General features: G+C 57.1%; 87 protein-coding genes, 3 tRNA genes, 1 other RNA gene and 3 pseudogenes. 37 read left to right on the top strand and 57 right to left on the bottom strand.

Features of this window, described 5'->3' with window-relative positions; translation table 11 throughout:
- Positions 1-118 precede the first annotated feature (118 nt).
- From BMY54_RS19455 to ptsP, 4 genes are all read right to left on the bottom strand, one after another.
- The gene (locus BMY54_RS19455; protein ID WP_093435823.1) at positions 119-1,660 is read right to left on the bottom strand and encodes an alkaline phosphatase D family protein; all 1,542 of its coding nucleotides are present in this window, start codon (positions 1,658-1,660) and stop codon (positions 119-121) included.
- Between the two features lie 184 nt (positions 1,661-1,844).
- Positions 1,845-3,578: a PTS fructose-like transporter subunit IIB gene (locus BMY54_RS19450; protein WP_093435818.1), complete on the bottom strand. Its 1,734-nt coding sequence runs from the start codon at positions 3,576-3,578 to the stop codon at positions 1,845-1,847.
- Between the two features lie 11 nt (positions 3,579-3,589).
- Positions 3,590-4,531 (bottom strand): 1-phosphofructokinase, encoded by a 942-nt coding sequence (gene pfkB, locus BMY54_RS19445; protein WP_093435812.1) that lies wholly within the window; start codon positions 4,529-4,531, stop codon positions 3,590-3,592.
- Positions 4,531-7,392, bottom strand: a complete 2,862-nt coding sequence (gene ptsP, locus BMY54_RS19440; RefSeq protein WP_093435809.1) for a phosphoenolpyruvate--protein phosphotransferase — start codon at positions 7,390-7,392, stop codon at positions 4,531-4,533. The genes pfkB and ptsP overlap by 1 nt, the downstream gene beginning before the upstream one ends.
- Positions 7,393-7,700: 308 nt before the next feature.
- Between ptsP and cra the strand changes: the two genes are divergently transcribed.
- Together cra and BMY54_RS19430 are read left to right on the top strand one after the other, a co-directional pair.
- Positions 7,701-8,696, top strand: coding sequence for a catabolite repressor/activator (gene cra / locus BMY54_RS19435; protein ID WP_093435805.1), 996 nt, complete (start codon positions 7,701-7,703; stop codon positions 8,694-8,696).
- Between the two features lie 3 nt (positions 8,697-8,699).
- Complete coding sequence (locus tag BMY54_RS19430; protein ID WP_093435802.1) at positions 8,700-9,476, top strand: TatD family hydrolase; 777 nt, start codon at positions 8,700-8,702, stop codon at positions 9,474-9,476.
- Here BMY54_RS19430 and BMY54_RS19425 read toward each other — a convergent pair whose 3' ends face one another.
- From BMY54_RS19425 to BMY54_RS19405, 5 genes and pseudogenes are all read right to left on the bottom strand, one after another.
- A complete protein-coding gene (locus BMY54_RS19425; RefSeq protein ID WP_093435799.1) occupies positions 9,477-9,866 on the bottom strand; it encodes a hypothetical protein in 390 nt (129 codons plus the stop codon).
- Between the two features lie 243 nt (positions 9,867-10,109).
- Positions 10,110-10,682: pseudogene (locus BMY54_RS31385) on the bottom strand (methyl-accepting chemotaxis protein); the annotation flags it as partial.
- Between the two features lie 1,685 nt (positions 10,683-12,367).
- Positions 12,368-13,207 carry a regulatory signaling modulator protein AmpE gene (gene ampE / locus BMY54_RS19415; protein WP_093435791.1) on the bottom strand — a complete coding sequence of 280 codons (840 nt, stop codon included), beginning with the start codon at positions 13,205-13,207 and terminating at the stop codon, positions 12,368-12,370.
- Positions 13,204-13,764, bottom strand: a complete 561-nt coding sequence (gene ampD, locus BMY54_RS19410) for a 1,6-anhydro-N-acetylmuramyl-L-alanine amidase AmpD (RefSeq protein WP_093435788.1) — start codon at positions 13,762-13,764, stop codon at positions 13,204-13,206. The genes ampE and ampD overlap by 4 nt, the downstream gene beginning before the upstream one ends.
- Before the next feature lie 64 nt (positions 13,765-13,828).
- A complete protein-coding gene (locus tag BMY54_RS19405) occupies positions 13,829-16,009 on the bottom strand; it encodes a DUF1631 domain-containing protein (protein ID WP_093435785.1) in 2,181 nt (726 codons plus the stop codon).
- Between the two features lie 386 nt (positions 16,010-16,395).
- Here BMY54_RS19405 and nadC point away from each other — a divergent pair, with 386 nt between their 5' ends.
- A complete protein-coding gene (gene nadC / locus BMY54_RS19400) occupies positions 16,396-17,244 on the top strand; it encodes a carboxylating nicotinate-nucleotide diphosphorylase (protein WP_093435780.1) in 849 nt (282 codons plus the stop codon).
- 51 nt (positions 17,245-17,295) lie between these two features.
- On the opposite strand, the gene BMY54_RS19395 is transcribed toward nadC, so the two are convergent.
- The 17 genes from BMY54_RS19395 to rlmE form a co-directional block, all read right to left on the bottom strand.
- Positions 17,296-17,595 carry a DUF6388 family protein gene (locus BMY54_RS19395; RefSeq protein WP_093435776.1) on the bottom strand — a complete coding sequence of 100 codons (300 nt, stop codon included), beginning with the start codon at positions 17,593-17,595 and terminating at the stop codon, positions 17,296-17,298.
- A 241-nt stretch (positions 17,596-17,836) separates the two neighbouring features.
- Positions 17,837-17,912: transfer RNA gene (locus tag BMY54_RS19390), tRNA-Thr, on the bottom strand.
- A 127-nt stretch (positions 17,913-18,039) separates the two neighbouring features.
- Complete coding sequence (gene pnp, locus BMY54_RS19385; RefSeq protein ID WP_007915263.1) at positions 18,040-20,145, bottom strand: polyribonucleotide nucleotidyltransferase; 2,106 nt, start codon at positions 20,143-20,145, stop codon at positions 18,040-18,042.
- A 193-nt stretch (positions 20,146-20,338) separates the two neighbouring features.
- Positions 20,339-20,608: a 30S ribosomal protein S15 gene (gene rpsO / locus BMY54_RS19380; RefSeq protein WP_003177875.1), complete on the bottom strand. Its 270-nt coding sequence runs from the start codon at positions 20,606-20,608 to the stop codon at positions 20,339-20,341.
- Positions 20,609-20,751: 143 nt separating this feature from the next.
- The gene (truB, locus tag BMY54_RS19375) at positions 20,752-21,669 is read right to left on the bottom strand and encodes a tRNA pseudouridine(55) synthase TruB (RefSeq protein ID WP_093435771.1); all 918 of its coding nucleotides are present in this window, start codon (positions 21,667-21,669) and stop codon (positions 20,752-20,754) included.
- A gap of 4 nt (positions 21,670-21,673) precedes the next feature.
- A complete protein-coding gene (rbfA, locus tag BMY54_RS19370; RefSeq protein WP_093435767.1) occupies positions 21,674-22,075 on the bottom strand; it encodes a 30S ribosome-binding factor RbfA in 402 nt (133 codons plus the stop codon).
- A gap of 159 nt (positions 22,076-22,234) precedes the next feature.
- A complete protein-coding gene (infB, locus tag BMY54_RS19365; protein ID WP_093435764.1) occupies positions 22,235-24,766 on the bottom strand; it encodes a translation initiation factor IF-2 in 2,532 nt (843 codons plus the stop codon).
- A 27-nt stretch (positions 24,767-24,793) separates the two neighbouring features.
- A complete protein-coding gene (nusA, locus tag BMY54_RS19360) occupies positions 24,794-26,275 on the bottom strand; it encodes a transcription termination factor NusA (RefSeq protein WP_093435760.1) in 1,482 nt (493 codons plus the stop codon).
- A 47-nt stretch (positions 26,276-26,322) separates the two neighbouring features.
- The gene (gene rimP / locus BMY54_RS19355; RefSeq protein ID WP_007915250.1) at positions 26,323-26,781 is read right to left on the bottom strand and encodes a ribosome maturation factor RimP; all 459 of its coding nucleotides are present in this window, start codon (positions 26,779-26,781) and stop codon (positions 26,323-26,325) included.
- 139 nt (positions 26,782-26,920) lie between these two features.
- A tRNA-Met gene (locus BMY54_RS19350) sits at positions 26,921-26,997 on the bottom strand.
- Positions 26,998-27,094: 97 nt separating this feature from the next.
- Positions 27,095-27,180: transfer RNA gene (locus tag BMY54_RS19345), tRNA-Leu, on the bottom strand.
- Between the two features lie 21 nt (positions 27,181-27,201).
- Entirely contained in the window at positions 27,202-27,588 is a 387-nt protein-coding gene (gene secG / locus BMY54_RS19340; protein WP_016986497.1) for a preprotein translocase subunit SecG, read from the bottom strand.
- 4 nt (positions 27,589-27,592) lie between these two features.
- On the bottom strand, positions 27,593-28,348 hold the full coding sequence (tpiA, locus tag BMY54_RS19335; protein ID WP_016986498.1) for a triose-phosphate isomerase: 756 nt from the start codon (positions 28,346-28,348) through the stop codon (positions 27,593-27,595).
- 65 nt (positions 28,349-28,413) lie between these two features.
- Positions 28,414-29,751, bottom strand: a complete 1,338-nt coding sequence (glmM, locus tag BMY54_RS19330) for a phosphoglucosamine mutase (RefSeq protein ID WP_064119464.1) — start codon at positions 29,749-29,751, stop codon at positions 28,414-28,416.
- Positions 29,752-29,767: 16 nt separating this feature from the next.
- A complete protein-coding gene (gene folP, locus BMY54_RS19325) occupies positions 29,768-30,619 on the bottom strand; it encodes a dihydropteroate synthase (protein WP_093435757.1) in 852 nt (283 codons plus the stop codon).
- An 8-nt stretch (positions 30,620-30,627) separates the two neighbouring features.
- The gene (gene ftsH / locus BMY54_RS19320) at positions 30,628-32,535 is read right to left on the bottom strand and encodes an ATP-dependent zinc metalloprotease FtsH (protein WP_016986501.1); all 1,908 of its coding nucleotides are present in this window, start codon (positions 32,533-32,535) and stop codon (positions 30,628-30,630) included.
- A 202-nt stretch (positions 32,536-32,737) separates the two neighbouring features.
- Positions 32,738-33,367: a 23S rRNA (uridine(2552)-2'-O)-methyltransferase RlmE gene (rlmE, locus tag BMY54_RS19315; protein WP_007915237.1), complete on the bottom strand. Its 630-nt coding sequence runs from the start codon at positions 33,365-33,367 to the stop codon at positions 32,738-32,740.
- Between the two features lie 101 nt (positions 33,368-33,468).
- On the opposite strand from rlmE, the gene BMY54_RS19310 reads away from it, so the two are divergent.
- On the top strand, positions 33,469-33,777 hold the full coding sequence (locus BMY54_RS19310) for a YhbY family RNA-binding protein (protein WP_093435753.1): 309 nt from the start codon (positions 33,469-33,471) through the stop codon (positions 33,775-33,777).
- 9 nt (positions 33,778-33,786) lie between these two features.
- Here BMY54_RS19310 and BMY54_RS19305 read toward each other — a convergent pair whose 3' ends face one another.
- The 8 genes from BMY54_RS19305 to grpE form a co-directional block, all read right to left on the bottom strand.
- Positions 33,787-34,191, bottom strand: a complete 405-nt coding sequence (locus BMY54_RS19305; protein ID WP_093435749.1) for an MFS transporter — start codon at positions 34,189-34,191, stop codon at positions 33,787-33,789.
- 28 nt (positions 34,192-34,219) lie between these two features.
- Positions 34,220-34,696, bottom strand: a complete 477-nt coding sequence (greA, locus tag BMY54_RS19300) for a transcription elongation factor GreA (protein ID WP_003221530.1) — start codon at positions 34,694-34,696, stop codon at positions 34,220-34,222.
- Complete coding sequence (gene carB, locus BMY54_RS19295; RefSeq protein ID WP_007915231.1) at positions 34,693-37,914, bottom strand: carbamoyl-phosphate synthase large subunit; 3,222 nt, start codon at positions 37,912-37,914, stop codon at positions 34,693-34,695. The genes greA and carB overlap by 4 nt, the downstream gene beginning before the upstream one ends.
- A 125-nt stretch (positions 37,915-38,039) precedes the next feature.
- Positions 38,040-39,176, bottom strand: a complete 1,137-nt coding sequence (gene carA, locus BMY54_RS19290) for a glutamine-hydrolyzing carbamoyl-phosphate synthase small subunit (RefSeq protein ID WP_007915228.1) — start codon at positions 39,174-39,176, stop codon at positions 38,040-38,042.
- A gap of 257 nt (positions 39,177-39,433) precedes the next feature.
- Positions 39,434-40,240: a 4-hydroxy-tetrahydrodipicolinate reductase gene (gene dapB / locus BMY54_RS19285; RefSeq protein ID WP_093435744.1), complete on the bottom strand. Its 807-nt coding sequence runs from the start codon at positions 40,238-40,240 to the stop codon at positions 39,434-39,436.
- A 9-nt stretch (positions 40,241-40,249) separates the two neighbouring features.
- The gene (dnaJ, locus tag BMY54_RS19280; RefSeq protein ID WP_016986506.1) at positions 40,250-41,374 is read right to left on the bottom strand and encodes a molecular chaperone DnaJ; all 1,125 of its coding nucleotides are present in this window, start codon (positions 41,372-41,374) and stop codon (positions 40,250-40,252) included.
- A gap of 297 nt (positions 41,375-41,671) precedes the next feature.
- The gene (gene dnaK / locus BMY54_RS19275; protein WP_007915221.1) at positions 41,672-43,588 is read right to left on the bottom strand and encodes a molecular chaperone DnaK; all 1,917 of its coding nucleotides are present in this window, start codon (positions 43,586-43,588) and stop codon (positions 41,672-41,674) included.
- A gap of 102 nt (positions 43,589-43,690) precedes the next feature.
- Positions 43,691-44,257: a nucleotide exchange factor GrpE gene (grpE, locus tag BMY54_RS19270; RefSeq protein WP_007915219.1), complete on the bottom strand. Its 567-nt coding sequence runs from the start codon at positions 44,255-44,257 to the stop codon at positions 43,691-43,693.
- A 240-nt stretch (positions 44,258-44,497) separates the two neighbouring features.
- Between grpE and recN the strand changes: the two genes are divergently transcribed.
- Positions 44,498-46,171 (top strand): DNA repair protein RecN, encoded by a 1,674-nt coding sequence (gene recN / locus BMY54_RS19265; protein WP_007915217.1) that lies wholly within the window; start codon positions 44,498-44,500, stop codon positions 46,169-46,171.
- Between the two features lie 75 nt (positions 46,172-46,246).
- On the opposite strand, the gene fur is transcribed toward recN, so the two are convergent.
- Complete coding sequence (fur, locus tag BMY54_RS19260) at positions 46,247-46,651, bottom strand: ferric iron uptake transcriptional regulator (RefSeq protein ID WP_003221515.1); 405 nt, start codon at positions 46,649-46,651, stop codon at positions 46,247-46,249.
- Positions 46,652-46,748: 97 nt separating this feature from the next.
- On the opposite strand from fur, the gene BMY54_RS19255 reads away from it, so the two are divergent.
- Positions 46,749-47,276 carry an outer membrane protein assembly factor BamE gene (locus tag BMY54_RS19255; RefSeq protein WP_093435741.1) on the top strand — a complete coding sequence of 176 codons (528 nt, stop codon included), beginning with the start codon at positions 46,749-46,751 and terminating at the stop codon, positions 47,274-47,276.
- 60 nt (positions 47,277-47,336) lie between these two features.
- Here the strand turns inward: BMY54_RS19255 and BMY54_RS19250 are convergent, their stop codons facing one another.
- From BMY54_RS19250 to BMY54_RS19240, 3 genes are read right to left on the bottom strand one after another with little or no spacing between them, the layout of a single operon-like run.
- Positions 47,337-47,651: an RnfH family protein gene (locus BMY54_RS19250; protein ID WP_093435738.1), complete on the bottom strand. Its 315-nt coding sequence runs from the start codon at positions 47,649-47,651 to the stop codon at positions 47,337-47,339.
- Positions 47,644-48,078: a type II toxin-antitoxin system RatA family toxin gene (locus BMY54_RS19245; protein WP_093435734.1), complete on the bottom strand. Its 435-nt coding sequence runs from the start codon at positions 48,076-48,078 to the stop codon at positions 47,644-47,646. The genes BMY54_RS19250 and BMY54_RS19245 overlap by 8 nt, the downstream gene beginning before the upstream one ends.
- A 7-nt stretch (positions 48,079-48,085) precedes the next feature.
- A complete protein-coding gene (locus BMY54_RS19240) occupies positions 48,086-49,489 on the bottom strand; it encodes a sodium-dependent transporter (RefSeq protein WP_093435729.1) in 1,404 nt (467 codons plus the stop codon).
- Positions 49,490-49,608: 119 nt separating this feature from the next.
- Between BMY54_RS19240 and smpB the strand changes: the two genes are divergently transcribed.
- A complete protein-coding gene (smpB, locus tag BMY54_RS19235; RefSeq protein ID WP_007915208.1) occupies positions 49,609-50,091 on the top strand; it encodes an SsrA-binding protein SmpB in 483 nt (160 codons plus the stop codon).
- A gap of 118 nt (positions 50,092-50,209) precedes the next feature.
- On the opposite strand, the gene BMY54_RS19230 is transcribed toward smpB, so the two are convergent.
- Positions 50,210-50,977 (bottom strand): FCD domain-containing protein, encoded by a 768-nt coding sequence (locus BMY54_RS19230; RefSeq protein ID WP_007915207.1) that lies wholly within the window; start codon positions 50,975-50,977, stop codon positions 50,210-50,212.
- A gap of 262 nt (positions 50,978-51,239) precedes the next feature.
- Between BMY54_RS19230 and BMY54_RS19225 the strand changes: the two genes are divergently transcribed.
- The 11 genes from BMY54_RS19225 (at position 51,240) to BMY54_RS19175 (ending at position 63,909) form a co-directional block, all read left to right on the top strand.
- On the top strand, positions 51,240-52,934 hold the full coding sequence (locus BMY54_RS19225) for a lactate permease LctP family transporter (RefSeq protein WP_093435726.1): 1,695 nt from the start codon (positions 51,240-51,242) through the stop codon (positions 52,932-52,934).
- 150 nt (positions 52,935-53,084) lie between these two features.
- The gene (locus BMY54_RS19220; protein ID WP_093435721.1) at positions 53,085-53,909 is read left to right on the top strand and encodes a (Fe-S)-binding protein; all 825 of its coding nucleotides are present in this window, start codon (positions 53,085-53,087) and stop codon (positions 53,907-53,909) included.
- Positions 53,906-55,360, top strand: coding sequence for a LutB/LldF family L-lactate oxidation iron-sulfur protein (locus BMY54_RS19215; RefSeq protein WP_093435718.1), 1,455 nt, complete (start codon positions 53,906-53,908; stop codon positions 55,358-55,360). Before BMY54_RS19220 ends, BMY54_RS19215 begins: the two co-directional genes overlap by 4 nt.
- Positions 55,360-56,031: a LutC/YkgG family protein gene (locus BMY54_RS19210; RefSeq protein WP_093435715.1), complete on the top strand. Its 672-nt coding sequence runs from the start codon at positions 55,360-55,362 to the stop codon at positions 56,029-56,031. The genes BMY54_RS19215 and BMY54_RS19210 overlap by 1 nt, the downstream gene beginning before the upstream one ends.
- Positions 56,028-58,838, top strand: a complete 2,811-nt coding sequence (locus BMY54_RS19205; RefSeq protein WP_093435711.1) for an FAD-binding and (Fe-S)-binding domain-containing protein — start codon at positions 56,028-56,030, stop codon at positions 58,836-58,838. Before BMY54_RS19210 ends, BMY54_RS19205 begins: the two co-directional genes overlap by 4 nt.
- Before the next feature lie 130 nt (positions 58,839-58,968).
- Entirely contained in the window at positions 58,969-59,247 is a 279-nt protein-coding gene (locus BMY54_RS19200) for a hypothetical protein (RefSeq protein WP_093435707.1), read from the top strand.
- A gap of 95 nt (positions 59,248-59,342) precedes the next feature.
- Positions 59,343-59,731: a transfer-messenger RNA gene (ssrA, locus tag BMY54_RS19195) on the top strand.
- A gap of 183 nt (positions 59,732-59,914) precedes the next feature.
- Positions 59,915-61,171: an integrase domain-containing protein gene (locus tag BMY54_RS19190; protein WP_093435702.1), complete on the top strand. Its 1,257-nt coding sequence runs from the start codon at positions 59,915-59,917 to the stop codon at positions 61,169-61,171.
- A 410-nt stretch (positions 61,172-61,581) separates the two neighbouring features.
- Positions 61,582-62,973 (top strand): YfjI family protein, encoded by a 1,392-nt coding sequence (locus BMY54_RS19185; RefSeq protein ID WP_093435698.1) that lies wholly within the window; start codon positions 61,582-61,584, stop codon positions 62,971-62,973.
- Positions 62,957-63,289 (top strand): hypothetical protein, encoded by a 333-nt coding sequence (locus tag BMY54_RS19180; protein ID WP_093435694.1) that lies wholly within the window; start codon positions 62,957-62,959, stop codon positions 63,287-63,289. The genes BMY54_RS19185 and BMY54_RS19180 overlap by 17 nt, the downstream gene beginning before the upstream one ends.
- A 374-nt stretch (positions 63,290-63,663) precedes the next feature.
- Complete coding sequence (locus tag BMY54_RS19175; RefSeq protein WP_093435690.1) at positions 63,664-63,909, top strand: hypothetical protein; 246 nt, start codon at positions 63,664-63,666, stop codon at positions 63,907-63,909.
- A 351-nt stretch (positions 63,910-64,260) separates the two neighbouring features.
- On the opposite strand, the gene BMY54_RS19170 is transcribed toward BMY54_RS19175, so the two are convergent.
- Positions 64,261-65,160 (bottom strand): hypothetical protein, encoded by a 900-nt coding sequence (locus BMY54_RS19170; protein WP_139213421.1) that lies wholly within the window; start codon positions 65,158-65,160, stop codon positions 64,261-64,263.
- 108 nt (positions 65,161-65,268) lie between these two features.
- Positions 65,269-65,883 (bottom strand): hypothetical protein, encoded by a 615-nt coding sequence (locus tag BMY54_RS19165; protein WP_093435680.1) that lies wholly within the window; start codon positions 65,881-65,883, stop codon positions 65,269-65,271.
- 1,281 nt (positions 65,884-67,164) lie between these two features.
- On the opposite strand from BMY54_RS19165, the gene BMY54_RS19155 reads away from it, so the two are divergent.
- The 4 genes from BMY54_RS19155 (at position 67,165) to BMY54_RS19135 (ending at position 71,669) form a co-directional block, all read left to right on the top strand.
- The gene (locus BMY54_RS19155; protein ID WP_093435675.1) at positions 67,165-68,184 is read left to right on the top strand and encodes a hypothetical protein; all 1,020 of its coding nucleotides are present in this window, start codon (positions 67,165-67,167) and stop codon (positions 68,182-68,184) included.
- Positions 68,172-68,948: a hypothetical protein gene (locus BMY54_RS19150; RefSeq protein ID WP_093435671.1), complete on the top strand. Its 777-nt coding sequence runs from the start codon at positions 68,172-68,174 to the stop codon at positions 68,946-68,948. The genes BMY54_RS19155 and BMY54_RS19150 overlap by 13 nt, the downstream gene beginning before the upstream one ends.
- 1,214 nt (positions 68,949-70,162) lie before the next feature.
- On the top strand, positions 70,163-71,026 hold the full coding sequence (locus BMY54_RS19140) for a phage integrase N-terminal domain-containing protein (RefSeq protein ID WP_093435663.1): 864 nt from the start codon (positions 70,163-70,165) through the stop codon (positions 71,024-71,026).
- 349 nt (positions 71,027-71,375) lie between these two features.
- Positions 71,376-71,669 (top strand): hypothetical protein, encoded by a 294-nt coding sequence (locus BMY54_RS19135; protein ID WP_024617742.1) that lies wholly within the window; start codon positions 71,376-71,378, stop codon positions 71,667-71,669.
- A 337-nt stretch (positions 71,670-72,006) separates the two neighbouring features.
- On the opposite strand, the gene BMY54_RS31380 is transcribed toward BMY54_RS19135, so the two are convergent.
- Positions 72,007-72,222, bottom strand: a complete 216-nt coding sequence (locus BMY54_RS31380) for a hypothetical protein (RefSeq protein ID WP_093435658.1) — start codon at positions 72,220-72,222, stop codon at positions 72,007-72,009.
- Positions 72,223-72,819: 597 nt separating this feature from the next.
- Here BMY54_RS31380 and BMY54_RS19120 point away from each other — a divergent pair.
- The 5 genes from BMY54_RS19120 to BMY54_RS19100 all read left to right on the top strand — a co-directional run bounded on the left by BMY54_RS19120 (position 72,820) and on the right by BMY54_RS19100 (position 83,163).
- Positions 72,820-75,543 (top strand): N-6 DNA methylase, encoded by a 2,724-nt coding sequence (locus BMY54_RS19120; RefSeq protein ID WP_093435654.1) that lies wholly within the window; start codon positions 72,820-72,822, stop codon positions 75,541-75,543.
- A 3-nt stretch (positions 75,544-75,546) separates the two neighbouring features.
- Complete coding sequence (locus tag BMY54_RS19115) at positions 75,547-76,425, top strand: hypothetical protein (RefSeq protein ID WP_093435649.1); 879 nt, start codon at positions 75,547-75,549, stop codon at positions 76,423-76,425.
- A gap of 459 nt (positions 76,426-76,884) precedes the next feature.
- Entirely contained in the window at positions 76,885-79,251 is a 2,367-nt protein-coding gene (gene hsdR, locus BMY54_RS19110; RefSeq protein ID WP_093435645.1) for an EcoAI/FtnUII family type I restriction enzme subunit R, read from the top strand.
- An 88-nt stretch (positions 79,252-79,339) separates the two neighbouring features.
- Positions 79,340-80,809, top strand: coding sequence for a type I restriction-modification system subunit M (locus BMY54_RS19105; RefSeq protein WP_093435641.1), 1,470 nt, complete (start codon positions 79,340-79,342; stop codon positions 80,807-80,809).
- A complete protein-coding gene (locus BMY54_RS19100; protein ID WP_093435637.1) occupies positions 80,806-83,163 on the top strand; it encodes a restriction endonuclease subunit S in 2,358 nt (785 codons plus the stop codon). Before BMY54_RS19105 ends, BMY54_RS19100 begins: the two co-directional genes overlap by 4 nt.
- Before the next feature lie 309 nt (positions 83,164-83,472).
- Here the strand turns inward: BMY54_RS19100 and BMY54_RS19095 are convergent, their stop codons facing one another.
- From BMY54_RS19095 to BMY54_RS19075, 5 genes are all read right to left on the bottom strand, one after another.
- Positions 83,473-84,384 (bottom strand): restriction endonuclease, encoded by a 912-nt coding sequence (locus BMY54_RS19095; protein ID WP_093435632.1) that lies wholly within the window; start codon positions 84,382-84,384, stop codon positions 83,473-83,475.
- A 29-nt stretch (positions 84,385-84,413) separates the two neighbouring features.
- Complete coding sequence (locus BMY54_RS19090; RefSeq protein ID WP_093435629.1) at positions 84,414-87,614, bottom strand: type I restriction endonuclease subunit R; 3,201 nt, start codon at positions 87,612-87,614, stop codon at positions 84,414-84,416.
- Positions 87,614-88,972, bottom strand: a complete 1,359-nt coding sequence (locus BMY54_RS19085) for a restriction endonuclease subunit S (protein WP_093435625.1) — start codon at positions 88,970-88,972, stop codon at positions 87,614-87,616. Before BMY54_RS19085 ends, BMY54_RS19090 begins: the two co-directional genes overlap by 1 nt.
- Complete coding sequence (locus BMY54_RS19080; RefSeq protein ID WP_093435621.1) at positions 88,969-90,945, bottom strand: type I restriction-modification system subunit M; 1,977 nt, start codon at positions 90,943-90,945, stop codon at positions 88,969-88,971. The genes BMY54_RS19085 and BMY54_RS19080 overlap by 4 nt, the downstream gene beginning before the upstream one ends.
- A 398-nt stretch (positions 90,946-91,343) precedes the next feature.
- Positions 91,344-92,384, bottom strand: coding sequence for a DMT family transporter (locus BMY54_RS19075; RefSeq protein WP_093435617.1), 1,041 nt, complete (start codon positions 92,382-92,384; stop codon positions 91,344-91,346).
- A gap of 272 nt (positions 92,385-92,656) precedes the next feature.
- On the opposite strand from BMY54_RS19075, the gene BMY54_RS19070 reads away from it, so the two are divergent.
- From BMY54_RS19070 to BMY54_RS19055, 4 genes are all read left to right on the top strand, one after another.
- A complete protein-coding gene (locus tag BMY54_RS19070; RefSeq protein ID WP_093435613.1) occupies positions 92,657-94,063 on the top strand; it encodes a DUF2252 domain-containing protein in 1,407 nt (468 codons plus the stop codon).
- A gap of 211 nt (positions 94,064-94,274) precedes the next feature.
- On the top strand, positions 94,275-94,649 hold the full coding sequence (locus tag BMY54_RS19065; protein ID WP_093435609.1) for a DUF6124 family protein: 375 nt from the start codon (positions 94,275-94,277) through the stop codon (positions 94,647-94,649).
- Between the two features lie 248 nt (positions 94,650-94,897).
- The gene (rimJ, locus tag BMY54_RS19060; protein ID WP_093435604.1) at positions 94,898-95,485 is read left to right on the top strand and encodes a ribosomal protein S5-alanine N-acetyltransferase; all 588 of its coding nucleotides are present in this window, start codon (positions 94,898-94,900) and stop codon (positions 95,483-95,485) included.
- A gap of 30 nt (positions 95,486-95,515) precedes the next feature.
- On the top strand, positions 95,516-96,994 hold the full coding sequence (locus tag BMY54_RS19055) for an ArnT family glycosyltransferase (RefSeq protein WP_371914444.1): 1,479 nt from the start codon (positions 95,516-95,518) through the stop codon (positions 96,992-96,994).
- Positions 96,995-97,060: 66 nt separating this feature from the next.
- Here BMY54_RS19055 and BMY54_RS19050 read toward each other — a convergent pair whose 3' ends face one another.
- Complete coding sequence (locus BMY54_RS19050; protein WP_093435596.1) at positions 97,061-97,882, bottom strand: phosphatase PAP2 family protein; 822 nt, start codon at positions 97,880-97,882, stop codon at positions 97,061-97,063.
- A complete protein-coding gene (locus BMY54_RS19045) occupies positions 97,879-98,550 on the bottom strand; it encodes a lipopolysaccharide core heptose(II)-phosphate phosphatase PmrG (protein ID WP_175559634.1) in 672 nt (223 codons plus the stop codon). The genes BMY54_RS19050 and BMY54_RS19045 overlap by 4 nt, the downstream gene beginning before the upstream one ends.
- A 253-nt stretch (positions 98,551-98,803) precedes the next feature.
- On the opposite strand from BMY54_RS19045, the pseudogene BMY54_RS31375 reads away from it, so the two are divergent.
- Positions 98,804-99,865: pseudogene (locus tag BMY54_RS31375) on the top strand (methyl-accepting chemotaxis protein); the annotation flags it as partial.
- Positions 99,860-100,723, top strand: a complete 864-nt coding sequence (locus tag BMY54_RS31370) for a methyl-accepting chemotaxis protein (RefSeq protein ID WP_371748303.1) — start codon at positions 99,860-99,862, stop codon at positions 100,721-100,723. The pseudogene BMY54_RS31375 and the gene BMY54_RS31370, both read left to right, overlap by 6 nt.
- Positions 100,724-100,810: 87 nt before the next feature.
- Here the strand turns inward: BMY54_RS31370 and BMY54_RS31365 are convergent, their stop codons facing one another.
- Positions 100,811-101,053: an RNA recognition motif domain-containing protein gene (locus tag BMY54_RS31365; RefSeq protein ID WP_175559633.1), complete on the bottom strand. Its 243-nt coding sequence runs from the start codon at positions 101,051-101,053 to the stop codon at positions 100,811-100,813.
- A 524-nt stretch (positions 101,054-101,577) separates the two neighbouring features.
- Between BMY54_RS31365 and BMY54_RS19030 the strand changes: the two are divergent.
- Positions 101,578-102,195: pseudogene (locus BMY54_RS19030) on the top strand (methyl-accepting chemotaxis protein); the annotation flags it as partial.
- A 293-nt stretch (positions 102,196-102,488) separates the two neighbouring features.
- On the opposite strand, the gene BMY54_RS19025 reads toward BMY54_RS19030, so the two are convergent.
- The 7 genes from BMY54_RS19025 to BMY54_RS18995 all read right to left on the bottom strand — a co-directional run bounded on the left by BMY54_RS19025 (position 102,489) and on the right by BMY54_RS18995 (position 112,656).
- Positions 102,489-102,737, bottom strand: a complete 249-nt coding sequence (locus BMY54_RS19025) for a FitA-like ribbon-helix-helix domain-containing protein (protein ID WP_093435583.1) — start codon at positions 102,735-102,737, stop codon at positions 102,489-102,491.
- Between the two features lie 76 nt (positions 102,738-102,813).
- The gene (locus tag BMY54_RS19020; RefSeq protein ID WP_093435580.1) at positions 102,814-104,187 is read right to left on the bottom strand and encodes a DUF1329 domain-containing protein; all 1,374 of its coding nucleotides are present in this window, start codon (positions 104,185-104,187) and stop codon (positions 102,814-102,816) included.
- A gap of 145 nt (positions 104,188-104,332) precedes the next feature.
- Complete coding sequence (locus BMY54_RS19015; RefSeq protein ID WP_093435577.1) at positions 104,333-106,291, bottom strand: DUF1302 domain-containing protein; 1,959 nt, start codon at positions 106,289-106,291, stop codon at positions 104,333-104,335.
- Positions 106,292-106,340: 49 nt separating this feature from the next.
- A complete protein-coding gene (locus tag BMY54_RS19010; RefSeq protein WP_093435572.1) occupies positions 106,341-107,630 on the bottom strand; it encodes a phospholipase C/P1 nuclease family protein in 1,290 nt (429 codons plus the stop codon).
- Between the two features lie 240 nt (positions 107,631-107,870).
- Entirely contained in the window at positions 107,871-109,439 is a 1,569-nt protein-coding gene (locus BMY54_RS19005; protein WP_093435568.1) for an FGGY-family carbohydrate kinase, read from the bottom strand.
- 20 nt (positions 109,440-109,459) lie between these two features.
- The gene (locus tag BMY54_RS19000) at positions 109,460-111,055 is read right to left on the bottom strand and encodes a glycerol-3-phosphate dehydrogenase/oxidase (protein ID WP_093435565.1); all 1,596 of its coding nucleotides are present in this window, start codon (positions 111,053-111,055) and stop codon (positions 109,460-109,462) included.
- Positions 111,056-111,060: 5 nt separating this feature from the next.
- Positions 111,061-112,656: an FAD-binding oxidoreductase gene (locus BMY54_RS18995; protein WP_093435560.1), complete on the bottom strand. Its 1,596-nt coding sequence runs from the start codon at positions 112,654-112,656 to the stop codon at positions 111,061-111,063.
- A gap of 210 nt (positions 112,657-112,866) precedes the next feature.
- On the opposite strand from BMY54_RS18995, the gene BMY54_RS18990 reads away from it, so the two are divergent.
- From BMY54_RS18990 to BMY54_RS18980, 3 genes are all read left to right on the top strand, one after another.
- Complete coding sequence (locus tag BMY54_RS18990; RefSeq protein ID WP_093435557.1) at positions 112,867-113,883, top strand: AraC family transcriptional regulator GliR; 1,017 nt, start codon at positions 112,867-112,869, stop codon at positions 113,881-113,883.
- A gap of 516 nt (positions 113,884-114,399) precedes the next feature.
- On the top strand, positions 114,400-114,765 hold the full coding sequence (locus tag BMY54_RS18985) for a DUF6124 family protein (RefSeq protein WP_093435552.1): 366 nt from the start codon (positions 114,400-114,402) through the stop codon (positions 114,763-114,765).
- Between the two features lie 320 nt (positions 114,766-115,085).
- On the top strand, positions 115,086-115,343 hold a 258-nt coding region (locus BMY54_RS18980), incomplete at its 3' end, for a helix-turn-helix domain-containing protein (RefSeq protein ID WP_139213417.1).

Raw genomic sequence — 115,343 nt, 5'->3', positions numbered from 1 at the left:
CTCATAATCGATACGGTCTTTCAGGTCGACGTACCTCTTCAGACACCACGGTCGGCCCCCTCTCCCTCTGGGAGAGGGCTGGGCGGGCGGCGTTCCGATGAGGGTTAGCTTTTGATCTTCAAACCGGCTGCAACTTCTGTTCAAAAACCGCCACCCCATTCAAATCCCGCAACACCACGCTCATCTCCCCACTCCCCCCTTCAATATTCACCTCGCCAAAAAACTGAAACCCGGCAAACGGCGAAGTGTTTTGCGCCGGCGGCGCTTTCTCGAACACCACCTCCGGGCCAAAGGTTTTATCCAGTGGATTAGGCCCGAAACTCCCGGCGTTCAGCGGCCCGGCGACAAACTCCCAGAACGGTTCGAAATCCTGAAACGCCGCGCGATCCGGGTGATAGTGATGCGCCGCGCAGTAATGCACATCTGCCGTGAGGAAGACAAAATTGCGCACCTGCTGCGCACGCAGATAGCCGAGCAATTCGGCGATTTCCACCTCGCGCCCCTGCGCAGGTCCCGGATCACCGTTAGCCACCGCTTCCCAACGCGCCACACCCGGACTGACCTCACCATCCGGCACGCCCAGACCGATCGGCATGTCGGCGGCAATGACCTTCCACTGGGCTTTGGATTTCTTCAAGCCGCGCTTGAGCCAGTTCAGTTGCTCACGCCCCAGGAACGGTTTCGCCGCGCCGAGGTTGTCGTCATTGGCGCCGCGATAACTGCGCATGTCGAGCACGAACACATCGAGCATCGGCCCATAACTCAACTTGCGATAAATCCGCCCGCCACCGTCAGCGGCCTGCAAACGCATCGGTGAATATTCCAGCCACGCCTTGCGTGCACGCCCGACCAGGGTGTGGATATCTTTCTCCTGGTAGCGCTCATCAAGCTGCTTGCCCGGCGACCAGTTGTTGACCACTTCATGGTCGTCCCACTGCCAGATCTGCGGCACCTCGGCGTTGAAGCGGCGAATGTTTTCGTCCATCAGGTTGTAGCGGTAATTGCCGCGATAATCGTCGAGGGTCTGCGCGACTTTGCTCTTGGCTTCGGTGGTGAGGTTGCGCCAGATGCGACCGTTTTCCGTGGTGAGCTGCGCGGGTACCGGGCCGTCGGCGTAGATGGTGTCGCCGCTGTGGATAAAGAAGTCCGGCAGGCGCAGACGCATGGCTTCATAGATGCGCATGCCGCCGATGTCCGGGTTGATGCCGAAGCCCTGGCCGACGGTGTCGCCGCTCCAGACGAAACGAATATTGCGCCGCGCCGTCGGAGCGCTGCGCAGGTGACCCAACCACGGTTCGCTGGCGACGCCGGTGCGCGCGTCCTTGAAATACACCCGATAGAAAATCGCCTGATCGGCGGGCAGCCCGGTCAGTTCAACGCGGGCGGTGAAGTCACTGCGGGCATCGGCCAGCGCCGAGACCACCCGGCGCGGGTGACGAAACTGGCTGCGGGTGTCCCACTCGACCACCATATGCGCGGGGCGATCGCTGCGGCTCCAGATCATCGCGCGGTCGCCTTGCAGATCGCCGGACTGCACGCCGTCGGTCAACTGCGGGCGATCCTTGACCGACGCAATCACCGCCGGCGCCAGGCTTGGCATCAGCAGACCGGCACCAACGACTTGCATGACACGCCGGCGACCGGGGTTGAAATCGCTCATGGTGTTCTCCCTGAAAAAAGGAAAACTTAAGCACGCTCACATGACTCGGAAATGACACCAGACACACCACACAACCCATGTGGGAGCGAGCTTGCTCGCGAATGCGTGCTATCAGTCGAAATCTTCTTCGATGACACACCGCTTTCGCGAGCAAGCTCGCTCCCACAGGGTTTTGTGGTGCCAGTTAAGCCTTCGCCGGTTCCAGCGCCAGCTCAACGGCCTCCGGGCGTTTGACCGTCGCATAGACCACAGCCGTCAAGAGGCTCCCCGCGACAATCGCCAGCAAATACAGCAACGCATGATTGATCGCATTCGGAATCGCCAGCACAAACAAGCCACCGTGCGGCGCCATCAGTTTGCAGCCGAAGTACATCGACAATGCACCTGTCAGCGCGCCACCAGCGATGCTCGCCGGAATCACCCGCAACGGATCTTTCGCGGCAAACGGAATCGCCCCTTCGGAGATAAAGCACAGCCCCAGCACGAAGGCAGCCTTGCCGGCCTCGCGTTCAGTCTGGGCGAATTTGCGCCGCGCAATGAATGTGGCGATGCCCAGACCAATCGGCGGCACCATTCCTGCAGCCATGGTCGCGGCCATCGGTGCATAACTCTGCGACGCCAGCAGACCTACCGAGAACGCGTACGCGGCTTTGTTGATCGGCCCGCCGAGGTCGACGCACATCATGCCACCGAGCAGCACACCGAGCAGAATCGCGTTGGTGGTGCCCATGCTGTCGAGGAAATGCGTGAGCGCCCCGAGCATGCCGGCGACCGGTTTACCGACCACGTAAATCATCACCAGACCGGTGATCAGGCTGGCAAACAACGGGATGATCAGAATCGGTTTCAGCGCTTCGAGACTTTGCGGCAAGGCGACATATCGACTGATAGCTTTGGCCGCATAACCGGCGATAAACCCGGCGATGATGCCGCCGATAAACCCGGCGCCCAGCGTACTGGCAAGCAAACCACCAATCATCCCCGGCGCCAAGCCCGGACGGTCGGCGATCGAGTAAGCGATGTAACCGGCCAGCAGCGGCACCATCAACTTGAACGCCGTCTCACCGCCGATCTGCATCAGCGCAGCGGCCAACGTGCCTTCTTCCTTGAACGCGGTGATGCCGAAGACGAACGACAGCGCGATCATCAAACCGCCGGCCACGACCATCGGCAACATGAATGACACGCCGGTCAGCAGGTGTTTATAGATGCCGGTTTTCTCTTGCCTGGCCGGTGCCTGGCCGTCACTCGCGGCGCTTTCCACAGCGCCTTCGGCCAAGGCTTTTTTCAGCGTGGCTTCGGACTGCTTCAAGGCGATCCCGGTGCTGCAGCGATAGATCTTCTTGCCGGCAAAACGCTCGGTGGCGACTTCGATATCCGCCGCCAGCAACACCACGTCTGCGTCGGCAATCGCCGCCGCGCTCAACGGGGTTTTTGCGCCCACCGAGCCTTGGGTTTCGACTTGCAAGTCATAGCCCAGGCGCTTAGCGGTTTGCTGCAAGGCTTCGGCGGCCATGAAGGTGTGCGCGACACCGGTCGGGCACGCGGTGATGGCGACGATGCGCGGTGCACGCGGCGCATCAGCGATCGGTTCAGCCGCGCTGGCGACGTAAACCTCAGCCTCTTCAGCACCACGACGCAGCACCGCTTCGACATCCTGCAACGCCTGCGCCGGGGCGATCTGGAACACCCGTTTGCCGACAAAGCGGCTCATGTCCACCGTGCCGGTGGTGACCAGCAACACCCATTCCGCCGCCGCAATGGTCGCAGCCGACAATTCGCGCTCAGGGTGCGCTGCATCGACCACTTCAACGCTGGTGCTCCAGCCCTGACGCTGCGCCGCCGCATCGAGCAGACGCGCGCACAGCACACTGGTGACCATGCCGTTCGGGCAAGCCGTAACAATGGCTAATTTCATGACAAACCCTCTTATTGTTCTGTCAGGGGACGCACGCGCACGCCCTGTTCGAGCTGCGCCAGTTGCGCCGCGTCGTTGATGCCAAAACCGATCTGGGTCACCGCCATCGCCGCAATCGCGGTGGCCGTGCGCAGGGTTTGCTCGGGCGTATCGGCGCTGAGCAAACCGTGGAGCATGCCGGCCAACAGCGAATCACCAGCACCGACCGTGCTGGCAACGCTGACCTTCGGTGGCGTGGCGTGCAGTGCCGAACCGACGCTGAACCAGTTCACGCCATCAGCACCGTGAGAAATCACCACGTGCTCGATACCTTGCGCATGCAAGCGCGCCGCTGCTTGCGCTTCCGCCGCGTGGGAAACCACGTCGCAACCGAGCGCGTCGGCGAGTTCTTCGGTGTTCGGTTTGATCAGCCATGGACTGGCTTTCAAAGCTTCGCGCAATGCTGCGCCGCTGCTGTCGAGAGCGACTTTCAAACCGAGCTGGTTGAGACGCTCGATCAGTTCACGCAACCACTGCGCCGTCACGCCACGCGGCAAACTGCCAGCTACCACCACCGCATCGTGACCCGGTGCAATCTGCACCAGTCGATCGAGCAACGCTTGCTGCGCGGCGGCATCGACCACCGGTCCAGGGCCGTTGATGTCGGTGATGCGGCCACTCTGTTCAGCTACTTTGATGTTGCTGCGCGTCTCGCCCGGCACGCGGATAAACGCGTCGACAAAACCACGCTTGGCGAACAGGGTTTCGAACGCTTGCAGATTGTCTTCACCGAGAAAGCCGCTGACCGTCAGTTGATGGCCGAGGTCGGCCAGCACCTGCGCGACGTTCACGCCTTTGCCGGCAGCGTGGGTGTGCATCTCGTCGCTGCGATTGACCTGACCCGCCTCCAGGCGTGGCAGTTCGACGGTGAGGTCGAGCGCCGGATTGAGGGTCAGGGTAAGAATCTTGGCCATTACAGGGCCTCCACTAATGCGCGCACTTCGTTCGCGCTGCCCACGGCCAGGGCGTGTTGAGCAAGGGTTTGCGCCTGGGTCAGGCTGAGTTCGCGGATGCGCGCCTTGACTTCGGCAATGCTGCGACCGGAAACGCTGAGTTCATCGACACCGAGGCCGACCAGCACCGGCACCGCCAGCGGATCTGCCGCCAGCTCACCGCAGACGCCGACCCATTTGCCGTGGGCATGGGCCGCGCGCACGGTGATGTCGATCAGTTGCAGCACCGCCGGGTGCAAGCCATCCGCCTGCGCCGACAGGGTCGGGTGACCACGGTCGATGGCCAGTGTGTACTGGGTCAGGTCGTTGGTGCCGACACTGAAGAAGTCGACCTCCTTGGCCAGTACCGGTGCGAGCAGAGCGGCGGACGGCACTTCAATCATGATCCCCAGTTGCAGATCAGCAACCGGGATTTCCAGGCGCAGACGTTCGGTCATGTCGCGGGCCTGACGCCACTCTTCGACGCTGCCAACCATAGGGAACATGATCCGCAGCGGACGGTTATCCGCCGAACGCAGCAGGGCGCGCAATTGCGCTTCCATGATCTGCGGACGTTGCAGGGTCAGGCGAATACCGCGCACACCGAGGAACGGGTTTTCTTCTTTGGCAATCGGCCAATACGGCAGCGGTTTGTCGCCGCCGACATCCAGCGTGCGCACCACCAGCGGACGACCGGCGAGGCCATCGAGGACGCGGCGGTATTCGGCTTCTTGCGTGGCTTCGTCGGGCGCTTGCGGGTGGGCCATGAAAATCAGTTCGGTACGCAGCAGGCCAATGCCTTCGGCGCCCTGCTCCACCGCACTGATCACGCCCGCGCTTTCGCCGATGTTGGCGAACACTTCGACCGCGTGGCCATCGGTGGTGTGTGCTGGTTGATGGCGTTGTTCGGCGGCAATCTTCAAGCGTTGCTCACGGGTGTCGCGTTCTTCGGTGGCGCGTTGCAGGGTCGCCGCATCGGCGTCGACGTGCAGGCGACCGCGTTGGCCGTCGAGCAGCAACGGTGTGCCCGGCGTCAGCAACAACACCGCTGCGCCAGCGCCGACCAGCGCTGGAATTCCGAGAGCACGGGCGACGATTGCACTGTGCGCCGTGGCGCCGCCGCGCGCGGTGAGAATCCCCGCCACGCGCACCGGATCCAGCCGCGCGACATCGGACGGACCGACCTCGTCCATCACCAGAATGTACGGTTGCTCAGGCTCGCTCGCCGTTTGCACGCCACACAGTTGCGCCAACACGCGACGACCAACGTCACGCAGGTCCGCCGCCCGTTCGGCGAGCAACGCGTCCTGTAGCGATTCCTGTTGTTTGGCCGCCGCTTCGATCACCGCCATCCACGCCGCTTCGGCGCTTTCGCCTTGCTTGAGGCGGGTGTCGACTTCATCGGTGAGTTCCGGATCGTCGAGCATTTCCTGATGGGTGATAAAGATCTCGCGGATGGCTTTGGCTTTGCTGCGTTCGATCAGGCCCTGAATGTCACTGCGCACGTCGCTGAGCGCTTGCTTGAGACGTTCGCGCTCAACGGCGGCGGACTCGCCGCGCAGCGGGTAATCGATGGTTTGCTGAACCTGAATATGCGCAGGCCCGATGGCAATGCCAGGGGCTGCCGGGATCGCCTGCAACTGAGCGCCGGACGCCGGGGCGATCAGCACTTCGGCGATGTCGGCAATGACCTCGCGCTGCTGGCTTACGGCTGGCAGCGGCTCGACTTCTTCGCCGAGGCCTTCTTCGATCGCGGCCAAGAGTGCCGGCAAGGCGTCAGCGGCGATGCTCGGTTCCGCGATCAACTCCAGCACCTGACCGCGACGGGCGCCGAGGCTGAGCAGCTTGCTCAGGCTCTTCACCGACACGGCGCTGTCCTGGCCGTCGACGATGCGCACACGAATTTCGCCATCAAAACTCTTCGCCAGTTGCGCAAGGATCTTCGCCGGGCGCGCGTGTAAACCATGGGCGTTGGCCAGGGCAATGCGTGCGCTCGGCCAATCGGCGGGCAATTCACCGCCGAGCACTTCAAGGACTTTACGGCTGCTGGTGGCGCGGCCCAGCTCATGGCCGCGACCTTCAATCAGCAACGCGCAAAGACGTTCAAGCAACGCCTGATGCGCTTCGCCAAGGCTGGCCAGACAGAACAGACCGCTGAGCGGCTGACCGAGGTAGCGCATCGGTTTGTCCGGCGTCACGAACGCCAGGCCCGGACGCTTCACGGTCTGCTCGCTGTGCAGCCACCACAGGCCATCGCCCAGCGGCAGCGCTTCGACTTGTTGCAACACACCGGCAAAACCGTTGCTCACACAATCGGCCTGACGCAACAGACGCGCGCCACGCCAAACCAGTTCTTCGAAATCGTCAGCCGACACGCCGAGGCCAATCATCTGTGCATCCAGCGCCAGTTCCTGTGGCGCGCCTTGCAGCAATTTCAGCAGCGCTTCGGGGGAACTGGCACGACGCAGAGCCTGGCCCAGATCGGTCTCGCCGAGGGCGCGGGTCAGCAGTTGCAGCAGGCGCAGGTGTTCGTCGGATTTGGCGGCGATGCCGATGGCCAGATAAACGATCTGGCCATCGCCCCAATCCACGCCTTCCGGGAACTGCATCAGGCGCACGCCAGTGGCGAACACCTGATCACGGGTTTGCGGCGTTCCGTGGGGAATGGCAATACCTTGACCGAGAAAGGTCGAGCCCTGGGCTTCCCGTGCCTGCAATCCAGCGAGGTAACCGTCAGCAACCAGACCATCGGCCACCAGGTGATTGGCGAGTAGTTGCAGGGCAGCGGGTTTATCCACAGCCGATTGGCCCATGGATATCTGCTCTATAGTGAGCTCGAGCATGCGATCTCCTTTTTGGCGCTTTATGAGTGCCAGGTATTGTTTTGGATGGTTTGCAGCTTAGGCGCTTTACCGCTTTGCTTTTTAGCGGCAGTTTTGGCGGTTTCACGGCAGAACCGGCCAAAGACGTCTAAAACGTAGAAAATACGCCTGCTGAAACGTTTAATCTAGATTGATCGGCACGTTACTCGATAATGTCCCATCCTTGAAGTCCAACTTGTCGGATGCGCTGCGACAATAGTCGCCTGCCCTAATCGGGTAGGATTGGCGAAAATGTCGCGGCAAGCTCGAAAAAACAAGGAAATCCCGGGTTGAAACTCAGTGATATTGCGCGGTTGGCCGGAGTGTCCGTGACCACCGCCAGCTACGTCATCAACGGCAAGGCCGAACAGCAACGCATCAGCACCGCCACCGTCGAGCGGGTGCGGGCGGTGGTCGATCTGCACGGCTTCACGCCAAACCCACAAGCGGCCGGGCTGCGCAGTCGGCACACGCGCACGCTGGGCTTTATTCTGCCGGATCTGGAAAACCCCAGTTACGCGCGGATCGCCAAGCTGCTCGAGCAAGGTGCGCGAGCACGCGGCTATCAGTTGCTGATCGCCAGCTCCGACGATGCGCCAGACAGCGAGCGGCAGTTGCTGCAACTGTTCAAGGCGCGCCGCTGCGATGCGCTGATCGTCGCCAGTTGCCTTCCGGCCGGCGATGACAGTTATCGGCAGTTGCAGGCCAAAGGTCTGCCGATCATCGCCATCGACCGGGTCATGGAACCCGAGCATTTCTGCTCGGTGATCAGTGACGACCGCGAAGCCAGCCTGCACCTGACCCAGAGTCTGCTTGACCCGCAACCGAAGCAGATCGTACTGCTCGGCGCGCGTCCGGAACTGAGCATCAGTCAGGAACGTGCCGCCGGTTTCAAAGAGGCACTGGTCGACTTCAAAGGCGAAGTGCTGGTCGAACACGCCGAATCCTTCAGTCGCGAATGCGGCAAGCAATTGATGGAAGAACTCCTGCAGCGTCTGGGACATTTGCCGGATGCGCTGGTGACAACGTCCTACGTGCTGCTGCAAGGCGTGTTCGATGCGCTGCATGACTTCCCGCTGAAATCGCGGCCGCTGCGCCTCGGCACCTTCGGTGATACGCAGTTGCTGGATTTCCTGCCGCTGCCGGTCAATGCCATGGCCCAGCAGCACCAGTTGATCGCCGACAAGGCGCTGGAACTGGCGCTGGCCGCTGTCGAGCAGTCGGAGTACAAGCCTGGCGTGCAGGCCATTGCGCGGACCTTCAAGCAACGTATTCACCGGGACTGAACCGTGGAGCTGATCGACAGCCACACCCACCTCGACTTCCCCGACTTCGACGCCGACCGCTCGGCGTTGCTCGCCGAAAGCCGCGCCCTCGGGGTGCGGCGGATGGTCGTGCTGGGCGTCTATGAGGGCAATTGGCAACGGGTGTGGGATCTGGTGCAGAGCGATGTCGATTTGTACGCGGCATTCGGCCTGCACCCGGTGTATCTCGATCAGCATCGACCCGAAGATTTATCGGCGCTCGGTGATTGGCTGACGCGATTGCGCGGTCATCGGCAATTGTGTGCGGTGGGCGAGATCGGTCTGGATTACTTCATCGAAACCCTCGACCGCGAGCGGCAACAGGCGCTGTTCGAGGCGCAACTGCAACTGGCCGCAGACTTTCAGTTGCCAGCGCTGATCCATGTGCGACGCAGCCACGCGGCGGTGATCGCGACGCTCAAGCGCTTCAAGCTCAAACGCGCGGGGATCATCCACGCCTTTGCCGGCAGCCGTGAAGAGGCGCGGGAATACATCAAACTCGGTTTCAAACTGGGCCTCGGCGGCGCACCGACCTGGCCACAAGCGTTGCGCATGCATCGGGTGCTGGCGGAACTGCCACTGGATTCGATTGTGCTGGAAACCGATTCACCGGACATGGCACCTGTCATGTTTCCCGGTCAGCGCAACAGTCCGGCGCACTTGCCGGCGATCTGCGAGGCGCTGGCCGGACTGATGAATATCAGCCCGCAACAACTGGCCACGGCCAGTACCGCCAACAGCTGCGAAGTATTCGGCTGGTAATCAGTCGGCGTGCGCCTTGGCCGCCTCCAGAATCAGCGTCAGGTGTTGCCGCTGGCGCGCGTAACGGACGACCACGAAGTACACAAAGATCGTGATCAGTGACGCGTTCAGTTGCTCAGTGACGCTAAGCAGTCCCACCCATTCCATCACCAGCGCCACCAGCAGCGCGGTGCACACCGTCAACGAAGCACTGAAACGCAGCAGCGCCAGTGAGTCGAGCGACTTGAAGCGCTTGATCTGTTGCGGGCATCGCAGCTCGAGCGCTTTCTGGCAATGCTCGCAGGTAAACGGTTCATTGATCGAGATGGCATTGAGCTGCCAGGGTTTGAGCAGCAGCGTGGTCTGGCAATGAGCGCAACGGCCCAGAACCCCCAAGGTTGCGGCAGACATGAGCGACCTCCTCTACGCGAACGATTGGGTATGGATACTGGCTCATTGATGGGGAAATGCCAGAGCCTGGAGGGAAACAGGATTGGGCTTACGGCCGGAAGTGAAGAAGTACTACAAAGGGTTCTGACAAAACCCAAAACCCTGTGGGAGCGAGCCTGCTCGCGAAGGCGGTGTATCAGGTGACAGAGATGTCACTGACAGATTGCATTCGCGAGCAGGCTCCCACAGTTTTTCGTGCGTGCCTCAGACGAGGAACGCGCTGATCAGCTGTTTAAGCTCAACGACCTGGGCTGACAGCGCCCGGCTGGCATCTTCGGTCTGATGCGCACCTTGCGCCGTGCGCTCGCCGGCGCGGTTGATCTCGACGATGTTCTGATCGATGTCGTGGGCCACCGCAGTTTGCTGTTCAACCGCAGCGGCGATCTGCTGGTTCTGATCGACGATCATGCCGACCGCACCGAGGATGTTTTCCAGCGCCTGCTGGACTTTTTCCGACTGCCCCACCGTGCCATTGGCCATCTGATGGCTGACGCCCATGGCTTTCACCGCCGCGCCGACGCCGCCGTGCAGCTTGGCGATCATCTGTTCGATTTCTTCAGTTGATTGCTGAGTGCGTTTGGCTAGCGTGCGCACCTCGTCGGCGACCACGGCAAAACCGCGTCCCTGCTCGCCGGCACGCGCCGCTTCAATCGCAGCGTTGAGCGCCAGCAGGTTGGTTTGTTCGGCGATGCTTTTGATCACTTCCAGTACGCGGCTGATCGACTGACTATCGCTGGCTAACTGGTTGATCACCACCACCGACTGGTCGATTTCGCTGGCCAGCGCAGCAATGCTGCCCTGCTGCGACTCGACCAGGCCACGGCCACTGATGGTCTCGTCATTGACGCTATGGGCGCTGCTCACCGCTGCCGCCGCACTGCGCGCCACCTCCAGTGAAGTCGCCGACATCTGGTTCATCGCCGTTGCCACTTGCTCGATCTGCGTGCGTTGCCCGGCGACCGCCTGATTGCTCTGCGCAGAGACGTTTTCAACCTGCCCGGCCTGGCGCTCGACCTCAGCGACAGTCAGACCTACACGCTCGATCAAGTCGTGAATCTTCCTCACCGTGCCATTGAAGACTTCGCCCAACTCGCCCAGCTCATCGCGGCTATTGGCTTTGAAGTTGACCGTCATGTCGCCGGCCGCGACCTTGTCCATCATCGCCCCGAGGCGTTTCAGTGTGGTGCGGGTCGAGGCGTAGAAACCGCCGTAGAGATAGAAAATCAGCACGAACACCACCGACAGCGCCACCGCCTGCAAGACCATGTGTGTGCGGTTCTGCGCCAGACGCTGCTGCAATTGCGTGTCGAGAAATTTCAACGTGGCGTCGTTGAGCTGGTAAGTCCTGTCGATCAGCGCGGTGACCTGATCGTAAAACGCCTGCCACGGCGCATCGAGGGTGTCGGCCATCACCACCTGTTCCTCGAACAGTTCGCTGGCCTGTTTCAGCGAGGCCTTGCTGCTGTCGGCCGCCGTGCTGAGGGTATCCCGCGCGGCTTTGCTCGAGCCGAGGGCGTCCTGCAGCTTCAGACCGTACTCAGCCAGGAGTTTTTCGATCTGCACCAGCAACTCATCGAAACGCGTACTCGAAGAACTGTTGAGAAAACCCTGGCCCAATGAATACGAGCCCATGGCCCGACCTTCGCCAAGGGTTTGCGTGACGGTCGGGGTGATCAGGGTGACCAGTTCGCTGAGCTGACGGATATCGCTCTGGTTGTCGCGGCTCAGGCCGGCCTGACTGGTGATGATCTGGCTGAAAATCTGCGCACTGGCGAGCACTTTGCTGATCAACGCGCTTTTGCTCTGCAGTGAGTTTTCCGCTTGCTGGGCCTTGAACGCGGCAATCATTTCGTCGCGTTTACCATCGAAGACCTGAATCTGCTCGGGATCGTCGGTCATCGCCGTCAGCCCTTGCAGGCGTGCCATAACCGCTTGTTCGAGCGTAGTGATCTGCGCCTCGATATTCCCGGCCTTGCCGGACTGGCCGAGGGTGACGTTGATCTGTACCAGATTGTTGAGCGTTTCCAGATCCCGACGCAGGGCCAGGCTACTGCCCAGCAGATCAAGGCTTTGCAGCTCGACCCGAGTGCCCTGGAATTCGCGATAGGAATCGCGCACCAGATAAAAATTGGTCACCAGCATCGGCACCAGAAACAGCACGCTGATCAGGCTGAACTTCATGCCGAAGCTCAGACGGTTCATCAGCGAGACGGCGGGATAGAGCAAGCTCTTCACTGGAAGTCTCCCTTGGTTTTTCTTGTTTTTATTGGCAGGCGCGGGGCGACAGCAGATAGCCACTATCGAGCGCCATCTCTGTATAGCTCAAATCGGAGGGAGGTTTTGTAACTTAAGGTTAACGAAAAAACCTCGCAGCCTGCGGCAGCTCCTTCAGGAAATACACAATCCCTGTGTAGGAGCGGCCGCAGGCTGCGATCTTCGGATCTTTGTTTAAATCAATGAAATCAGTGGATCAAGACGGTCCACAAGGCAAACCCGGCGTACCACAGCACCGCCGCGCGCAAGAGCAATTCCCACAGGCAATCGAGGGTGTTGATGCCGTCCGGACCGACCACGGGAGGTGGAATCTCCCCCGCCGCCAGACCGACCCGGTTGATCAATTGTGCAGCGCTGATGTTCCAGTTCAGCAGTTCATGCAGCATTACCCGGCTGACCGCGACAAAGTTGCCGACCAGCGCCAGACTCGCCGCCAGCAAGCGTACCGGCAGCCAGTCAAAGGCATGCCGCAGTTGCGCGGCGCGCTCGACCAGCGCCGGGTTCTGGCCGTGCTCCTGCGCCAGCGCCAACAGGCGATACGCCAAAGCCGCCACCGGGCCGAGCACGAAATACCAGAATATCACCGCAAAAAAGCTCTGATAGGCCTGCCACAGCAGATGCCCCTGCACGCTTTCAAGCAACTGCTCGCCGCTGTCGGCGCAGATATCCAGATCGCGCTTGGCCACATGCGCTGCGGCTTGCAGATCTTCACGCCGCCAGGCATCACGGAATGGCCCGAGACCGCCGAGCAAATCGCCGCGCCCCAGGCTGTAAATCACCACCAGCAAATGCACCGGCAACGCCAGCAAGCCGTAGGCCACAGGCTCCAGTACCAAGAGCAACAACGCCAACAGCGCCACCGGGAACAGCACCAGAATCGTCAGCACCAGCCAAGGCTGTCTGGCCAGGCGCGTGCTGGTTTCGAGTTTGTTCAGTTCGCGGATCCATCCGCCATCGCGTTGAACCCGATGACGCAGGGCCGAAAACTTCTCGATCCACAACGCCAGCAGTAACACCAGAAAACTCATTGTCCTTCCTCTTGTGCCAGGGCCGCGCGGTAACGCGCCCAGTCGAATGCCGGGCCAGGATCGGTCTTACGCCCGGGTGCTATGTCGCTGTGCCCACAAATGCGGGCGCCGGTGATGGCCGGAAATGCGCTTTGCAACTGGCGGGTCAACGCCGTCAACACCTGATACTGCGCGTCGGTGAACGGCAGATCATCGGTGCCTTCGAGCTCGATGCCCACGGAAAAATCGTTACAGGTTTCTCGTCCATCGAAGACCGAGACGCCGGCATGCCACGCTCGCTCAAGACAGGAGACAAACTGGGTGACCTTGCCGTCACGTTCAATCAGAAAGTGCGCCGAGACGCGCAGGTCAGCAATCCCTGCAAAATAGGGATGTTCGGTGACATCCAGACGATTCTGGAAAAATTCCTGCACCTTGCCCGTGGCGAACTGCGCCGGCGGCAGGCTGATGTTGTGGATGACCAACAGGGAAATTTCGCCCGCTGGGCGCTCATTGAAGTTGGGCGATGGGCAGACCTGCACCCCATGACACCACCCGCTAGCGGGATCCAACTGCATACCGATTCCTTCAACGCCGACTGTGTTGGCGCCCAGTATGCCGTGATCGGCCCCCGACGCGCGATCACTTGCCGCGATTGAGTCGTCGCAGATTGCCCAGCACCGACTCCAGCGCGCGATCGAACAACAAGGTGTCGTCCAGCGCACGCACCGCTCCGCGCTCGAATTCCAAGGCCAGTGCAATGCGGCTGCGCTCCAGCACCTTCATCCCGGTGCGATCGACAAATACATACTTGCCGGTGACTTCGATGATGGCCGCGAGTTTGCAGCGCAGACTGTTTTCATCGTCTTCCTGAAACGCCACCCAACTGCCAAGACGCAGTTGCTCGACCTGGCGCAGACCGGCGGCGTCGTGAGGCAAACGTACCGAGGTCAACGCCGCGCTGCCTTCATCAGCGGTTTGCAGGATGATCTGTTGCGACACCTCGACCATGGGCAAAGCCTGCTCGGCCTGCTCGGAGCGCTCCAGCACCCGCACATGCAAGGCTTCCAGCTCACTGAAAAACTCGCTGGTGGCGAACGGATCGAACGCCGAACTGCTCAGACCATCACGCAGTGCCTTGAGCAAGCCCGGCACCAGCGCCAGCAAGCGCAGGCTGGATTCAGCGTCGTCATGGCGCTGCACACTCCAGATCAGTTGCTCCATTGTTTGCACATCGGCCTGCCATTCAGCGGACTGATCGCCATGTTTAAGGCACGTCAGCAGCAGTACTTTGCTCCAGGCGTCCTGGACGAAGGTGACCACGGTCGGCGGCAGGGTCTTGCCCAGCAGCGCTTGATTCAACGCGCGCTCGACCCGACGCCGCGCCAGTTCGGTTTTTGCCCGCCCCTCTTCAGCATCACGCAGGCGCTGTTCAAGCAGCTCGCTGCGGCGGCGTTCATCGCTGGTGAAGGCGAGAAAGTCAGCCAGCAACTCGGAAAAAATCGCCGGGTCGTCGACGAAATCGTTGAGCAGGCGCTGCACCACTTGTTCGATACGCAGGTACAAGCTGTCGCGTGCCTCACCGTCGCAATCGCCCCAGCCCATGGCCGCCGCGGCGATTTCGTTGAGCAGGCGCCGCGCCGGGTGGGTGCTGCGGCTGAAGAAACTCTTGTCGAGTACCGCGACCTTGAGCATCGGGATCTGCAACCGGGCGATCAGGGCCTTGAGCGAATCCGGCACATTGCGGTCTTCAAGAATGCAGTCAAAGACCATCGCGATCAGGTTGATCACGTCTTCGTCCGCATCGCCGACGATCCGCGATTTGCCGCTTCTGACGCTGACCCGGGTCAACAGTTGTTCGAGCTGATTGCGCAGATCAAAGTCATCCTGCGCCGCCAGCGCGGGCACGTACTGTTGCAAATGCGAGAGCAGGCGCAGCAGGTCGCGGGTGGAAATCGGTTGCGCCGCGACGCTGGGTTCCAGCGTCGGCGCGACACTGCCGCGCACCTGTGCGAGCAACTTCTGCAACGCGGCGAAAACCTCCTGCACGCCTTCGTCGACGGGCGGCGTGTCGTCGCGTTCCTCGCTGTGCACATTGGCGATCGCACGATCAATTGCGCGACGTGCAGGGGCCGCTTTCAACTCGGGCAACACACCGGTGGCGAGCAACAATTGATTGGCTTCGGCGTAAAGCTGCTCGGTGTCGGCCAATACATAGCGCTCGAACAGTTTGAGCAGGATCAGCTTGACCTTGATTTCCACGCCCAGATTACGCCCGGCCTGGAGGAAAAACTCGCAGAGCCGCGCCGGGCCGAGCGGGTTGTGCTGATCGTCGAGGGTGTTGCCGAGCAGCGCGTTAAGGCGCGCGGTCAGTTGATCGAGGGCGAAGCCGTCACGCTTGAGCACGCGACCGACCATGGTCTCGACCGCCACGCTGCGCTCCATGTCGTCGCTGCGCGGTGCCAGCTCGTCGTAGATCAGGGCGTGCGGCAGCGTGTTGTGCGTGGGATCGTATTGCGTCAGGCCGACGAAGGCTTCGAAAAATTGCTCAAGGAAGCCACGCTCGATGTTTTTGCGCTTGAGGCGCAAGTCGCGCATGGCTTCGAAAAAGATATTCTGCTCGACATCGTTGCGCGCCCGGTCGGCCATTTCGAACAGCGTGTCGTCAGCGTTATCGAACAGCTCCTGCAAGCCGTGGCGCAGTTGCTGGGCAGCCTTGTCGCGAACCTGAAGCAGAATCACAGGCAGGCGGGCGAGCGGCGAGTGATTTGCCTGATCGGTAGCGCCCTTGTGCAAAGGCACCACTTTCCCGTCGTTGTGCATCCAAGCCTCCTGAAACGGTGATTCGTTCGGTCACTTGCAACATAAGCCTCCTGTGGGAGCGAGCTTGCTCGCGAAGGCGATCTGTCAGTGACATGGTTGGTGACTGACACTGCGCTTTCGCGAGCAAGCTCGCTCCCACAGGTCTCAACAACTTCGGCCGCATTGCACGTCAAAGCTATGACGTCAAATGCAAGGCGGATTATCTTTCATAACTTGCCCACGGCGCCATAGTCGTCAGGGTTTCCCCTATGCCCTCTCAATGACCCTGTCCGGGCGCGTTTTACTCAAAGAAAATCGACCGGATGCAGGCAAGCACGCGCGTTCTCGCCTTGGGTTGGCTCGCGCCATGCCCCTATAATCGAACCACTTTGTTTGTGGAGCCCGTTATGCCGAATCTACGTCTCGCCGATTTGACCGCCGAAATCGAAGCCAACGTGCGCCGTGCGTTGCTCGAAGACATCGGCAGCGGCGACATCACCGCGCAACTGATCCCGGCCGAACGTCTGGCCAAAGCCACCATCATCACGCGCGATGCCGCCGTCATCTGCGGCACGGCGTGGGTCGATGCCGTGTTTCGTCAGCTCGATCCACGGGTCGCGGTGCACTGGCAAGTGGTCGATGGCGAGCGGGTGAAACCCAATCAGCCGCTGTTTCATCTGGAAGGGCCGGCCCGTTCGCTGCTGACCGGGGAACGCAGTGCGCTGAACTTCTTGCAACTGCTGTCGGGTGTGGCGACTCGCGCGCAGTACCTGGCCGATTTCGTCGGTACTACCCAGGTCAAACTGCTCGACACCCGCAAAACCCTGCCAGGCCTGCGTCTGGCGCAGAAATACGCGGTGACCTGCGGTGGCTGCCACAACCATCGCATCGGTCTGTACGACGCGTTCCTGATCAAGGAAAACCACATCGCCGCCAGCGGTGGCATTCCACAAGCCATTGCCGCCGCGCACAAGATCGCGCCGGGCAAACCGGTGGAAGTCGAAGTGGAAAGTCTGGGGGAGCTGAAGGAGTCACTGGCCGCCGGCGCCGACATCATCATGCTCGACGAGCTGAGCCTGGATGACATGCGCGAAGCCGTGCGCCTGAACGGCGGCAAGGCGAAGCTGGAAGCCAGCGGTGGCATCAACGAAAGCACGTTGCTGCCGATTGCCGAGACCGGCGTGGATTACATCTCGATCGGTGCGATGACCAAGGATGTGAAAGCGGTGGATCTGTCGATGCGCTTGAGCCTCTGAAGGTTTCACGCAATAAAAAACGCCAGCCCGGTTGAGGCTGGCGTTTTTGTTTCAGACCACCAGATTATTCATCTCGCAGTATTCTTCCCACTCGACACCCAGCACTTCCGCCGCCTCTTTGTGCAGCACAAGGCGCTGCGCCTCGAACTCTTCCGGCGTGCTCGTGTACTTGAGCGTCAGTTCCCACGGCTGCAAGCCCTGGGCTTCGGCTTCATCTTCGAAGGCCCACTGAATCTGATCTTTCTGATCATCGGGACTGAGATCCTTGATCTCTTCCAACAGCTGCGGGGCGTCGAGTTTGTACTTTTCCAGCGCCTGTACGTGACGTTGCTCTTGAGTTAATTCGGTCATGGCGTTCTCGCTGATCTTAGGAATGGAGGATGGATCTGGATCATCAAGGATCTCTCTGACGCGGATTGACCGGCCTTCGGAACCATTCGGGATCATCTGAAAACTGCTAAGCGATGCTCATGCAGGCACCGAATATAGGACGTTTGCATGACGAATTACACGGGTCTTTACATCTCTCCCACAAAAAGCTGACCTGCGGAACATAAATCCACATGGGGATAAGTGAGAGTGATCAAGAAGGTGGTGCCCGAGACAGGAATCGAACCTGCGACCTTCGCGTTACGAGTGCGCTGCTCTACCGGCTGAGCTACACGGGCGGTGGGCTAAACCTAGCACCGGTCTCGGGCTCCGGCAACTTTGTACCTTGACCTTTTCTGGCAGACAAAAAAATGCCCCGCCGTTTTCACGGCGGGGCATTTTCATTGCGCTAAAGCCTGGGGGTGATTAAACGCCCGAAGCCTTGGCCGCTGCCACGTCTTTGATGGACAGCTTGATACGGCCGCGGTTGTCCACGTCCAGTACCAGCACTTCCACTTCCTGGCCTTCTTTCAGGATGTCGGTCACTTTCTCTACGCGAGCGTCGCTCAGCATCGAGATGTGCACCAGACCATCCTTGCCCGGCAGGATGTTGACGAATGCGCCGAAGTCGACGATGCGCTCAACCTTGCCGACGTAGATCTTGCCGATCTCGGCTTCAGCGGTGATACCCAGAACGCGCTGACGTGCTGCTTCAGCCGCTTCCTTGGTTTCGCCGAAGATCTTGATCGAACCGTCGTCTTCGATGTCGATCGAAGCCTTGGTTTCTTCGCAGATCGCACGGATGGTCGCGCCACCTTTACCGATAACGTCACGGATCTTGTCGGTGTCGATTTTCATCGCGATCATGGTCGGAGCGTTGGCCGACAGTTCGGTACGCGACTGGCCGATGATCTGGTTCATCTGACCGAGGATGTTCAGGCGCGCTTCCAGGGCTTGGCCCAGAGCGATTTCCATGATCTCTTCGGTGATGCCCTTGATCTTGATGTCCATCTGCAGCGCAGTAACGCCTTTGGCGGTACCGGCTACTTTGAAGTCCATGTCGCCCAGGTGGTCTTCGTCACCAAGGATGTCGGTCAGGACGGCGAACTTCTCGCCTTCTTTAACCAGACCCATGGCGATACCGGCAACCGGCGCCTTCATCGGCACACCAGCATCCATCAGGGCCAGGGAAGCGCCGCAAACGGAAGCCATCGAGCTCGAACCGTTGGATTCGGTGATTTCCGAAACTACACGGATGGTGTACGGGAACACGTCAGCGGCTGGCAGCATGGCCGAAACCGAACGACGGGCCAGACGGCCGTGACCGATTTCACGACGACCAGCGCCACCCATGCGACCACACTCGCCCACCGAGAACGGAGGGAAGTTGTAGTGCAGCATGAACGGGTCTTTTTTCTCGCCTTCCAGGGTGTCCAGCAGTTGTGCGTCACGGGCAGTACCCAGTGTTGCAACGACCAGAGCCTGGGTTTCACCACGGGTGAACAGCGCCGAACCGTGAGTCTTCGGCAGAACGCCGACTTCGATGTTCAGCGGACGTACGGTTTTGGTGTCGCGACCGTCGATACGTGGCTTGCCGTTAACGATGTTTTCGCGAACGGTGCGGTATTCGATTTCGCCGAAAGCGGCTTTGACTTCGCTGGACGAAGGCTGGCCTTCTTCACCGGACAGCTTGGCAACGACTTGATCCTTCAGCTCGCCCAGACGCGCGTAACGGTCGGCCTTGACGGTGATGGTGTAAGCCTGGGAGATCGCTTCGCCGAACTCGGCACGGATAGCGCCCAGCAGTTCGGTGGCTTCTGGCGCAGGCGCCCAGGTCCAGGTCGGCTTGGCAGCTTCGGCAGCCAGTTCTTTAACGGCGTTGATCACCACCTGGAACTCGTCGTGAGCAAACAGTACCGCGCCCAGCATCTGGTCTTCGGTCAGCTCTTTGGCTTCCGATTCAACCATCAGTACGGCGTCGGAAGTACCGGCAACGACCATGTCCAGGCTCGAAGCAGCTTGCTGCTCGTAAGTCGGGTTCAGCAGGTAGCCGGTGCTTTCGTGGAAAGCTACACGAGCGGCGCCGATCGGGCCGTCGAACGGAATGCCCGAGATGGCCAGGGCAGCCGAGGTACCGATCATCGCAGCGATGTCCGGATCGGTTTTCTTGCTGGTGGAAACGACGGTGCAGACAACCTGCACTTCGTTCATGAAGCCTTCAGGGAACAGTGGACGGATCGGACGGTCGATCAGTCGGGAAGTCAGGGTTTCTTTCTCGGAAGGACGGCCTTCACGCTTGAAGAAACCACCAGGGATCTTACCGGCAGCGTAAGTCTTTTCCTGGTAGTGAACGGACAGAGGGAAGAAGCCCTTGCCCGGATCGGCTTGTTTTGCGCCGACTACAGTCACCAATACGCTGACGTCGTCGTCAACGGTGACCAATACTGCGCCGGAGGCCTGACGGGCGATACGGCCAGTCTCGAGGGTAACGGTCGATTGACCGAACTGGAATTTTTTGATTACCGGGTTCACGGTGTCCTACCTTCTTTGTGGCTCTTGGGGGAACTGGTTTCTTGCGAATTCTTGGGCAATGTCGGGAATCGGCCCAACCGTTGTCCGGGGTAAAACGTGTATCCAGATAAAACTTGAGGCTGGGAGCCTGCAAGCCGCCAGCGGTAAACCGCAGACGTCCGACAGACAACCAACCTCATAGCGCAATCGCTGATTAGCGACGCAGACCCAGGCGACCGATCAGAGTCTGATAACGACCCAGATCCTTGCCTTTCAGGTAGTCCAGCAGCTTGCGACGCTGGTTTACCATGCGGATCAGACCACGACGGGAGTGGTGATCTTTACCGTTGGCCTTGAAGTGACCTTGCAGCTTGTTGATGTTGTGGGTCAGCAGTGCAACTTGCACTTCTGGCGAACCAGTGTCACCAACAGCTTGCTGGTAGTCAGCAACGATTTGAGCTTTTTCTTGAACGTCGAGAGCCATGAGGCAATCCTTTTTATCAGGAAACTGTTTCAGGGAAACAGCTTCAACAGGCCAGGGACAAATCCCTGTATCTATAAATGAGTAGTGACCGTGCCTGTTAACAGCCACCCTCGCCAGCCTGCTTTGACACAGACCGGTTTCGGTCATTCCGACCGAATCAGTCGACGTGGTGCAATGCGCCCGTCTTCGCTCACTTCACCGATACCGATGAAGCGACCATTGTGATCCTGTACCCGTACCATGCCGAACTTCGGAGCATCCGGGGCACGTACCGGCTGGCCGTTGAGCCAGTAGAACGCACTCGCTTCCGAGAAGTGCAGCAACGGCCAATCCAGCAGGCCGCTGTCCGATGGCATCAGGAAGCGATCAACCGCTTCGTTGCCGCCTTCGGCATGTACTGCTTCAAGCTCTTCGAGGGTAACCGTCTGCGCCAGGGTGAAAGGCCCGGCCTGGGTACGACGCAATTCAGCGACGTACGCACCACAACCGAGTTGCTCACCGATATCCTCCACCAGGGTGCGAATATAGGTGCCCTTGCTGCAATCCACCGCAAGACGCGCAGTATCGCCTTCGAAGGCCAGTAATTCCAAGCGCGCAATAGTAACAGAACGCGGTTCGCGCTCCACTACTTCGCCTGCACGAGCCAGCTTATACAGCGGCTGGCCATCACGCTTGAGCGCCGAGTACATCGGCGGTATCTGACTGATTTGCCCGCGAAATTTCGGCAGAACCGCTTCGACATCGGCGCGACCAACGGTCACCGGGCGCTCCTGCAAAACCTCACCTTCGGCATCTGCCGTGGTGGTGGTCTTGCCCAGTTGCGCCAGGGTTTCATAACCCTTGTCGGAATCGAGCAGGTATTGCGAGAACTTGGTGGCCTCACCGAAGCACAACGGCAAAACGCCGGTGGCCAGTGGGTCTAGGCTACCGGTGTGACCGGCCTTCTCGGCATTGAGCAGCCAGCGGACCTTCTGCAACGCAGCGTTGGAGGTGAACCCCAACGGTTTGTCGAGCAAGATGATGCCGCTGACATTACGACGGATACGTTTGACCTGAGCCACCGAATTACTCCTTGGTGTCTTCAGGTTCAGCAACGACCGGATGCTGATTGTCTTCAGCCACGGCACGCTCGATCAGCGCCGACAGGTGCGCGCCACGCACGACGGATTCATCGTAGTGGAAGTGCAATTGCGGCACGCTGCGCAGCTTCATTTCACGGGCCAGCTGCATGCGCAGGAAACCTGCGGCGGCGTTGAGCACCTTGATGCTTTGCGCGATATCTTCAGCGTTGTCCTGGCCCATCACGGTAATGAAAATCTTGGCGTGACCGACGTCACGGCTGACTTCCACAGCGGTAATGGTGACCAGACCCACGCGTGGATCTTTGACTTCGCGACGGATCAGTTGGGCCAGCTCACGCTGCATCTGATCGCCGATACGTTGGGTACGGCTGTATTCTTTTGCCATGATTTGTTACCTGTTACTGCCCTGCGGTGAAACCCGCAAGGTCTGAAAGCGGCAAACGCCCGGCCTGACAAAAGCCAGACCGGGCGTTGCGTTTAGAGTCCGGGTGATGCGCCGCACCGTTGAGTACGACAGCCCATCACGGCTCCTGAAGTGTGCGAGTTAGAGGCTGCGAGCAACCTGAACCTTCTCGAAGACTTCGATCTTGTCGCCGACTTTGACGTCGTTGTAGCTCTTCACGCCGATACCGCATTCCATGCCGGCACGTACTTCGGAAGCGTCATCCTTGAAGCGGCGCAGGGATTCCAGCTCGCCTTCGAAGATAACGATGTCTTCACGCAGTACACGGATCGGACGGTTACGGTGCACAACACCTTCGATCACCATGCAGCCTGCGATCGCGCCAAACTTCGGCGAACGGAACACGTCACGCACTTCGGCCACACCCAGGATGTTCTCGCGAACATCGCTGCCGAGCATGCCGGTCAGGGCTTTCTTGACGTCTTCGATGATGTCGTAGATCACGTTGTAGTAACGCATGTCCAGACCTTCCTGCTCGACGATCTTCCGTGCGCCAGCATCGGCACGCACGTTGAAGCCGAACAGTACAGCGTTGGAAGCCAGTGCCAGGTTAGCGTCGGATTCGGTGATACCACCAACGCCGCCGCCGACTACACGCACTTGTACTTCGTCGTTGCCCAGGCCATTCAAGGCACCGTTCAACGCTTCCAGCGAACCACGGACGTCGGATTTGAGGACGATGTTGAGCGTCTTCTTCTCGGCCTGACCCATGTTTTCGAAGATGTTTTCCAGCTTGCCGGCGTGAGCGCGAGCCAGTTTGACTTCGCGGAACTTGCCTTGACGGAACAGAGCCACTTCACGGGCTTTCTTCTCGTCAGCAACCACGCTCATCTCGTCGCCAGCGTCCGGGGTACCGTCCAGGCCGAGGATCTCGACAGGGATGGAAGGACCGGCTTCTTTGATTGGCTTGCCGTTCTCGTCGAGCATGGCACGCACGCGGCCATAGTTCGAACCGACCAGAACCATGTCGCCTTGGCGCAGGGTACCGTCTTGAACCAGAACGGTTGCCACCGGGCCACGACCTTTGTCGAGACGCGATTCAACCACAACGCCACGGCCAGGAGCCGATGGAGTTGCTTTCAGTTCGAGAACTTCAGCTTGCAGCAGAACGGCTTCAAGTAACTCGTCCACGCCAGTACCGACTTTCGCCGAAACCGGAACGAACGGCGTATCACCGCCCCACTCTTCGGAAGTCACGCCGTGAACCGACAGTTCGCTACGGATGCGATCGAGATCGGCGCCCGGCTTGTCGATTTTGTTCACGGCTACAACCAGTGGAACGCCAGCCGCTACAGCGTGCTGAACAGCTTCAATGGTCTGCGGCATCACGCCGTCGTCCGCTGCAACCACCAGGATCACGATGTCGGTCGCCTTGGCACCACGAGCACGCATTGCGGTAAACGCGGCGTGACCCGGGGTGTCGAGGAAAGTGACCATGCCGCGTTCGGTTTCAACGTGGTATGCACCGATGTGCTGAGTAATACCGCCGGCTTCGCCAGCAGCTACCTTGGCACGACGGATGTAGTCGAGCAGGGACGTTTTACCGTGGTCAACGTGGCCCATTACGGTCACGACTGGCGCACGGGAGAACGACTCACCTTCAAACTTCAGGGACTCGGCCAGGGAATCTTCCAGGGCGGTGTCGCTGACCAGGGTCACTTTGTGGCCCAGTTCTTCGGCTACCAGTTGAGCAGTTTCCTGATCAAGCACCTGGTTGATGGTCGCTGGAGTACCCAGTTTGAACATGAACTTGATGATTTCAGCAGCCTTGACCGACATCTGATTGGCAAGATCGCCAACAGTGATGGTCTCGCCGATCTGCACATCACGCACGACAGGGCCGGTTGGGCTCTGGAAACCGTGTGCGTTGCGCTTCTTCAGCTTGGCCTTGCCGCGACCACCACGACGGAAGCCATCGCTTTCTTCGTCGGTAGTGCGTGGTGCCACGCGTGGAGCCGGCGCTTTTTCTTTGACCGAGGCGCGATGCGGAGCGTTTTTGCGCTCGCCATCACCGCCACCGCTGCGACGATTGTTATCGTCAGCACGTGGCTTGTCCGGACGGCGCTGTTCGTTCTGCTTGTTGCGAACGTCAGCAGACGGAGCTGGAGCAACGGCAACCACCGGTGCGCTTTCGCGAACAGGTTCGGCAACTGCAGCCGGCGCCGCAACGGCGTCGCTGGTAGCGTTCTGCGCAGCAGCAGGCTGATTACGCGCTTCTACTTCGGCGCGTTGCTTGGCTTCTTCTTCAGCCTTCTGACGGGCAGCATTTTCTACTGCGCGACGCTCATCCAGTTCACGCTTGCGCTCGGCTTCGATTTCTTCCGGGCTGCGCTGTACGAAAACTTTCTTCTTGCGGACTTCAACGCTGATGCTTTTGCTGCCAGCAACACGCAGGGTGCTGGTGGTTTTACGCTGCAGCGTGATCTTGCGTGGTTCTTCCACTTTCGCCTTGTGGCTGCTTTTCAAGTGAGTCAGCAGGGACTGCTTCTCACTGTCAGTCACATTTTCTTCGGCGGCGGTGTGCGGCAGACCTGCCTCACGCATCTGCTGCAACAGGCGCTCTACCGGTGTTTTGACCTCATCGGCCAGTTGTTTCACCGTGACTTGCGTCATGCACTTCTCTCCTCAGGCCGCGCCTAATTACTCGAACCAGTGGGCTCGGGCGGCCATGATCAACTTGCCGGCACGATCATCGTCAATGCCGTCGATGTCGAGCAGGTCGTCAATAGACTGCTCGGCCAGGTCTTCGCGGGTAATTACGCCGCGCACCGCCAGTTCCATCGCCAAATCCTTGTCCATACCCTCAAGCGAGAGCAGGTCTTCGGCCGGATGGGCGTCTGCCAGCTTTTCCTCAGTAGCGATGGCTTTGGTCAACAAACGATCCTTAGCACGAGCGCGAAGCTCGTTGACGATATCTTCGTCAAAGCCGTCGATGTTGAGCATTTCTTCCAACGGTACGTAGGCAATCTCTTCCAGGCTGGTGAAGCCTTCATCTACCAGCACCTGAGCCAGTTCTTCGTCGACTTCCAGCTCGTCGATGAAGTTGCGCAGGATGTCGCCGGTTTCTGCTTGCTGCTTAGCCTGGATGTCCGATTCGGTCATCACGTTCAGGGTCCAGCCAGTCAACTGGCTCGCCAGACGCACGTTCTGACCACCTCGACCGATGGCCTGAGCCAGATTGTCTGCGCCAACGGCGATGTCCATTGCATGGGCATCTTCGTCAACGATAATTGCCGCAACCTCAGCCGGGGACATGGCGTTGATCACGAACTGAGCCGGGTTGTCATCCCACAGGACGATATCAACACGCTCACCGCCCAACTCGCCCGACACTGCCTGGACGCGCGAACCGCGCATACCAATGCAAGCGCCCTGCGGGTCGATGCGTTTGTCCTTGGAGCGGACGGCGATCTTGGCGCGCGAACCCGGATCACGGGACGCTGCCATTACTTCGATCAGGCCTTCGGCAATTTCCGGCACTTCGATGCGGAACAGCTCGATCAGCATTTCCGGCGCGGTACGCGACAGGATCAGCTGCGGGCCGCGGTTCTCGGTGCGGATTTCCTTGAGCAGCGCACGCAGGCGCACGCCGACACGGAAAGTTTCGCGAGAAATGATGTCTTCACGGGCCAGCAACGCTTCAGCGTTGTTACCCAGATCGACGATCACGTTGTCGCGGGTGACTTTTTTCACGGTGCCGGAGATGATTTCTCCCAGGCGCTCGCGATAGGCGTCGACCACTTGAGCGCGCTCGGCTTCGCGAACTTTCTGCACGATGACCTGCTTGGCAGTCTGTGCAGCGATGCGGCCGAACTCGATGGATTCGATCTTTTCTTCAACGACGTCGCCAACCTTGGCGCCAGGATGCGTTTCAGCAACCTTGGTTGGCCAGGTTTCGATGGCCGGATCGTCGAGATCATTCTCTTCAACGACCGTCCAGCGACGGAAAGTTTCGTAAGAACCGGTGTGGCGATTAATCTCCACACGCAGGTCTACTTCGTCTTCAAAACGCTTTTTGGTAGCAGTGGCCAGAGCCAGCTCCAGCGCTTCAAAAATTACGCTTGCCGGTACGCCCTTTTCATTGGATACCGACTCAACAACCAGCAGTACTTCTTTGCTCATCGTACGCCTCGCCTTTCGCAAGCCATTGGATCCGCGGGATCCGCGTCTCAGTCAAAACTGGGAATAATGTTGGCCTTGTCGATCATATCGATCGGCAACAGGAACTCATGGTCGTCTACCTGCACCACGACATCCTGTTCTTCTACACCGCGCAGAAGGCCCTGAAAGTTGCGTCGACCTTCAAAAGGCGAGCGCAGCTTGATCTTCACTTGTTCACCGGCAAATTTTGCAAACTGCTCAAGAGTGAACAGTGGGCGCTCCATGCCAGGCGAGGAAACTTCGAGGGTGTATTCAACGGAAATTGGATCTTCAACATCCAGTACACCGCTGATCTGACGGCTGACAATGGCGCAATCGTCCACCAGCACGCCACCCTCTTTATCGATATAAACGCGCAACATCGAGTGACGACCCTGAGCCGAAAACTCGATACCCCAGCATTCATAGCCCAGGGCCACGACCACCGGGGCCAGCAAGGCCTGCAACTCTTCTAGCTTGCTCGACACCTGAACCCCCTAGTGCATGATATGTGCATGCTTTGCAAAATAAAAAAATGGGCTTAACGCCCATCCTTGAAACGCCGTCGAACAGCGGCGTTGAAAGTGTCCAGCTAACAAAAAGCCCCTTAAAAGGGGCTCCTTAAACTGGTTGCGGGGGCCGGATTTGAACCGACGACCTTCGGGTTATGAGCCCGACGAGCTACCAGACTGCTCCACCCCGCGACAAAGCTGGGGCGGAAGTATACGACCGATCCCTGATAGGGTCAATGTAACCTTCCACCTGCAAGAAAGCCCGCAACAGCGGGCTCTCCTGACTAATTGGTACCGAGAAGGGGACTCGAACCCCTACACCCTATGGGCACAACCACCTCAAGGTTGCGTGTCTACCAATTCCACCACCTCGGCAAAACTACGTTGAAACCCTTCTTACTTCTGCTCTTGAGCTGGAGGTACGTCAGTCGCTGGAGTAGCCGACTTTTGCTCTTGAAGCACCGGGACATCATCAGAAGCCGGTTGTTGTTGCTTAGGCACTTCCAACACTGCTGGATTTGGGAGACCTGCCTGAGTCAGCTGATGAGCCTTCTCTTTAGCAAAGTAACCTAACCCCAAGCTGGTTATGAAGAAACCGGCGGCAAGTATAGCAGTAAACTTACTAAGAAAGGTAGAGGAACCTTGGCTTCCGAACACAGTATTTGAAGCACCTGCTCCGAAAGACGCGCCAGCGTCCGCACCCTTACCCTGCTGCAGCAAAACCAGAGCAACTACGCCCAATGCACCCAGCAGATGAAAAACGACTACGACTGTTTCCAGCATTTTTTCAGTTTCCCGCGGCGCGACAGATCGCACCGAACTCATCTGCATTCAGGGAAGCTCCACCAATGAGCCCCCCATCGATATCCGGCATGCCGAACAGTTCGACCGCATTGGCCGCCTTCACGCTGCCGCCGTATAGAAGGCGCACACCTCGTGCGACTTCAGAATTCTCTGCCGCCAACTGCTCGCGAATGGCTTTATGCACATCCTGAGCCTGTTGCGGCGTTGCAGTCAGTCCGGTACCAATGGCCCAGACAGGCTCGTAAGCGATGACTGCCTTGGCAAAAGCACCTACACCCAGCTCCTCGATGATGCTGCCCAGCTGACGCCCGACAACCTCAAGAGTTTTTCCAGCTTCGCGTTGCTCAAGGGTTTCCCCTATACATAACACCGGAATCAAGCCACATGCCTGTGCCGCTGCAAACTTGCGATTCAGCATCCCGTCTCGCTCGCCCATTATCTGGCGGCGTTCGGAGTGCCCGACAAGCACAAGGGAACAACCTGCATCCACCAACTGACTCGGTGCAATCTCACCGGTCAATGCACCTTGCATGGATTCCACCGCAGAATTCTGCGCACCGACCGAAATCGATTTGCCTTTCAAGCCATCAATCACTTGATTGATATACAAGCAAGGCGGGAATACCGCGACATCAACACCGCTTGGCAAGGCCAGATGACGAAGGCCGTTGATCAGCTCAGCGACGCTGGCGCGGGTACCGTGCATCTTCCAGTTACCAGCTACCATAGGGCGACGCATGCTGTACCTCGTCGGTCAAAGTGGGCGCAGATGTTACCCAACACAATCATGGCTTGCAAGCCGTATCAGGCAGAAACTTCAGTTACCAGTTTTGCCAGCTCTTCGGCGTAGTTGCGAACCTGGGTTTCATCCTCGCCTTCGACCATTACCCGCACCAGAGGCTCTGTCCCGGACTTGCGCAAAAGCACGCGCCCGCGTCCCGCCATTGCCTGGGTGACGCGCGCACTGGCCTCCTTGACAGCCGGGTGCTCCAGCGGACTTTCGCCACCACCAAAACGCACATTGATCAGTACTTGAGGGCACTTGCGCAATGCCTGGCGGGTTTGCGCCAAACCTTCATTACGGGTCTTCAGCGCCATCAGCACCTGCAACGCAGCGATGATCGCATCACCGGTCGTGGTGTGATTGAAGCAAACGATATGCCCCGAGTTTTCTCCGCCGACCAGCCAGTTGCGTTCAAGCAACTCGGCAATCACGTAACGGTCGCCGACATTGGCACGAATAAATGGAATCGAAAGATCCGCCAGCGCGAGTTCCAGCCCCAGATTACTCATCAGGGTACCAACGACACCGCCCTGCAATTTGCCCCGCTCATGCAGATCACGAGCGATGATAAACAGCAATTCATCACCATCGACGATGGCGCCAGTGTGATCGACCATCAGCACCCGATCACCATCACCATCGAAAGCGATACCCAGGTCGGCATGCTCGGCGAGCACCGCAGCCTGCAACTGACCCATATGGGTCGAGCCGCAGTTTTCATTGATATTCAGACCGTTTGGCTGCGCTGACAGCACGACGACTTCTGCCCCCAACTCGCGGAAGACACTCGGAGCCACCTTATAGGTCGCACCGTGCGCACAGTCGATAACGATCTTGAGACCGGAAAAACTGGTTCCGGTTGGCACACTGCTTTTGCAGAACTCAATGTAGCGACCTGATGCATCGTTGATTCGCGACACTTTGCCGATCTTGCTCGATTCGACCACAGTCATCGGGGTATCGAGCAGCTCTTCAATCATCAGCTCCAGCTCATCCGGCAGCTTGGTGCCTTTACCGGAGAAGAACTTGATGCCGTTATCGTCATGCGGATTGTGCGAGGCACTGATCACGATACCGGCCTCAGCCTGAAACGTACGCGACAGATAGGCAATGGCCGGCGTCGGCATAGGACCCAGCAACATCACATCAGCCCCCGCCGATGTCAGACCAGCCTCAAGTGCCGACTCGAACATATAACCGGAAATCCGCGTGTCCTTGCCGACCAGCACCTTGCAAGCGCCCATTTTGCGGAACGCCATGCCGGCAGCCCAGCCGAGCTTGAGCATGAAGTCAGGAGTAATCGGGTATTCACCGACTCGACCACGAATGCCGTCAGTACCAAAGTATTTCTTGCTCATAACTACTCCATCATTCTTATTCGGCTGATTCCACGGCCGCGATCATGCGCACCACGTCTACCGTTTCCGCTACATCATGGACGCGCAATATACGCGCCCCCTTCACCGATGCCAGCGCCGCCAGTGCCAGACCACCATGCAGCCGCTCGCCGACAGGACGATTCAAGGCCTGCCCGATCATGCTTTTTCGGGAAACACCGACAAGCAGTGGCCGGCCCAACGCATGGAGGGCTTCCATGTGCTTGAACAAGCTTAGGTTGTGCTGCAGGGTTTTGGCGAAACCGAAACCCGGGTCAAGAATGATCCGCCCCTCAGGAATACCGGCCGCCGCACACTGCGCCATGCGCTCGGCTAGAAAATCACCGACTTCGCGCGTGACATCCTGATACTGCGGATTGTCCTGCATGTCTCCAGGCTCACCGAGCATATGCATGAGACACACCGGCAAACCCGTAGCCGCCGCCGCATCCAGCGCGCCATCGCGCCGCAGTGACCGCACATCGTTGATCAACCCGGCACCCAATCGTGCGGTTTCGCGCATAACGGCTGGCGTAGAAGTGTCCACCGAAATGATCACATCCAACTCGCGATTGATCAGCTCGACGATCGGCGCCACACGCTCAAGCTCTTCGAGCGGTGACACTGCGCGCGCGCCTGGGCGAGTGGACTCGCCACCGACATCAATCAGCGTCGCACCCGCTGCAACCATAGCCTCGGCGTGGCGCAAAGCCGCATCGAGCTGGCTGTATTGGCCGCCGTCGGAGAAAGAATCAGGGGTGACATTGAGAATACCCATGACATGCGTCTGGGCCAAATCAAGAACCCGGTTGCCGCAAGGCAACCGGGTCAGGGACTGTACAGAAGTCATTTCAAACCTTAAACGTCAGCAGCCGGACCGCCAATCGGTGTTTCCGGACGCTCGTCACGAACCACCGGAGGTGGTGGTGTACCAGTGCCCCCCGACCAATCACGTGGCTCGCGTGGTGTACGTCCCGCCATGATGTCGTCGATCTGTTCAGCATCGATCGTTTCATACTTCATCAACGCATCAGCCATCGCATCAAGCTTGTCACGGTTGTCCGTGAGAATCTGTTTGGCCGTGCCGTAGCACTGATCAATGATGCTGCGCACTTCGGAGTCGATCAGCTTGGCTGTCTCACCGGAGAAGCTGGCAGCTTGACCGCCACCGCCGCGACCGAGGAACACTTCACCCTCTTCTTCGGCGTACATCAACGGACCGAGTTTTTCCGACAGGCCCCACTTGGTGACCATGTTCCGCGCAATCTGACTAGCACGCATAATGTCGTTGGAAGCGCCGGTGGTCACACCGTCGAAACCGAGGGTCATTTCCTCAGCGATACGGCCGCCGTACAGCGAGCAGATCTGGCTGATCAGCGCACGCTTGGACAGACTGTAACGATCTTCTTCCGGCAGGAACATGGTCACACCCAGCGCACGACCGCGCGGAATGATCGATACCTTGTAGACCGGATCATGCTCAGGCACGACGCGACCGACAATGGCGTGGCCAGCTTCGTGATAAGCGGTGTTCTGTTTCTCTTTCTCGGACATGACCATGGATTTGCGCTCGGCGCCCATCATGATCTTGTCTTTGGCCAGTTCGAACTCTTTCATTTCGACGATGCGCTTGCCGCTACGTGCAGCGAACAAAGACGCTTCGTTGACCAGGTTGGCCAGGTCAGCACCGGAGAACCCCGGAGTACCACGCGCGATAACGGCCGGAGCGACGTCGTCACCCATTGGCACTTTGCGCATGTGTACTTTGAGGATTTGCTCACGACCACGGATATCTGGCAGACCAACGACAACCTGACGGTCGAAACGGCCCGGACGCAGCAGCGCAGGGTCGAGGACGTCTGGGCGGTTGGTTGCAGCGATAACAATGATGCCATCGTTCATTTCGAAGCCGTCCATCTCAACCAGCAACTGGTTGAGGGTCTGCTCACGCTCATCGTGACCGCCACCCATGCCGGCGCCACGATGGCGACCGACGGCGTCGATTTCGTCGATGAAGATGATGCAAGGAGCGTGCTTCTTGGCCTGCTCGAACATGTCGCGAACACGGCTGGCACCGACACCGACGAACATCTCGACGAAGTCAGAACCGGAAATGGTGAAGAACGGAACCTTGGCTTCGCCGGCAATCGCCTTGGCCAGCAGGGTTTTGCCGGTACCCGGAGGACCGACCATCAGCACACCGCGAGGAATACGACCGCCCAGGCGCTGGAACTTGCCCGGGTCACGGAGGAATTCAACCAGCTCGCCGACTTCTTCCTTGGCTTCGTCGCAACCGGCAACGTCAGCCAGAGTGGTTTTCACCTGATCTTCGGAGAGCAGGCGCGCCTTGCTCTTGCCGAAGCTCATCGGTCCGCCCTTGCCGCCGGCACCGCCCTGCATCTGGCGCATGAAGAACATGAACACCGCGATGATCACCAGGATCGGGAAGCTGGCTACCAGCAATTGAGTCCAGATGCTTTGCTGCTCAGGCTGCTTGCCTTCAACCACAACGTGGTTGTCGACCAGGTCGCCGATCAGGCCATTGTCCTGGATTGCCGGACGAATGGTCTTGAAGCTATCGCCATCATTGCGCTTGCCGGTAATCACATAACCATCAACGGCTACGCGCTCGACCTTGCCATCCTTGACCTGCTGGATGAAGTCGGAATAGTTGAGGGTCTGCGGCTCGTTAGGGCTGGAGAAGTTGTTCATCACCGTCACCAGGACAGCCGCGATGATCAACCACAGGATCAGATTCTTTGCCATATCGTTCAATTAACTACCCTCTGAAGCAAGCTCCGCTACTGGCGCGCGCTTCGCATGATATTCACCGGCCTAACTTACTACATTACCTACAACTCTGGCAGGCGCCGTCTGTAACCCTTTGTGAAACACTTTCTACACAATATTCGCTTATGCACGCGGAGCGAAATACGAAAAACCTATCACCCCACCAAAAAACCTCGTTTTACTCGCTACGACCGCGGTAACCCCAAGCCAGCATGTATTGCTCACGTGAGCTGCCACGAGATGAGTCTGGTTTGATCATCTGGATCTTGTCGAACTTTTTGCGAGCGTCCTTCAGGTAAACATCAAACCCTTCGCCCTGAAAAATCTTGATCACAAAATTTCCACCCGGCTTGAGGATCCGTTCCGCCAGATCAAGCGCCAACTCGCAAAGGAACATGGCTTTCGGCATATCCACTTCAGGCGTACCACTCATATTGGGGGCCATATCGGAAATCACAAGGTCCACCTGCGAATTACCCACGGCTTCGAGAATCCGCCCGAGCACTTCGTCCTCGGTGAAATCGCCCTGAATGAAAGTCACGTCCGGAATGCTGTCCATTTCCAGGATGTCCGAGGCGATCAGACGCCCCTGACCACCGATCAGCCGGCTAGTCACCTGCGACCAGCCACCGGGCGCCGCACCCAGGTCGACAACGCTCATACCGGGACGGATCAGCTTGTATTTCTCCTGGATCTCCAGAAGTTTGTAACTCGCACGCGAGCGGTAGCCATCCTTCTGTGCTTGCTTCACATAGGGATCGTTGACATGTCGTTTCAGCCAACCAAGGCTTGTCTTGGAACGCGCCATTGGGCACCTCGATGATTAGGGTCGTGATTAATTGGGCGGATCCACGAGCCCTCGGGTAAAATGGCCGCCATTTTACAGAATCCAGACGAAAGGGTCAGATTATGCCGCTCACTCCAGAGCAGAAGAAACAGTACAAATCCATTGGCCACCACCTGAAACCCGTTTTGACGGTGGCTGACAACGGTTTGACTGAAGGTGTTTTAGCCGAACTTGAACGCGCCTTGGCGGACCACGAGCTGATCAAGATCAAGCTCAACATCCTCGATCGCGAGTCGCGCATGGCGCATATCGCAGAACTGTGCAAGGTCGGCAAAGCGGACCTGGTACAGGTCATCGGCAAGATGGCACTGGTTTACCGCAAGAACTTCAGCGTCAACAAGCAGCTGTCGAACGTTCATCGCTTCAAGTGATGACAAGGGTCAAGGGTGTGCTTCGCGCACCCTGCCACTCCATCCTGGCACCGGCTGCATCACCAGCACCAGCCCGGAAAAGCCCAGAACCAGATAACTGAAGACCTGCCAGCGCTGCGCATCCGGCCAGCCGACACGCACTGCGACAAACATCGCACACGCATACAACGCCATCAGCAACACCTGTCCGCGAAAATCTCGCCATAGACTGACAAGGCCCTCGGCCTGTACCAGCACCAAAGCCTGAAAAATAACGCATACGGCGGCAAAACCTACCACCAGCACTTCAAATGCACTGGCCACCTCATCGATCAGCAGCGGTGCCAGGCCAATCTTGCCCAATGCCGGCTGCAAACCGAGATGAATCAGCCATAGACCGCCAACCCAAAGCATCTGGGTCAGCTGCCAAAGCATGGCGCCCGCATGCAGCGGGCGCCCTTTTTCATATGTGACGGACTTCGACAATCTCGTACTCGATCACGCCGCTTGGCGTTTTCACGGCGACCACATCGCCCTCTTCCTTGCCAATCAAGGCACGGGCCAAAGGCGAGCCGACCGAAATCTTGCCAAGTTTGAAGTCAGCCTCATCCTCACCCACGATGTGGTAAGTGACGCTTTCGTCAGTCTCGACGTTGGCGATTTCGACGGTGGTACCGAAAATCACTTTGCCAGTGTGCGGAATGGTCGTGACATCGATAATGACCTGATTCTGAATCCGGCCTTCGATATCACGAATCCGCGCCTCGACCATGCCTTGCTGTTCGCGGGCAGCATGGTATTCAGCGTTTTCCTTCAAGTCACCCAACTCGCGAGCCGTACCAATGTCCTGGCTGAGCTTCGGACGGACGACCTTGGTCAGGTGAGCGTGTTCTTCTTCCAGGGCTTTGGCGCCCTGGACGGTCATTGGGTATTTGATCATGCCTTCAATCCTGCGTGTAGATCCTGCAAGCGGCGCACGGTTTTTTCAGGACCGAACTTCAGCGCTTCACAGATAGCTTCGCCAGCAGCAATAGTGGTTGTGCAGTAAATCTTGTGCTGCAAGGCATTACGACGAATGGAGTACGAATCAGCGATCGACTGACGACCTTCAGTGGTGTTGATGATCAGGGTGACTTCGTCATTCTTGATCATGTCGACCACGTGCGGACGACCCTCGGTCACCTTGTTCACACGGCGCACTTTCAGACCTGCGGCTTCGATCAGCTTGGCAGTGCCGGCAGTGGCTACCACTTCGAAGCCCAAGTTGATCAGATCGCGGGCCACGCCTGCAACCAGTGGCTTGTCGTCGTCACGCACGCTGATGAATGCTGTACCGCCAGTCGGCAGCACTTCGCTGGCGCCCATCTGGGCTTTGGCGAATGCTTCACCGAAGGTGTCGCCGACGCCCATCACTTCACCGGTCGACTTCATCTCTGGGCCGAGAATCGGGTCAACGCCAGGGAACTTGGCGAACGGGAACACCGCCTCTTTCACGCTATAGAAGTTCGGGATGATTTCTTTGGTGAAGCCGATTTCTTTCAGGGTCTTACCGGCCATCACGCGGGCAGCGATCATCGCCAGGGAGACACCGATGCACTTCGACACGAACGGTACGGTACGGGAAGCGCGCGGGTTGACTTCGATGACGTAGATGTCTTCGCCTTGCAGCGCCAACTGCACGTTCATCAGGCCGACAACGCCCAGTTCCAGAGCCATTTTCTTAACCTGTTCGCGCATCTCGTCCTGGATGTGCGCCGGCAGCGAGTACGGCGGCAGCGAGCACGCGGAGTCACCGGAGTGAACGCCAGCCTGTTCGATGTGCTGCATGATCGCGCCGATCACCACATCTTTGCCGTCACAGACCGCATCCACGTCCATTTCGATGGCGCAGTTGAGGAAGTGGTCGAGCAGCACAGGGCTGTCGTTGGACACTTGCACCGCGTCACGCAGGTAACGCTTGAGCTCGTCTTCCTTGTAAACGATTTCCATCGCACGGCCGCCCAGTACATAGGACGGGCGCACCACCAGCGGATAACCGATCTTCGCGGCAGCACGAACAGCTTCGTCTTCGCTGCGCACGGTGGCGTTTGGCGGCTGACGCAGATTCAGGCGCTCAACCATTTGCTGGAAACGCTCACGGTCTTCGGCGCGGTCGATGGCGTCAGGACTGGTGCCGATGATCGGCACGCCAGCGGCTTCCAGGGCACGAGCCAGTTTCAGCGGAGTCTGGCCGCCGTACTGGACGATCACGCCTTTCGGCTTCTCGACGCGGCAGATTTCCAGCACGTCTTCCAGAGTTACCGGTTCGAAGTACAGACGGTCGGAAGTGTCGTAGTCGGTGGAAACGGTTTCCGGGTTGCAGTTGACCATGATGGTTTCGTAGCCGTCTTCGCGCAGGGCGAGAGCAGCGTGAACGCAGCAGTAGTCGAACTCGATGCCCTGGCCGATACGGTTCGGACCACCGCCCAGAATCATGATCTTGTCGCGACCCGACGGCGCAGCTTCACACTCTTCCTCGTAGGTGGAGTAGAGGTAAGCGGTGTCAGTGGCGAACTCGGCGGCGCAGGTGTCAACGCGCTTGTAGACCGGGAACACTTCCAGCTTCTGGCGATGAGTGCGCAGGTTCTTCTCGGTCACGCCCAACAGTTTGGCCAGACGCTGATCGGAGAAGCCTTTGCGCTTGAGCTTGAACATCAGGTCGCGGTCGATAGCGGACAGACCGAGGGTCTTGACCTTCTCTTCTTCCTTGATCAGATCTTCGATCTGCACCAGGAACCACGGGTCAATCATGTTCATGCCGAAGATGTCTTCGACCGACAGGCCAGCGCGGAAAGCATCTGCCACGTACCAGATACGCTCGGCGCCCGGCACGGTCAGTTCGCGCTTGAGCACGCTCATGCTTTCCGGGTTGCTCAGGTCGAGCTTCTCGTCCAGACCGCAAACGCCGACTTCCAGACCGCGCAGGGCTTTCTGCAGGGATTCCTGGAAGGTACGGCCGATGGCCATGACTTCACCGACCGACTTCATTTGCGTGGTCAGGCGTGCGTCAGCCTTGGCGAACTTCTCGAAGGCGAAGCGTGGCAGCTTGGTGACGACGTAGTCGATCGACGGCTCGAAGGACGCCGGGGTCTTGCCGCCGGTGATGTCGTTCGACAGTTCGTCGAGGGTGTAACCCACAGCCAGCTTGGCCGCGACTTTGGCGATCGGGAAACCGGTGGCTTTCGAAGCCAGTGCCGAGGAACGCGATACACGCGGGTTCATTTCGATCACGACCATACGGCCGGTGTTCGGGCAGATACCGAATTGAACGTTGGAACCGCCAGTCTCGACGCCGATCTCACGCAGTACCGCCAGCGAGGCGTTACGCAGGATCTGGTATTCCTTGTCGGTCAGGGTTTGCGCAGGAGCTACGGTGATCGAGTCACCGGTGTGCACGCCCATCGGGTCGAAGTTTTCGATCGAGCAGACGATGATGCAGTTGTCCTTTTTGTCGCGGACAACTTCCATTTCATATTCTTTCCAGCCGATCAGCGATTCGTCGATCAGCAGCTCTTTGGTCGGCGACAGGTCCAGACCACGGGCGCAGATTTCTTCGAACTCTTCACGGTTGTACGCGATACCGCCACCGGTGCCGCCCATGGTGAAGGACGGACGGATGATGCACGGGAAGCCCAGGGTTTCGAGAACCGCGTTGGCTTCTTCCATGCTGTGGGCGATACCGGAACGCGGGCACGCCAGGCCGATGGACTTCATCGCCTTGTCGAAACGCGAACGGTCTTCAGCCTTGTCGATGGTGTCAGCGTTGGCGCCGATCATTTCCACGCCGAACTTCTCCAGAACGCCTTCGCGCTCCAGATCCAGGGCGCAGTTCAGAGCAGTCTGGCCGCCCATGGTCGGCAGCACGGCGTCCGGGCGTTCTTTTTCGATGATCTTGGCAACGGTCTGCCACTTGATCGGCTCGATGTAGGTCGCGTCGGCCATGTCCGGGTCGGTCATGATGGTGGCCGGGTTGGAGTTCACCAGGATGACGCGGTAACCCTCTTCGCGCAGGGCTTTACAGGCCTGGGCGCCGGAGTAGTCGAATTCGCAGGCCTGGCCGATAACGATCGGGCCAGCGCCGAGAATCAGGATGCTTTTAATGTCTGTACGTTTTGGCATGGGTTTGTCACTCAAATCCGCAGGTCAGTCGGCAAGCCGTCTTGATCGATTTCTGAAGTCCCGAGGGGGCCGCCGGTGTCGGGGCCGCCCTCGAGGGCTTCTCTCTACAGTCTCAAGGCGAACGCTTAGCGTCGCTTGGCCATCTCGTTGATGAAGCGGTCGAACAGTGGCGCGACATCGTTCGGGCCCGGGCTCGCTTCAGGGTGGCCCTGGAAGCTGAACGCGCTCTTGTCGGTGCGCTCGATGCCTTGCAGGGTGCCGTCGAACAGCGATTTGTGGATCGCGCGCACGTTGGCTGGCAGGGTTTCTTCGTCTACCGCAAAACCGTGGTTCTGGCTGGTGATCATCACGACGCCAGTGTCCAGATCCTGCACCGGGTGGTTGGCACCGTGGTGGCCGTGGCCCATTTTCAGGGTCTTGGCGCCGGAGGCCAGAGCCAGCAGTTGGTGACCGAGGCAGATGCCGAATACCGGAATTTCGGTTTCCAGCACTTCCTTGATCGCCTTGATCGCGTAGTCGCATGGCTCTGGATCACCAGGGCCGTTGGACAGGAACACGCCGTCCGGCTTCAGTGCCAGCACATCAGCGGCAGGCGTCTGCGCAGGTACGACGGTGACGCGGCAGCCGCGCTCAACCAGCATGCGCAGGATGTTGACCTTGACGCCGTAGTCGTAGGCAACCACGTGGTAAGGCAGCTCGGAAGCGTCGATGGTCGCGTGGCTGTCGGTTTTCAGATCCCAGACAGTCGAGCGCCATTCGTATTGGGTCTTGGTGCTGACGACTTTCGCCAGATCCATGCCCTTCAGGCCCGGGAAACCTTGCGCAGCGGCGATGGCCGCCTCTTCGGAGATGTTGTCGCCGGCCATGATGCAGCCGTTCTGTGCGCCTTTTTCACGCAGGATGCGGGTCAGGCGACGGGTGTCGATACCGGCGATTGCCACAACGTTGTTGGCTTTCAGGTAATCGGACAGGGACATCGTGTTACGCCAGTTGCTCGCTACCAGCGGCAGGTCGCGAATAACCAGGCCAGCGGACCAGACGCGGTCGGACTCGGCATCTTCCGGCGTGGTGCCGGTGTTGCCGATGTGCGGGTAAGTCAGGGTAACGATCTGTTGGGCGTAGGAAGGATCGGTAAGGATTTCCTGATAGCCGGTCATTGCGGTGTTGAACACCACCTCACCAACGGTTTGACCGTCGGCACCAATGGCTTCGCCGCGAAAAATGCTGCCATCAGCAAGGGCAAGTATGGCTGGCTTAGTCAAGAAGACCTCCCGTAAATAACGCATGAAAGGGCGATCGCAGGTTGTAAAAAAGCGGAGTGACGTATGGACACGTCACCCCGCTTCTTCACTGAATTATTCTGCGCGCTTTTAGTGGACACACTAAAGCTGTAGCTTACAGAAAAAGCCTTTTTTGGTCCACCGCTAAAGAGCCAAAAAGGCCGGAGAATGCGACAGGTCGTCGCCGAGCGGAGAAAAACCAGCGCAAACAGGGCGTTTGCGCCGGGTTCAGCAGTGTATCAACGCAGGTCGAGCACGTCTTGCATGTCGTACAGACCCGGCTCGCGACCATCCAGCCACAGCGCCGCACGCACCGCGCCCTTGGCGAACGTCATACGGCTAGACGCCTTGTGCGTGATCTCCAGGCGCTCACCTTCGCAGGCGAACAACACGGTGTGATCACCGACCACATCACCACCACGCACAGTGGCAAAACCGATGGTTTCACGCTCACGAGCGCCGGTATGACCCTCACGACCGTACACCGCGACTTTCTGTAAATCACGATCAAGCGCACTGGCAATCACTTCACCCATGCGCAACGCCGTACCCGACGGCGCATCGATCTTGTGCCGGTGATGGGCTTCGATGATTTCGATATCCGCATCATCACCCAGCACGCGCGCCGCCATGTCGAGCAGCTTCAGCGACAGATTGACACCGACACTGAAGTTGGCCGCGAACACGATCGGAATATCTTTGCCCGCGTCGGCCAGCAACTGCTTCTGCGCCGCATCCAGCCCGGTGGTGCCAATGACCATGGCCTTGCCGGCCTTGCGGCAGAACACGAGGTTTTTCAGCATCACTTCCGGCAGCGTGAAGTCGATCAACACATCGAACTCTTCAGCCACGGCTTCGATATGCCCGGACAGCGGCACACCGATACGCCCCAGCGAGGCCAGCTCCCCCGCATCGACGCCGATCAGCGTGCTGCCAGGACGAACCACGGCGGCGGTCAAACCGGTCAGCGGCGCGCGCTGCTGCACGGCCTCGACCAGAATCTTACCCATGCGCCCAGCAGCGCCCATCACAGCTATACGTCGCATGCCGACTCCTTACAGATCGCCGAAGAAGCGCTTCACGCCGTCGAACCAACCGGTGGTTTTCGGCGAGTGGCTATTGTCGTCGGCCAGCGAGCTGCGGAATTCTTCCAGCAGTTCGCGCTGACGACGGTTCAGATTGACCGGCGTTTCGACCGCAACGCGGCACATCAGATCGCCTGCACCGCCGCCACGCACCGGCGCCACGCCTTTGCCGCGTACACGGAACTGCTTGCCGGTCTGAGTGCCTTCAGGGATTTTCAGTTTGACGCGACCGTCGAGGGTCGGGATTTCCAGTTCGCCGCCCAGTGCTGCGTCGACGAAGCTGATCGGCACTTCGCAGAACAGATGCTTGCCATCGCGCTGGAAGATGTCGTGCTCGCGGACATTGATAACCACATACAGGTCGCCCGTCGGGCCGCCCTGCGTACCCGCTTCGCCTTCGCCGGACAGACGAATGCGGTCACCGGTATCGACGCCGGCCGGCACTTTGACCGATAGGGTTTTGTACTCTTCAACGCGACCGTCACCGTGGCAGGAATCGCACGGATCGGAAATGATCTTGCCCTGACCATGGCAACGCGGGCAGGTTTGCTGCACCGAGAAGAAGCCCTGCTGCATGCGCACCTGGCCGATGCCGCCGCAAGTCGGGCACGTCGATGGAGAGGAGCCTTTCTTGGCACCCGAACCGTCGCACGGCTTGCAGTTGACCAGCGTCGGAACGCGGATATTCACCGACGTGCCGCGCACCGCTTCTTCCAGATTCAGCTCCAGGGTGTAGCGCAAGTCGCTGCCACGCTGAGCGCCGCCACGGGAACCGCCGCGACCGCCACCGAAGAAATCACTGAAGACATCACCGAAGATGTCCGAGAAGTTCTGACCACCGAAACCGGCACCACCGCCACCCATGCTCGGGTCGACGCCGGCATGGCCGTACTGATCGTACGCCGCACGCTTGCTCGAGTCGGACAGCACTTCATAGGCCTCGTTGGCCTCTTTGAACATTTCTTCCGATGCTTTGTCATCGGGATTACGGTCCGGGTGGTGCTTCATCGCCAGACGACGGTAAGCCTTCTTCAGGTCCGCATCGCTTGAGCCACGCTCAACACCCAACACTTCGTAATAGTCACGCTTTGCCATAAGTCTTCTGCACTCTTGAGGACGTTCGGCAAACCCCTCCTGAGGATGGCCAAACTCGTTGAGCCCCAATACAGGCCCGGACCCAACTCACGTCAATTCAACGATCCTGGTCTTTGTTTCTTGCGGTACTTGCGGCGCGAAAAGCAGGAGCATTCCCGGCCATACCGCCAACATCCGAACCTTGTCGCATGCTGTAAAAATTCGCGTATTCCAGATACGCCAACGCGGGAGCTAGCTCCCGCGCGGCGACATCCTACCAGTCACTGCCTAAAGGCAGTCAACCGGCCGACCAACAACTTACTTGTGGTCTTTGACTTCTTCGAACTCTGCATCGACAACGTCGTCAGCCTTCTCAGCCGATTCGCCTTGCGGGGCTGCGCCATCAGCTGGCTGAGCCTGTTCGGCGTACATCTTCTGAGCAACCGGAGCGGAGACTTTCGACAGCTCTTCAACCTTGGCTTCGATGGCAGCCTTGTCGTCGCCTTTGACAGCGGCTTCCAGAGCAACCACAGCAGCTTCGATCGCAGTCTTCTCTTCGGCGGTGACTTTGTCGCCCGCATCAGCAATCATTTTGCGCGTCGAGTGAACCAGTGCGTCACCCTGGTTACGGGCAGCGGCCAGTTCTTCGAACTTGCGGTCTTCCTCAGCGTTGGCTTCGGCATCACGCACCATGCGCTCGATTTCTTCGTCGGACAGACCGGAGTTGGCCTTGATCACGATCGACTGGGTCTTGCCGGTGGCCTTGTCTTTCGCACCAACGTGCAGGATGCCGTTAGCGTCGATGTCGAAGGTCACTTCGATCTGCGGCACGCCACGTGGAGCAGGTGGAATGTCGGCCAGGTCGAACTTGCCCAGGGACTTGTTCTGAGTGGCTTGCTTACGCTCGCCCTGCAGAACGTGAATGGTCACAGCGCCCTGGTTGTCGTCAGCAGTCGAGAACACTTGCGATTTCTTGGTAGGAATCGTGGTGTTTTTCTCGATCAGCGCGGTCATCACGCCACCCATGGTTTCGATACCCAGGGTCAGCGGGCTGACGTCGAGCAGCAGAACGTCTTTCACGTCACCAGCCAGAACAGCGCCCTGAATCGCAGCACCCATGGCAACAGCTTCGTCCGGGTTAACGTCTTTACGAGCTTCTTTACCGAAGAAATCGGTAACCAGCTTCTGTACCAGCGGCATACGGGTCTGACCACCGACCAGAATCACGTCGTTGATCGCGCCAACGTCCAGACCGGCGTCTTTCATGGCGATGCGGCAAGGTTCGATGGTGCGCTGAACCAGGTCTTCAACCAGTGCTTCGAGCTTGGCACGCGAGATCTTCACGTTCAGGTGCTTAGGACCGGTCGCGTCTGCAGTGATGTACGGCAGGTTGACGTCGGTCGACTGAGCGGACGACAGTTCGATCTTGGCTTTCTCAGCGGCTTCTTTCAGGCGCTGCATGGCCAGCGGGTCACCTTTGAGGTTCATGCCGCTTTCTTTCTTGAATTCGTCAACGAGGTAGTCGATCAGACGAATGTCAAAGTCTTCACCGCCGAGGAACGTGTCACCGTTGGTGGCCAGAACTTCGAACTGGTGCTCGCCATCAACTTCAGCGATCTCGATCACGGAAACGTCGAAAGTACCGCCACCCAGGTCATAAACGATCACGGTGTGATCGCCCTTGGCCTTGTCCATACCGTAAGCCAGAGCAGCTGCGGTCGGTTCGTTGATGATGCGTTTTACGTCCAGACCAGCGATGCGGCCGGCGTCTTTAGTCGCCTGACGCTGGCTGTCGTTGAAGTAGGCCGGAACGGTGATCACCGCTTCGGTCACGGTCTCGCCGAGGTAGTCTTCGGCGGTCTTCTTCATCTTCTTCAGAATTTCAGCCGAGATTTGTGGCGGTGCCATTTTCTGGCCGTTCACTTCAACCCAGGCGTCGTTGTTGTCAGCCTTGACGATCTTGTAAGGGACCATCTGGATGTCTTTCTGCACAACTTCTTCGTCGAAACGACGACCGATCAGACGCTTCACCGCGTACAGAGTGTTGTGCGGGTTGGTCACAGCCTGACGCTTGGCCGACTGACCTACCAGAATTTCGCCATCGTTGGCGTAAGCGATGATCGACGGCGTGGTACGCGCGCCTTCAGCGTTTTCAATAACTTTTGCTTTGCCGTTTTCCAGCACGGAGACGCAGGAGTTGGTGGTCCCCAGGTCGATACCGATAATTTTGCCCATGTTAACTCTCCCGAAACTTTGGATTTTTTTGCCGCAGCAGTGGTGGCTGACTGCGGTAATACTTAAACGCTTGACTTCTAAATGGGGGCCTTGCGGCTAATTTCAAGCCTTCTCGTCAATCGAAGGCGAAATTGGCGCAGGCGCCTTGCTGACCACAACCATGGCCGGACGCAGCAGGCGACCGTTGAGCTGGTAGCCCTTCTGGAACACCTTCAGAACGCTGTTCGGTTCTACGTCGGCGCTTTCTTGCATGGCCATCGCCTGATGCTGAACGGCGTTGAACGGTTCGCCGTGCGGATCGATCGCTTCCAGCTGATAACGCTTGAGGGTGTCGTGGAACATCTTCAGCGTCAGCTCGATGCCTTCGCGCATCGGACGAATGCTTTCGTCGTCCGGGTTCGACAGCTCAAGGCCGCGCTCCAGGCTGTCGACGATCGGCAACAGGTCGCCAGCGAATTTTTCCAGGGCAAACTTGTGCGCCTTCTCGACATCCTGCTCGGCACGGCGACGGACGTTCTGCAGATCGGCAGCAACACGCAGAGATTGATCCTGCGCGGCGGCCAATTGCTCTTCGAGCACTTGTACACGGGTCGCCAGGTCATCACCCGAACCTTCGGGCGCCTGATTGGCTTCTGGGTTTTGCGTATCTACTGTCTGTTCGTCAGCCATAGAATTCTCCTTTCAATTTCGTCCGCGAGCCTGACTCGCGCTTCTGCCCCGATATATGGGGCCGCAAAATCAGGCTTCAAGGGCCTTCAAACATTAACCCTACAAAAAAGTGTCGAATCTTCATTCCTCAATGCGCTAAGCAGATTTTCGGTTCAAGCAAATCGACCTAAGGGAGGGCATTGTCAGCGCGAAACAAAACACTGTATAAATAACCAGACCTTTAGCTTGGGAGCGGCCTTTATGCTGGTGCACCTGTCCGTACATAACTACGCCATCGTTGAACATCTCGATCTCGAACTTGATCGCGGGATGAGCGTGATCACGGGTGAAACCGGCGCCGGCAAGTCGATCATGCTCGACGCGCTGGGCCTGACCCTCGGCGATCGTGCCGACAGCGGCGTGGTGCGCCCCGGCGCCGACAAGGCCGACATCCTCGCGACCTTCGATCTGGCGGACATCCCTGAAGCCAGCGCATGGCTGGCCGAGCGTGACCTGGAGACCGACGGCCCGTGCATTCTGCGCCGGGTGATCACCTCCGAAGGTCGTTCACGCGGCTACATCAACGGCACCCCCTGCCCGCTCGGCGACCTCAAGTCATTGGGCGAGTTGTTGATCGATATCCATAGCCAGCATGAACACCAGTCCCTGCTGAAAACCGATACTCACCGCCGCCTGCTGGACGAGTACGCCGGCGCTACCGACCTGGCCCGCCAGGTTCAGCTCGCCGCCCAGCGCTGGCGCCAGACTCGCCAGGAGCTGGAGCGCCTCTCCAATTCCGGCGACGAACAACGCGCCCGCCATCAATTGCTGAGCTATCAACTTGAAGAGCTGGAAAACCTCGGCCTCGGTGATAACGAGCTGGAGCAACTTGAGCAGGAACACAAAAACCTGACCAACGCCGAAACCTTGCTGGGCATTTGTCGGCAAGTGGTCGAACAATGCAGCGAAAGCGATTCCGGCAATGTATTGAATGCACTGACCGCCAGCCTTAATCGCCTGTCGAGCGTGAACAATTCCGTTGGCGCACTGGGCGAAGCGAGCAGTTTGCTCACCAGCGCACAGATTCAGGTCGAAGAAGCCGTTGGCGAACTGAATCGCTTCCTCGATAACTTCGATGCCGATCCGGCGCGCCTGCAATATCTGGAAGAACGTCTCGACGCTATTTATACCCTGGCGCGCAAACACCGGATTCAACCCACCGAAGTCGGCGAAATGCAGCAGAAACTGCTGGATGAGATCGAAACCCTCAACGCCAATGACGAATCCATTGAGCGCCTGGGTGAAGAATTGGCCTCCTACGCCCGCCACTATCAGGAGAAAGCCCGAGAACTGAGCGATTTGCGTCATCAGGCCGCCGGCAGTCTCGCCAGCGCGGTTGAGCAGGAAATTCAGCGACTGGGCATGCCGGGGGGTCGCTTCACCATCGAATTGAAGGCCAACAGCAGCGACGAGTTATTGCCCAACGGGCTGGAACAGGTCGAATTGCTGGTCAGCGCCAACCCGGGCCAGCCGCTGAAGGCGCTGGCGAAAGTCGCTTCCGGCGGTGAGCTGTCACGGATCAGCCTGGCGATTCAGGTCATCACCGCACAGACATCCCGTGTTCCGACGCTGGTATTCGACGAAGTGGACGTCGGCATCGGTGGCCCGACCGCAGAAATTGTCGGCCAACTGTTGCGCCGTCTCGGCGATCGCGGCCAGGTACTGACTGTCACGCACTTGCCGCAAGTGGCCGCGCAAGGCCATCAGCATCTGTTCGTGCACAAGGTGCGCGGTGAAGAGGCAACGCACACTGCCGTTTCCAAACTGAGCAAGAATGACCGTATAGAAGAAGTGGCACGGATGCTCGGCGGCATCGATCTGACCAAGGAATCCCTGGCCCACGCGAAAAAAATGGTGGTCACTGCCAAGGTTTAGCAATGACAGAAAGCACAAAGGCGACCCTTGGGTCGCCTTCGTTCGTTTCGCGAATGTGAAATTCGCGCGACATGCTTACTTTTTCTTGCGCACGTACAGCACCAGATTGTGATCTACCAGATCAACACCGTGCTCCTCGGCAATTGCCTTCTGGAGCTTTTCGATTTCCGGGCTGACGAATTCGACGACTTCACCGGTTTCCACGTTGACCATATGGTCGTGGTGGCCACCGTCGGCCAATTCGAATACCGCATGGCCGCCGTCGAAGTTGTGACGGACCACGAGGCCAGCCGCTTCGAACTGGGTCAGAACACGGTAAACCGTGGCCAGACCGACGTCCTCACCAGCCTCCATCAACGCCTTGTAGACGTCCTCGGCACTCATGTGACGCTGCTCTGTAGAGTCGAGCATTTGCAGGATCTTGACCCGTGGCAGGGTCACTTTGAGGCCGGCTTTGCGTAGTTCGCTATTTTCAACCATGGTCAGCTTTCTCGCGATGCTGCTTCGCAGCTTCTCTTAATGCGGGTATGATCGGCGTTTACGTTGTCCCAGCCAAGATAGTGGAAGTCGCCCACCGATGCAAAACACCAAGCTCTTGCTAACCAGTTTCACCTTTGTGGGACTGCTCGCACTCGCCGGTTGTTCATTCCCCGGGGTTTACAAAATCGACATCCAGCAGGGCAATGTCGTCACGCAGGACATGATAGACCAGTTACGCCCGGGAATGACCCGGCCGCAAGTACGGTTTATCATGGGTAACCCTCTGCTTGTCGACACGTTCCATGCCGATCGCTGGGATTATCTGTACAGCCTGCAACCGGGTGGCGGTGAACGCCAACAGGAACGCATCAGCGTTATTTTCAACTCAAACGACCAGCTTGTCAGCCTGTCCGGTGACTTTATGCCGGGCGTAAGCCGTGACGAAGCCATTCTCGGCAAGGACAATGGCACGACCGTGACCGCTCCTGCTGAAAACGCCGAGAAGCCAAAACCGGAAAAACCGGTCAAGCCAGGTTCCTTGCTGGATCAGATCCAGAAGGACGTCGATGGTGTGGAAACCGTTCCGGTTCCAACACCAGAGCCGCTGGACACCTCGCCGCAATAATTTGCGACGCAATAAAAAACCCGGAAATTCCGGGTTTTTTATTGCCTGCGATTTGGCTTTTTACGCGTTTCGCGCTTTGGCCTCGGCAGCCTTGGCCGCTCGCAAGCGCCGAACCTCTTTCGGATCGGCAAGCAATGGGCGGTAAATCTCGATGCGCTCCCCTGCATGAATAACCCGCGAGTCCGGGTCAGCAACCACTTTGCCAAAGATGCCCAGCGGGCACTCCGCCAGATTCAACTCGGGAAACTCGCTAGCGATACCCGACGCAAGCACCGCAGCCCGCACCGTCGCACCTTCATTGACGCTGAACGAGCGCAATACCTGACGATCCACCGCCGCGTATACCACCTCTACCTCGATCACCGGCTCAACCATGCATCTGCTTGGCGCGCTGACAGAACGCGTCCACCAGCGTATTGGCCGCCTGATTGAACAGCGGCCCCAGCGTCGCGCGCACCAGCGGTCCGGCGTAATCGAACGACAGATCCAGACTGATCTTGCAGGCCTTCTCGTTCAACACCTTGAACACCCACACACCGTGCAACTGATTGAACGGGCCTTCTTCCAGGTTCATTTCAATCGACTGCCCCGGCACCAGCGTATTACGCGTCACGAAATGCTGACTGAGGCCGCCCTTGGCCACGCCAACACTGGCGCGCATATGCTCCGACGAGCTTTCCAGCACTTCCGCCGAGGAGCACCACGGCAGAAATTCCGGGTAGCGCGCCACGTCGTTGACCAGGTCGTAGAGAAATTGCGCCGGGTACGGCAGCAACGCCGATCGTTGAATATGTGTCGTCATGTGAGCGTTACTTCCAGAGCTGAGCGGCAAACACTACAAGAATGCCGATGGGCGCCACGTAGCGCATCAAGAACAAAGACAGGGCGAACAATAGCGGATTGCGGATCGACAACTCGTCGCGTACCGCTTCACGCCCCATCACCCATCCGGCAAACAGCACGAAACACAGGCCACCGAGCGGCAGCATGATCCGTGAGGTGAAGAAATCGATCACACCAAAGAAGTCCAGACCGCTCTGCGCACCCCATTGGTAGAGATGGAACATCCCGCCTTCGTTCACGAAAAATTTGGCTTCCTTCCAGATATTGAAGGAGAACACCGTGCCCAGACCGACGAACCAGCAAGTGAAGGCAAGCCAGAAAGTCACCCACGCGCGGCTGACTTTGGTGCGCTCAACCAAGTAGGCAACCATCGGTTCCAGAAGGGAGATCGCCGAGCTCCAGGCGGCAATCGCCACCAGCACAAAGAACACCACGCCCATCAGTTGCCCGAACGCCACATTACCAAAGGCAAATGGCAGACTGACGAACATCAGCCCCGGCCCTTCGCTAGGGTTCAGGCCGCCGGCAAATACAATCGGGAACAAGGCCAGACCGGCGATCAGCGAAACAAAGGTATCGAGCAGTGCCACGCCGACAACGGTGCCCGACAACGATGAACTCTTCGGCATATAAGCACCGTAGATCATGATCGAACCGACACCGACGCTCAGCGAGAAGAACGCGTGCCCCATTGCCGGCAACAAGCCGTCGAGGACTTTTTCCGGGTGGAAGTCGAACATGAAATGCACGCCCTCCATGAAATGCCCGGTGGTCATGCTGTAACCCAGCAACACCAGAATCATCACGAACAGCAGCGGCATCATGATGCGCAGGCTGCGCTCAAGCCCGGCGACCACGCCCTTGGCGATGACGAAGGCCGACAGCAGCATGAAAATCGTATGCCAAAGTGTCAGACGCCATGGATTGGAGATGACATTGCCGAAATAGGCGCCGACCTGATCGGCTGTGGCGCCCTGGAAGTCGCCGCGGCCCATATCGACAATGTAGTCCAGCGACCAGCCGCCGACCACACTATAGAAAGACAGGATCAACAATGCCGTGATCATCCCGGCAAATGCGCCCCACGACCACTTGCCCGAATGTCCGGCTTCCAGCGCCAGCACCTTCAAGGCGTTCGCCGGACTCTGGCGGGCGCGCCGGCCGATCAGGGTTTCAGCGAGCATGACCGGGATGCCGATCAGCGCGATGCACGCCAGAAACATCAGCACAAAGGCGCCGCCGCCGTAGACCCCGACCATGTAGGGGAACTTCCAGATACTACCCAGTCCCACGGCCGAACCGGTCGCGGCGAGTATGAATACCCAGCGGCTAGCCCAACTGCCGTGGACAGAAACCTTGTCTGTCGACATCGTTTATCACGCCCAAGCGTTAGAAAAAGAGGCCGCATTGTCCGGGATTCACTCAACCTGCTCAAGCACGCAGCAACACCGTAGCCGACGGCGGTTTATCTCCATATAATGCCGCCCCTATGGCTAAACAGAAGAAACACCCAACAGGGACCATCGCGCAGAACAAAAAGGCGCGACACGATTACTTCATCGAGCACAAGTTCGAGGCTGGTCTGGTCCTGGCCGGCTGGGAAGTAAAAAGTCTGCGGGCAAGCAAGCTACAGCTGGTCGACAGCTATGTCCTGCTCAAGGATGGCGAAGCATGGTTGCTCGGCAGCCACATCACGCCTCTGATGACCGCAAGCACCCACGTCATCGCTGACCCGGTGCGCACACGCAAATTGCTGCTCAACCGCCGCGAGCTGGAAAAGCTCGCCGCCGCTGTGCAGCAAAAGGGTTACGCCTGCGTCTGCCTGTCCTGGTACTGGAGCAAGCACATGGTCAAGTGCGAAATTGCTCTGGGCAAGGGCAAGAAGGAATACGACAAGCGTGATACCGAGCGCGAGCGCGACGCTGGTCGTGAACTGCAGCGTGCGGTGCGCAACAAGGGCAAGGAAGATTAATTTCCTCTGTCTTTAAAGCGTATTCGCGAGCAAGCTCGCTCCCACCTTGGAATGCATTTCAATGTGGGAGCGAGCTTGCTCGCGAAAGCTATTGCAGCATCAACACAAAAACAACTGATCACATCCCCTTGCGCCGCTCCGCCCGGGCCATGCGCTGAACCTCTTGCCGCACCTCTTCCAGCACTTCCTGCACATACAAAATATGTCGGCTGGAAACCTCACGTGCCTGCTCCGCGCGACCTTCAATAATCGCCAGATACAATTCCCGATGCTGGGTAATCAGCATGTCGCGGGTTTCCGTGCGCTGCTTATACATGCCGCCGATGTTGGTAACGACGTTACGCTTGAGCAGATCAAACAAGCCACGAATGGTGTGCAGCAGCACCGCGTTATGACTGGCTTCAGCAATCGCCAGATGAAATTTCGCATCCGCCGCGCCCTCCTCCGCCCGACTGACCTCATCGTGACGCGAATAGCAGTCCTGCAGCTCTTCAAACGCGGCGGTCAGCCGCTCACGATCGACATCGGTGGCGCGCAATGCGGCGTAATAGGCGCACGATGCCTCCAAAGTATGCCGAAACTCCAGTAGATCGCGCTGTGCTTCAGGATTGCTTTCGAGCAACTGCAGCAGCGGATCACTGAACGTCGAGCCGAGGCTTTCCACGACATAGTTGCCGCCACCCTGACGACTGACCAGCAGACCTTTGGCCGCCAGTTTCTGGATCGCTTCACGCAGCGACGGCCGTGATACGCCAAATTGTTCTGCCAGCGTGCGCTCCGCCGGCAACCGCTCACCGGACTTCAGCGTGCCCTCAAGGATCATCCCCTCAAGTCGCTCGACAATATCGTCAGACAAACGGCGCTGACGTATCTGATCAAACCCCATAACTCATTTCTCCACGATCCCGACCGCTCGCCGGGCTCTCTATTCTGGCCTATCGGCGCCTTGCCGACACCTACCAGACACCACTTGCGCAAACCAGATCAGATGCGATCTGCACCGCTTGTTCGACAAAAGTTTCAGGGCGACAAATTGACACACCGACACCAAGGCTTTTACCCTAGCCAACAGCGATTGTAAATTGGTATTACCAATTATCCAAGAACGCTGACAGTGCCTGACCAACAACAATTAGGGGCCACCCCATATGCAAACCTGGCAACAGCTCTACAGCCCGCTCGGCAGTCTCGGCGTGTCCGCACTCGCGGCCGTCATCCCCATCGTGTTCTTTTTCCTCGCATTGGCGGTGTTCCGCCTCAAAGGCCATGTAGCCGGGAGCATCACCCTCGCCCTGTCGATTGCCGTGGCGATCTTCGCGTTCCAGATGCCGGTCGACATGGCCTTCGCCGCTGCCGGATATGGCTTCGCCTACGGCCTGTGGCCGATTGCCTGGATCATTGTCGCGGCGGTGTTCCTCTACAAACTGACGGTCAAAAGTGGTCAGTTCGAGGTCATTCGCAGCTCGGTGTTATCGATTACTGACGACCAGCGCCTGCAAGTGCTGCTGATCGGTTTCTGCTTCGGAGCGTTCCTGGAAGGTGCCGCCGGTTTCGGCGCACCCGTGGCGATTACTGCCGCGTTGCTGGTCGGACTGGGCTTCAACCCCCTGTACGCCGCTGGCCTGTGCCTGATCGCCAACACCGCACCGGTAGCGTTCGGTGCACTGGGGATCCCGATCATCGTCGCCGGCCAAGTCACCGGTATCGACGCGTTCAAGATCGGCGCCATGACCGGTCGCCAACTGCCGCTGCTGTCGCTGTTCGTGCCGTTCTGGCTGGTGTTCATGATGGACGGCCTGCGCGGCGTACGTGAAACCTGGCCAGCGGCGTTGGTTGCGGGCCTGAGCTTCGCCATCACCCAATACTTCACCTCGAACTTCATTGGGCCAGAATTGCCGGACATCACCTCGGCGCTGGCCAGCCTGATATCGCTGACCCTGTTCCTGAAAATCTGGCAGCCAAAACGCACCGCAGGCGCGCAAATCGCCGGCGCCACGTCGAGCGCAGCGATCACCGCCAGCGTCGGCGGTTTCGGCCAGAAGCGCACCACCGTGGCGTCGCCTTACAGCCTCGGGGAAATTTTCAAAGCCTGGTCACCGTTCCTGATCCTCACCGTGCTGGTAACGATCTGGACGCTGAAGCCTTTCAAGGCGATGTTCGCCGCTGGCGGTTCGATGTACAGCTGGGTGTTCAACTTCGCGATCCCACACCTTGATCAATTAGTGATCAAAACCGCACCGATCGTAGCCGTCCCGACTGCCATTCCAGCGGTGTTCAAACTCGATCCGATTTCCGCGACCGGCACGGCGATTTTCTTCTCCGCGCTGATCTCGATGCTGGTCTTGAAGATCAATTTCAAAACTGGTCTGACCACTTTGAAAGAGACCTTCTACGAACTGCGCTGGCCAATCCTGTCGATCGGCATGGTGCTGGCGTTCGCCTTCGTCACCAACTACTCCGGCATGTCTTCGACCATGGCGCTGGTATTGGCAGCGACCGGCGCGGCGTTCCCGTTCTTCTCACCGTTCCTTGGCTGGCTGGGCGTGTTCCTCACCGGTTCGGATACTTCATCCAACGCCCTGTTCAGCTCGCTGCAAGCGACCACCGCTCACCAGATCGGCGTCAACGACACCTTGTTGGTGGCGGCGAACACCAGTGGCGGCGTGACCGGCAAGATGATCTCGCCACAATCGATCGCCGTGGCCTGCGCCGCGACCGGTCTGGTGGGCAAGGAGTCGGATCTGTTCCGCTTCACCCTCAAGCACAGCCTATTCTTTGCAACGATTGTCGGTTTGATCACCCTGGCTCAGGCCTACTGGTTCACCGGCATGCTGGTGCACTAAACCTACACGCGAAACAGAAATAACCGACGCCGATCCGTGATTTCGGCGTCAGCAATTCACAACCCGGTCTGTAAGGCTGCTGAAAGCAACGCTCTTTATATTCAGCAGCCGCCACAGACGGATAACCGGGCCCACCCGGAGACACGCCTGATGAGCGAGCTTTTTTACAACGCTGTGCCAAACGCGACCCGCGTGGCACCGCCACTGCCCGAACCTCGGCAATACCCCAGCGAGAAACCGTCGCGGGTCTACCTGTTCGGCACGTGTGTGGTCGACCTGTTCTACCCCGAAGCCGGGATGGACGCGATCCACTTGCTGGAGCGCGAAGGGATCCGGGTCGAGTATCCGCAAGGGCAGAGTTGCTGCGGCCAACCGGCCTACACCTCGGGTTACACCGAGCAGGCGCGGATGGTAGCGCGCTCGCAACTGGCGCTGTTTGCCGGGGATTATCCGGTGGTGGTGCCGTCGGGTTCCTGCGCCGGCATGCTGCGTGAGCATTACGCCGACTTGTTCAAGGACGAGCCGGAGACGTTGAAACAGGTTCAGGCACTTGCGGCCCGCACCTATGAACTGGCCGAGTTTCTGCTGTTTGTCTGCAAGGTGCAGTTCAAGGACGGCGGTGAGCCGGTCAAAGTCGCGCTGCACACTTCGTGTTCGGCACGCCGTGAAATGAACACCCACCTGCACGGCCGCGAGTTGTTGGCGCAGTTGAGCAACGTGGAACGGGTCAACCATGACCACGAAAGCGAATGCTGTGGCTTCGGTGGGACATTCAGCGTCCGTATGCCAGACATTTCCGGCGCGATGGTGGCTGACAAGACCCAAGCGTTGAAGGATTCAGGCGCGCACAAGGTGTTGAGCGCCGACTGTGGCTGTTTGATGAACATCAACGGCGCATTGGAGAAACAAAAAGAAGCGCTGCGCGGGCAACATCTCGCGAGCTTCTTGTGGCAACGAACCGGAGGTGCGCAATGAGCACTTCCGCGATTATTCCTACGGTCGCCGTAGAAGAAGATTTCCGCACCCGGGCACACAATGCCTTGGGCGATCAGCAGCTACGGAACAATTTCCGCACTGCCATGGACTCACTGATGGTCAAGCGGGCAGCCGCTTTCAGTGATGCCCACGAAAGAGAACATTTGCGCGCACTGGGCAATTCGATCAAGGCCCGCGCGCTGTCCAAGCTGCCCGACCTGCTCGAGCAACTGGAACAGAACCTGACCCGCAACGGTGTGACAGTGCACTGGGCGGAAACGGTGGACGAGGCCAATGGCATCGTCTTATCGATCATCCGCGCTCACGAGGCGCGGCAAGTGATCAAGGGCAAATCGATGGTCAGCGAAGAGATGGAGATGAACCATTTCCTCGAGGCTCGGGACATTGAATGTCTGGAGTCCGATATGGGGGAATACATCGTCCAGCTCGACCACGAGAAGCCTTCACACATCATTATGCCGGCGATCCACAAGAATGCCGGTCAGGTCGCGTCCTTGTTCCACGACAAACTTGGCGTGGAATACACCAAGGACGTTGACCAACTCATTCAGATCGGTCGCAGAGTCCTGCGGCAGAAATTCTTTGAAGCGGACATCGGCGTCTCCGGTGTCAACTTCGCCGTCGCCGAAACCGGCACCCTGTTGCTGGTGGAAAACGAAGGCAACGGGCGCATGACCACCACCGTGCCACCGGTGCACATCGCCGTCACCGGCATCGAAAAAGTCGTGGAAAACCTGCGTGACGTGGTGCCGTTGCTGTCACTGCTGACGCGTTCGGCGCTGGGCATTCCGATCACCACTTACGTCAACATGATCTCCGGCCCGCGCAAGGAACACGAGCTCGACGGACCGCAGGAAGTGCATCTGGTGTTGCTCGACAACGGTCGCAGTCAGGCCTTCGCCGACAGTGAATTGCGTCAGACCTTGAACTGCATCCGCTGCGGCGCCTGCATGAACCATTGCCCGGTCTACACCCGCGTCGGTGGCCACACCTATGGCGAGGTGTACCCGGGACCGATCGGCAAAATCATCACCCCGCACATGGTCGGTCTGGCCAAAGTCCCCGATCACCCGAGCGCTTCGTCGCTGTGCGGTGCCTGCGGTGAAGTGTGCCCAGTAAAAATTCCGATCCCGGCAATCCTGCGGCGCCTGCGCGAAGAGAACGTCAAAGCCCCGGACAGCCCGAATCAAGTGATGCGCGGCCAGGGCAGCAAGTATTCGCGCAAGGAACGTTTCATCTGGAACGCCTGGGCCAAGCTCAACAGCTCTCCGACCTTGTATCGATTGTTCGGCTTCTTCGCCACGCGCCTGCGTGCCCTGACCCCGAGCAATGTCGGCCCATGGACACAAAATCACAGCGCGCCGAAACCCGCTGCCCGCTCACTGCACGACATGGCCCGCGAGCATCTGGCCAAACAGGGAGACCGCTGATGAGCGCCAAGCACAATATCCTCGCCAAGCTGCGGAAAAGTCTGACTGGCGCCACGCCGATTGCCGACAACTTCGATGTCGATCTGGTGACGCTGCCTTACACCTACAGCGCCGAACAACGCATCCCGCAACTGCGCAAATTGATGGAAGCGGTGCACACCGAAATCCACCTGACCTCGGGCGAAGAATGGCCGGCATTGCTCGCACAATTGTTGCGCGACCGCCAGTTGCCGAGTCTGTTGATCGCACCGACGACAGCGTACGGGCAGAAAATCACACAGCATTGGGCGAACAATCCTGATCTGCCAACACTGAAATCCTACGACCGGCCGATGGAAGAGTGGAAAGCCGAACTGTTCAACGACACCCCGGCCAGCCTCACCGGCACCCTCGGTGCAATCGCCGCCACCGGCAGCTTGATCCTCTGGCCAACCCGCGAAGAACCGCGGTTGATGAGCCTGGTACCGCCGGTACATTTCGCCCTGCTCAAGGCCAGCGAAATCCGTGACAACTTCTATCAGGTGCAAGAGGAATTCGTGTGGGCCCAGGGCATGCCGACCAATGCGTTGCTGGTGTCCGGCCCGTCGAAAACAGCGGACATCGAGCAAGTGCTGGCTTACGGCGCCCACGGCCCGAAAGACCTCGTGGTGCTGATCCTGGAGGACCAATGACGCTTCCGGTGAATTTCCTGCGTGATGCGCAACAACTGATTCCAGCCGAGCGCCGTTTTGATGACCCGTTATCGACTCTGGCCTTTGGTACGGATGCCAGTTTTTATCGACTGATCCCGAAGCTGGTAATCCGCGTCGAGTCCGAAGATGAAGTGGTGGCGCTGCTAAAACTGGCTCAGCGCGACCATGTTCCAGTGACCTTCCGTGCGGCGGGCACCAGCCTCTCCGGTCAGGCGATCAGCGATTCCGTTTTGATCGTGCTTGGGGATAACTGGAACGCCCGCGAGATTCGCGGCCAAGGCATGCAGATTCGCCTGCAACCGGGAGTGATTGGCGCACAGGCCAACGCATGGCTGGCACCGTTCGGGCGCAAGATCGGCCCCGATCCGGCGTCGATCAACGCCTGCAAGATTGGCGGCATCGTCGCTAACAATGCCAGCGGCATGTGCTGCGGCACCGCGCAAAACACCTACCACACGCTGGCCGGGATTCGCCTGGTGCTGGCCGATGGCACACGTCTGGATACTGAAGACGCTGCCAGTGTCGCGGCATTCAGCGTAAGCCACGGCGATCTGCTCGAACGCTTGGCGACATTGGGCCGCGAGACCCGCGCCAACGCCGAACTGGCTGCACGAATCCGCCACAAATACCGTCTGAAAAATACCACCGGCCTTTCGCTCAACGCCTTGGTGGATTTCGATGAGCCTGTGGATATCTTGAGCCACTTGCTGGTCGGCTCCGAAGGCACCCTCGGTTTTATCAGCGCGGTGACTTACGACACGGTGATCGACCACCCGAACAAGGCCTCGGCGCTGATCGTGTTTCCGGATGTGGAAACCTGCTGCAACGCGGTCACCGTACTGAAAAGCCAACCGGTGTCCGCCGTAGAACTGCTGGATCGGCGCAGCCTGCGCTCGGTGCAAGACAAACCGGGCATGCCCGCTTTCGTACAACAGCTGTCGAACAATGCCTGCGCGCTGCTGATCGAATCCCGCGCCGCATCTTCCACTTTGCTACAGGAACAACTGGCGCAGATCATGGCGTCGCTCAGCGGTTTCCCGGTGGAGAAGCAGGTCGACTTTACCGAAGACCCTGCCGAGAACGCCAAGCTCTGGGCGATCCGCAAGGACACCTTCCCCGCCGTCGGCGCAGTGCGCAAAACCGGCACCACGGTGATCATCGAAGACGTGACCTTCCCGGTCGAACAACTGGCGATCGGCGTCAATCGCCTGATCGAGCTGTTCGACAAACATGCCTACGATGAAGCGATCCTTTTCGGACACGCACTGGAAGGCAATCTGCACTTCGTCTTCACCCAAGGCTTCAACAACCCGGAAGAAGTCGCACGCTATCAAGCGTTCATGGACGACGTCGCGCAACTGGTGGCGGTGGAGTTCGGCGGCTCGTTAAAGGCTGAACACGGCACCGGGCGCAACATGGCGCCATTCGTGGAACTGGAATGGGGCAGCGACGCCTATCAACTGATGTGGCAGCTCAAACGTCTGCTCGACCCGAACGGCATTCTCAATCCCGACGTGGTGCTCAGCGAAGATCCGCAGATCCACCTCAAACATCTGAAGCCGCTGCCGGCGGCCGACGAGATTGTCGATAAGTGCATCGAGTGCGGCTTCTGCGAACCGGTCTGCCCGTCGAAAGGACTGACCCTGAGCCCGCGCCAGCGCATTGTGATCTGGCGCGATATTCAGGCGAAAAAACGTGCAGGTGTCGACACCACCGAACTGGAAAAAGCCTACGAGTACCAAGGCATCGACACCTGCGCCGCCACCGGTCTGTGCGCGCAACGTTGCCCTGTAGGCATCAATACCGGTGAGTTGGTGAAAAAACTCCGAGCCCGACACGCGACGCATCAGAAAACCGCTGACTGGATCGAAGGAAATTTCGCCAAGACCCTGCAAGGCGCGCGCTTCACCCTGCATGTGGCCAACGGCGCACGAATGATGCTCGGTGCACCGCGTCTGGCGAAACTTTCGGCAACCATTACGCGCCTGTCCAAAGGCCAGGTGCCGTTGTGGACGAATGCGATGCCGCAACCGGAGAAGGCCATTCGCTTCAGCCCCAGCGTGTCGGACGAGCGCCCGCGTGTGGTCTATCTAGCCGCGTGTGTGTCGCGAGTGATGGGCCCGGCGGCGGGTGACAAAGAGCAAATGTCGCTCTACGACAAAACCCGTGGCTTGCTGGAGAAGGCCGGCTACCAAGTGGTCTTCCCGGACAATCAGGACAACCTCTGCTGCGGCCAGCCCTTCGCCTCAAAAGGCTACGCCGAGCAGGCCGAACACAAACGCCAAGAGCTGATCAGCGCCCTGTTGCACGCCAGTCGCGGCGGACTCGATCCGATCTATTGCGACACCAGTCCGTGCACGTTGCGCCTGGTTCAGGACGTAGGAGAAACCCGCCTGGATCTGTACGACCCGGTGCGCTTCATCCGTACGCATCTGCTTGATCGATTGGACTTCACTCCACAAGAAGCACCGATTGCTGTGCACGTAACGTGCAGCACTCAGCATCTGGGCGAAAGCCAGGCGTTGATCGATCTGGCGCGCAAGTGCAGCAACAACGTGGTGATCCCGGAAGGCATTCACTGCTGCGGATTTGCCGGCGACAAGGGCTTCACCACTCCGGAGCTGAACAGCCACTCGCTGCGCACGCTCAAGGATGCCGTACAGCATTGCAGCGAGGGAATTTCCACCAGTCGGACTTGTGAGATCGGTCTGACGCAACATGGCGGAATTGACTACCACGGACTGGTCTATCTGGTGGATCGCGTGACCCGGGCGAAGGCCTGCTGAAGAAAAATAGAACCCTTGAGTTCGACTGTAGTCCACAGAATAACCCCGACTGATCGGGGTTTTTCTTCCATACGGTTGCCCGTCCTGACGGCCAGCGAAGTCTGGACCCACTCGGTTCAAGGAGATACACATGAAACGTTCTGTACTGTTAGGTCTGTTCGTTACTGCATCGATGATGGCGTCCACTTCGTTTGCTGACGGCAAGCCTGCCGACCTGTGTGATGCCAATATCCAAGAGATCACCAATCTCAAGGCCGGGCTCTCAGCTTCGCCAGAAAAGGCCCAGCTTGCTGAAACCAGCTTGAGCAAAGCCCAAGCGCTCAAACAGGCTGGCAAAACCGACGACTGCGTTGCAGAAACCTCCAAAACCAAACTGGAACTCCAAAAAGCTTCCGGCACCAACAATTGATTCAAGCCCGGCCAACCTTCGGGTTGGCCTTGCAGACCGATTGGCGTACACTGCACACGCTTGTTGCTCAAACAGATGTACTGAGCAATGAGTTCGGGGCCGTTTAGGATTCGACGCCGGTTGCGAAACTTTAGGTGCATGCCGACTTGGTAACAGAAGTCGTAAATCCACTGTTGCAACTACTTATAGTTGCCAATGACGACCAATACGGTGTTGCTCTCGCTGCTTAATTGCAGCTGACAATGCTCCTGGTACCTTCGGGTCCAGCAATCATCAGGGGATGTCTGTAAACCCAAAATGATTGTCATATAGAACAGAATCGCCGTGCAGTACGTTGTGGACGAAGCGGCTAAAACTTACACAACTCGCCCAAAGCACCCTGCCCTTCGGGTCGCTGAGGGTTAACTTAATAGAAACGGCTACGCATGTAGTACCGACAGCGGAGTACTGGCGGACGGGGGTTCAAATCCCCCCGGCTCCACCACTTCATCATCTAAAGACGTCCACGGACGTCTTTTTTTGTGCCTGAAATCCAGTAAATACGGGGGTTTCAGGGCCATTGAGCTCCACAGCGCTTCAGGCAGATCCATTTTGAAATGTATTCCAAGGCGTATTCCAAGCCCGTGACTGGTAAATTTTGGAATACACAAACAGCGCTGGAGTACCCATGGGAGCCCGAGCCACACGCCTTTCAGACCTAAAAATCAAAGCCGCCAAGCCCAAGGACAAAGACTACACATTGACCGACGGCGACGGCCTTCAGTTACGAGTCCGAACCAACGGTTCGAGGCTTTGGAATTTCAACTACATCCATCCCGTCACCAAGAAACGGATCAACATGGGACTGGGGACGTTCCCGGAACTCAGCCTGGCTCATGCGCGAAAACGCACGGTTGAAGCCAGGGAACTGGTTGCCCAAGGACTGGACCCGAAAGAGCAACGCGATGCAGATCGCCAAGCGAAAAAAGCTGCGACAGAGCACACCTTTCAAAACGTGGCGACAGCCTGGTTTGAACTCAAGAAAGACTCCGTGACAACCGCCTACGCTGAAGACATTTGGCGCTCGCTCACGCTGCACATCTTCCCGGATTTACACGCGACCCCAATTTCTGAAATCAGCGCACCTCAGGTCATCAAGTTGCTTAGGCCACTTGAAACCAAAGGCAGCTTGGAAACGGTCAAGCGCCTGACCCAACGCCTCAACGAAATCATGACTTACGGGGTGAACTACGGACTTATCCACGCCAACCCCCTGAGCGGAATTCGATCGGTCTTCAAAAAACCAAAGAAGAAAAACATGGCAGCATTGCCCCCCGATGAGCTCAACGAACTCATGGTGGCAATCGCCAACGCCAGCATCAAAAGAACCACCCGATGCCTCATCGAATGGCAGCTCCACACGATGACTCGGCCAGCAGAGGCTGCAACCACCCGATGGGCTGATATCGACTTCGGTAAGAAGATCTGGACGATCCCAGCGGAGCGCATGAAGAAACGCCGCACACACATCATCCCGCTCACGGAGCACGCTTTGGCGCTCCTGGAAGCCATCAAGCCCTACAGCGGACACAGAGAGTACGTGTTTCCCGCCGACCGTAATCCCCGCACCCATTGCAACAGCCAGACCGCCAACATGGCATTGAAACGGATGGGGTTTGAGGGGCGACTCGTAAGCCATGGACTGCGCTCCATGGCGAGCACTATCCTGAACGAGCATGCCTGGGATGCCGAACTGATTGAGGTTGCCCTGGCTCATGTCGACAAAGATGAGGTTAGAAGCGCTTACAACCGCGCGGACTACATTGAGCGTCGACGCCCAATGATGGCCTGGTGGAGCGAGCACATTCAAAAGGCGGCCACAGGGGACTTTTCAATCGCAGCAATCCATGAAAACAGAAGCCAGAAAGTCGTCTCGATTCGTTAATCAGAGTCAACTCGATGGCGACGGCGGCGACACCGGCGACAACACTCGTCTGATCTGACTACGGGCGAGGCGACACACTGGCGGTCGTCGCCACCACCAGTATCGATCCTACTTTTCCGCTAACGCCGCTGCGGTCGGGAAGGCTTCGCAGCAACGCTTGAAGTGGCTCGCTCGACGATCTTACAAAAGGTCATAAATCTATCTAGAGCTACCGAGATCCAAGGTCTTCCACGTCAATTGCGCTCCCCGATGTCCCGGTTGATCGCGAGTCGAGCGCAGAGTACACCAACGCCTCACGAGGAGCAGGTGACGACGATTCCGAGCATTGTAGAGCGTTGAAACTCCGACGCATCGGCGTGCTTTCTCCTCAGTAACGATGAAAAAACTGACGTCCTAGGAGATTGTTGTCGATGCAATTGTGCGAAAAATGCGATCCACCGAGCCCTCTCTTGGATTATCGGCCCCAACCATTGACCTACCCGGTCGAAGCACTCGGTGAACTCCTGGGAGGCGCGGTAGAACGGATGGCAGAGGTCATCGGCGCACCGATAGCCATGGCAGCACAATCGGTGCTGGCCACTGCGGCTCTAGTGACTCAAGGCCACGGCAACGTACAACTCGATGGCCGCACCTATCCGCTGTCTCTGTATTTGCTAACGGTCGCATCATCAGGCGACCGTAAAAGTGCAGTGGACCATCAAGCTCTCTCTGCAGCACATAACTGGGAGCGAGAGCAGTGGTCTGTGTACACGGAAAAGCTCAATGCTTACCAATCTGCCATCCGCCTTGCGGCCAAGGCTCAGCGACAGGCAAAGCTTGAAATCTGTGAACTCTCCGACCCCGTCCAGCCAAGACTGATTTCCACCGACCCTACCATCGAAGGCCTCACAAAAAACTTGTGTTATGGGCTACCAAGCATGGGCTTGTTCAATGACGAAGGTGGTCAATTCCTCGGTGGCAGCACCATGAGTAAAGAGAACCAGCTCAAAGCAATCACCACGCTGTCGAAAATCTGGGATGGCAGTCCCATTGACCGGACACGGTCCACGCCCGGGGAAAGCCTGCGAGCCTATGATCGTCGTCTCAGCATGCATCTGATGCTGCAGCCGTGCCTGGCTCACCAATTCCTCAAAGATCCAATGATCAATGGCCAAGGTGTGCTCGGCAGATTCCTGATCAGTTGGCCTGAACGTTTGATCGGTCAGCGCCTGTACCAGGCGGTGGATCTGACGCAAGACCCCAAGATCCAACGCTACCAAACGCATATCACTGATCTGCTGAAGAAACCGTTAGCGACCAACAAGGACGGATCACTCAAGCTCACGACATTGGAGTTGACGCACAGCGCCCGCGTGGCTTGGATTGATATTCACGACACCATAGAGTGCCAGTCTGGCGAGTTCGGTGAGCTGGCCGGCGTTCAGTCCGTCGCGAGTAAAGCTGCTGCCAATATTCTGCGCATCGCGGGGGTTCTGGCGGTGATCGAAGAAGCCACTGCCTTGAACGAGGAGCATATTCAGCGCGCTTCAACGCTAATGGACTATTACCTCGCCGAGATCCAGCGCTTGACTGAGCAAGAGCCGGTTAACCCTCTAAGAGAAGAAGCGGATCGTTTGTTACGCTGGCTGAAACAGAAAGGCTGGACCCGCTTTACCATCCGAGACATCAATCGCAACGGCCCTCGCTTTGCACGCAAGAGCTGTAAGCACACCGCCACGCTCCTCGTTGAGCTACTCACAGCGAACTGCGTGAAGAGCCAAGATGCCAAGACTTTTGAGGTGTGTCGTGTTCCGTCTGAATGACGCAGTACGCCGCTTTCAGTCAAAAAATCAGATGCGCCCTGTCCTGCGGTGTGTCGCCACGTCCGTCGCCAAACTGTCGCCAGATGCCAACCATGGTATTCCGCAGGTTGTCGCCAGTGTCGCCGCTGTCGCCACATCCAACTCAAACCGTGTCGACATCAAACTGCTCATCCAGCAACTGCGTAATGACGGAGTGGTGTTGCATCACCATGAAAATACTCTGCACATTCGACCGAGACACTGGCATCAGATGGAGCAAATCCACGGATGTTGGAAAGCTATGCTTCTCTTCCTTCAAACGAATGAAAATGGATGACTAGGGTGTGGATCGGTCAGCGTGAGAACCATGACGTTGGCGATCTCCGACTGCTGACTGATCAAATGCTTGCCCGCTACACCGGAATCAGAAGACGAAAGTATCGGATGCAGACAACCCTGTGCCCAACATTAGGGAGCACTCGATAGCCGGTTTTCGGATTGACGGCAAATGTCAGTGAATGCAATTTACAAGCTCACACTAGCCGCCAGGATCTTCGAGACGGCACTGCGGTTTCCCGCAGGATCCTCCCAAAACGCATCGCTTCCGGAAGCGCGGACAGTCGACCTGAATGTCGACGGAAGCATGATATTCCCCCACCCAAGACGGGCCTCCCCGTCTTGGGGCTGGCCTTTTTTAATTTGGAGGCCTTAATGAAAAATCGACTGGCAATGTACAAAGCCCTGAAGGCGATCAACGTGCCTGAGCAGAAAATCGAAGCAGCTATCCAAGCCATGGATTCTGATAGGCATTTGTCCTCTGCAGGTATATCCAATCCTGACTTCGCACAATTTCGGGCAGAGCTATCCCGATTTCGGGTGAGTCTCATTGTAGATATTGGCGTGATGCTCTTCCTCGTGGTGGCGATTCTCTTCGCCGGGATTGCGTTTATCCACTGACAACTCTTTCTTCCAGCCACACCAGGAACCACCTGTATTAGGACAGGTGGTTTTTTTATTAGGTCGCAGTTCCTAGATCTCGCAGTCATATCGACTCGGCCGCGATGAGCTAGGTACATGCATGGATAGGGGCCGCCATTGGCCAAAAGCCGCCAGTCTCGTACGGCCGCGATCAAGCCAAAGCTGCTTCTGATGGAGAGCAGGAACCGGACAAGCGAATATTTTTAAACAATCTCTTCTCCTACCCCCGCTTCATAGCCATCAGTCGCAAAAAACAACCCTTAGTAGACACCTGCAACAGCCAGTCCATAAGCGGAACAGCTTTTCGATGCTCCGACTACAACAAGATGATCAGATCATGTATGCCTGAAACTGGCGCTTTTTAGCAGCGGCATTGTGATACCGACGCAACCAAAAGTATTTTTTCAGAACACGACGGTTGCTATTTCGGAGACTAGCATCTGAGTAGTCCTTACGATAAGCCGCATAAAACTCCCGGATTGACTTAATTACTAAGGTTTTCTGAGTATTCAAGAAGACCTCGACCTGTTCGCGAGCACTGCTCACAGCCACCCTTCCCTGGTGAGTCTGTATTGCCCTTGCTACAGACGGGGAGCGCATATCGGCGGCTGCAAGCATGAAGTCGAGCGCATTGACATATGTCACCCCATCTTCTTTAACTAGGAACTGCGAATTACCGTACATCAGCTTGAACAGTTCTCGAATCTGCTTCATTAGTTTCAGGTTGAGTACCACATCGTCCGCCAGAGCCAGCCGGGCATAGGTAGCCTTACCTTCTGCTTCATTAGCCGAACTGAGGCCGGCACCGACAGCAAAGCTTTCGCTGATGTCGCAATATTGCGTGGAGATACCACCCCGGAAAGTGATCTCTTTCTCCAGCAGGCACTTGTGCATCAGAACCCCTAGGCGCATGACGATGATCATCAAAGCATTGGCTGAATGCATCATTACCTTGTCCGCATTCTTCTCCCATTCCACGTTCTTGGGCTTGAAAGTGACGACTATGGAGTCAGAGATAAACGCGCTTTTGGGCTCGTACCAGTCGTACAGGTTGAACACCTTGTCTTGCTTGTAGCGCTGCTCAATGCTCGCCTCTAGCTGCACCAACACATCCCTGTTCGTAGTCATGAACTTGATGAGTTCTTGCGCGTGCTCATCGGTAGTAACTGAGGAGTTCAGCTTCTTGAAGCCCAGCATGTCGATAAATACTGTCCACTGCATAGCTTTCATGGATTCGAAATCACTTCTGAAGATCAACTGTAACAACCCCAAATGTCGAGATCAGACCGAAGGCGGTCCAGTGGTATGAGGGGCCTAGTGCCACTGGAGCGTACCCGGCTACGAATACTTCACCCGAATACACTCGCGCAGCCAAATGATGCCATTCTCAAGCTCGATACAGTCCAACTGGACAAGTCGGTTAATGGCCGACGCGTACTGGCCGAGGGTCAATGGGGGCAAAGCGTAATGAGCCCTGAGTTGGGTGACGCGCACGAAGCCTTCCGGTTCAGCGATCTTGCACTTGTCGTTCCGATGCTTCCAAAGCGCGAGCATCGTGACAGCTTCGATATCAGAGAACTCTTCAACTGCTCCGCGCCAAACCTTGCTCCAAATATAGAGACCAACAAGGACGACGGCGACTTGCGGCGCGACCGGCAGTGACGCTGCACCGAGACCAGCAAGCGACACGTCGGGAACAATATCGAGCAGCTTCCTCCAGTTCAGCACGAGGTTGCCAGGCTTCCGGGACCTTGCTTTCGGTGCATCGAATAAAGAGTTGATCGTAATGAGCCCGATCGTAAACTCAGGTGCTTCGGGCGGCGTGATACTAGCGAACGCGTCCACCAAGCGGAGTCGAATTTCCTCTGTAAGGACCGCTCCAGCCGGATCGCGCGCCGCATCGCTTAGAAGTTGTTTCCGTTTTGCAAGTGCTGCGTCTTTGTCGTATTCCATCACGTTGGTGGGTCCTAAAGGTTTGAGGCTTAACGCCCAGATAAAGGGCTGTCTTTAGCCGGAATGAACCGATTTGGAACAATACTAGGTGCGTCCCGCAGAGGTCTATCTCAAAGGAGCGCTATTGGCCGATGACGGGCGTTTGTTAGCCGCTGCTTTCTAAAAAGCAGACATTCGTGAGCGACCGTATCCAGATAAATGCGCCTCTCGCAAAAGCCGCTAAACCGGCCAGAAGCGATCGTTCAATCTCGAGTTACTCGCGCTCTACGCGAATTTTCGTAGTGGACGATTAAAAACCTAAACTCGTTTTTCCTCTCATCACTTATGTTCGTTCAACTGTTCGGCAATTTTCCGTGAACACCGCGGCACGCGGGCCTGTAAGCTTTTAAGCTTGTAAGCTATCCGGACGGCCCGTTGACCACTCTCTTAGGAGAGTCCGCGATTCATCATCAATCCTGACAGAGAGTTCCATGATAACCGCCATCTTCCGAGCAACATCCCTTCGCCCTTGACAATTCAAACACCTTATCCGCGTTGGCTTTGCCTCAGTCACCGGGCGAAATCCCGAACGTGACGTGATGCTACTGGGGTCACGCATACAACTGACATCCGCGTCACCGATCTGGCCTTGCTGGACGTCGCAGAGGTGCTGTATCCCAGTAGAGCCATTAAACCCAAGGTATATCTGCGCGCAGACATCGCCAAACGCTGTCGGCCACGCAAGGTATACCTGACCCATCCACGATGCCTTCCCGCCCTGGAGGGTTGGATTGCAGTCCGCTTGCGGCGTCACCGGGACCTTTCCGACCCTGATGAATACCGAGGTCTGTGCTCAGGTTCAAAGCCGGTCACAACACACAAGGACAAAGCATTTGAACTGGCGTTCAAGCATCGCGAGTTGGAAAGTGGGCGAGCGATGTACAGGCCTTTGATTCGCTCCAGAAGACCATCACCAAGCTCTTTCGGCAGACCGGTATCAAGCTCGGATCGTCACAGAGCGGCAGACGCTCCCTAGCGGCCAAAGTGTTAGCGGCGACAGGCGATGTAGAGAAAGTGCAATAAAAGTATTTATCAGAAGCTCGCCCCAAACTCATGATTTTCCTAGTATTTTATTCATTCTTTGCAGAGCGCAGTTCATGCTAAAATGCGCGTTACGCCGAATCTTCTCCTGCTAGCGAATTATCTATTTAGCCCCAGTATGAGCTGCCTTGTTAACCACTTTTTTGACTTGTAAACCACCATGGTTTACAGTAAAAAAAATGGTTAACAAGAACCCTAGCCATGGCAAACTTACAGAACGAAGCTAAAACCTATATCGAGTCCGTTCTTGGGGTGACAGTGCGCCTTGAACCGGCGCACCCTATAGTCCCTTTCAACATCCGGGACAGCTATAAATTCTACGAATTAAGCATCCCCATGGGGCACCACTCAGCGCTCACCTTAATGCTGTTGGTTTCTCGTGAGGACGTCGATTACCCAGGCGTCGTGAAGCTGCAGAAGCACGTCGAGCTGGTGCGCAAAGTCACCCAGCACGTCGTCGCATTCGTATGCAGATCTATGACGGCCCAAGACCGCCGCAGCCTGCTTACGCATCAGATAAACTTTATACAGCCCGGTTTCCAAATGTTCATACCGGAGATGGCGCTAGATCTGCGAGAAAGTTTCCGGCAGCGCCGAGAGCAAAGCGAGGTTACCGCTCTGCTACCCGCCGCCCAAGCAATGCTTCTCTCGTGTCTCTATGCGGGCATACCTGACGAAACTTACTTCACGACGAACGCTCTGCTAGGAAGTCTGGGATACAGCCGTGTGACCCTATCGAAAGCAGTGGATCAACTGACATCACTGGAGGTGATTACCCAAGCTAAGAGTGAGCTGCATTGGAAGACTTATACCTTTTGCGGATCTCCTGCTGAGGTGTTCCAAAAAGCCAAGCAATTTCTACGCTCACCCGTCAAAAAGAGAGTTGGCATTACTCGGAACACTATCCCCATGGCGCCCGGGGTCTGTCTCGCTGGTGAAACCGCGCTGGCCAAGTACACGATGCTGGCGGAGCCCAAGCAGTCCGTATGGGGAATGACCAAGAAAGTGTTTAGCGACATGCTTGCGCTTGAAGCGTTCGAGGTCATTGAATCGGTGGACGCGATCGAGGAATGGGTGGAAATCTGGACATATCCGTCGCTCACCGAGAGAAACTACATAGCAGACGTAGCGTCACTGTTTCTGAGCTTGGAAGCCAACCCCGACGAACGCATTCAGATTGCGTTGGATGAACTCAAGGAAAAGGTTGAATGGTTAGCGTGAAAGGTTTAGACATATTCGGCCAGCACTTCCGCGATTTTCGTGATAGCTACGTCCTGATCGGTGGTGTTGCCTCAGCTCTCGCAATGGAGGATGCCGGTGAAAATTTCAGGGCCACTAAGGACTTGGACGTTGTCCTGGTAATCGAAGCACTGGATGCAGGGTTTGTTGCGCGTTTCTGGGACTTCATCAAGGCCGGCGGGTACCAGATCAAGCAGAAAGGCGGCGAGCGTCCAGAACCCATCTTCTATCGGTTCCAAAATCCGACGAATCCTTCCTACCCAGTGATGATCGAACTCTTCTCGCGGGCGCCGGAAGGCCTGGAGCACGAAGAAAACGCGACGTTGATCCCCATCCCAACAGACGAATCGGTTTCAAGCTTGAGCGCCATACTTCTGGACGAGGACTACTACCAGTTCTTATTGGCCGGCCGCCAGCAGAGTGAGGACCTGACCTATATCAGTGCTGATCGCCTTATTCCCTTCAAGGCTAAAGCCTGGCTTGACTTGTCTCAGCGCAAAGCGAACGGTGAAGGCGGGGTAGACGGTAAGAACATCAGAAAGCACCGTAACGATGTACTGCTGCTCTCCGGCCTACTGACCGGGGAGTTAATCGAGTTGTCCGAAAGCATTACAGCGGACATGCGGCTGTTTCTTGAGCGCCTAGCTACCGAGGATATCGACTTCAAAGTGCTAAAGATTAAGGGTGACCTCCAGACAATTATCGGTCGAATTGCAGAATCTTTCGGTCTTCATGTGACTACCTAAGGCGGACTCTCAGCGTACCCGTGCTCATTCGAGTAGTTTAGGCGGGAATGTTGCGGTACAGCCCAAGCCCAGCTATTGAGCTGTGCCAAGGTCGTAGAAGGAGCCCAATTTCGCGTCTGCGAAATCGATAGGAATTGCTTTTCAGTTGCACCCCAAACCCTGACCTTCAAATGCTGGGGCCCAGGACATAGGAGCAGGGCAGATTCGCTCTCGGCGATCGAGCAAGGCCAGAAATACAGTGGCTCACTGGTTACGCACTGGCCCATCCGCCATCGTTCAAAAGGCTTAGTAGTGTGCGATCACTGGACAGGCCCCCTAGTCAATTGAAAGGACGCTAGATTTGCCGTTGCGCATGAAGCAGCTGACTGCCATGAAGTTCCAAAGGAGGCATCTATAAATTTTACTAGTCTTGAGCCATGACCTACGTGGCAAGTTGCTGATTACAGCCTCCCCCACTCGTATGCTTGCCCGCGCAGCCCTGGTTTTCCATACAAGCTCCCTGCGCAGGCGTGGCTTGGGGACCATGCCGCACCTGCGCAGGTAGCCGACAAGGCCGAAGGCCGCGTCAGCACCACAGGCAGTCGATGAATATGCACCTATCACAGAGGCTGTCCCTGCCCAATAAAGTGCATGAGATGGGCCGTCACTGCAATCCGCAGTGACGGCCCCGCCGACGCCTCAACATCACGGGCAAATCCTGAATCCTAAAACGTGCGGCATACATGATGATGCCCCCATACACTGGCCCAGCAAAAACCTAAGACGACAGGTTCGAGAGTCGTCATCCCAACAGCGCAAGACTCCTGCAAGCGCTGATCCAGCAGGATGGAGCTAGCCAGGTATGCAAGGTTCCAGAAGCATACCGACCCATACCTATGGGTGGAGCCGCCTTTTTCTGTAGACCTATTCCCTAATATGCCGCTTCGACTCTGTCCCAAATAGCGGACCTTTGCGCAATGCCGACTGCTTCCACTTAACAATCCCATCCATTTCCTTGGAGTACTCATCAACATTAAAAACCAACTCATCCCGCTCCATCTCCGTCCGATCTTCCAGCAGGAAGAAAGACGGACGTCTCAGCCGAGACACGGGTGTTTCCTGAACACCATGCCCCTGCCCTTCGGGGATCTCCCATAGCGAGTTGGCACCAACACTTACCAATGATTTTCAGGACAGGACAACAGCACAAAACAAAGCTAGTGAGTGGATGGGATATGGACGATTTGACCTACACCCTGCGGCAACTTTGCCGGCGCAATCGCGATGGCAGTCACAACACTCAAGCCGATCGTATCCGCTCATTGGGACTGATCGCTCGCCAGCTGAGTGAGGTTGGCTTCCGTCAGATGAAAGCCCCCTCGCTCAAGGGCAAACACGTACAGGCACTGCTGGATCGATGGCAAGTCGAAGGCCTGTCAGTTGGCACCATCAAAAATCGGCTTGCGCACCTTCGATGGTGGGCTGAAAAGATCGGCAAGGCTGGCATTCTCCCCGCGGACAACACGCAACTGGGTGTGGCAGAACGGCGCTTCGTCACTAACGTCAGCAAAGCTCAGGAACTGGGAACAGACCTTGGCAAGATCACCGATCCCCATGTACGCATGAGTCTCCAGCTTCAGTCCGCTTTTGGACTTCGCCGTGAGGAAGCGATCAAATTTCAGCCCAAGTATGCGGATCAAGGAGATCACATTCTCCTCAAGGGCTCATGGACGAAGGGTGGACGTGATCGCTCTGTTCCGATCACTACTTCGCAACAGCGCGAGGTGCTGAACGCGGCACATCTGTTAGCAGGAGCCAGCTCATTAATTCCGGCTCAGAAAACGTATATCCAGCAGAGAAACACCTACGATGGTCAGTGCAAGGCAGCAGGATTGAGCCACATGCATGGGCTGCGTCATCATTATGCACAAAGCCGTTACGTAGCTTTGACTGGATGGAAGGCTCCGGCGGCTGGGGGGATCACGTCCAAGGAATTGACCCCAATGCAGCGTTCTCAAGACCGTGCTGCTCGACAAATTATCAGCCGTGAACTCGGGCATGAGCGAACACAAATTACCGCTACGTACCTCGGCCGATAATTCGGGACGTTCGACGGCGATCCTCAACGACCCGAATCTGAAGGAGGTAGTCACCTCAGACAGAGAGAAGCCTCACACAACATTAGGAAACAGTCGAAAACCGATTACTGGATTGACAGAAAAAGGCCTCAGGGGCATTTTTGCTCTGCATCTAGCTGATTCGTTCAGCACCCAAGCCGCCAGGATCTTCAAGGCGGCGCTGCGGTTCTCCGCAGGATCCACCGAATGACCGCATAGCTTCCGGCAGCGCGGACAGTCGACTTGAATGTCGATGGAAGCATGACTTTCCCACCCACGACGGGCCTTTCCCGTCGTGGGGAAGGCCTTTTTTTTATTTTAGGAGGCCTTAATGAAAATGGAACTGGCGATGTATCAGGCGCTGCGCGCAATCGACGTACCTGAGCTCAAAGCCGAAGCTGTTATCCAAGCATTGGAATCTGACATGCTCACACTACTCGCGACGAAAAGTGATCTCGCAAGTCTCGCTGCTGAAATCGGCAAGGCGACTGCTGAAATCGCTAATACTAATCATCGGCTGACTGCTGAGATCGCCAAATCTGATCTCAAGTTGTCCATTCGCATGGCTTCCATGCTCGCCGTGACGATCGGCATCTTGATCGGAGCGATGAAAGTTTTCTTATAGTGTTCTTAGCGATTACATAAACCACGAAAATCACCTGTCTTTCGACAGGTGATTTTTTGCGAGTCTTGGCTACGGATGAGTTTGATTAATCACTGCCCTGATGAGTTATTGAAGATGATTAATCAACTCCGCGGCAACAGAGAATATGTGTCCCATTACGTAGAAATCCCCGCCCCGATGCCAATAACTCGACCGCAATATGGTATGAAGCGCGAGGGTTTCCAGGCTCTTCAGCGCAGCGATGGATAGTGGCAAATGAAGAGGTGATAGCAGCCCTGCAGTTGGCTCATAATACGTCGCCGCACTGCAGTCGCAACTTGCAAGCCCGCGACAAAAACTACGTCGCTCTCCTGTAGCAAACCGTGCCCCCGCCCGCTAGACGCTTGATCAGCGCGGACTTAAAGGCTTTCATGTACTGGGAGCGGTCCACACCTGCAAATGTTACGAACTGCTGACTGGCCACGCCGCACCGGGCAAAGGAGGCCACTGCTATTGCACTGACCGCGATCTGGATCAGCAGTCGCGGCAACAGATCAGCGTCGAACTGGGACATGATCAGATCGATGCTTTTCGGCCTACATTAGACGTCGAGCCTGAAAGCCCTTTGAATGACGCCGTTCCTGAGCGGCATGCTGACCGGTTAAAAAGTCACGCAGCACCGACACCTACGCAAAGCCCGAACCATGCGAGCAGCCATGGCAGAGGAATAATCTCTGGACATGGCAAGTAAAAAATATGCGCTGTTTTTTCGCTCACAACCTGAAAGACCATTACAGCGCCACGCACGTACTATCACAAGCCCACTGCCGTGTTGAACTGGAGTTGACTTGGGAAATACCTCAAGCGGGGCTATCTCATGCTTACGTCTTGAAATGGTGCCGCTCCCAGCGCGGAGGCCCGCCGCTCCCCTGACAGGGGAAACAACCTATATAGCAAAATATCGGCTCCAGTTTTAATAGAAAGGCGATCCGAATAGTCTCCCCATACAACCAAGCTCTTTGCAGCTCATAAGTATTTTTTGATAATGGACGTCAAAACTCTTGAGCCAACAGGTCGCAACGACTAAGATCGATAGCAAAACACAATACTAGAAGAGCCTGCATTGAATTCAGCCAATGATTATTTAACCACTACTTCGCCGGAGACTCCAGTGCAACTAACTGAAGAAATAGAAGGCATTATAGAAAAACACCCTCTTACCCCATCAGAAATCACAGAAGAATTAAATTACAAACGCCGAGGAAAGCACTCTGTAATCGACGTAATCGAAACAATCAAAAGAAACCAAGAAACATTCCAAGAGATAAATGGAAAAATAATATCGATATCCAATTCCAAATGGAAAGAAATAATAAGGGCACACTGGTATTTATTGAGCACGCTTCAATCGAATTACAAACCCCATGAGCTCCACTTTCTTATAGCGTCCCTATTTTACTACAAAAGACTTATAGACACGCACGAGACACATGGCGCACACAACGATTCAAACAGCCGATTTAAATACCACAAACATTTAAATTCAAATGGCATTCTTACAACATGGCTCGACTCCATCCAATCTGTAAGAAACCAACATCGAAAGGACTTAGGTCTCTTTAATGATTTTTCTAATCTACTCAACAAATGCCCCTCTGAGAGATTAGAAGACATCATAAACATGATCCAACAAGTAGATACTTTACTTTTCAGCGTCAATGAATTCAGCACTGCATTCGAGTATATACTCGAAACACGCACACCCTCGGCACTTAAAAGCGACATCACTGGTACGGCGCCGCAAGTTTCCGAGCTAATGGCCAAACTGTTAAATCCTAAACTTGGAGTAGTTTATGACCCCGTGTGCGGAATAGGAAGCCTACTTGTTCATACTTCCAGGATAGCTGGCGAAAACCTGCACATAAAAGGGAGTGAAATCCAAAACAGCAATGCTCAGATTGCGTTTATGAATCTTGAAATGCATGGCATACCGAGCTACGAGATTACTTCAGAGAACTGCTTAGACCAGATCCACGATGACAAATACTACAACTACATTATTGGTGACCTTCCCCTAACTGGATATTCGAACCAAAGATCTCCATGGAAGGATAAGGGATTTATTCCTTTGCTCGACTTTGTAATCTCAAAGCTTGACCGGCAAGGAAAAGCGGTCCTAACAGTTTCAGATAGCTTTTTACTTTCCCAAGGAAAAGAGCAAAATTACAGGGAGTACCTTTTAAATAACGACATCATAGAATGTATAATCAGCTTACCAGCAGGCAGCTTAAAACCGTATACGAATGGCAAATCATCAATAATTATCATAAATAAATCGAAGCCGTCCTTTCTGATCAATAAGATCAAATTTATCACCGCTGAAAATCTATCTCCGGCTTCGCAGCGACCAGTTCTAGACATATCTAACATTCTTGAGCAATATCAAGAAAAAAATGCTGACTCCCGTAACTCACAAATAGTCAGCGCAGCAGAAGTAATTTCTCAAAAGAGTCTAAGCGCATCTTACTACACCGAGGAATTCAAAGAAGCTGGAAAGCTGTTGAAGGATGGTAAGGCTCGAAAACTTGGTGAGCTCGTTGAAATCATCTCTGGCATCACAACACGAGACACTCAAGCATTAGCTCAAGACACCTCATACATAAAAATTGAGAGTTTAGAAAAAGACATTCTGGACATGCACCTTTCCTCTGGAAAGTCTAACTCGCGCATAATCAAAACCAAACAAACAGAAAAGTCGTTAATCAAGGACGAGTCCCTGCTTATTGCACGGATTGGCGACAATTTAAAACCTACAATATTTAAACCTTCCAAGACACTTCCCGAAATCATAACTCACAACGGAGTAATTACACTTCGACCATTTCCAAAATCGTCTTTAGATATTGAGTACTTGTATTACCAACTTTACTCACCACTAATACAGAAGCAAGTAGAGCAGAGGCGCATTGGTACCGTCATGCCTTTCATAAGCAAACGGCTGCTATCAGAAATAATTATACCAATGATGCCGTTGCACTCCCAACGAGAATTCATAGCAACACAAAAATCGAACCTAATATCTGCAGAAAAAGAAAAAGTCACCCAAAGACTACGAGCAATCGGCTTTGAAGAGGAGAATATCCAGAAAGAGAACGAACTAATAAGCACATTAGTTCACGAGTTACGCCCAAAGCTAGTCAAAATAAACTCACTATCCAACAAGCTAATTCGAATCTTAGAAAAACATAATATATCTGCGCTTAGACAATACGAAGCAGATGATCTGGGGATTGATGATGACATTTTTGGACTAATTGAACAACCTGAAAACTTCGACATTGGATTCGTATCTCAAAAAATAGCCATCAACTCTAAAGAGTTAAACGATACGCTGTCACTTGTTAAAGAAATCATGACCCTAAACCTTAAACCGTCAGAATTCAAAAAAACAAGTCTACTGAAATTCTTGAGCGATCATCTTAGCAAAAAGACAATTGAGCGCCCTCACAAGTACAAAATAGAAGTGAAGGGTTACGACGTTGAAGCAAACATACATCAAGCATCAATACTACAAGTAATAGACCAGCTTATAGCTAATGCAGAGCACCACGCATTTCCAGTAGCGTCAAGCAAAGACAGAATAACCTTCACGATAAAAGAAGATAAAGAAAGAAAAATTGCGATTATCGAATATAGCAACAATGGCAAACCGTTTACGCTGACAAAGTCCGACTACATCCAGTTCTTCACTAAGAGCAAATCAAGTGCCGGCTCTGGAATTGGTGGAAACTATATATACAGAATAATTAGAGCGCATGACGGAGATATTGAAGTAGACGAAAACAAAATCAAAGGCTTTTCAATGAAAATCGAAATACCCAACAAGGACGACTAAGAAATGAACAATATTCTTCTAATCGATGATGACGAACAATTTAAAGACACATTCCAAATTGAAGCTCAAAACAACGAACTTCGATTGATATATAGGAAAAGTCTTGAAGGCTTACAGGAAGTGATGCCTAAGCATCACAACTCTATATCTGCAGTAGTTCTCGATATAAAGTGTTTGATCTCTGACGACCAAGCCATTGAAAATGAAAACTTCATTGGCACAGCACTAAAATATCTCGACACAAATTTTCCAAATTTCCCTCGAATTGTGCTCACTGGGGATGATGATGCCTTCAATAACTTTAAACGTTTTGCAGAAGAGAAGAACATTTACCAAAAGACACCAGATGGACTAAACGAAGCCATAGCAAAATTAAAGTTTTATTGCGACAACTCTGAACTTATAAAAATAACAGTATCTCACAACGAGATATTTTCGATCATCAGAACTTATGGCTATGATCAAAGTGCAGAATCAACTCTTATAGAAATTTTGAAAAATGCGGACGAGGCTAGTTTCCCTCGCTTTGGTGGGATTTTCAGAGACATACGATCGCTCCAAGAAACCATTTATAAAACCATCAACCTATACAACAAGCCGGTCGTTCCAGATAACCTAATAAGACCGAACGGCATGTTAGAATTCAATAAATTAATGAAACACCTTAGTGGCTACCCATCCGCCAATCACACCCCAACAAAAACAGAGTATCAAAATTCAGCCATATTTAACCTAACAAATTCCCTCTACTGGGTGTGTGGCAAATACATCCATGCGGACCCCGCTGAAAAGTACTTCGTCAGCAACTACACGTTAAAATCCTCAATCCTAAGCTTACTGGAACTCATATTCTGGTCAAAACTATATCTACCAAGGAAATAGTCCAAGCTCAAGAGATCGCCTTCATTAATATTATAAAGAAGGCGCCCCTCCATCCGATACTCAACTTATTTTAATTTATTATATCCTTATCTCATTATCGCATTCGTTTGCAAAACAAAAATCCAACATCAAGATTGGTTTGTAGCTGGACAGAGTGTAACCGAGCTGAGAATTGACGATGTAAGCCGGCGAAAGTTAATTAAGCACTAACAACTTGTTTACGCTCCAATTAACTTCAGCATCTTCAGGTTGTCACATAGACCCATCCAAAATAAAATAACCCGGACGACGCAAAACACTCTCGCGCTCATGATCTCGACTCACTTTACCTACAGCTTCAGCCACCAAAGTCTGATCTTCCCCCGTGCCATCATCAAACAAGGTACATTTACGCCCATCAAGCACGATCAGCAGTGCCGGAATGGAGCGACCAGGCCGGCTTGAAAGGGAGTTGGGGTTATGGACAAAAAGTCGCTTTCCGAGCGGGACATCTGCAGCAAGTACATCGCCCCTGCTGTTCAACAAGCTGGGTGGGACATGCACAAGCAGGTGCGCGAGGAAGTCAGCTTTACTAAAGGCCGCATTATCGTCCGGGGCAAACTTCACAGCCGTGGCGAAGCACGCCGTGCAGACTTCATCCTCTACCACCAGGCCAACCTGCCTATCGCTGTAATCGAGGCGAAGGACAACAAGCACTCCGTTGGCTCCGGCATGCAGCAAGCCCTGGGTTATGCAGAGGCGCTGGACGTACCGTTCGTGTTCTCCAGCAATGGAGATGGCTTCTTGTTTCACGACCGCAGTCGCACAGGCAGCCAGGTAGAAACCGAACTCACCCTTGATCAATTCCCCAGCCCTGCCGAACTTTGGCACCGCTACTGCCAGTGGAAGGGGCTGGATACAACAGCCCAACACAAGATCGAAGCGCCCTACTACGACGACGGCTCCGGGCGCATGCCGCGCTATTACCAGATGAATGCCATCAACCGCACCGTCGAGGCTGTGGCGCGCGGCCAAGACCGTATCCTGCTGGTGATGGCTACGGGCACCGGCAAGACATACACAGCCTTCCAAATCATCTGGCGGCTGTGGAAATCGAAACAGAAGAAACGCATCCTGTTTCTGGCTGACCGCAACATCCTGGTCGACCAGACCAAGAACAACGACTTCAAGCCCTTCGGCCAGGCGATGACCAAAATCGCCAAACGCCAGATCGATACCTCCTACGAGATCTACCTGTCGCTCTATCAGGCCGTCACCGGCACTGATGAAGAGATGAACATCTACAAGCAGTTCTCCCGCGACTTTTTCGACCTGATCGTGATCGACGAATGCCACCGTGGCAGCGCCTCCGAGGATTCCGCCTGGCGCGAAATCCTTGATTACTTCTCCAGCGCCACCCATGTCGGCCTCACCGCCACACCGAAGGAGACCAAAGAGGTATCGAGCATCACTTACTTTGGTGAGCCAATTTACAGCTACACCTTGAAGCAAGGCATCGAAGACGGCTTCCTCGCTCCCTACAAAGTAGTGCGCATCGATTTCGATAAAGACCTCCAAGGCTGGCGACCACCGAAAGGCATGCTCGATAAGAACGGCGAGCTGATCGAAGACCGTATCTACAACCTCAAGGACATGGATCGCACCCTAGTGATTGAGGCGCGCACCCAACTGGTGGCGCAAAAAGTTACCGAGCTACTCAAGGCCACCGATCCGTTTCAGAAAACCATCGTTTTCTGCGACGACATCAACCACGCCGAGCGCATGCGCCAAGCCCTGGTTAACCTCAACCCTGAGCGCGTGGCCGAGAATCGCAAATACGTCATGCGTATCACCGGCGATGACCAGGAGGGCAAGGCCGAGCTGGACAACTTCATCAACCCGGAAGAGCGCTACCCGGTGATTGCCACCACCAGCAAGCTGATGACCACCGGCGTCGATGCTCAGACCTGCAAGCTGATCGTGCTCGACCAGCACATCAAATCAATGACAGAGTTCAAACAAATCATCGGTCGCGGCACTCGCATCAACGAAGACTACGGCAAGTACTGGTTCACCATCATGGACTTTAAAAAAGCTACCGAGCTATTTGCCGACCCGGCCTTCGATGGTGATCCAGTAGTTATCTTCGCCCCCGACGCTAATGACTCGCCCGTGCCGCCAGACGATCCGCAGGGAGATGAAGACGGCATCATCGCAGGCGGCGACAACGACGGGGATGGACTGGAGTTTACCGGCGAGGAGGATGGTAAAAAACGCATCAAGTACGTGATCGACACCGTCCCGATTTACGTCGTCGCCGAACGCGTGCAGTACTACGGCCCGGATGGTCGACTCATCACTGAATCGCTCCACGACTACACCCGCACCTGTGTAAAAAAGCAGTTCACCTCGCTGGACGACTTCCTACGTCGCTGGAGTGATGCCGAGCAAAAGAAAGTCATCATTGAGGAAATGGCCGTTCAGGGTGTGATGTGGGAGGCCTTGGCCGAAGAAGTGGAAAAGAAGCAGGGTAAACCGCTCGATCCGTTCGATCTGATCTGCCATGTCGCCTTCGATCAGCCCGCCCTGTCACGCCGCGAGCGAGCCGAGCAGGTGAAAAAGCGCAACTATTTCGCCAAGTATTCCGGCGCCGCCCGCCAAGTGTTGGAGGCGTTGCTGGATAAATATGCTGATACCGGTATCGAGCATATCGAGGACATCAAAATCCTCCAGCTTGACCCTTTCAGCCAGTTCGGTGCGCCCATGGAATTGGTCAAAGCCTTCGGCGGCAAGGCTGGCTACAACCAGGCCATCCACGAGCTGGAAGACGAACTTTACGCCAGTTGACGGCCAACCACCGACTACCTGTCAAAGCAGTTGTCCACACTATCCTGTAGAATTTCGCCCCCCTTGCGGTATGCATTGAGAGAACTTCATGTCCATTAGCTCCACCATCAAGTCCATTCAGGACATCATGCGCAAAGACGTTGGCGTAGACGGCGACGCCCAGCGTATCGGCCAGCTCGTTTGGCTGCTATTCCTGAAAATCTTTGATGACCGCGAGCTGGAGTGGGAGCTGATGGACGACACCTATCGTTCGCCCATTCCCGACAGTTGCCGCTGGCGTACCTGGGCAGCCGATCCGGAAGGCATGACCGGCGATGCGCTGAAGGACTTTATCGACAATAACTTGTTCCCCCAGTTGCAGAACCTTCATGAGTACAGCAACACGCCGTCGGCCTTTGTGGTGCGCAGCGTGTTTGAAGACGCGTACAACTACATGAAATCCGGGCAGCTGCTGCGGCAGGTAATCAATAAGATTCAGGAAGGCGTGGACTTCAACAAGGCTCAGGAGCGTCACGAGTTCGGCAACCTCTATGAGCAACTGCTGCGCGACCTACAGAATGCAGGCAACGCTGGCGAGTTCTACACCCCGCGCCCAGTCACCGAATTTATGGTGCGCATGGTCGATCCTAAGCTGGACGAAAAGGTTATGGATCCGGCCTGCGGGACAGGCGGCTTCCTAACTTGTACCATCGAGCACAAGCGGAGCCGCTATGTAGAAACCGCCGAAGACGAACGCACCCTGCAGGCCAGCATATTTGGTGTGGAGAAAAAGCCACTGCCCCACCTGCTGGCAACCACCAATATGATCCTGCATGGCATCGAGGTGCCTAGCCAGATCCGCCATGACAACACCCTCAGCAAACCGCTGATCAGTTGGGGACCGAGTGAGCGCGTGCACTGCATCGTCGCCAATCCACCGTTCGGCGGTATGGAAGAAGATGGCATCGAAACCAACTTTCCCGCGGCCTTTCGCACCCGAGAAACTGCCGACCTATTTCTGGTGCTGATCATGCAGCTGCTCAAGCACGGTGGTCGCGCTGCCGTGGTGCTGCCCGATGGCTTTCTGTTTGGCGAAGGCATCAAAAGCCGCATCAAAGAAAAGCTGCTGACTGAGTGCAATTTGCACACCATCGTTCGACTACCTAACGGCGTGTTCAGCCCCTACACCGGCATCAAGACCAACCTACTTTTCTTTACAAAGGGGACACCGACCAAACAGGTGTGGTTCTACGAGCACCAATACCCAACAGGTGTGAAGAACTACTCCAAGACCCGCCCCATGCGCATCGAAGAGTTCACTGTGGAGGAAGCTTGGTGGGGTAAAGAGGCCGACGGCTTCGCAGCGCGGGAAGAAAACAAATTTGCCTGGAAGGTCAGCGTCAAAGATCTACAAGCGCGCAACTGGAACCTGGACTGCAAAAACCCGCATATCGACGAGCAGATCAGCCACAACCCCGTCGAGTTGCTACGTGACTACGCCACGCTGCAAGGCGAAATCAGCGACCTGCGCGATCAACTCAAGGCCGTGCTGGCTGAAGCTCTGGAGCGCCAAATATGACGGCGTTGCTCACCGATAACCTGCCGCTGCTAGCCGGTGCGCCCAATGGTATCAAGAAGCTGCGTGAGTTGATTCTGGAACTGGCGGTGCGCGGCAAGCTGGTGCCGCAAGACCCGAATGATGAGCCGGCCAGTGAGTTACTTATGCGCATAGCCGAGGAAAAGGCGCGGCTGGTCGCGGAGGGAAAGATCAAAAAGCAGAAGGCGTTGGCGGAGATTGCTGAAGAAAAAATGCCGTTTGACTTGCCTGTGGGATGGTGTTGGACCTCCCTAAACCAGATCGCAGCTATGCGAGGTGGCAGTACACCATCGATGTCAAAACCAGGGTTTTGGAATGGTGACATTCCTTGGGTTTCCCCTAAGGACATGCATGATGGTGACATCACAGGTAGTGAGCTAAAGGTCACACAATTAGCACTGGAAAAGACCAGCCTGGAGTTAGTGCCACTTGGCTCTATTTTGTTAGTGGGCCGAAGCGGCATCCTAAAACGAAAGCTACCCGCTCAAATAACCGCAGTGCCTTGCACGATCAACCAAGACTTAAAAGCGATTTCACCATTCCAACCTCAGCCATCAAACTATGTGCAGCTTTTGCTGCGTGGCACTGAGCGCGTCATCTTGAAGGAAGATGTCAAACAAGGAACTACGGTCCAGAGCCTTATTTACGAAAAGCTCTTCGCTAGACCATTTGGTTTACCGCCCCTCGCCGAACAGCACCGCATCATTGCCAAAGTCGATGAGCTGATGGCCCTGTGCGACCGCCTGGAAGCCCAACAAGCCGACGGCGAAAGCGCCCATGCCCAACTGGTGCAGACGCTGCTCGACAGTCTTACCCAAGCCGGCGACGCCAACGGGTTCGCCACTAACTGGCAGCGCTTGGCCGAACACTTCCACACCCTGTTCACCACAGAACCGAGCATCGACGCCCTCAAACAAACGCTGTTGCAACTAGCCGTGATGGGCAAACTGGTGCCGCAAAACTTAAGCGATGAGCCTGCCAGTGAATTACTTAAGCGAATTGCCGAGGAAAAGATGCGGTTGGTCGCTGCCGGCAAGTTGAGAAACCAGAAACAGCAGGCGGAGATTGGTGATACCGAGAAATCATTTGAGCTACCTGCCGGTTGGGTGTGGCAGCGATTCGCTGATTTTGCGCTGGATGTATCAACGGGCCCATTTGGATCGTTAATACATCAATCGGATTATGTAGATGGCGGTGTTCCCTTGGTAAACCCGTCACATATGATCGATGGTCTCATAGTGGCCGACCACTCCGTATCTCTTTCTCCCGAAATGGCTGCAACTCTTGACTCTTATCGTTTAAACGCTGGAGATATGGTGATGGCCCGCCGCGGGGAAGTTGGACGGGTAGCGCTAGTTACTGAGACCGAGGACGGCTGGCTCTGTGGCACAGGTAGCTTTGTGCTTCGTTTCACGCAAGAAGTCTCAAGAGCGTATGTCTGGACTCTGTTCAGGTGTAATTCGGTTCGTACCTATCTGGCTGGGGCGGCCGTAGGTACGACCATGGTGAACTTGAATCACGGTATTCTTCTGAAAATGCCAATTGCGGTTCCTCCCTTGGCAGAACAACACCGCATCGTCGCCAAACTCGATCAGCTCATGAGCCTCTGCGGCCAACTCGAAAACTGCTTAAAGCAAGCCCGACAGCTGAAGGTACAATTGGCCAGCACCCTGGTCGAGCACGCCCATTCCGACGATGCCCAGCAGGCTCCCGTTGCCACGGAACAAAAAGCTGCTCGAACCCTGCTCGCCGCTGAAGTCACTCACAGGCTTCACGCCCAGCGCACCTTTGGCCAGCGCAAACTGCAGAAGGTGGTTTACCTAGCCGAGCATGCAGCTAGGCTCACTACGATTCAAGGCAGTTACTTACGCAACGTGGCTGGCCCTCATGATCGCCAACTGATGAACCAGATCGAGGGTGAGTTGCAAAACCATCAGTGGTACGAATGCATTGAGCGAGAGACCGTTGGCCATGCCTACCGCCCGCTTTCGCAGGCGGGACAACATCGCCAGGCGTACACCGGCGCTTGGTCAGCCACTGAGCGAGCCACCATTGAGCAAATCATTGAGCTGATGCGGGACTGGGATACGGATCGCTGCGAGATGACAGTGACCCTCTACGCCGCATGGAACGACTTTATTCTCGAAGGCCGCCCGGTTACCGATGAAGCCATCGTGGACGAAGTCACGCATCGCTGGAACGACACCAAGCTGCGCTTTGGCAAACCCAAATGGTTGGCGGTACTCGCAGAGATGAAGAAGCAAAAAATCTTAACGCCCACAGGTTTTGGCAAACGTACCACAGGCGGCATACTTAGCTTGCCCGGTTTCGAGTAACAAATACCTTTTGGCCGTGCTCTGCAAGATATGGTTACAATGCATGCGGCCTATTCCAATTCCTCGCGGTATTCCAATTGGTATCCCAAAGAAATTTACAAACTCACATTAGTCAATTAAATCAAATATCTAAGAAACTAATTCAGATTACCCCGGCCCACCAAATAAGCAATACAAAAAGGCACTCAGCGTTTATCGCGAGTGCCTTTTTTGTGCCTGCCAGAGCCGTTGCGGGTAGGTAAAATGCTAGCGTTATGATTACTCTCGCAGCTACGCCAGACTTCGTTTCCCCCTGTCACAGCAATCGATTTACTCTCCCGCGAAATAATCACTGTCCAGCTGTTTCACCTCGTAAACCTGCTTAACGCTGACGCCCAAATTGTTCTCCACCATTAGCCGCGCCAGCTCAACGCCATCAATCAGCACAACTTTGATATCCAATCCAAGCGCGGCAGTGCGGGCTCCATCGGAGAACTCCGAGGTGGTGATAAACACCCCCTTGCGTGCACGCTGGCGAGTCAGTGCGCCGATAAATTTGTCGATCTCCGGACGATGTACCGTGTTGGCCCAGCGTTTTGCCTGAAGGTAGATCACGTCAAGGCCAAGCTTGTCTTCTTTGATGATGCCGTCGATACCGTCATCATTGGTCGCCTGGGTCGCTTTTCCGGCCTCCTTGCGCGAACCGCCGTAACCCATAGAGATCATCAGATCGACCACCAACTGTTCGAAGAAGCTGGGGGTGGCCGACCGGACTTGCGCCAGCAGTTCCTCTACGAGGGATTGCATCAACGCCTGATGCGCATCGGCCAACTGTTCGTCTGGTGTAATTTCGGCAATATCAACACTCAGCATGGCGGGTGCGTCAACAGATTGAGGCTTGGCCGTATGGAAATCCGCAAACTCGGGAAACTGCTTTAACCAGCTCACCGTGATTCGCTGCGGCCCCTTGGCCAAAGCATCGAGACCGCGTGGGGTGATCTGCACCATGCCCTTGGATGGAATGCAGAGCAGCCCCGCCTTGTTCAAATAAGTGCGAGCCCAGCCTACGCGATTGTTAATCACCGTCTGATGACCGGAAGGCAGGCGTTCCTTACGTTCGTCCTCGGTCAGTTGAAACTGATCCGCCACCAGCTCACGCAACTCATTGAGCGGCAGCGACTCACCGTTTTGAACGGTGCTCAGCACTGGACGCATCACGCTTTGAAAATCCGGAATTGCCACAATTACTCCCTATCCCTGCTCGCGACTTTCTAGTCGCCGCGCACGCCGCTGTCATCGAGGGCTGCGGCTGTCTTCAGCATCTTCAAAATCACCAGTGCAAACGCCCGGCTCTTCGTTTCGTTATCCAGCACTTCCAGCGAGAGCTTCTCATGGTCGGTCATAGCATCCAGCACGGTGTCGAGGACGCGCTTGGGAAACAGGCCGTGCATCACTTGATCAACCGAATGGTTGTTCACCTGGGCCATCACATCTTCCTGGCGGCTGATGCGCTGGGCAATGCCAGTGAGAAACTGCAGTTGATCGTCATCGCTAACTTCAGCACCGAAGATATCGTTCAATGCATCAATGATTTCCGACAAGCGCTTCTTCTCTGGGTCATGAGGCTTCCCGCTGCCCACATCACTGCCAGGTTTGAGAGTGTACTCGCCAGTTTCCTCATGCAGGCGAAGCTGGTGTTCGGCGCGCTTACTCAGGCGGTAGTGGCTCAACTGCAACTCGCCCACATCGACGTCGTCTTGTAGCAGGCGATCTACACGCAAGAGCGGATGCAGGTGCTTTGCGTACACACACAACTGCTCCAGCTCACGATCCTCGTAAGGCACGATCTGCGAAAGAAACTCGTACAGGCGCACAAAGCCTTGCAGGTTCTTGCGGAAAAGGTCGAGCTGATCAACCTGCTCACCGGCTTCTTTCAGCGCGTGCTCGGCTTTTTTCAAGCCGACGCTATCCCCAGTGGTTTCGGCGATCCGTTTGTAATCCAACGCTTGCTGGCGTGACTCCAGCGAGAAGGCATAACGCTTGGCAAAACGTTCTTTGGCCGGCGTACAGTAATAACTGAGCTTGCTGGCTTGCGCCTTGGGGTCGAAGAAAGCCAAGGCAAATGCTTCAACCTCTTGCCAGTGATAGATGCCCTCGGCATCCAGCTTCTTCTGCAAGTCGTAGATGATCTGTGGGTCAGTTACATCGGTCAGTTCTGCCTTGGTGTAGTACGGCAAGAAGGCATCGAGAATGTCCTGTGGCTCGTTGAAGAAGTCGAGGATGAAGGTTTCCTTGGCGTCACCAAAAGTGCGGTTCAAACGCGAAAGGGTTTGCACGCAGTCCACGCCTTGCAGTTTCTTGTCTACGTACATGGCGCACAGCTTGGGTTGATCGAAGCCCGTCTGATACTTGTTGGCCGCGATCATCACGTTGAAGTCTTGGGTGTCGAAAGCGTCCGCTAGGTCGCGGCCATTCAGGCCGGAGTTGAGCAGACTGCTGTTTTCCGTCACCTCTTCGGGGATTACCTCATCTGGTAACACGCTTCCGGAAAACGCCACTAGCGGGTGTACATCGCTGTAGCCCATCTGCTGCACATAAGCTTTCAATGCCAACTGATAACGCACTGCTTCCTGACGACCGCTGGTGACGACCATGGCCTTGGCTTGACCATTGAGCAGACCGCGGATATTGGCGCGGAAGTGCTCGACGATCACCTCGACTTTCTGGCTGATGTTGTATGGGTGTAAACGCACCCAGCGTGCCAGCTTGATGCGCGCCTTCTTGCTGTCCACCTCGTCGTCTTCGCCATCCGGGTGGGCGATCTTCCAAGCGGTGCTGTAGGTGGTGTAGTTGCGTAGCACGTCGAGGATAAAACCTTCCTCGATGGCCTGGCGCATGGAGTACAGGTGAAACGCCTCCGGCTTGTTACTGGCACTGGCTGGCATTGTCAGGTCAACCGGGCGACCGAACAGTTCCAAAGTCTTGGCTTTGGGCGTTGCGGTGAAAGCGTAGTAGCTGATGCGCTCGTTGGGTTGGCGCGCCTGTACGGCAGCGTCCAACAACTCTTCGGCGCTGATTTCTTCAGCCGCCAAAACATCACTGCCCAAGATCTGTTTCAGCTTGCTGGCAGACGTTCCCGTTTGCGAGGAATGCGCTTCGTCAGCAATCACCGCATAGCGCCCGCTTGCCAGCTTGGGATATTTGTCTAAAGCATCGAATAGCGCCGGAAAGGTCTGAATGGTGACGATGATGATACGTGTCTGCTCAGCCAGCGCCTCTGCCAGTTGTTCGGACTTACTCTGGTTGCCGACATCACGGCTGATCGGTTTAACCACGCCCTGAGCGTGTTCGAACTGATAGATGGTGTTTTGCAACTGGCTGTCCAGCACCGTTCGGTCGGTCACCACGATCACCGAATTGAACAGACGTTGACCAGCACCGTCGTACAGCGAGGCCAATTGGTGTGCAGTCCAAGCAATAGAATTGGATTTGCCCGAACCGGCGCTGTGCTGAATCAAGTAACGCTTGCCCGGCCCTTCCGTGCGGGTGGCGCTAATCAGCTTATTGACCACTTCCCATTGGTGGTATCGCGGGAAGATCATCGTCTCTTTGGTCACCGGCGTACCATCGAAGCCTTCGCTGGTTTTCTTATCCAAGTGCAGGAAGCGCCCCAGTACTTTAAGCCACGCATCCGGCTGCAACAGGCGCTCCCAAAGGTAGCTGGTTGAGTATTGGCTGTCTTCTTCAGGCATAGGGTTGCCCGCACCGCCTTCTTCACTGCCGAGGTTGAACGGTAAAAAGAAGGTGTCCTTACCTGCCAATTTGGTGGTCATCGCCACTTCGTTCTGGCCCACGGCAAAGTGCACCAACGCGCCGCGCTTAAAGGACAGCAGTGGTTCAGGTTTGCGCGTTAGCGGGTCTTTTACTGGGCGGTCATTACGGTACTGGCGCTTGGCGTTTTCCACCGACTGCTTGAACTCGCTTTTCAGCTCGAGCGTGGCGGTGGGGATGCCGTTGACGAACAGCACCAGATCTAGGCGTGGGTCGTAACTCTGCCCGCCCTTGCCGTCAACACGCGCATGCGGTGAATAAGACACCTCCGGCACTACGCGCAAACGGTTGAATTGGTAGCGTTTGAGGGTATCCGGGTTCATGCCGTGGTCGGGCTGGAAGCTGCATAGTTCCACCTTCACAGCCGGCATTTTGAAGCCATGGCGCAGCACATCAAGAGTGCCGCTTTGCTCTAGCTCGCGTACCAATTTCTGTACTAGCAAATCATCTGGGTTATTCGGGTTGGCCTTGGAGAACTTGACCCATCGTTCCGGCCAGGCATCCTTGAAGTAACCCAGCACATCTGCGGTATACAGCGCGGTGCGACGGTCGTATCCGCTGGTGGTGCCGACTAGCCAGCCTTGAGCTGCCAAGGCGTCGATGATGTCCTGTTGGAATTGCGCCTCCTTGCTGTCCGCCATTACACAGCCTCTCGTTCTAACTCAGGGGAAAATACCCTGGCAGGTGGTTGCCAGTTGCGTACGTCGATTTTACCAGTGACGGCGGCAGAAATTAGCGCGGACCGGCGCTCCTTAAGCAGTCTCATCGAGCTGCTTGCCTCCTCCATAAGCTCCTCGAAGACTTGTGACTGCTGTTCTATAAATATGGCCAGCGCTGTTTGCTCGCTTAACGGCGGTTCAAACATCCAAAATTCGATGGCATCTGCAATGTTGAACTGCTTTTGGGCCGCGCCATATTGGACGACCTCCACCTGCTGCCTAACTAGACGACTGTTCATTACAGCGCATAGCCATCGTGAGTCAAAAGCTCCCCGTTTAACTAGCATTACCGAAGCACAATTCCCCCCTGCACATTCAGGCGGAACAACAGCAGTTAAGCCCGGATACCCTACTCGCATGGTTACGATGTCACCTGCCTCCAACATCGTTTTTCGGTTTCTTGCACTATCTTCAGGCGAAATTTTTCTTGCCTTTTCGACGTCAATGAAACCTTCTTTCACCTCTCCGCCGTATAAGAACGGCAAGCCCTCATCAGCGACGTACTCACTCGGATTAACAACGATCCCTACTGTGATAAAGGGCGATATATTTTTTAGTCGTCTTTTTTTCCAATGCGCCGGCACCTCTTTTAGCCACTCCACTCCAGAGTCTTTCATTGGTACTGTGGGATTGAGGCCCTTGGTTACGGCGTGAGAGATCATGGCCTGGCTCTTTTCCTTGAGCAGTCCGATCAAACGTTGCTGCTCTTCGATCAGCGCGTCGATGCGCGCGGTTTCATGGTCGAGGAAACGGGCAATTTGGGTTTGCTCTGCGTATGGGGGTTCCGGGACTGTGAACCGACTCAACTCATCGCCAGAAATCTCAAGGAAGGTTGAGCCTCTTCCACGATTGTTCAACTCGTCTTTCGCTGCTAGCAGAACAAATGCGAAATAGGCTGCAGATGTAGTCGGCTTAGGTACTAACCCCTTGCAGCCCTGATTCGTACACATATTAATCATTGCAATCGCAAGTGAACCGATTGGCGCTCTTGTGGAGAGAATCAAGCTGCCAGCTGGAAGCAGGGCAGTACCACAGGAAGCAAGTCCTGCAGCTGTGATAGTTCTTTTAGATGACTGAAGGTAGAGTGAAGACAGTCCACTCAAATCTGCCGGGGTTACCCATGCAATATCGCCATCCCAATTAGCCTCATCGGGCGGCGGAGTGGAGCCGCCTTCGATCTTAAACACTCTTTTTAGCGGGCTTTCCGACCAATGATCAGGGATAACGCCAATCCACTCATTGCCAGAATATTGGTATATCGGATACGCAGGAAAACTCATGCCGACAACCCCTCAATCATCCGCTTGATGCGGTCGGTGCAGGCTTTCAGATCTTGATCAATTTCTGCCAACGGGCGTGGTGTCTGGAATACGTAGAAATGGCGATTAAACGGAACCTCGAACCCCACGATACCTACATCGCCGTCCTGCGCATCGGTCTTACCCTCGTCGATCCAGGCATCCGGAACATGAGGGATGACTTCACGCTGGAAGTACTCGTACACCGATTCGCGCAGCGGCACGTTCTCGTTGTCACGCAGGCCAGCGTCCGCTTCCGGCTGCCCCTTGGTCATGCAGATATCCGCCTCGGGGTCACGCTCGCCCAAAGAATTGAGCAATGCTTTCAGCTCCGGCGCGCTGAGGCTGACGTTGTGTGCGGTCAAGGCTTTATTCAACAGTTTGGTGAATTGCTCGCGGTTGCGGTGCAGCTCACTCGCATCCATGGTTTGTAGAGCCGCCGTCAGTTGCTGCTGAGCGTCGCTGTCGAGCTTCTGAATAGCCTTTTCTTCCAGCACTTTGGCGATGCGTTCGGCGCTAGTTTGGAAGTTCAAACGTAGCGGGCGTTCAACGGTGATGCGGCGATAGCCAAAGGCGTCGATGGGGAAGATCTTGCTTTGCGCAGTTGCCTCGAAACTGCCATAAAGGCGTACCAGCTCGTTGATTTGATCGTCGGTGATGTACTGGCGTTTGCTACCCAGCGACTTGCGCATTTTAGCGTAGTGCTGGCTGCCGTCGATCAACTGCACTTTGCCTTGGCGTATAGCTGCCTTGTGATTGCTGAGTATCCACACATATGTCGCAATGCCGGTGTTGTAGAACATGTCGGTCGGCAGAGCGACGATGGCTTCGACCAGATCGTTCTGCAGCAGGTAGCGGCGAATTTCCGACTCACCCGAACCCGCACCGCCAGTGAAAAGCGGCGAACCGTTGAGGATGATGCCGATTCTCGAGCCACCGTCGCGTGGGTCTCGCATCTTGCTAACCAAATGGAGAAGGAACAGCAGCGAACCATCAGAGACGCGTGGCAGGCCAGGGCCGAAGCGACCGTCGAAGCCTTTGTGGCTGTGTTCGTCAGTGATCTGTTTTTGTACCTTCTTCCACTCCACGCCGAACGGCGGGTTGCTGAGCATGAAATCGAAGTGCTTACCAGCCAACTGATCATTGGACAGAGTGTTGCCGAGCTTGATGCTGGCCACGTCTTGCCCCTTGATTAGCATATCTGCTTTGCAAATGGCATAGGACTCGGGGTTCAGTTCTTGGCCATGGAGTGACACGCTGACCCTCTCACTGATGGACTGGATGTACTCATCGCCCTCGGACAGGAACCCCCCGGTACCAGCAGTTGGATCGTAGATGGTGACAATGCTATTAGCCGCGAGCTTATGATCCTGATCAGTAATCACCAACGAGGTTGTAAGGTGAACGATATCGCGCGGGGTGAAGTGCTCCCCTGCAGTTTCGTTAGAGCTTTCCGCAAACCTGCGAATGAGCTCTTCGAAGATGATGCCCATGCCGAAGTTGCTGATGAACTCGGGACTCAGATCAGTGGCGGCGAAACGCTGCACCACCTGATACAACAGGTTGGCACTTTCCAATTGCTGAACGAAATCCTCGAAGTGAAAGTGCTCGAAAATCTCACGGGCGTCCTTACTGAACGCTTGCACGTAGTTCATCAGATCAGCTGCAGTCTGTGTTGCGGACAGCGTATTGAGGGTCAGCGTCGAGGCATTGAAAAACTGCTGTCCTGCTGTGCGCAGTAGAATCATCTCGCGCACTTGATCCGGCCGGCCTTCTTGCGCGAAGGTCTGCTTGATCACCGCATCCTTGGTCGGAGCGAGTACGCACTCCATGCGACGTAGCAAGGTGAATGGCAAGATGATCCGACCGTATTGCGATTGTTTAAAGTCACCGCGCAGCAGATCGGCAATGGACCATAAAAACGCAGCCGTCTGGGAATGATTTTCCGTGTTCACGCAATAACTCCTTGGAGTATGGGCAAAACCGCAAGTCTAACACCTGAGGGTGCTCATCCGGAGCGTGCGCTTTAGGTTGTGAACTCTCGCCAAGCCGGAGTTCACTTTTGGGCGGTTTCGCCAGTGTTGAGAGCTAGCCATAGGCAGCTTCACTGCCAGCAATGTTACAAAGCGTGTTGGTCAGATTGATTGCAAACAGGTGATCACGTGACGTGCAGCATTCCAATCGGTATTCCAGCAAAAAACAAAAATCGTTATTAACTTTAAAAGTCAATAACCTACCAATTCAATTACCCCGGCCCACCAACTCTCAACGACAAAGCCCGCCAAGTGCGGGCTTTGTCGCATCTCGCCATCCCATCCAGCCCCTACCGCCAAAACCAATCCCTCCCCACACCTCAATGCTCATGCCGATGATGCACATCCGGAAAATGCGCATGGCTATGCCGCATCGGCGTATGCACATGCGGATGACTGTGCGGCTCCCTACCATCCCATTCAAACCCGTGCGTATGCTGATGATGCTCGTCGTGGGTGTGGCGATGATCATGCTCGAGCAGTTCGTGCTGATGCTCATGACTATGGTTTTCCATCAGATGAATCCATACCCCCACGGCCATTAACGCTGCGGCGAGCAGGAACATCAGCGATACCGACTCGCCCAGCAGCAGAATCGATATCGCTGCGCCCAGAAACGGCGCGGTGGAAAAGTATGCGCCGGTGCGTGCACTGCCCAGCCCGCGCAGGGCGAGGACGAACATCACCAAGCTGACGCCGTAGCCGAGAAATCCGACCAGCAGGATGGGCACCAGCGTGGTGGCCGCAGGCATTTGCGTGCCGATGAGCAAGGCCAAGCCGCAGTTGACCAGACCGGCGACCAGGCCTTTGCTGCCGGCGATGAACAGTGCGTCCGAGGCAGAGACTTTGCGCGTGAGGTTATTGTCGATGGCCCAGCAAAAGCAGGCGAAGGCGACGGCCAGCGGGCCTGTCCAGTCCTGCGCCGACACGGTCTCTTGCGGCCAGGACAACACGACACCGCCGGCCACGATGGCGAGCATGCCGATCACGATTCGCCGATCGGCATTTTCCTTGAACACTAGCCACGCCAGCAGTGCCGTGAGCACTGATTCCAGATTGAGCATCAGTGACGCGCTCGCGCCGGACGTTCTGGTCAAACCGAACATCAATGCCACTGGCGCCAGCACACCGCCGAAGCCGATGGCTCCGACCAGCCACGGCCATTCGCCGGCTCCGAGTCCGGAACGCTGCCAGCCTCGATCGCGGGCAAAACGCAGGACGGTCAAACCCAGCCCGCTGCCCAGATAGAGCAACCCGGCCAATAGAATCGGTGAAATCTGTACGCCCAACAGCTTGGCGAGTGGTGTACTGGCGCCAAACAATGCTGCCGCAACCAAAGCGTAGAGAACGCTCACATTCATGACGGGATCACTCGCTCGGGCTGATGAAATATTGGCGACAATCATGGCAGAACTCAGGTGAGTTTTATGTGAACCGTTCCCTGAAGGATCCCCTCCCCTTCAAGCACACACCCATCCAGCAACATTTGATCCGCGCAATCCAGGGCGCAGGGGCGACACAGCCTCTATGTTGCGAACATCGAGATGGGGATTGTCACCGGACTCAAGCCAGCGGATAAACCCCAAAAGCACTTCTACACTCACAGCGCCCCTTCCGCCGGACCGAGCCCCCAATGACCTCTCTCAAAGACCGCATGCAACAAGGCAAGGACGCCCGCAAGCAGTGCTCGCGCAGCGCTCAGGCATCCACCGGCAAAATGAACCGTGACCCGATTCCGTTGATCAAGGCCTCCAGCCAGGGCCGCGTCGCGTCGCTGGTCGAACTGCGTTACGGGCGCATGCTGGTGTCGCCGTTCACGTTCTTTCGCGGCAATGCCTTGTTGCAGGCGCACGATTTGTCGGGCACGGCGAACATGGGCCTGAACTTGCCCATCTGTGGTGACTGCCACCTGATGAATTTCGGCGGTTTCGCCACGCCTGAGCGTAATTTGCTGTTCAGCGTCAACGATTTCGACGAAGCGCATCCCGGACCGTGGGAGTGGGATCTCAAGCGTCTCGCGGCGAGTTTCGTGGTGGCCGCCCGTGACTTGCGCCACGGCGAATCGGTCGAGGAACAGGTGTGCCGTGAAATGGTCGGTGCCTATCAGACCACGCTGCTGGAGTGCGCCGAGCAGAGCGTGCTGGAAAACTGGTACGAGTCGATCAGCTACAACGACCTGCTGGCGCAGGCACGCAAAAGTACCCTTGAACATGTGGAGCGCGCCATCGAGAAGGCCGAACGGCGCACACACGCCGAGCTGCTGCCGAAAATCAGTGAGCGCGATGCCCACGGGCGTCTGATCATTCGCGATGACCTGCCGGAAATTTTTCACCTGCACAAAAACACCACGCTGCTGGATGCCGAGGATGACTGGCTGCGGCTCGCGGACTGGCGGCCGCTCTTCGACACGTTCATGCGCGAGTATCGCAGCACGTTGCAACCCGACCGCCGCGAGTTGTTGTCGCGGTTTCACGTGCAGGATCTGGCGTTCAAAGTGGTGGGCGTCGGCAGTGTCGGCACGCGTTGTCTGGTGGCGCTGCTGACCGACGATCAGGAGTTCCCGCTGTTCCTGCAATTCAAGGAAGCCCGGCGTTCGGTGCTCGCCGACTACGTCAAAAGCAAAGCGCGGGTGCGCCATGAAGGGCAGCGCGTGGTCGAGGGGCAGCGCCTGATGCAGGCGGCCAGTGACTTGTTTCTGGGCTGGACGACCGGCCCCAGCGGTCGGCAATTCTACGTGCGGCAATTACGCGACATGAAGATCTCCGCCGAACTGGAAAACTTCGATGCTGAAACCTTTGCTGCCTACGGTCGCGTTTGCGGCCGCGCCCTCGCCCGGGCACATGCCAAGGCCTCCGGTCTCGCTGCGCAGATCAGCGGTTACATCGGCAAAGGCGATGCGCTGGCGGATGCGCTGTTGAAGTACGCGCAACATTACACCGCGCAAAACGAACGTGATTTCGAACGCTTCCAGACGGCCTGTCGCAAGGGGCAGTTGCGCGCGCGGTCAGAGGCTGACTTTGCTGCTGATCACCTGCCTTGAAATGACGTCCGTGATCACCGTGATTGCCATTGGTTTTGCCGCCACGCCCTCCTTCCCACATCGAACGTCCTAGGAAAATTCCCGCAACACGCGTCGACTTTGATGAACTGGTGCACAGTTCCTCAGGGCGTTACGCTCCACGACCACTGCCATCCAGCGGACGGTTTGGCAGCCGCAATTGCAGTGAATGTTCACTCCACGGAGCTACGTCATGAAGAAAATCCCCCGCCTTTCGCTGGTTGGCCCGGCACCGTCCGATGCGCCAGCGTCCAGCACCCAACCGCAATCGAATACCAGCGCACGCAGCGAAGCGCACAAGCGGCGCCGTAGCATCCCGCTCAATCAGCTCATCAAGGTGCGCGACGATGTCGACACCCTGACCCTGCTCACCCACGCCAGTGAGATCCTCGATTCCCTCGCGGCCATCAGCGCAACCTTTGCCGATGAGTTCGACGGCTCGAAACGTCATGTGGCGGTGGCCATGAAGCAATTGAGCGCACTGGCCGAGATCCTGATTTGTCGGGCACGGGACAATCTGGATCCGCAGAAACCGCTGAACACTACCGGGCCTGAAACCCGCCATTGACGGGCGAAACCCCGGCGCTCGGTTGCGCATCGGACTGCATTGGCGCCGCCCATCGAGATGAATTTTTCTTCACTGCAGCTGCGCGGCCAACCCTTGTACAGTCCGCTCGCTCATTCAAGAAACTACGGTTCGCCCGCGCTCCTGCGGGCTTTTTTTTGCCTGAAACAAAGCCCCTGCGTCGCAACGACTTGCCGTAACCCGGCGGATTGCGCGACTCTGCCGGAAGATCCCCCATTCCGGAGCGCCCGATGCCGCTGTTGACCCTGCCCTGCCAACGCCTGACGCTCGCGATACTTGCACCGGAGCAGGCCGAGCTTGAAAGCGAGTTCTACCGACGCAACCTGCGCCACCTGGCGCCATGGTCGCCGATCCGCACCACTGAATATTTTTCCACCGAGCAAATTCGCCGACGCCTTGAAATACAGGCCAGCGCATTCGAGGCCGGGCTGGCCATGCATTTCGCGCTGCTGACCCCGGACGGCCAGCAGATGATCGGCGCCTGCAACTTCAGCGGCATCATTCGTGGTGCCTTTCAGGCGTGTTATCTGGGTTATCACATCGACGAGGCCCAACAGGGTCAAGGTTTGATGCAGGAAGCGCTGAAGGCTGGCATCGCTTACATGTTCGATACCCAGAACCTGCACCGGATCATGGCCAACTACATTCCCGGCAACGAACGCAGTGCGCGCTTGCTGGAGCGCCTGGGCTTCGAACGTGAGGGTTACGCCAAGGCGTATCTGAATATTGCCGGGCGCTGGCAGGATCACGTGCTGACGGCGCGGGTCAATTCAAGGTTCGAGACACCGGAAAAGCGCTGGTCGAAACCTTTGGCGTGAGTTTCACAATTTGTTAAGGATTGCCGTCGTATGCTCAGGCCTCCCGCCCCTTTCGGTTACCTGAACCCTATGTCGCGTGCCGTCACTTCGCTGTTTCTGCTTGCCGCCCTGCTGTTTTTCTTCGCACTGGGCAACCATCAATTGCAAGGTTCCACCGAGGCCCGCGTCGCCGGCATCGCTATGGAGATGCACCTGGACGACGACTGGGTGACACCTCGTTTGTTCGGCGAACCGTTTCTGGAAAAACCACCGCTGAGCCTGTGGCTGGATGCTGGCGCCATGCGTGTGTTCGGTGTTTCACCGTGGGCCGTGCGGCTGGCGTCGGCCGTTGCCGGGTTGCTCAGCGTGATGCTGCTGTACGGCATGTTGCGGCGTTTCGAGCGGCCGAAAATGATTGCCTGGACCGCAGGCATTCTGCTCGCGACCATGGCCAGTTATTGGAGCAATGTGCGCGGCGTCGGCGAGGATGCATTACTCGCCCTCGGCGTGACCACGGCGCTGCTGGCCTTTTATCAGGCGCAGCGGGCCTCGACTCTGGGCAACTCGCTGCTGTTTGTCGTCGGGATCGCCATCGCCACGTTGAGCAAAGGTGTGCTGGGGCTGGCGATGCCGGGAGTGGTGATTTTTGCTTATCTGCTGGCTGACAACCTGATGGACAAGCGCCTGAAACTCGCGGACTGGCTGCGACCGGGTTTCCTGACCCTGCTCGGTTTGATTCCGCTGCTGATCTGGCTCGTCATCCTCTTCCAGCACGGCGGCGCACAAGCCGTCAAAGAAGTGCTGCTGACCAACAGCGTCGGGCGCTTCAGCGGTTCGTTCGTCGAGGCCGGGCACTACGAACCGTTCTACTACTACCTCGCCAAACTGCCGGAAGCCTTTCTGCCGTGGAACATTCTGGTGTACCTGGGGCTCTGGCATTTCCGCAAACAACTGAAGGCCAACCGTTACCTGCTGTTTTTCAGCCTGTGGATCGTGGCGCAGTTCATCATGCTGACGTTGGCGTCGAGCAAACGCACGGTGTACCTGATGTCGATGACACCGGCCGCCGCGGTGATCGCAGCGGAGTATGCGGGCGTGCTGTTCGAGCGCTTGAAACTGTACGAATCAGGCAATGGATTCGTAGGCCGAATCGCCAGGCAGCGTCAGACACTGGCAGTCGGTGTGCTCACGCTGGTGATCGGCAGTTACCTCGCCGCCGCGCAGTGGGCGTTGCCTCATGCCGACAAAAAGCTTTCGTTCCTGCCGTTGAGTGCAGAGATTCAGACGCTGCAAACCGCCGGGCATCAAGTCGCACTGTTTCAGGCCAACGAGCGGCTCGGTGGCGCCACGGTCTTCTATACCCAGCAAGTGCTCAAAGGGCTGGATACCGAAGCGCAGTTGCGAGATTTCCTCACGGCCTCGCCCTCGCATGTCGTGGTGATGGCTGGTGACAGTGAGCCCGCGCCGCCACTGAAAGTGCTCAAAGCCATGATGGTCGGGAGCCAGGCGTATTACTTCGTCGGCTATTGAGACCTGCGCAGCCGCATAAAAAAACCCGCCGGTGATTGGCGGGTTTTTCATTTGATCCGAACGGGTTCAGAGAGAAACCTCTGGCTGAGCACTGAAAGCTTTCTGCTCACGCTTGCTCAGCACCGGCACATCCAGCCGTGCCCGCCCGTAGAAAGCCAGCGCCGTCAGCAAACACGCCAGCCAGACGAAGATTCCGGCCCAGAAGGTGTGGGACATGTAGTGCCAGCCCTGCAGGACGCGGGTGGTGCCGTAAACCAATCCCAGCAGCAGCGAACCCCACAAGATGGCACTGGAAAACCGCCATTGATAGCGCCGCGCCACGAAATACAGCGCCAGCATGGTGAAGCCACCCGACGCATGACCACCTGGCCAGCACCGGCCACTGCCGGCTTCGTGGAACAGTTGAAAATTGCTGTACCACTCAATGTGGGCCATTTTCCCGCCGTACAGCGTGGTCTCGATCGGGCAGTAAACGCTGGTGTGGGATTTGAGGAAGTGAATCACCCCGGTGCAAACCGCAAATGCGACCACCACAAACAGAAAATCCCTACGGTGATCAGCGGCAAATCGCAGCACTGGCGCGATTTTACTGCGCTCCAGCATCGCACCAAGGCGCGGACGTTTCTGCGGATTGACCAATGGCCAGACCACCGATAGCAGCGCGCCGATCAGGGCGATTTCCGCCGTCCAGTTGGGAATGATCCGCGCCCATTTGTGCGTGAGCTTTTCAAAGAAGTGGATTTTGTCGAGCGGGAAGCTCTGGGTCAGCGGATCGAACAGCAGGTTGCTGAAGGCGATGTCGATGTTGGTCATGTCGAACATCAGGAACACCAGCGCCGCACAAGCGAGCGGAATACCAAAGTTGTAAGCGTAGAAGCGGGATTTCATCGGGTATTCACCGTGCGCCAGTCGGAGGCTTCAATAAAGCCGAGCATCTTGGGAGCCGCCGGGCTGGCAGCGGAAACAAACAATGACGAGCCGTAACCCATGTCCGAGGCCGAAACTTTGAGGTCTTTCTCGATTTGCGCCATGCACTCGCTGTGGGTCACCAGAATCAGGTTGCGCCCCGGGATCTTGTGGGCCAGCGCATCCTGCAACATGCGCCCCCGGCAGTTGATCAACCAGTCGTCGCCGCTGGCGGCATGATTGAACATGTAGCCGGCCGTCTGCACCGTGCGCATCGACGGGCTGTTATAGATGTCGGCGTTGTTCAGGCCCAGTTGTTCGAACCGGGCACCAACCGCCACCGCGACACTGCGCGAGCGATCGGTGATGCCGTCATTGCCACTCAGGCACGCGGCTTTGGAGTGATCGCAACGCTCGACATGACGCACCAGCACGATCATCTCGCCCTTGGCCCAACCTGTCGCCAACGCTTGCGCACCGGCGACATTGCCGTGGGCCAGGTCCGGCACCGCCGCCGGCGCCAGCAACCACAGGGTCAGTGGGATCACCAATACCGATGCCGCCAACACCACCCAAGTGTTGCGAAAACGCGCCAAAAAGCTCAAATCGATCGAGCGTTTGACGCCGAACAGACTCAGTCTCAATTCCACAAAAACCGCCTCGCCACTGTGCATCTCGGGTTCATTCGATGCGGCGAAGGTACAGAGGCGCGCGTGGGCAACCAGTGAAACCCATGTGAAAAAAGTCTTGGGATCCGTTGTTACAAACTCCGTAGGACAAAATCCTTTCAGCTCTGGGAAATGCGGCCGATACAAACCTGCTAACACCCTTGCTGGCTCAAAAAAACAACAATCTTCCAGCCTAACCGACGACAAGAAACCCAACGTTTCTGGAGGATTTTTGATGAATAGCTGGTTCGGCAACATCAGCGTGAACATGAAACTGGGCCTGGGCTTCGGCCTGGTGCTGGCCCTGACCTGCGTACTGGCCCTGACAGGCTGGACCAGCCTCGGTGGCCTGATCGACCGCAGCAACTGGATGAGCGACATCACTCAGCTCAACGCCGGTTTGACCAAACTGCGCGTGGTGCGCCTGCAATACATGCTGACCAATGGCGACGAAACCGCCGCACAGAACGTGCAAACCACCCTCGAAAGTTTTGCCGCGCAGCAACAGAAGCTGATCAACAGCTTCAAGAGCCCGGAAAACGTCAAGCTGCTCAAGGAGCAGGCAGCGACCATCGCTGAATACCAGACCTCGCTGAATAAAATGCGCAACGCCTATCGCACCGGCAACAGCGCCCGCGACAGCATGAGCGTGAGTGCCGAGACCGCGTACAACCAGATCGAATCGATCAGCAAACGCGTGCAGCAGATGGACATGAGCGAGCAGCGTTTCGAACAGTTCCAGGCGATCACCGCCGCCAAGGAAGCGTTCATCCTCGCGCGCTACGAAGTGCGCGGCTATACCGCCACCACCAACGCCGAAACCGAGCAGAAAGCCGTCGGCCAACTGGATGTCGCAATCGCCAGCCTCAAGCAACTGAACGTGCATTTCGCCGACTCTCAGCAAGACGCCCTGCGTCAACTGGAAACCGCACTGGTCAACTATCGCAGCGCATTGATGGCGTACAAAAACGCCAACACCGACGCCGTGCAGGCCCGTAAGGAAATGACCGATCAAGGCACCGCGATCGTCAACACCAGCGAGCAGCTGTACCAGATTCAACTCGACCGCCGCGATGTCGAAAGCGCCCAGGCGCGCACCTTCCAGTTGATCAGCACCCTGCTGGCGCTGTTGGTTGGCGTGATTGCTGCGGTGATCATCACCCGTCAGATCACCCGTCCACTGCAAGAAACCCTCGCCGTGGTCGAGCGCATCGCCAGCGGCGACCTGACCCAGAACGTCACCGTCACCCGCCGCGACGAACTCGGCGTGCTGCAACAAGGCATCGCGCGCATGGGCGTGACCCTGCGTGACTTGATCAGCGGCATCCGCGACGGCGTCACCCAGATCGCCAGCGCCGCTGAAGAGCTCTCGGCCGTGACCGAGCAGACCAGCGCCGGTGTGAACAGCCAGAAGGTCGAGACCGATCAGGTTGCCACCGCGATGCACGAGATGACCGCCACCGTGCAGGAAGTTGCGCGCAATGCCGAAGAAGCTTCGCAAGCGGCCGCCGCCGCTGACGGCGAAGCCCGCGAAGGCGACAAAGTCGTCAACGAAGCCATCGCGCAGATCGAGCGTCTGGCCAGCGAAGTGGTGCGTTCGACCGAAGCCATGAGCGTGCTGCAACAGGAAAGCGACAAGATCGGCAGCGTCATGGACGTGATCAAGGCTGTTGCTGAACAGACCAACCTGCTCGCCCTCAACGCTGCAATCGAAGCCGCGCGTGCCGGTGAAGCCGGTCGTGGTTTTGCTGTGGTTGCCGATGAAGTTCGTGGTCTGGCTCAGCGTACGCAGAAATCCACCGAAGAAATCGAAGGCCTGGTCGCCGGTTTGCAGAACGGCACCCAGCAAGTCTCGGCCGTGATGAGCAACAGCCGCGCGCTGACCGACAGCAGCGTCGCCCTGACCCGCAAGGCTGGCGCATCGCTGGAAAACATCACCCGTACGGTGTCAAACATCCAGTCGATGAACCAGCAGATCGCTGCTGCTGCCGAACAGCAGAGCGCCGTGGCTGAAGAGATCAGCCGCAGCATCATCAACGTGCGCGACGTGTCGGAACAGACCGCCGCAGCGAGTGATGAGACCGCCGCGTCGAGTGTTGAACTGGCGCGCCTGGGTGGTCAATTGCAGCAGATGGTCAGCCACTTCCGGGTTTGATTTCATCACCTGAATACCATCTACTACAAAGCCTTTGACAACAAAGGCTTTGTAGTTCAGAACATCTAGTGCTTCGTTTTTATGTCCTTATCTGCTACGACTGATTGTTATGGTACGACCCTCGTACTCACTTCCATCTAGATCATCAATAGCACTTTGGGCAGAGACGTCGTCTGAAAAAGTCACAAAACCAAACCCACGAGACAGCCCTGTTTCTCTTTCCCTAATTATAATCGCGTCTACAATCTCGCCATAATTATTGAATGCGTCTCTCAGCGAATCGTCCGTAATATTAAACGAAAGGCCACCTATATAAATTCTCACACTCATGGCTCGCACCTCTTGGCTTGCATATGTTATTTCCACTCGCACGCCGAACATAACAATCCCGAAAAATTTTTACACCTGTAAGAAATACCAGGCTTTTAGACGAATTCAATCTAACCGTTATGCTGGAGTGGTATGAGGATTAGCACGAATAAAACAGTTTTAGTCTCGTATTAATAGATCCGCTACGTCACCTGTGCAAGAAGTGCCGCCGTATGGTCCTCGCGGTCTGCATATGCGCAGAGTTCATCAACAAGTTTCACGTGCCTTTGAAATTCCCCCGCGTCTTTTAGCTGATCATGGCAGGCCGATAATGGAACGAACAAGCTAGTTATATGATTATCCAGACTGTTACTCACAAGTGAAGTACCGCTTTATGAAACACAAAACTATCTATTCAGCATCAACTAACACCCACTGGTTTCTGCATCTCGTCTATACATGAACTTTCCAACCATCAGACCGACGTCTTAATCCTATCCTTTACACGTCAAGCTCATTTCTTTTCATTGACAACAAGCTCTAAAAACAAAGTCGTAAACGAAGCCATCGCGCAGATCGAGCGTCTGGCCAGCGAAGTGGTGCGTTCGACCGAAGCCATGAGCGTGCTGCAACAGGAAAGCGACAAGATCGGCAGCGTCATGGACGTGATCAAGGCTGTTGCTGAACAGACCAACCTGCTCGCCCTCAACGCTGCAATCGAAGCCGCGCGTGCCGGTGAAGCCGGTCGTGGTTTTGCTGTGGTTGCCGATGAAGTTCGTGGTCTGGCTCAGCGTACGCAGAAATCCACCGAAGAAATCGAAGGCCTGGTCGCCGGTCTGCAGAACGGCACCCAGCAAGTCTCGGCCGTGATGAGCAACAGCCGCGCGCTGACCGACAGCAGCGTGGCCCTGACGCGCAAGGCTGGCGCATCGCTGGAAAACATCACCCGTACGGTGTCGAACATCCAGTCGATGAACCAGCAGATCGCTGCTGCTGCCGAACAGCAGAGCGCCGTGGCTGAAGAGATCAGCCGCAGCATCATCAACGTACGCGACGTGTCGGAACAGACCGCTGCGGCGAGTGATGAGACGGCGGCGTCGAGTGTTGAACTGGCGCGTTTGGGTGGTCAGTTGCAGCAGATGGTCAGCCACTTCCGCGTTTGATCTGGATTCCGCGCTGAAGCTACAACCGCATCGCGAGCAGGCGAAGGCCTACAAGAAATGGTGTTGATCACAGACTATGTGAACTACACCAATCCCCTGTAGGAGTGAGCCTGCTCGCGATTGCGTCCGCCCCATCACCCCGATGTCCCGAAAAAAACTCCGCCTAATGTAGGAGCTGCCGCAGGCTGCGATCTTTTGATCTTCGCTTTTGAACAAATCAGAAGCCAGATCAAAAGATCGCAGCCTTCGGCAGCTCCTTGAAGGTATTCTTCAGCGCGTGCGCATTTCGAGCATCAGCAATCTGGAAAATCCATAACCCTGGCTTTTTCCTGCCGTGAAGGCAAAGCAAGGTCGATCCCTCCGACCGAGGAAAAGCGCTGGCGAATCCGGCTACCCAAGCCTCCAGCGCTATCCCTTCTAATCAATGCTCGCCCCAGAATCATGCGAGCTTCCTCCTCGATGGAATTTCCGTTCTGGGCCGCGTTAATCCGTAACTGATCCATGAGCGGACCATCAATATTTCGAATTGTGATGCTGGCCATGATGACTCCTGCTATCAACTAAAAATCATTGATCGAGACTAACATCCATCCGCCCAAGAACAGCCAGCGCAATCACTTACCGCGTCCCACGCTGCCGCAACGCCGACGGCATAAAATAAGCATCCTCCGGCACCGGCTGCGCAAAATCGACTGTCTCCGCCTCTTCATTATCAAGGTTCTGCACGTAGTAACGGCGCGCCTGCAAATCGTGGAAAACATCCAGCGCACTCCACGTAGTGGGCAGGTCGTAGAAGTTTTTCAGGTAGGCCATCGACACGCGCCACAACTCCCCTCGCCCATCGTACTGATCGACCAATGCCGCGCCCCAGCTGTCTTCATCGAGGAACAGCACGCGTTTGGAATAGATATGCCGCGAGCCCGGTTTCAGGTTGCCTTCCACCACCCACACGCGGTGCAGTTCATAGCGGGTGTATTGCGGGTTGAGGTGACCCGGGGTGAGCAGTTGCGCGTACTTCACCTCGGGGCTGCCGACTTTGTAGTTGTTGTAGGGGATGTAGATTTCCTGTTTGCCCTTGAGCTTCCAGTCGTAGCGATCAGGCGAGCCGTTGAACAGATCGGTGTCGTCGGCGGTGCGCAGGCCATCGGAGGATGCGATCGGCGTGTCGTAGGCGAGGTTCGGTGCGCGGCGCACGCGGCGTTGGCCGGCGTCGTAGATCCAGGCTTGGCGTGCGTCTTTGAGTTGGTCGAGGGTTTCGTGCACGAGGGCGGCACCGCCGGCCAGCCGTGCCGGGCTTTTCACGAAGGCGAGGTAGTAGAACAGGATGTTCTTCAGGTCGGCGAACTGGCCGTTCGGGCGGTAGTAATTGAACAGCGCCTCCTGCTGCGACGTCACCAGCGCGAAGCTGCCGTTGCGCTGGACCGGCGCTTCGGAGGCGCGGCGCACGACGTAGATACCGCGATAGCGAGTGATGTGGTTCCACAGCACTTCAACGCCGTCCTTGGGCACCGGGAACGGCACGCCGCCGTAAGCATCGGAGAAACCGCTGCCGCCTTCCAGCAGCTTGGCCGAGGTGGCGTTTTTCAGGGTGTTGTCGTACAGCCATTGCGGCGCTGAACCGGAGCGGCGGGACGGGTAGATCGGCATCTGGAAGGTGTCGGGGTAGCTGTTGAACAAGGCGATCTGGCCGGGGCTGAGGTGGGCTTTGTATTGGTCGATATTGGCTTTGGTGATGGTGAACAGCGGTTTGTCTGCGGCAAAAGGATCCGGGTGATGCTGTCCCGGTTTGTAACCGGCCGGGGCTTGAGTGATGCCGCCGGTCCAGGCGGGAATGGTGCCGGCGGCGTTGCCGGCACGCTCGGCGCCCATGGGGGTCAGGGTGGTTTTCAGTTGTTCGGCTTGTTGTGGGGTGATGGCGGCGAAAGCGCTACTGGCAGCCAGGCCCAGAAACAGCGCTAGCGAAGCTTTGGTCAATCTCGAAGTGTGAACCATGATCTTCTCCAAAATACAAAAACATGTGGGAGCGAGCCTGCTCCGGGCGGCGTTCCGACGAAAGCGGTGTGTCAGTCGACATCAATGCTGAATGTGCCGGCCTCTTCGCGAGCAGGCTCGCTCCCACAGGGGCTGTGTGTAGCCTTCAAAGGAAATACTTGAGGTTGAACCCGACGTTATCGCGGTCGCGGATGCCGTTGTTCTGCCCGCCGCCGTAGAACTCGGTGTACTGCAACTCGGCTTCAAGCTTGTTCTGGTAATTGGCTTTTATCCCCAACGTGTAGGCCTTGCGACCTTCGATGGTGTTGCCGGCCTGATAGCTGTTGCCCTCGAAATCGTCCTTGTAGACGATGTACGGCGAGACGTTGACCCCGGCGTATACGTCGTTCCAGGTGCCGTTGAGCATCGCCGTGTAGCTGTAGGAATTGCGATTGACCTGATCGTCGCGATCACCGCCCGACACATAGGAATAGTTGCCCGTGCCGGCGTAGTAACGACGACTGCCGTCGTAAGCGGTGTATTGCAGACTGCTGCCGCGCAGGTGCTCGGAGGCCAGTTCGAAGATGCCGAACAGCGAGTCGAACGAAGCCGTCGGGCCGAAGTTGTAGATGGTCCCCAGCGAAGTATTGAACGCTTCCACACGCTCGGCGTTATTGATCTGGCTGTCGAGGGTGACCATCTGCCCGCCGACGTTGATCGACTTGCCCGTCACTGCCGCCGCAGCACCGTTGGCCAGGTCGCCAATCAAATCGTTGGTCGCCGCAACGCCGATCGGCAGATTCGGCCGATAAGCAATCTCACCAAATACCGAGGCCTCGCCCAACGTGGTGTTGAAGCTGAAGCCGTACATGCGGATGTCTTCGGCATAACGCCGATGCGCCTGGATATTGCCCATCACGTCGGCCGTCGCCAACCCATTGGCCAGCGCCCCGGCCTGACTGCCGGCGACACCGGACAACAGGTTGGTCAGCGCGTCCATGTCGATGCCTTTGTAGCCGCCCAGGTCCGCCGCGATGGTCGGCTCCTTGGCGTGGTAGTTGACCATGTACAAACCGAACTCGGTGCTGTTGACCTGTTCGGCGATATAGCGAAAGGCAAAACCAAACTGGCCATCGTTGCGTGCGTTGTAGTCCTTGCCGACGCTCGCCACTTTCAGTGTGTTGCCGTAGGCCGGTGTCACGCCATTGGCGTACAGCCCGGTGCTTTGCAGGGCGGAGTTGAGCAACGGGTTGTTGCCCAGCGCGCTGTACAAACCGATGACGTTGCCGAACCCCGGAACCGGCGTGTCGAGCGCTGTGCCGCTGAAGTTGTTGTAACCGGTGTTGCCACCGTCGGCGAACAAGTCGGTTTGCGAGTAGAAGGTGCCGACCGGATCGATACGGGTTTCCTTCCAGTTGGTCTGGTAGAAACTCTCCATGGTCAGCGAATCGGTCAGGCCGATGTTGAAACTCAGTGCCTCCACCGGCACCAGCACTTCCTTGACTTCGGCGCCGGGCAAGCGGTACTTGGCGGCGTCCACCGGGTTGGTGGTGTTGATCCCGCCGCGATAGAAAATCCCCTCACCCCAGTTGAACACCTGCCGACCGACGCGCGCGGTCACCGGCATCTGCGCGACGTCCCAGCTGCCATGCACGTAGGCATCGAGCATCTCGATGCGGCTGCCGGCGATGTCGCGGGTCTGGCTGGTGAAATGGTTGTCCTGCGGGTAGCTCTGGCTCGGTTGCGAGGGGCTGTTGTTGTCGTAGTAGTCGTTGCGCTTGTCCATCAGTAGCGTGTCGTAGAACGCGGTACCGCGCACGAACACGCCGTAGTTCTGATAGTTGGCTTCAAGCTCGGAGGTGATCTTGTACACCTCGGAAACCAGCCCGGTGTCAAAGTTGCGATTGCCGTCGTTGGTGTTGACGTCATCGTTAGTCTTGTCGCGGCCCTGCACCCGCCACAAACGACCGTAGGACAAGGTCGTGTCGAGGGAGCCAGTGACCTGTTTGTCCATGAAGCTGAATTCCACCGCGTGCGCCGCATCGACTGCGCACAACTGCAGCAGCCCTGCCAGGCCGACACCGGGGAGCGCGGCGCCCGTCAGGCGCAATCGAGTGTTGATCATCTGTTCCTCCTTCCCTGTTTTTTATTGTTGTGGTGTGCGTTGCGGCGCACTACGGCGCCAAACCCGTGCTGACGTAAATCCGGCTGTGCGCGCCGAAATGTCCGAGCAACCTGAACAGTTGCTGGTTAAGCGCCGGGTGGTCGAAGTCTTCGCGTTGCAGCTGATTGCCGCTGCTGAAATCACTGCTGACGGGCGCCGTTTCCAGCCACTGGCCGATGGCTTCGTCGAAGGCGGCGGAGTCGTTGACGGCTTCGGCGCTGACCACTTCGCGCAGGTAGTCGACCGAGTACGGCGGGTAGCTTTTGTCCTGAGCCACATCGGCGTAAGCCGCGAGCATCGGATGCGGCTGACCGGCACGCAGCACGCGCCGCAGCCAGGTCGACTGATATTTCTCCACTTCCATATGCCGTGTGGCGACGCGCTCGATGGAGGCTTGTTTGTCGGCGGCGAAACCGGCCAGCGCCTTGCCTTCCAGCAGCAGAAGACTGGCGAGGTCGACGCCCGGCAGCGGCTTGGCGTGATACGGCTGGGTCAGGTCCTGAATGTGGTGCAGGCCCCAGCCGAGAAAGCGATACCCCCAATACCGATGACCGCTGGCAAATGCCAGTCGCGCCAGGCCCAGGTATTGATACGCGCGCCAGTCCGGCCAACTGCGCTCGAGGAAACCGGCAGCGGCATACACCACCGCGCTTTCATGGAAGAAGCCCATATGGAACGGCGCCTGTGAGCTGTACTGGAAACGCGCATCGCCGAACGGTTGCGGGCCGAAGCCGTAGAGCGCGCCGACGTTGCCGGGGTTGTCGCTGAACAGATTGATGTCGTGACCGTAATCCGGCTCGTCGGCGGCGCTGGCGAGCACGGCCAGGGCTGCGACTTTTTCATGATCGGTGACCACGATGAAACGCTGACGATTCCACGGTGACAGGGTTTGTTCGACCATGACCTGGTTAGCTTGCAGATGCTCGCGCTCGGGCAGGTCTTTGCCGGGTAATGGCTGGATGACCATTGCCAAGTGAATCTCGGGATTGATGCGCAGCGCAGTGAGAAAGTCGTGGCGTAAATTGTCACTCGGCACTGCGGGCAATTTCAGGTTGTCAGGTCGTGGCGGGTACTGAGTGAAGTGCGCGCGGGCGAAGCTTTCCTGTTGCTCCAACAGCGCCAGCACGGCCGGATATTGCTCGGTGAGAAACTGCTCCAGTGGCTCGACTGCAACCGCTGGCGCGTCGCGCAACGCTGGCAGGTCCTGCAACGCCAGATAGCTGCCGACCGTATGGTTCGACCAGCCCCAGGCGCTCGGGGCCGTTGCACAAAGCAGCAACAGGAGGAAGGTCAGCTTCATTGCTTTTCGTTCTTATTGGCGGTGCCGTGGGGGATGAGCCTAACAACCGACCCCGCCGCTGACACTGTCCGATCTCACCAGAAAAGTTCTCCGATGGCGCCACATAAGAGGATCTGATTCCACCGCATAACCTTGTGGGAGCGAGCTTGCTCGCGAAAGCGGTGGGTCAGACAAGACAATAGTGACTGACACTCCGCATTCGCGAGCAAGCTCGCTCCCACAGGGATTGGCGGCGTTCTTTCAGGCGGGGTAACCGGTGATTTTGCGGATGCTCTGATACAGCGGTTTGAGCTGGCGGTACATGCGCAGATAGACCTCTTTGTACAGTTGCTCGTAGATTTTTTGCGCATCGGGTTGTGGGGTGAAGACAGCCCCTACTCTGGTCATCGCCGCGATGGCCGTGGGGAAATCCGCATGCAACCCCAACCCCACCGCACAACAAATCGCCGCGCCCAGACCGGACGCCTCATACACATGCGGCCGCTCCGCCGGCAGGCCGAAAATATTCGCCGTGAGCTGCATCGCCGCATCACTCTGCGAGCCGCCACCGGCCACGCGCAACCGCTTGACCGAGACCTTCGAACGCCGCTCGATATTCTCCATGCCCTGACGCAACGCATACGCCAGCCCTTCCAGAATCGCCCGATAAATATGCGCGCGGGTGTGCACATCGCCGAAGCCAATCATCGCGCCTTTCGCCTCGACACCCGGCTCGCGAATCCCCGGCGACCAATACGGTTGCAGCATCAGGCCCATCGAGCCCGGCGGCACCGCCTCAACCAGTGCATCGAACAACTGCTCAGGCTCGATACCCTGCTCTTTCGCCTGCTGCATCTCGCGCAAACCGAACTCGTTCTTGAACCAGCTGACCATCCAGTAACCGCGATAAATCATCACCTCGCAGTTGTACTGATCCGGCACCGCCGATGGATATGGCGGGATCAACGGGACGATTTCCAGATAGCGCGAGCGGGTGCTGGTGATCGTCGCCGTGGTGCCGTAGGACAAGCACACCGTGCTCGCATCGACCACGCCAGAACCGACCACTTCGCAAGCCTTGTCGGCGCCGGCAGCGATCAGCGGCAAGCCTTCGGGAATACCCGTATGGCGAGCGGCCTCGGCGGTAATGTGGCCGAGGGTTTCTCCGGGTTTGTGCAGGGTCGGCAATTGCTCGGGGCGCACCGCCAGCGCCTGCCATTTCCAGTCACTCGGCGCGGCCCATTTCAGGCGTTTGAAGTCGAACGGCAGGTAGCCGACGCAGCAACCGACCGAATCGACAAAGCGTCCGCAAAGTCGATGGGTGAGAAACCCCGAGAGCAGTAAAAACTTGTCCGTCGCCGCCCACACTTCAGGCTGATGCTGAGCGATCCAGTTCGCCTCAGCCTGAGCACGAAAATAATCCACAGTCGCCTGGGCGCCGACCAGTTTGAACAGCCAGCCCCACGGCCCTTTGATGCCGCCCTCGACCTCGCTCTGACGTTGATCGAGCCACAGAATCGCCGGGCGCAATGGCTTGCCCTCGGCATCGACGTTAATCACCGTGCCGCGCTGCGTGGTCAGGGAAACGCCGGCAATCTGCGCGCGATCAATCCCCGTTTGCTGCCAGACCTGCTGACACGCCTCGCCGAGTTTCGCCCAGTAATACTCAGGATCCTGCTCGGCCCAACCCGGCTGCGTCGAGTAATACGCCTGCAACTCGACCTTGCCTTTGCCGAGCAGATTGCCCTGCAAATCGAAGAGCAGCGCGCGCACGCTCTGGGTGCCGTTGTCGATGGCCAGCAGGTAACGCTTGTTCGGGTGGTTATCCATGGAGCTCTCTTCTGGGGGCATCAAGGCGTGGCATCCGGCAAACCGTGATGGCGTTGCCACAACGCCCGATAACGCTGTTCTTCCTGCTGCCAGTGTTCGTCGCTCCAGCCCAGTCGTGGCTGGCAGGTTTGGCGGATGGCGGCGAAATACGCTTCGCCACCGCGCGGCAACAGCAGGCCCAGACGCGTGCGGCGCAGGAGCAGATCGTCGAGGTGCAAGACCATTTCCGCTTCGCAGGCGAAGGCCAGTTCTGCCCACAACGTGTCCGTAGCACCGACCGTTTCGTGGCTGACTTCTTTGATCAGTTGCGCCAGCCTCGGCAGGTCGCGGCCATGCCGTCCGGCCAGGCGTCGCCACTGATGGTTGCTCAATTCAGGGATCGCCAGCGCAGGCACAGCGGCAAACACTGGCGCGGCGTCGTCAACGAAAGGACGCTCGAGCATCGCCGCGCAGGCCTTAAGCACTTCGATGGCTTGCGGGCGAAACGTGGTCAGTTTGCCGCCAGCCAGGGTTACGCAACCCGGCTCCTGCCACAGCACATGCTCGCGGGTTTCGTTCGACGGTTTGTCTTGATGATTGCCCGCCGCACTGCCGACTACCGGACGTACGCCCGACCATGTCGACAGCACGTCCGAAGCGTTCACTTGCGCTCCGGGAAACTGTTGCGTGCAAGCCGCCAGCAGATAGTCGAGTTCTTCGCCGCTGATGCTCGCGCTCTGATCAAGATCCTCACGGTGATCAAGGTCCGTGGTGCCGACCACCGTCGCGCCTTCCCACGGGAAAACGAACACCGGACGCCGGTCGCGCTCATGCATGAAAGTGAACGCCTGCGCCACCGGCAGACGCCAACCCGGCAACAATAAATGACTACCGCGCAACGGCCGCAATTGCCGTGGCGCCTCTGCCGGGCGCAGGCGTTCAGCCCAGGCGCCGGTAGCCACCGCGAGCACGCCGCAGCGCAATTGCAGTGACGAGCCGGCTTCGCAATCCTCGACCTGAACGCCACACACTCGGCCGCTTTCCCGCAGCAACTGTTCGACGCGCACGCCATTGACCACGACCGCACCCTCGGCCCGCGCTTCGCTCAACACGCGCATCACCAACCGCGCATCATCGGTCAGCGCATCGACAAAACAGGTGCCGCCGAGCAAGTCGTTTTCCTTCACCCCCGGCGCCAGATATCGAAGCTGTTGCGCATCATGAAAGCGATGGCTGCGCCGTCCCGCCAAGGCGTCGTAAACGCTCAGCAAACCACCCAGCACCCGCGGCCCGGGAAAGCCGCCGCGATAGTGCGGCATCAGGAAACTCATCGGCTCGACCAACCCCGGCGCTTCGTCGAGCAGGCGTTGGCGCTCGCGCACCGAATCGCGGGTCAGGCGCCACTGGCCTTTGGCGATGTAACGCAAACCACCGTGGACCATTTTCGAAGATCGACTGGACGTGCCCCAGGCAAAATCGCGCTGCTCCAGCAGCAGACAGCGCCAACCTCGACGCGCGGCTTCACGCAGGATGCCGGCGCCGCTGATACCGCCGCCGATGACGATCAGATCCCAGCTTTCCTCGGCCAGCGTCGGCAGAATCTGCTGGCGCCACGCGGCGTTCCAGTCCTGACTCATGGCCGTCACTCCGGCAGCAGCGTGCCGGGATTGAGGCGCCCGGCCGGATCGAAGTGTTTGCTCAGCGCCTGCAAGGTGTCCATCGCCAATGCGCCCTTCTCGCGCAGCAGGTACGGCGCGTGATCCTTGCCGACACCGTGCTGGTGGCTGATGGTGCCGTGGTTGTCGACGATGGTCTGGCTGGCCGCGTGTTTCAGCGCTTTCCAGCGTGCCAGCGTCGCGGGGTAATCCGCTGCTGGGCGAAACACGTAGGTGGTGTAGATGCTCGAACCTTCGCCGTAGACGTGGGACAGGTGGGTGAACACGTGCACGCGCTCGCCTTCGGCGGCCAAGGCCTCGCGCAGGCTGTTTTCAACGAGGTTGAGCAGGTGGTCGACATTGCTCCAGTCGGTGGCGGTTTCGAGGGTGTCGACCACGTAACCGGCGTTCCACAGGTTCTCGCGCAGGTAGGGGAAACGGAAGCGGTTCTGCGCCCATTTCTTGCCGAGCAAGGTGCCGGTGAACACGCCGCCGAAGGCCTTGAGGTGTTGTCGCGCCTGTTTCAGCGACAGCGCGTTTTGCCGACGATTGCCGGTCACGCCGAAGGTCAGCAAGCACTTGCCCGCACCGGCGCCGCGCAGTTTCAGATACTTTTCCAGCCAAGCGATTTGTTGCGGATGACCGGCCAGCGCCAGTTGCGTTTCGGTTTCCACGGCGTTGGACAGGCGCAGCATCGACAGCGGCACGCGCGCCTGAGCCAATTGGCGGATCGCCCTTAGCGCTTGCGGCCAGTCGGGCAGAAATACACCGTAGAAACGCTCATCGGCGGGCAGCGCGCTGACCCGCACTTTAACCTCGGAAATGATCCCGAAACGGCCCTCGCAACCGAGCACCACTTCGCGCAGATCAGGCCCGGCGGCAGAGGCCGGGAAGGTTGGAATCTCCAGCGGCCCGGCGAAGGTTTCCAGCGTTCCGCCAGCGAATAACTGCTCGATCCGGCCATAGCGCAGCGACTGCTGACCGCTGGAACGGCTGGCGACCCAACCGCCCAGCGTCGACAGCTCCCACGACTGCGGAAAATGCCCAAGCGTGTAGCCTTTCGCACGCAACTGACTTTCGACCTGCGGCCCACTCGCGCCGGGGCCGAACGTCGCCAGCAGGCTCTGTTCATCGAGGTCGATCAGGCGGTTCATCCGCGCCAGCGACACCGTCACCACTGGCCGCGCCGAATCCGGTGGATTGATGTGGCCGGCCACCGATGTGCCGCCGCCATACGGGATCAGGCACAAGTCTTGTTCATGGGTGAGCGCCAGCAACTGGCGGATGTGCTCAGCGGTCTCGGGAAAGGCCACCGCATCGGGATAATGGCCCAGCGCACCTTCGCGCAGCGCCAGCCAGTCCGGCAGGCTCTGGCCTCGGGCATGCAGCAAACGATCATGGGCATCGACGCTGTACAAAGTGTGCGCCTGCAACCGCGAATTCGGCACACGCGCCAGCGCCGCCTCTAGCGTTGCATCGGGCAGCGCGCGCCCCTCGCCCAAGCGCTCATGAAGAAACTCCGCGCCCTGGGCCGGCAGTTCGACCACCGTGGTTGCATCTCCCCAGCCGTTCCAGCGTCGCATGCGTGTGTCCTTCTTACCGTCAGATCAGTGATATTTCAGGCCTCCATACTAGCCAGCGGCCGCCAAGTGTCACGGTCGCATCCGGCCAGTTCGTGTAGCCAATTGAGTCAAACGTCGCGCAAGCGTCAGCCATTTACTTTAGTCGGGGTTTCAAATTACCTTTCAGGCTATTCGTCCGCCTCCGCTGCCGTTGATCAAAGGAATGGGATCATGCAATCGCTCGGCTACACCTCGGTTCCGCCCCTGCTCAAGTACCTGCGCCATGCCGAACAACTAGGCATGGATATCGAGCCGGCGTTGGCGGCGGCGGGTTTGCAGGCGCAGCAGTTGAGCGACAACACCCTGCGTTTGCCCGGTGAAGCGCATGAACGCTTGCTGGATTATTTCTGCGAGCACTCGGGCGATCCGTTGTTCGGGCTCAACGCGGCGAATTTCGTCCTGCCCAATTCGTGGAGCGTGCTCGGTTACATCACCATGAACTGCGCGACGTTGGGCGATGCGATGAGCCGGATCATGCCGTTCGAGAAACTGGTCGGCGACATGGGCGTCAGCCGTGCCGAGGTGAAGGACGGTCACGTGCATCTGATCTGGACTTGCCGTTATCAGCGTCCACGGATTCGTCGGCATCTGGTGGAAAACGTGTTGGGGTCATGGCTGCAATATGCGCGCTGGATTGCCGACACGCAGATGTCGCCGGCCGGAGTTTGGCTCGAACATCCATGCCCGGCCGAGGCCACGCCAGCGCAGTACGAAGCGTTTTTCGATTGCCCGGTGTTGTTCGATCAGCCGTATTCGGCGCTGGTCGTGCCGCTGGCGTATTTGCAGCTGCCGTTGCGTCAGGCCGATGCGCAGTTGCTGCGAACGCTGGAAGAACATGCGCTGGGCTTGATGGCGACACTGGAGGATGCGTCGCTTGAGCAGCAGGTGAAGAACATTCTGCGGCAGTTGCTCAAGGAGGGGTTGCCGCGCAAGGAGCAGGTCGCAGAACAGCTCGCTGTTTCCGTGCGGACGTTGCAGCGGCAGTTGCATCAGGCGGGGACGTCGTATCAGCAGATTCTCGATGATTTGCGTCAGGAGCTGGCTGAGCATTATTTGCTCAATAGCACGCTGCCGATTCAGGACATTGCGCAGTATCTGGGGTTTACCGAACCCCGCTCGTTTCACCGCACGTTCAAGAGTCGGCGCGGGATGCCGCCGGGGGAGTTTCGGCAGATGCATCGGGGTTGATTGTTCGGGCCTCTTCGCGAGCAAGCTCGCTCCCACAGTAGATCTCGGCGGCTCACAAATTCGATGTTCACTGCAGATCCATTGTGGGAGCGAGCTTGCTCGCGAATGCGCCAACTGCAGCACCCAATTCCTACAGGTAAATCCTCGATATTTGAGCGCAATAAACATCCCGCATCACAGGTGTTTAAAGACACTCAGCGTTACGCGAAACAGCCCACAAATCCTTGCGCCGTAACCTACGCCTGCGCCAGAATCCGCCGGCTTGTGCGCCCGGAGCATGCTGCGTAACTTGATTGCGTCACTGATTCCCAGTGATCGAGCTTAGCGGCTCGGCTACATTCGCTCCCCGCTGCACCAGTATCATCCAGTCAGGTATTTGCCTGCGTTTGATGGTGGCTGTGCGCATGGCACCTTCGGGTGCGCCGGGGTGGGATGCGACCGGTCCGCTAACTTGCGCACAGCTGCCTCCCTTTTGCTTAGCGGCGAAATGGATGCGGCTTTAAAAGGTACGCTCCCATGTTCAAAGTAACGCCAAACCCGCCGGTCACCGACCCGGCCTCCCCCTACGATTCCGCCGATTCAAAGAAATTCCACGAAGCCGCCGAGCGCGCGCTCGACCACTACCTCGGTCCGACGAACGCCGACCTCATGGCAACGCCCTACTCCCCCAACACGCTGTACATGGCCAACCCCGAGGCAGGCACCGAATCCCTGCTGGCCGACGCCAGCGAAACGCTTGGCTCGGCGACCGTCATGCTCAACAACCATGCCGCGCAGGTTGAAGGCACACACCGCAAGACACTGCAGGGTATTGCGCAAGTGGTGATGGTGGCGGAAATGGCCGTCAATCGCGTGTTGGACAGGTTAGTGCCGACCGAGTAACGAAAAAGCCCGCTGCCCCAACTGTGATGGTTAGGTGGCGGGCTTCTTTTTGCGGTGTGCCATTTTCCCCTCACCCCAGCCCTCTCCCATAGGGAGAGGGGGCCGACCGTGGGATGTTCACTAGATACACCGACCTGAGAGTGCTGCTGTGAATCCATAATCGACTCGGTCATTCAGGTCGGTGTATAGCGTCAGACAACTCGGTCAGTCCCCTCTCCCTCCGGGAGAGGGCTAGGGTGGGTAAAGACCGGGTACATCCTTTACGTTTGAGACCGGGGACATGGTTTACAGGTATCAATCATGGTCAGGAGGTGCTGACCATGCCCTGGAAACAAGAGTCCCCAATGGATCAACGAGTGAAGTTAATTAGCGATTGGCTCAGCGGCAGCTACACCAAAAGCCAATTAAGCCGGCGGTATGGCGTCAGTCGTCCAACCATCGACAAGTGGCTGGAACGGTATGCAGCGTTGGGCGTGGATGGCTTGAAAGAGCAGTCGCGTAAGCCGCTGAATTGCCCTCACCAAACTTCCGATGAAATCATCGCCAAGTTGCTGGCCAAGAAAAACGAACATCCCGAT

The sequence above is a fragment of the Pseudomonas sp. ok266 genome (assembly GCF_900110195.1).
Lineage (GTDB): Bacteria > Pseudomonadota > Gammaproteobacteria > Pseudomonadales > Pseudomonadaceae > Aquipseudomonas > Aquipseudomonas neuropathica.
The sequence above is the reverse complement of the archived record's forward strand: the minus strand, read 5'-3'. Positions and strand labels throughout refer to the sequence as shown.

Bases quoted from the DNA above. Each gene is read 5' to 3' on its own strand.
- BMY54_RS19215 (WP_093435718.1), top strand. From the start codon at position 53,906: ATGAGCACTTCCGCGATTATTCCTACGGTCGCCGTAGAAGAAGATTTC.
- BMY54_RS18985 (WP_093435552.1), top strand. From the start codon at position 114,400: ATGTTCAAAGTAACGCCAAACCCGCCGGTCACCGACCCGGCCTCCCCC.
- BMY54_RS31380 (WP_093435658.1), bottom strand. From the start codon at position 72,222: ATGTCCCAGTTCGACGCTGATCTGTTGCCGCGACTGCTGATCCAGATC.
- BMY54_RS19175 (WP_093435690.1), top strand. From the start codon at position 63,664: ATGAAAAATCGACTGGCAATGTACAAAGCCCTGAAGGCGATCAACGTG.
- BMY54_RS19070 (WP_093435613.1), top strand. From the start codon at position 92,657: ATGACCTCTCTCAAAGACCGCATGCAACAAGGCAAGGACGCCCGCAAG.
- BMY54_RS19135 (WP_024617742.1), top strand. From the start codon at position 71,376: ATGAAAATGGAACTGGCGATGTATCAGGCGCTGCGCGCAATCGACGTA.
- grpE (WP_007915219.1), bottom strand. From the start codon at position 44,257: ATGGCTGACGAACAGACAGTAGATACGCAAAACCCAGAAGCCAATCAG.
- nusA (WP_093435760.1), bottom strand. From the start codon at position 26,275: ATGAGCAAAGAAGTACTGCTGGTTGTTGAGTCGGTATCCAATGAAAAG.
- BMY54_RS19240 (WP_093435729.1), bottom strand. From the start codon at position 49,489: ATGTCGACAGACAAGGTTTCTGTCCACGGCAGTTGGGCTAGCCGCTGG.
- BMY54_RS19255 (WP_093435741.1), top strand. From the start codon at position 46,749: ATGCAAAACACCAAGCTCTTGCTAACCAGTTTCACCTTTGTGGGACTG.
- BMY54_RS19090 (WP_093435629.1), bottom strand. From the start codon at position 87,614: ATGGCGGACAGCAAGGAGGCGCAATTCCAACAGGACATCATCGACGCC.
- ampE (WP_093435791.1), bottom strand. From the start codon at position 13,207: ATGAGTTTTCTGGTGTTACTGCTGGCGTTGTGGATCGAGAAGTTTTCG.
- BMY54_RS19010 (WP_093435572.1), bottom strand. From the start codon at position 107,630: ATGAAGCTGACCTTCCTCCTGTTGCTGCTTTGTGCAACGGCCCCGAGC.
- BMY54_RS19170 (WP_139213421.1), bottom strand. From the start codon at position 65,160: ATGAAAGCTATGCAGTGGACAGTATTTATCGACATGCTGGGCTTCAAG.
- BMY54_RS31365 (WP_175559633.1), bottom strand. From the start codon at position 101,053: ATGAGTGTGAGAATTTATATAGGTGGCCTTTCGTTTAATATTACGGAC.
- BMY54_RS19005 (WP_093435568.1), bottom strand. From the start codon at position 109,439: ATGGATAACCACCCGAACAAGCGTTACCTGCTGGCCATCGACAACGGC.
- tpiA (WP_016986498.1), bottom strand. From the start codon at position 28,348: ATGCGTCGCCCTATGGTAGCTGGTAACTGGAAGATGCACGGTACCCGC.
- ptsP (WP_093435809.1), bottom strand. From the start codon at position 7,392: ATGCTCGAGCTCACTATAGAGCAGATATCCATGGGCCAATCGGCTGTG.
- BMY54_RS18990 (WP_093435557.1), top strand. From the start codon at position 112,867: ATGCAATCGCTCGGCTACACCTCGGTTCCGCCCCTGCTCAAGTACCTG.
- smpB (WP_007915208.1), top strand. From the start codon at position 49,609: ATGGCTAAACAGAAGAAACACCCAACAGGGACCATCGCGCAGAACAAA.
- BMY54_RS19210 (WP_093435715.1), top strand. From the start codon at position 55,360: ATGAGCGCCAAGCACAATATCCTCGCCAAGCTGCGGAAAAGTCTGACT.
- recN (WP_007915217.1), top strand. From the start codon at position 44,498: ATGCTGGTGCACCTGTCCGTACATAACTACGCCATCGTTGAACATCTC.
- BMY54_RS19140 (WP_093435663.1), top strand. From the start codon at position 70,163: ATGGACGATTTGACCTACACCCTGCGGCAACTTTGCCGGCGCAATCGC.
- BMY54_RS19105 (WP_093435641.1), top strand. From the start codon at position 79,340: ATGTCCATTAGCTCCACCATCAAGTCCATTCAGGACATCATGCGCAAA.
- BMY54_RS19015 (WP_093435577.1), bottom strand. From the start codon at position 106,291: ATGATCAACACTCGATTGCGCCTGACGGGCGCCGCGCTCCCCGGTGTC.
- BMY54_RS19065 (WP_093435609.1), top strand. From the start codon at position 94,275: ATGAAGAAAATCCCCCGCCTTTCGCTGGTTGGCCCGGCACCGTCCGAT.
- BMY54_RS19000 (WP_093435565.1), bottom strand. From the start codon at position 111,055: ATGAGTCAGGACTGGAACGCCGCGTGGCGCCAGCAGATTCTGCCGACG.
- rimJ (WP_093435604.1), top strand. From the start codon at position 94,898: ATGCCGCTGTTGACCCTGCCCTGCCAACGCCTGACGCTCGCGATACTT.
- BMY54_RS19200 (WP_093435707.1), top strand. From the start codon at position 58,969: ATGAAACGTTCTGTACTGTTAGGTCTGTTCGTTACTGCATCGATGATG.
- BMY54_RS19075 (WP_093435617.1), bottom strand. From the start codon at position 92,384: ATGAATGTGAGCGTTCTCTACGCTTTGGTTGCGGCAGCATTGTTTGGC.
- nadC (WP_093435780.1), top strand. From the start codon at position 16,396: ATGCCGAATCTACGTCTCGCCGATTTGACCGCCGAAATCGAAGCCAAC.
- ftsH (WP_016986501.1), bottom strand. From the start codon at position 32,535: ATGGCAAAGAATCTGATCCTGTGGTTGATCATCGCGGCTGTCCTGGTG.
- BMY54_RS19190 (WP_093435702.1), top strand. From the start codon at position 59,915: ATGGGAGCCCGAGCCACACGCCTTTCAGACCTAAAAATCAAAGCCGCC.
- BMY54_RS19220 (WP_093435721.1), top strand. From the start codon at position 53,085: ATGAGCGAGCTTTTTTACAACGCTGTGCCAAACGCGACCCGCGTGGCA.
- BMY54_RS19205 (WP_093435711.1), top strand. From the start codon at position 56,028: ATGACGCTTCCGGTGAATTTCCTGCGTGATGCGCAACAACTGATTCCA.
- rpsO (WP_003177875.1), bottom strand. From the start codon at position 20,608: ATGGCTCTCGACGTTCAAGAAAAAGCTCAAATCGTTGCTGACTACCAG.
- pfkB (WP_093435812.1), bottom strand. From the start codon at position 4,531: ATGGCCAAGATTCTTACCCTGACCCTCAATCCGGCGCTCGACCTCACC.
- BMY54_RS19115 (WP_093435649.1), top strand. From the start codon at position 75,547: ATGAACAATATTCTTCTAATCGATGATGACGAACAATTTAAAGACACA.
- BMY54_RS19245 (WP_093435734.1), bottom strand. From the start codon at position 48,078: ATGACGACACATATTCAACGATCGGCGTTGCTGCCGTACCCGGCGCAA.
- rbfA (WP_093435767.1), bottom strand. From the start codon at position 22,075: ATGGCAAAAGAATACAGCCGTACCCAACGTATCGGCGATCAGATGCAG.
- fur (WP_003221515.1), bottom strand. From the start codon at position 46,651: ATGGTTGAAAATAGCGAACTACGCAAAGCCGGCCTCAAAGTGACCCTG.
- infB (WP_093435764.1), bottom strand. From the start codon at position 24,766: ATGACGCAAGTCACGGTGAAACAACTGGCCGATGAGGTCAAAACACCG.
- BMY54_RS19230 (WP_007915207.1), bottom strand. From the start codon at position 50,977: ATGGGGTTTGATCAGATACGTCAGCGCCGTTTGTCTGACGATATTGTC.
- BMY54_RS19225 (WP_093435726.1), top strand. From the start codon at position 51,240: ATGCAAACCTGGCAACAGCTCTACAGCCCGCTCGGCAGTCTCGGCGTG.
- BMY54_RS19150 (WP_093435671.1), top strand. From the start codon at position 68,172: ATGGTTAGCGTGAAAGGTTTAGACATATTCGGCCAGCACTTCCGCGAT.
- ampD (WP_093435788.1), bottom strand. From the start codon at position 13,764: ATGCAGTTGGATCCCGCTAGCGGGTGGTGTCATGGGGTGCAGGTCTGC.
- hsdR (WP_093435645.1), top strand. From the start codon at position 76,885: ATGGACAAAAAGTCGCTTTCCGAGCGGGACATCTGCAGCAAGTACATC.
- dnaK (WP_007915221.1), bottom strand. From the start codon at position 43,588: ATGGGCAAAATTATCGGTATCGACCTGGGGACCACCAACTCCTGCGTC.
- folP (WP_093435757.1), bottom strand. From the start codon at position 30,619: ATGACTTCTGTACAGTCCCTGACCCGGTTGCCTTGCGGCAACCGGGTT.
- BMY54_RS19055 (WP_371914444.1), top strand. From the start codon at position 95,516: ATGCTCAGGCCTCCCGCCCCTTTCGGTTACCTGAACCCTATGTCGCGT.
- BMY54_RS19085 (WP_093435625.1), bottom strand. From the start codon at position 88,972: ATGAGTTTTCCTGCGTATCCGATATACCAATATTCTGGCAATGAGTGG.
- secG (WP_016986497.1), bottom strand. From the start codon at position 27,588: ATGCTGGAAACAGTCGTAGTCGTTTTTCATCTGCTGGGTGCATTGGGC.
- glmM (WP_064119464.1), bottom strand. From the start codon at position 29,751: ATGAGCAAGAAATACTTTGGTACTGACGGCATTCGTGGTCGAGTCGGT.
- BMY54_RS19405 (WP_093435785.1), bottom strand. From the start codon at position 16,009: ATGCACAACGACGGGAAAGTGGTGCCTTTGCACAAGGGCGCTACCGAT.
- BMY54_RS19450 (WP_093435818.1), bottom strand. From the start codon at position 3,578: ATGAAATTAGCCATTGTTACGGCTTGCCCGAACGGCATGGTCACCAGT.
- BMY54_RS19050 (WP_093435596.1), bottom strand. From the start codon at position 97,882: ATGAAATCCCGCTTCTACGCTTACAACTTTGGTATTCCGCTCGCTTGT.
- BMY54_RS19100 (WP_093435637.1), top strand. From the start codon at position 80,806: ATGACGGCGTTGCTCACCGATAACCTGCCGCTGCTAGCCGGTGCGCCC.
- BMY54_RS31370 (WP_371748303.1), top strand. From the start codon at position 99,860: ATGGGCGTGACCCTGCGTGACTTGATCAGCGGCATCCGCGACGGCGTC.
- BMY54_RS19025 (WP_093435583.1), bottom strand. From the start codon at position 102,737: ATGGCCAGCATCACAATTCGAAATATTGATGGTCCGCTCATGGATCAG.
- dapB (WP_093435744.1), bottom strand. From the start codon at position 40,240: ATGCGACGTATAGCTGTGATGGGCGCTGCTGGGCGCATGGGTAAGATT.
- BMY54_RS19185 (WP_093435698.1), top strand. From the start codon at position 61,582: ATGCAATTGTGCGAAAAATGCGATCCACCGAGCCCTCTCTTGGATTAT.
- BMY54_RS18995 (WP_093435560.1), bottom strand. From the start codon at position 112,656: ATGCGACGCTGGAACGGCTGGGGAGATGCAACCACGGTGGTCGAACTG.
- BMY54_RS19155 (WP_093435675.1), top strand. From the start codon at position 67,165: ATGGCAAACTTACAGAACGAAGCTAAAACCTATATCGAGTCCGTTCTT.
- BMY54_RS19250 (WP_093435738.1), bottom strand. From the start codon at position 47,651: ATGGTTGAGCCGGTGATCGAGGTAGAGGTGGTATACGCGGCGGTGGAT.
- rlmE (WP_007915237.1), bottom strand. From the start codon at position 33,367: ATGGCGCGTTCCAAGACAAGCCTTGGTTGGCTGAAACGACATGTCAAC.
- dnaJ (WP_016986506.1), bottom strand. From the start codon at position 41,374: ATGGCAAAGCGTGACTATTACGAAGTGTTGGGTGTTGAGCGTGGCTCA.
- greA (WP_003221530.1), bottom strand. From the start codon at position 34,696: ATGATCAAATACCCAATGACCGTCCAGGGCGCCAAAGCCCTGGAAGAA.
- carB (WP_007915231.1), bottom strand. From the start codon at position 37,914: ATGCCAAAACGTACAGACATTAAAAGCATCCTGATTCTCGGCGCTGGC.
- BMY54_RS19020 (WP_093435580.1), bottom strand. From the start codon at position 104,187: ATGGTTCACACTTCGAGATTGACCAAAGCTTCGCTAGCGCTGTTTCTG.
- BMY54_RS19310 (WP_093435753.1), top strand. From the start codon at position 33,469: ATGCCGCTCACTCCAGAGCAGAAGAAACAGTACAAATCCATTGGCCAC.
- BMY54_RS19165 (WP_093435680.1), bottom strand. From the start codon at position 65,883: ATGGAATACGACAAAGACGCAGCACTTGCAAAACGGAAACAACTTCTA.
- BMY54_RS19305 (WP_093435749.1), bottom strand. From the start codon at position 34,191: ATGCTTTGGCAGCTGACCCAGATGCTTTGGGTTGGCGGTCTATGGCTG.
- BMY54_RS19455 (WP_093435823.1), bottom strand. From the start codon at position 1,660: ATGAGCGATTTCAACCCCGGTCGCCGGCGTGTCATGCAAGTCGTTGGT.
- BMY54_RS19395 (WP_093435776.1), bottom strand. From the start codon at position 17,595: ATGACCGAATTAACTCAAGAGCAACGTCACGTACAGGCGCTGGAAAAG.
- BMY54_RS19425 (WP_093435799.1), bottom strand. From the start codon at position 9,866: ATGTCTGCCGCAACCTTGGGGGTTCTGGGCCGTTGCGCTCATTGCCAG.